Annotated in this window: 101 protein-coding genes, 3 tRNA genes and 1 pseudogene (1 of these 105 running past the window's edge); 40 read left to right on the top strand and 65 right to left on the bottom strand. The window is 42.8% G+C overall.

The features are described from left to right. Position 1: 1 nt before the first annotated feature. Positions 2 to 77, bottom strand: a tRNA-Val gene (locus AC4IFT_RS05645). A gap of 26 nt (positions 78 to 103) precedes the next feature. Beyond that, positions 104 to 179 (bottom strand) — tRNA-Val (locus tag AC4IFT_RS05650). Positions 180 to 617: 438 nt separating this feature from the next. Here AC4IFT_RS05650 and gltX point away from each other — a divergent pair. Together gltX and AC4IFT_RS05660 are read left to right on the top strand one after the other, a co-directional pair. Continuing rightward, entirely contained in the window at positions 618 to 2,039 is a 1,422-nt protein-coding gene (gene gltX / locus AC4IFT_RS05655; RefSeq protein ID WP_490750814.1) for a glutamate--tRNA ligase, read from the top strand. A 172-nt stretch (positions 2,040 to 2,211) separates the two neighbouring features. Further along, positions 2,212 to 2,287: transfer RNA gene (locus tag AC4IFT_RS05660), tRNA-Ala, on the top strand. A gap of 17 nt (positions 2,288 to 2,304) precedes the next feature. Here AC4IFT_RS05660 and AC4IFT_RS05665 read toward each other — a convergent pair. After that, positions 2,305 to 3,189, bottom strand: a complete 885-nt coding sequence (locus AC4IFT_RS05665; protein WP_490750815.1) for a LysR substrate-binding domain-containing protein — start codon at positions 3,187 to 3,189, stop codon at positions 2,305 to 2,307. A gap of 112 nt (positions 3,190 to 3,301) precedes the next feature. Here AC4IFT_RS05665 and AC4IFT_RS05670 point away from each other — a divergent pair, with 112 nt between their 5' ends. Further along, entirely contained in the window at positions 3,302 to 3,925 is a 624-nt protein-coding gene (locus AC4IFT_RS05670) for a glutathione S-transferase family protein (protein ID WP_490750816.1), read from the top strand. A gap of 16 nt (positions 3,926 to 3,941) precedes the next feature. Beyond that, positions 3,942 to 4,979 carry an LLM class oxidoreductase gene (locus tag AC4IFT_RS05675; RefSeq protein ID WP_490750817.1) on the top strand — a complete coding sequence of 346 codons (1,038 nt, stop codon included), beginning with the start codon at positions 3,942 to 3,944 and terminating at the stop codon, positions 4,977 to 4,979. Between the two features lie 45 nt (positions 4,980 to 5,024). On the opposite strand, the gene AC4IFT_RS05680 is transcribed toward AC4IFT_RS05675, so the two are convergent. Then, a complete protein-coding gene (locus AC4IFT_RS05680) occupies positions 5,025 to 5,777 on the bottom strand; it encodes an SDR family NAD(P)-dependent oxidoreductase (protein ID WP_490750818.1) in 753 nt (250 codons plus the stop codon). Between the two features lie 122 nt (positions 5,778 to 5,899). Between AC4IFT_RS05680 and AC4IFT_RS05685 the strand changes: the two genes are divergently transcribed. Beyond that, positions 5,900 to 6,316 carry a MarR family winged helix-turn-helix transcriptional regulator gene (locus tag AC4IFT_RS05685; RefSeq protein WP_490750819.1) on the top strand — a complete coding sequence of 139 codons (417 nt, stop codon included), beginning with the start codon at positions 5,900 to 5,902 and terminating at the stop codon, positions 6,314 to 6,316. Positions 6,317 to 6,321: 5 nt separating this feature from the next. On the opposite strand, the gene AC4IFT_RS05690 is transcribed toward AC4IFT_RS05685, so the two are convergent. The 5 genes from AC4IFT_RS05690 to AC4IFT_RS05710 form a co-directional block, all read right to left on the bottom strand. Further along, the gene (locus AC4IFT_RS05690) at positions 6,322 to 6,540 is read right to left on the bottom strand and encodes a DUF3820 family protein (RefSeq protein WP_490732074.1); all 219 of its coding nucleotides are present in this window, start codon (positions 6,538 to 6,540) and stop codon (positions 6,322 to 6,324) included. A gap of 65 nt (positions 6,541 to 6,605) precedes the next feature. Continuing rightward, positions 6,606 to 7,790, bottom strand: a complete 1,185-nt coding sequence (locus AC4IFT_RS05695) for a NupC/NupG family nucleoside CNT transporter (protein ID WP_353243358.1) — start codon at positions 7,788 to 7,790, stop codon at positions 6,606 to 6,608. 274 nt (positions 7,791 to 8,064) lie between these two features. Next, the gene (gene ligA, locus AC4IFT_RS05700; RefSeq protein WP_490732076.1) at positions 8,065 to 10,083 is read right to left on the bottom strand and encodes an NAD-dependent DNA ligase LigA; all 2,019 of its coding nucleotides are present in this window, start codon (positions 10,081 to 10,083) and stop codon (positions 8,065 to 8,067) included. A 102-nt stretch (positions 10,084 to 10,185) separates the two neighbouring features. Continuing rightward, positions 10,186 to 10,473: an addiction module antidote protein gene (locus tag AC4IFT_RS05705; RefSeq protein WP_369312148.1), complete on the bottom strand. Its 288-nt coding sequence runs from the start codon at positions 10,471 to 10,473 to the stop codon at positions 10,186 to 10,188. Beyond that, positions 10,466 to 10,780, bottom strand: a complete 315-nt coding sequence (locus AC4IFT_RS05710; RefSeq protein WP_490732079.1) for a type II toxin-antitoxin system RelE/ParE family toxin — start codon at positions 10,778 to 10,780, stop codon at positions 10,466 to 10,468. The genes AC4IFT_RS05705 and AC4IFT_RS05710 overlap by 8 nt, the downstream gene beginning before the upstream one ends. A 128-nt stretch (positions 10,781 to 10,908) precedes the next feature. Here AC4IFT_RS05710 and AC4IFT_RS05715 point away from each other — a divergent pair. Then, positions 10,909 to 11,019, top strand: a pseudogene (locus tag AC4IFT_RS05715) (phage baseplate assembly protein V); the annotation flags it as partial. A gap of 220 nt (positions 11,020 to 11,239) precedes the next feature. On the opposite strand, the gene zipA reads toward AC4IFT_RS05715, so the two are convergent. Next, the gene (gene zipA, locus AC4IFT_RS05720) at positions 11,240 to 12,232 is read right to left on the bottom strand and encodes a cell division protein ZipA (RefSeq protein ID WP_490732081.1); all 993 of its coding nucleotides are present in this window, start codon (positions 12,230 to 12,232) and stop codon (positions 11,240 to 11,242) included. 218 nt (positions 12,233 to 12,450) lie between these two features. Here zipA and cysZ point away from each other — a divergent pair, with 218 nt between their 5' ends. From cysZ to crr, 5 genes are all read left to right on the top strand, one after another. Beyond that, the gene (gene cysZ, locus AC4IFT_RS05725; protein ID WP_490732083.1) at positions 12,451 to 13,215 is read left to right on the top strand and encodes a sulfate transporter CysZ; all 765 of its coding nucleotides are present in this window, start codon (positions 12,451 to 12,453) and stop codon (positions 13,213 to 13,215) included. A 230-nt stretch (positions 13,216 to 13,445) separates the two neighbouring features. Beyond that, positions 13,446 to 14,399, top strand: coding sequence for a cysteine synthase A (cysK, locus tag AC4IFT_RS05730; protein WP_490732085.1), 954 nt, complete (start codon positions 13,446 to 13,448; stop codon positions 14,397 to 14,399). Between the two features lie 354 nt (positions 14,400 to 14,753). Then, on the top strand, positions 14,754 to 15,011 hold the full coding sequence (gene ptsH, locus AC4IFT_RS05735; RefSeq protein ID WP_047756382.1) for a phosphocarrier protein Hpr: 258 nt from the start codon (positions 14,754 to 14,756) through the stop codon (positions 15,009 to 15,011). 144 nt (positions 15,012 to 15,155) lie between these two features. Beyond that, positions 15,156 to 16,883 (top strand): phosphoenolpyruvate-protein phosphotransferase PtsI, encoded by a 1,728-nt coding sequence (ptsI, locus tag AC4IFT_RS05740; protein WP_490750820.1) that lies wholly within the window; start codon positions 15,156 to 15,158, stop codon positions 16,881 to 16,883. A 48-nt stretch (positions 16,884 to 16,931) separates the two neighbouring features. Next, complete coding sequence (gene crr, locus AC4IFT_RS05745) at positions 16,932 to 17,441, top strand: PTS glucose transporter subunit IIA (protein ID WP_206082435.1); 510 nt, start codon at positions 16,932 to 16,934, stop codon at positions 17,439 to 17,441. Positions 17,442 to 17,546: 105 nt separating this feature from the next. Here the strand turns inward: crr and cysM are convergent, their stop codons facing one another. From cysM to AC4IFT_RS05785, 8 genes are all read right to left on the bottom strand, one after another. After that, positions 17,547 to 18,431, bottom strand: a complete 885-nt coding sequence (gene cysM, locus AC4IFT_RS05750) for a cysteine synthase CysM (protein ID WP_490732091.1) — start codon at positions 18,429 to 18,431, stop codon at positions 17,547 to 17,549. Positions 18,432 to 18,806: 375 nt separating this feature from the next. Next, positions 18,807 to 19,895 carry a sulfate/thiosulfate ABC transporter ATP-binding protein CysA gene (cysA, locus tag AC4IFT_RS05755; RefSeq protein ID WP_490750821.1) on the bottom strand — a complete coding sequence of 363 codons (1,089 nt, stop codon included), beginning with the start codon at positions 19,893 to 19,895 and terminating at the stop codon, positions 18,807 to 18,809. Positions 19,896 to 19,897: 2 nt separating this feature from the next. Next, positions 19,898 to 20,758: a sulfate/thiosulfate ABC transporter permease CysW gene (gene cysW, locus AC4IFT_RS05760; protein WP_490732095.1), complete on the bottom strand. Its 861-nt coding sequence runs from the start codon at positions 20,756 to 20,758 to the stop codon at positions 19,898 to 19,900. Then, entirely contained in the window at positions 20,758 to 21,588 is an 831-nt protein-coding gene (cysT, locus tag AC4IFT_RS05765) for a sulfate/thiosulfate ABC transporter permease CysT (RefSeq protein WP_490732097.1), read from the bottom strand. The genes cysW and cysT overlap by 1 nt, the downstream gene beginning before the upstream one ends. Next, positions 21,588 to 22,610 carry a sulfate ABC transporter substrate-binding protein gene (locus AC4IFT_RS05770; protein ID WP_490750822.1) on the bottom strand — a complete coding sequence of 341 codons (1,023 nt, stop codon included), beginning with the start codon at positions 22,608 to 22,610 and terminating at the stop codon, positions 21,588 to 21,590. Before AC4IFT_RS05770 ends, cysT begins: the two co-directional genes overlap by 1 nt. Before the next feature lie 237 nt (positions 22,611 to 22,847). Further along, positions 22,848 to 23,747 (bottom strand): Dyp-type peroxidase, encoded by a 900-nt coding sequence (locus tag AC4IFT_RS05775; RefSeq protein WP_490732105.1) that lies wholly within the window; start codon positions 23,745 to 23,747, stop codon positions 22,848 to 22,850. Positions 23,748 to 23,995: 248 nt separating this feature from the next. Next, positions 23,996 to 24,601 (bottom strand): RpoE-regulated lipoprotein, encoded by a 606-nt coding sequence (locus AC4IFT_RS05780; protein ID WP_490732107.1) that lies wholly within the window; start codon positions 24,599 to 24,601, stop codon positions 23,996 to 23,998. A 90-nt stretch (positions 24,602 to 24,691) separates the two neighbouring features. Beyond that, positions 24,692 to 25,123: a GNAT family acetyltransferase gene (locus tag AC4IFT_RS05785; RefSeq protein ID WP_490732109.1), complete on the bottom strand. Its 432-nt coding sequence runs from the start codon at positions 25,121 to 25,123 to the stop codon at positions 24,692 to 24,694. Positions 25,124 to 25,259: 136 nt separating this feature from the next. Here AC4IFT_RS05785 and hemF point away from each other — a divergent pair, with 136 nt between their 5' ends. Together hemF and AC4IFT_RS05795 are read left to right on the top strand one after the other, a co-directional pair. After that, on the top strand, positions 25,260 to 26,177 hold the full coding sequence (gene hemF, locus AC4IFT_RS05790; RefSeq protein WP_490732111.1) for an oxygen-dependent coproporphyrinogen oxidase: 918 nt from the start codon (positions 25,260 to 25,262) through the stop codon (positions 26,175 to 26,177). Positions 26,178 to 26,336: 159 nt separating this feature from the next. Then, positions 26,337 to 27,464 carry a M4 family metallopeptidase gene (locus AC4IFT_RS05795; protein ID WP_490750823.1) on the top strand — a complete coding sequence of 376 codons (1,128 nt, stop codon included), beginning with the start codon at positions 26,337 to 26,339 and terminating at the stop codon, positions 27,462 to 27,464. Positions 27,465 to 27,611: 147 nt separating this feature from the next. On the opposite strand, the gene rluF is transcribed toward AC4IFT_RS05795, so the two are convergent. The 13 genes from rluF to pepB all read right to left on the bottom strand — a co-directional run bounded on the left by rluF (position 27,612) and on the right by pepB (position 47,679). Further along, complete coding sequence (gene rluF, locus AC4IFT_RS05800; RefSeq protein ID WP_490732114.1) at positions 27,612 to 28,484, bottom strand: 23S rRNA pseudouridine(2604) synthase RluF; 873 nt, start codon at positions 28,482 to 28,484, stop codon at positions 27,612 to 27,614. A 172-nt stretch (positions 28,485 to 28,656) separates the two neighbouring features. Then, positions 28,657 to 30,135, bottom strand: a complete 1,479-nt coding sequence (gene der, locus AC4IFT_RS05805) for a ribosome biogenesis GTPase Der (RefSeq protein ID WP_219247039.1) — start codon at positions 30,133 to 30,135, stop codon at positions 28,657 to 28,659. Positions 30,136 to 30,264: 129 nt separating this feature from the next. Then, positions 30,265 to 31,437 carry an outer membrane protein assembly factor BamB gene (gene bamB / locus AC4IFT_RS05810; protein WP_490732117.1) on the bottom strand — a complete coding sequence of 391 codons (1,173 nt, stop codon included), beginning with the start codon at positions 31,435 to 31,437 and terminating at the stop codon, positions 30,265 to 30,267. 20 nt (positions 31,438 to 31,457) lie between these two features. Next, positions 31,458 to 32,081, bottom strand: a complete 624-nt coding sequence (locus tag AC4IFT_RS05815; RefSeq protein WP_490732119.1) for a YfgM family protein — start codon at positions 32,079 to 32,081, stop codon at positions 31,458 to 31,460. Positions 32,082 to 32,091: 10 nt separating this feature from the next. Beyond that, positions 32,092 to 33,369 (bottom strand): histidine--tRNA ligase, encoded by a 1,278-nt coding sequence (gene hisS, locus AC4IFT_RS05820; RefSeq protein ID WP_219247033.1) that lies wholly within the window; start codon positions 33,367 to 33,369, stop codon positions 32,092 to 32,094. A 222-nt stretch (positions 33,370 to 33,591) separates the two neighbouring features. After that, positions 33,592 to 34,710, bottom strand: a complete 1,119-nt coding sequence (gene ispG, locus AC4IFT_RS05825; RefSeq protein WP_219247031.1) for a flavodoxin-dependent (E)-4-hydroxy-3-methylbut-2-enyl-diphosphate synthase — start codon at positions 34,708 to 34,710, stop codon at positions 33,592 to 33,594. 156 nt (positions 34,711 to 34,866) lie between these two features. Then, entirely contained in the window at positions 34,867 to 35,814 is a 948-nt protein-coding gene (rodZ, locus tag AC4IFT_RS05830) for a cytoskeleton protein RodZ (protein ID WP_490732122.1), read from the bottom strand. Positions 35,815 to 36,015: 201 nt separating this feature from the next. Beyond that, positions 36,016 to 37,197: a dual-specificity RNA methyltransferase RlmN gene (rlmN, locus tag AC4IFT_RS05835; protein ID WP_206082452.1), complete on the bottom strand. Its 1,182-nt coding sequence runs from the start codon at positions 37,195 to 37,197 to the stop codon at positions 36,016 to 36,018. A 157-nt stretch (positions 37,198 to 37,354) separates the two neighbouring features. After that, positions 37,355 to 37,780, bottom strand: a complete 426-nt coding sequence (gene ndk / locus AC4IFT_RS05840) for a nucleoside-diphosphate kinase (protein WP_219247027.1) — start codon at positions 37,778 to 37,780, stop codon at positions 37,355 to 37,357. 279 nt (positions 37,781 to 38,059) lie between these two features. After that, positions 38,060 to 40,381 (bottom strand): peptidoglycan glycosyltransferase PbpC, encoded by a 2,322-nt coding sequence (gene pbpC, locus AC4IFT_RS05845; protein ID WP_490750824.1) that lies wholly within the window; start codon positions 40,379 to 40,381, stop codon positions 38,060 to 38,062. Positions 40,382 to 40,450: 69 nt separating this feature from the next. Then, on the bottom strand, positions 40,451 to 45,490 hold the full coding sequence (locus AC4IFT_RS05850) for an alpha-2-macroglobulin family protein (protein WP_490750825.1): 5,040 nt from the start codon (positions 45,488 to 45,490) through the stop codon (positions 40,451 to 40,453). A gap of 318 nt (positions 45,491 to 45,808) precedes the next feature. Next, positions 45,809 to 46,258, bottom strand: a complete 450-nt coding sequence (locus AC4IFT_RS05855; RefSeq protein ID WP_490732129.1) for an enhanced serine sensitivity protein SseB C-terminal domain-containing protein — start codon at positions 46,256 to 46,258, stop codon at positions 45,809 to 45,811. A gap of 125 nt (positions 46,259 to 46,383) precedes the next feature. After that, positions 46,384 to 47,679, bottom strand: coding sequence for an aminopeptidase PepB (gene pepB / locus AC4IFT_RS05860; protein ID WP_273804587.1), 1,296 nt, complete (start codon positions 47,677 to 47,679; stop codon positions 46,384 to 46,386). Between the two features lie 241 nt (positions 47,680 to 47,920). Here pepB and AC4IFT_RS05865 point away from each other — a divergent pair, with 241 nt between their 5' ends. Then, complete coding sequence (locus AC4IFT_RS05865) at positions 47,921 to 48,277, top strand: hypothetical protein (RefSeq protein ID WP_490750826.1); 357 nt, start codon at positions 47,921 to 47,923, stop codon at positions 48,275 to 48,277. Positions 48,278 to 48,374: 97 nt separating this feature from the next. Here AC4IFT_RS05865 and iscX read toward each other — a convergent pair whose 3' ends face one another. From iscX to trmJ, 9 genes are all read right to left on the bottom strand, one after another. Continuing rightward, on the bottom strand, positions 48,375 to 48,575 hold the full coding sequence (gene iscX, locus AC4IFT_RS05870; RefSeq protein WP_219247017.1) for a Fe-S cluster assembly protein IscX: 201 nt from the start codon (positions 48,573 to 48,575) through the stop codon (positions 48,375 to 48,377). A 315-nt stretch (positions 48,576 to 48,890) separates the two neighbouring features. Further along, on the bottom strand, positions 48,891 to 49,226 hold the full coding sequence (fdx, locus tag AC4IFT_RS05875) for an ISC system 2Fe-2S type ferredoxin (protein ID WP_225819015.1): 336 nt from the start codon (positions 49,224 to 49,226) through the stop codon (positions 48,891 to 48,893). 2 nt (positions 49,227 to 49,228) lie between these two features. After that, positions 49,229 to 51,079 carry a Fe-S protein assembly chaperone HscA gene (hscA, locus tag AC4IFT_RS05880; RefSeq protein ID WP_490750827.1) on the bottom strand — a complete coding sequence of 617 codons (1,851 nt, stop codon included), beginning with the start codon at positions 51,077 to 51,079 and terminating at the stop codon, positions 49,229 to 49,231. 12 nt (positions 51,080 to 51,091) lie between these two features. Then, the gene (hscB, locus tag AC4IFT_RS05885; protein WP_490750828.1) at positions 51,092 to 51,613 is read right to left on the bottom strand and encodes a co-chaperone HscB; all 522 of its coding nucleotides are present in this window, start codon (positions 51,611 to 51,613) and stop codon (positions 51,092 to 51,094) included. Between the two features lie 95 nt (positions 51,614 to 51,708). After that, positions 51,709 to 52,032 carry an iron-sulfur cluster assembly protein IscA gene (iscA, locus tag AC4IFT_RS05890; protein ID WP_047756461.1) on the bottom strand — a complete coding sequence of 108 codons (324 nt, stop codon included), beginning with the start codon at positions 52,030 to 52,032 and terminating at the stop codon, positions 51,709 to 51,711. 209 nt (positions 52,033 to 52,241) lie between these two features. After that, complete coding sequence (gene iscU / locus AC4IFT_RS05895) at positions 52,242 to 52,628, bottom strand: Fe-S cluster assembly scaffold IscU (protein ID WP_206082463.1); 387 nt, start codon at positions 52,626 to 52,628, stop codon at positions 52,242 to 52,244. 24 nt (positions 52,629 to 52,652) lie between these two features. Continuing rightward, complete coding sequence (locus tag AC4IFT_RS05900; RefSeq protein ID WP_219247012.1) at positions 52,653 to 53,867, bottom strand: IscS subfamily cysteine desulfurase; 1,215 nt, start codon at positions 53,865 to 53,867, stop codon at positions 52,653 to 52,655. Positions 53,868 to 53,991: 124 nt separating this feature from the next. Continuing rightward, the gene (iscR, locus tag AC4IFT_RS05905) at positions 53,992 to 54,489 is read right to left on the bottom strand and encodes a Fe-S cluster assembly transcriptional regulator IscR (RefSeq protein WP_004264917.1); all 498 of its coding nucleotides are present in this window, start codon (positions 54,487 to 54,489) and stop codon (positions 53,992 to 53,994) included. 119 nt (positions 54,490 to 54,608) lie between these two features. Then, positions 54,609 to 55,340 (bottom strand): tRNA (cytosine(32)/uridine(32)-2'-O)-methyltransferase TrmJ, encoded by a 732-nt coding sequence (gene trmJ / locus AC4IFT_RS05910; protein ID WP_490732139.1) that lies wholly within the window; start codon positions 55,338 to 55,340, stop codon positions 54,609 to 54,611. A gap of 123 nt (positions 55,341 to 55,463) precedes the next feature. On the opposite strand from trmJ, the gene suhB reads away from it, so the two are divergent. From suhB to AC4IFT_RS05940, 6 genes are all read left to right on the top strand, one after another. After that, entirely contained in the window at positions 55,464 to 56,267 is an 804-nt protein-coding gene (gene suhB, locus AC4IFT_RS05915) for an inositol-1-monophosphatase (protein ID WP_219247008.1), read from the top strand. Positions 56,268 to 56,838: 571 nt separating this feature from the next. After that, positions 56,839 to 57,432, top strand: a complete 594-nt coding sequence (locus AC4IFT_RS05920) for a fimbrial protein (RefSeq protein WP_490732142.1) — start codon at positions 56,839 to 56,841, stop codon at positions 57,430 to 57,432. Between the two features lie 48 nt (positions 57,433 to 57,480). Further along, positions 57,481 to 58,173 (top strand): fimbrial biogenesis chaperone, encoded by a 693-nt coding sequence (locus AC4IFT_RS05925; RefSeq protein WP_490732144.1) that lies wholly within the window; start codon positions 57,481 to 57,483, stop codon positions 58,171 to 58,173. 14 nt (positions 58,174 to 58,187) lie between these two features. Then, positions 58,188 to 60,698, top strand: a complete 2,511-nt coding sequence (locus tag AC4IFT_RS05930; protein WP_490750829.1) for a fimbria/pilus outer membrane usher protein — start codon at positions 58,188 to 58,190, stop codon at positions 60,696 to 60,698. A gap of 11 nt (positions 60,699 to 60,709) precedes the next feature. After that, positions 60,710 to 61,789 carry a fimbrial protein gene (locus AC4IFT_RS05935; RefSeq protein WP_490750830.1) on the top strand — a complete coding sequence of 360 codons (1,080 nt, stop codon included), beginning with the start codon at positions 60,710 to 60,712 and terminating at the stop codon, positions 61,787 to 61,789. Between the two features lie 14 nt (positions 61,790 to 61,803). Beyond that, positions 61,804 to 62,496: a fimbrial biogenesis chaperone gene (locus AC4IFT_RS05940; protein ID WP_490750831.1), complete on the top strand. Its 693-nt coding sequence runs from the start codon at positions 61,804 to 61,806 to the stop codon at positions 62,494 to 62,496. 42 nt (positions 62,497 to 62,538) lie between these two features. Here AC4IFT_RS05940 and AC4IFT_RS05945 read toward each other — a convergent pair whose 3' ends face one another. Together AC4IFT_RS05945 and glyA are read right to left on the bottom strand one after the other, a co-directional pair. Next, positions 62,539 to 63,690, bottom strand: coding sequence for a 3-phenylpropionate MFS transporter (locus AC4IFT_RS05945; protein ID WP_490732152.1), 1,152 nt, complete (start codon positions 63,688 to 63,690; stop codon positions 62,539 to 62,541). 80 nt (positions 63,691 to 63,770) lie between these two features. Continuing rightward, positions 63,771 to 65,024 (bottom strand): serine hydroxymethyltransferase, encoded by a 1,254-nt coding sequence (gene glyA / locus AC4IFT_RS05950; RefSeq protein ID WP_490750832.1) that lies wholly within the window; start codon positions 65,022 to 65,024, stop codon positions 63,771 to 63,773. Positions 65,025 to 65,488: 464 nt separating this feature from the next. Here glyA and hmpA point away from each other — a divergent pair, with 464 nt between their 5' ends. After that, positions 65,489 to 66,688, top strand: coding sequence for an NO-inducible flavohemoprotein (hmpA, locus tag AC4IFT_RS05955; protein WP_490750833.1), 1,200 nt, complete (start codon positions 65,489 to 65,491; stop codon positions 66,686 to 66,688). A 186-nt stretch (positions 66,689 to 66,874) separates the two neighbouring features. On the opposite strand, the gene glnB is transcribed toward hmpA, so the two are convergent. The 5 genes from glnB to AC4IFT_RS05980 form a co-directional block, all read right to left on the bottom strand. Further along, a complete protein-coding gene (gene glnB / locus AC4IFT_RS05960; RefSeq protein WP_004912721.1) occupies positions 66,875 to 67,213 on the bottom strand; it encodes a nitrogen regulatory protein P-II in 339 nt (112 codons plus the stop codon). A 12-nt stretch (positions 67,214 to 67,225) separates the two neighbouring features. Continuing rightward, positions 67,226 to 68,848, bottom strand: coding sequence for an NAD+ synthase (locus tag AC4IFT_RS05965; RefSeq protein ID WP_490732158.1), 1,623 nt, complete (start codon positions 68,846 to 68,848; stop codon positions 67,226 to 67,228). 73 nt (positions 68,849 to 68,921) lie between these two features. Continuing rightward, on the bottom strand, positions 68,922 to 70,262 hold the full coding sequence (gene glrR, locus AC4IFT_RS05970; protein WP_490732160.1) for a two-component system response regulator GlrR: 1,341 nt from the start codon (positions 70,260 to 70,262) through the stop codon (positions 68,922 to 68,924). Continuing rightward, a complete protein-coding gene (qseG, locus tag AC4IFT_RS05975) occupies positions 70,259 to 71,068 on the bottom strand; it encodes a two-component system QseEF-associated lipoprotein QseG (RefSeq protein WP_490750834.1) in 810 nt (269 codons plus the stop codon). The genes glrR and qseG overlap by 4 nt, the downstream gene beginning before the upstream one ends. Next, complete coding sequence (locus AC4IFT_RS05980; RefSeq protein ID WP_490732164.1) at positions 71,068 to 72,507, bottom strand: sensor histidine kinase; 1,440 nt, start codon at positions 72,505 to 72,507, stop codon at positions 71,068 to 71,070. The genes qseG and AC4IFT_RS05980 overlap by 1 nt, the downstream gene beginning before the upstream one ends. A 981-nt stretch (positions 72,508 to 73,488) precedes the next feature. Between AC4IFT_RS05980 and AC4IFT_RS05985 the strand changes: the two genes are divergently transcribed. The 7 genes from AC4IFT_RS05985 (at position 73,489) to fbpC (ending at position 82,798) form a co-directional block, all read left to right on the top strand. Further along, the gene (locus tag AC4IFT_RS05985; RefSeq protein ID WP_490750835.1) at positions 73,489 to 74,520 is read left to right on the top strand and encodes a methyltransferase; all 1,032 of its coding nucleotides are present in this window, start codon (positions 73,489 to 73,491) and stop codon (positions 74,518 to 74,520) included. A 154-nt stretch (positions 74,521 to 74,674) separates the two neighbouring features. Next, complete coding sequence (locus AC4IFT_RS05990; protein ID WP_490750836.1) at positions 74,675 to 75,304, top strand: response regulator; 630 nt, start codon at positions 74,675 to 74,677, stop codon at positions 75,302 to 75,304. A gap of 5 nt (positions 75,305 to 75,309) precedes the next feature. Then, entirely contained in the window at positions 75,310 to 76,836 is a 1,527-nt protein-coding gene (locus AC4IFT_RS05995) for an MASE1 domain-containing sensor histidine kinase (RefSeq protein ID WP_490750837.1), read from the top strand. 106 nt (positions 76,837 to 76,942) lie between these two features. Beyond that, the gene (gene uhpC / locus AC4IFT_RS06000; RefSeq protein WP_490732173.1) at positions 76,943 to 78,262 is read left to right on the top strand and encodes an MFS transporter family glucose-6-phosphate receptor UhpC; all 1,320 of its coding nucleotides are present in this window, start codon (positions 76,943 to 76,945) and stop codon (positions 78,260 to 78,262) included. A gap of 20 nt (positions 78,263 to 78,282) precedes the next feature. Further along, positions 78,283 to 79,314, top strand: coding sequence for an ABC transporter substrate-binding protein (locus tag AC4IFT_RS06005; RefSeq protein ID WP_206082490.1), 1,032 nt, complete (start codon positions 78,283 to 78,285; stop codon positions 79,312 to 79,314). 348 nt (positions 79,315 to 79,662) lie between these two features. Continuing rightward, positions 79,663 to 81,741 carry an ABC transporter permease gene (locus AC4IFT_RS06010; protein ID WP_353243406.1) on the top strand — a complete coding sequence of 693 codons (2,079 nt, stop codon included), beginning with the start codon at positions 79,663 to 79,665 and terminating at the stop codon, positions 81,739 to 81,741. Between the two features lie 16 nt (positions 81,742 to 81,757). Then, complete coding sequence (gene fbpC, locus AC4IFT_RS06015) at positions 81,758 to 82,798, top strand: ferric ABC transporter ATP-binding protein (RefSeq protein ID WP_490750838.1); 1,041 nt, start codon at positions 81,758 to 81,760, stop codon at positions 82,796 to 82,798. Positions 82,799 to 82,911: 113 nt separating this feature from the next. Here the strand turns inward: fbpC and ulaG are convergent, their stop codons facing one another. After that, positions 82,912 to 83,979 (bottom strand): L-ascorbate 6-phosphate lactonase, encoded by a 1,068-nt coding sequence (gene ulaG, locus AC4IFT_RS06020; RefSeq protein WP_490750839.1) that lies wholly within the window; start codon positions 83,977 to 83,979, stop codon positions 82,912 to 82,914. Positions 83,980 to 84,092: 113 nt separating this feature from the next. Then, positions 84,093 to 84,848, bottom strand: a complete 756-nt coding sequence (ulaR, locus tag AC4IFT_RS06025; RefSeq protein WP_490732178.1) for an HTH-type transcriptional regulator UlaR — start codon at positions 84,846 to 84,848, stop codon at positions 84,093 to 84,095. A gap of 402 nt (positions 84,849 to 85,250) precedes the next feature. On the opposite strand from ulaR, the gene AC4IFT_RS06030 reads away from it, so the two are divergent. From AC4IFT_RS06030 to AC4IFT_RS06050, 5 genes are all read left to right on the top strand, one after another. Then, a complete protein-coding gene (locus tag AC4IFT_RS06030) occupies positions 85,251 to 87,002 on the top strand; it encodes a PTS ascorbate-specific subunit IIBC (RefSeq protein ID WP_490750840.1) in 1,752 nt (583 codons plus the stop codon). Positions 87,003 to 87,071: 69 nt separating this feature from the next. Further along, the gene (locus AC4IFT_RS06035; protein WP_490750841.1) at positions 87,072 to 87,548 is read left to right on the top strand and encodes a PTS sugar transporter subunit IIA; all 477 of its coding nucleotides are present in this window, start codon (positions 87,072 to 87,074) and stop codon (positions 87,546 to 87,548) included. 14 nt (positions 87,549 to 87,562) lie between these two features. Beyond that, positions 87,563 to 88,384: a Cof-type HAD-IIB family hydrolase gene (locus AC4IFT_RS06040; RefSeq protein WP_490750842.1), complete on the top strand. Its 822-nt coding sequence runs from the start codon at positions 87,563 to 87,565 to the stop codon at positions 88,382 to 88,384. A gap of 4 nt (positions 88,385 to 88,388) precedes the next feature. Beyond that, a complete protein-coding gene (locus AC4IFT_RS06045; RefSeq protein ID WP_490732183.1) occupies positions 88,389 to 89,036 on the top strand; it encodes a 3-keto-L-gulonate-6-phosphate decarboxylase UlaD in 648 nt (215 codons plus the stop codon). A gap of 151 nt (positions 89,037 to 89,187) precedes the next feature. Further along, the gene (locus AC4IFT_RS06050; RefSeq protein WP_490732184.1) at positions 89,188 to 89,604 is read left to right on the top strand and encodes a hypothetical protein; all 417 of its coding nucleotides are present in this window, start codon (positions 89,188 to 89,190) and stop codon (positions 89,602 to 89,604) included. An 82-nt stretch (positions 89,605 to 89,686) separates the two neighbouring features. Here the strand turns inward: AC4IFT_RS06050 and purL are convergent, their stop codons facing one another. After that, a complete protein-coding gene (gene purL, locus AC4IFT_RS06055) occupies positions 89,687 to 93,574 on the bottom strand; it encodes a phosphoribosylformylglycinamidine synthase (RefSeq protein ID WP_490750843.1) in 3,888 nt (1,295 codons plus the stop codon). A 273-nt stretch (positions 93,575 to 93,847) separates the two neighbouring features. On the opposite strand from purL, the gene mltF reads away from it, so the two are divergent. Next, positions 93,848 to 95,515 (top strand): membrane-bound lytic murein transglycosylase MltF, encoded by a 1,668-nt coding sequence (mltF, locus tag AC4IFT_RS06060; protein WP_490750844.1) that lies wholly within the window; start codon positions 93,848 to 93,850, stop codon positions 95,513 to 95,515. Positions 95,516 to 95,544: 29 nt separating this feature from the next. Here the strand turns inward: mltF and tadA are convergent, their stop codons facing one another. Together tadA and leuE are read right to left on the bottom strand one after the other, a co-directional pair. Next, on the bottom strand, positions 95,545 to 96,036 hold the full coding sequence (tadA, locus tag AC4IFT_RS06065) for a tRNA adenosine(34) deaminase TadA (protein WP_490732187.1): 492 nt from the start codon (positions 96,034 to 96,036) through the stop codon (positions 95,545 to 95,547). A 98-nt stretch (positions 96,037 to 96,134) separates the two neighbouring features. Next, positions 96,135 to 96,779 carry a leucine efflux protein LeuE gene (leuE, locus tag AC4IFT_RS06070; protein ID WP_490732188.1) on the bottom strand — a complete coding sequence of 215 codons (645 nt, stop codon included), beginning with the start codon at positions 96,777 to 96,779 and terminating at the stop codon, positions 96,135 to 96,137. Positions 96,780 to 97,311: 532 nt separating this feature from the next. On the opposite strand from leuE, the gene AC4IFT_RS06075 reads away from it, so the two are divergent. Continuing rightward, positions 97,312 to 97,572: a YfhL family 4Fe-4S dicluster ferredoxin gene (locus AC4IFT_RS06075; protein ID WP_490732189.1), complete on the top strand. Its 261-nt coding sequence runs from the start codon at positions 97,312 to 97,314 to the stop codon at positions 97,570 to 97,572. 76 nt (positions 97,573 to 97,648) lie between these two features. Here the strand turns inward: AC4IFT_RS06075 and acpS are convergent, their stop codons facing one another. The 11 genes from acpS to rpoE all read right to left on the bottom strand — a co-directional run bounded on the left by acpS (position 97,649) and on the right by rpoE (position 107,569). Then, positions 97,649 to 98,044: a holo-ACP synthase gene (gene acpS / locus AC4IFT_RS06080; RefSeq protein WP_490732190.1), complete on the bottom strand. Its 396-nt coding sequence runs from the start codon at positions 98,042 to 98,044 to the stop codon at positions 97,649 to 97,651. Then, positions 98,044 to 98,775, bottom strand: coding sequence for a pyridoxine 5'-phosphate synthase (pdxJ, locus tag AC4IFT_RS06085; RefSeq protein WP_490750845.1), 732 nt, complete (start codon positions 98,773 to 98,775; stop codon positions 98,044 to 98,046). The genes acpS and pdxJ overlap by 1 nt, the downstream gene beginning before the upstream one ends. A 320-nt stretch (positions 98,776 to 99,095) precedes the next feature. Next, entirely contained in the window at positions 99,096 to 99,824 is a 729-nt protein-coding gene (recO, locus tag AC4IFT_RS06090; RefSeq protein WP_490732192.1) for a DNA repair protein RecO, read from the bottom strand. A gap of 11 nt (positions 99,825 to 99,835) precedes the next feature. After that, on the bottom strand, positions 99,836 to 100,744 hold the full coding sequence (era, locus tag AC4IFT_RS06095) for a GTPase Era (RefSeq protein WP_219246923.1): 909 nt from the start codon (positions 100,742 to 100,744) through the stop codon (positions 99,836 to 99,838). Beyond that, positions 100,741 to 101,421: a ribonuclease III gene (rnc, locus tag AC4IFT_RS06100; protein ID WP_206082511.1), complete on the bottom strand. Its 681-nt coding sequence runs from the start codon at positions 101,419 to 101,421 to the stop codon at positions 100,741 to 100,743. Before rnc ends, era begins: the two co-directional genes overlap by 4 nt. A gap of 303 nt (positions 101,422 to 101,724) precedes the next feature. After that, positions 101,725 to 102,690: a signal peptidase I gene (lepB, locus tag AC4IFT_RS06105; protein ID WP_353243423.1), complete on the bottom strand. Its 966-nt coding sequence runs from the start codon at positions 102,688 to 102,690 to the stop codon at positions 101,725 to 101,727. A gap of 17 nt (positions 102,691 to 102,707) precedes the next feature. Beyond that, complete coding sequence (lepA, locus tag AC4IFT_RS06110) at positions 102,708 to 104,504, bottom strand: translation elongation factor 4 (RefSeq protein ID WP_490732422.1); 1,797 nt, start codon at positions 104,502 to 104,504, stop codon at positions 102,708 to 102,710. Between the two features lie 385 nt (positions 104,505 to 104,889). Next, complete coding sequence (gene rseC, locus AC4IFT_RS06115) at positions 104,890 to 105,354, bottom strand: SoxR-reducing system protein RseC (protein WP_490732195.1); 465 nt, start codon at positions 105,352 to 105,354, stop codon at positions 104,890 to 104,892. 3 nt (positions 105,355 to 105,357) lie between these two features. Next, on the bottom strand, positions 105,358 to 106,308 hold the full coding sequence (gene rseB / locus AC4IFT_RS06120; RefSeq protein WP_490732196.1) for a sigma-E factor regulatory protein RseB: 951 nt from the start codon (positions 106,306 to 106,308) through the stop codon (positions 105,358 to 105,360). Continuing rightward, a complete protein-coding gene (gene rseA, locus AC4IFT_RS06125) occupies positions 106,308 to 106,931 on the bottom strand; it encodes an anti-sigma-E factor RseA (RefSeq protein WP_490732198.1) in 624 nt (207 codons plus the stop codon). The genes rseB and rseA overlap by 1 nt, the downstream gene beginning before the upstream one ends. A 59-nt stretch (positions 106,932 to 106,990) precedes the next feature. Continuing rightward, a complete protein-coding gene (gene rpoE / locus AC4IFT_RS06130) occupies positions 106,991 to 107,569 on the bottom strand; it encodes an RNA polymerase sigma factor RpoE (RefSeq protein WP_219246909.1) in 579 nt (192 codons plus the stop codon). Positions 107,570 to 107,962: 393 nt separating this feature from the next. On the opposite strand from rpoE, the gene nadB reads away from it, so the two are divergent. Then, positions 107,963 to 109,558, top strand: coding sequence for an L-aspartate oxidase (nadB, locus tag AC4IFT_RS06135; protein ID WP_490750846.1), 1,596 nt, complete (start codon positions 107,963 to 107,965; stop codon positions 109,556 to 109,558). A 35-nt stretch (positions 109,559 to 109,593) separates the two neighbouring features. Here the strand turns inward: nadB and trmN are convergent, their stop codons facing one another. Further along, positions 109,594 to 110,328: a tRNA(1)(Val) (adenine(37)-N(6))-methyltransferase TrmN gene (gene trmN / locus AC4IFT_RS06140; protein WP_490750847.1), complete on the bottom strand. Its 735-nt coding sequence runs from the start codon at positions 110,326 to 110,328 to the stop codon at positions 109,594 to 109,596. A gap of 155 nt (positions 110,329 to 110,483) precedes the next feature. On the opposite strand from trmN, the gene AC4IFT_RS06145 reads away from it, so the two are divergent. From AC4IFT_RS06145 to srmB, 4 genes are all read left to right on the top strand, one after another. Then, on the top strand, positions 110,484 to 111,215 hold the full coding sequence (locus AC4IFT_RS06145; protein ID WP_490732204.1) for an IclR family transcriptional regulator: 732 nt from the start codon (positions 110,484 to 110,486) through the stop codon (positions 111,213 to 111,215). Between the two features lie 2 nt (positions 111,216 to 111,217). Then, positions 111,218 to 112,135 (top strand): formimidoylglutamase, encoded by a 918-nt coding sequence (hutG, locus tag AC4IFT_RS06150; protein WP_490750848.1) that lies wholly within the window; start codon positions 111,218 to 111,220, stop codon positions 112,133 to 112,135. 302 nt (positions 112,136 to 112,437) lie between these two features. Next, positions 112,438 to 113,643, top strand: coding sequence for a sodium/glutamate symporter (gene gltS, locus AC4IFT_RS06155; RefSeq protein ID WP_490732208.1), 1,206 nt, complete (start codon positions 112,438 to 112,440; stop codon positions 113,641 to 113,643). 180 nt (positions 113,644 to 113,823) lie between these two features. Then, complete coding sequence (gene srmB, locus AC4IFT_RS06160) at positions 113,824 to 115,161, top strand: ATP-dependent RNA helicase SrmB (RefSeq protein ID WP_490732210.1); 1,338 nt, start codon at positions 113,824 to 113,826, stop codon at positions 115,159 to 115,161. Positions 115,162 to 115,196: 35 nt separating this feature from the next. Here srmB and AC4IFT_RS06165 read toward each other — a convergent pair whose 3' ends face one another. Further along, positions 115,197 to 115,343, bottom strand: the final stretch of a protein-coding gene (locus AC4IFT_RS06165) for an ankyrin repeat domain-containing protein (RefSeq protein ID WP_490750849.1). Its footprint extends 1,299 nt past the window's final position; 147 of the gene's 1,446 nt are visible here — the last part of the coding sequence; the start codon falls outside the window, past its right edge; its stop codon occupies positions 115,197 to 115,199.

Genomic DNA, 115,343 nt, shown 5'->3' on the forward strand with positions numbered 1-115,343 from the left:
GTGGTGGGCGATAGCGGGCTCGAACCACTGACCCCCTCCTTGTAAGGGAGGTGCTCTACCAACTGAGCTAATCGCCCAATCATTTATTTTTCATCGTCAACGGTGGTGGGCGATAGCGGGCTCGAACCACTGACCCCCTCCTTGTAAGGGAGGTGCTCTACCAACTGAGCTAATCGCCCCGTCGTCGATGGAGGTGCATTATAGGGATACGGAGTTCAGAGTCAACGCTTTTTCGATAGATTTTTTTCGTTCGTTGCAAAATTAATCAAGATGTTTCAATATTCGCCAGAAAAGCTGCCTTTTTAATCAATTACCTATATAATTTAGCGTTTTTATTCTTTCATAAACTGAAAATATATTTGCACCTCTGCATCAATTTCATTTTTTTGCCTCACTTTTCCATTTTCTTTTCTTGTATCTTCATAACTTGATTGAGGAATCACCACAGGATGATAGAATAGAGGCACATTTTAGCAATGCTGACAGACTTCACGCGTTTAAAGCTTCATACAGCATCACGATTAATCGTACCATGCTGCATACATTAGCCTTCTATCTATTCAACCGTGAACTCTTAAGCGCTTCAAAAACAATGTTTTGCAATTAAGGCAATCTCGATGAGTAAAATCAAAACCCGTTTTGCACCAAGCCCAACTGGCTATTTGCACGTTGGTGGTGCACGTACCGCTCTGTATTCCTGGTTATTTAGTCGCCACAATCAGGGCGAATTTGTCCTGCGAATTGAAGACACCGACTTAGAACGTTCAACTCAGGAAGCTATCGATGCCATTATGGACGGTATGAACTGGTTGAATTTAAATTGGGATGAAGGCCCTTATTATCAAACTAAGCGTTTTGACCGTTATAACGCAGTGATTGATCAAATGTTAGAAGCAGGTACTGCTTACCGCTGTTTTTGCTCAAAAGAACGCTTAGAAGCACTGCGTGAAGAGCAAATGGCGAATAATGAAAAGCCTCGTTATGACGGTTGCTGCCGCGACCATGCGCATAACCACACAGCTGATGAACCGCATGTTGTTCGTTTCCGCAACCCACAAGACGGTTCTGTGATTTTTGATGATAAAATTCGTGGCCCAATTGAATTTAGCAACCAAGAGTTAGATGATTTAATTATTCGTCGTACTGATGGCTCACCAACGTATAACTTCTGTGTTGTTATTGATGACTGGGACATGGAAATTACGCACGTTATTCGTGGCGAAGATCATATCAACAACACGCCTCGCCAAATCAATATCCTAAAAGCATTAGGTGCGCCAGTACCTGTGTATGCTCACGTTTCAATGATTTTAGGTGATGATGGCAAAAAACTGTCTAAACGCCATGGTGCAGTTAGCGTCATGCAATACCGTGATGATGGTTACCTGCCACAAGCGCTACTGAACTATTTAGTGCGTCTGGGTTGGTCCCACGGTGACCAAGAAATTTTTACCATTGACGAAATGAAGGAGTTTTTCAGCCTTGATGCTATTAGCAAATCAGCAAGTGCATTTAATACTGAAAAGCTGCAATGGTTAAACCATCATTACATCAATACATTACCTGCTGAAGAAGTGGCGGTGTACCTTGCATGGCATATTGAGCAGCAAAATATTGATACCAGCAATGGTCCACAATTAGTTGAGCTAATCAAATTACTGGGTGAACGTTGTAAGACGCTGAAAGAAATGGCTGAATCTTGCCATTACTTCTACCAAGACTTTGAAGAATTCGATGCTGATGCAGCGAAAAAACACCTGCGCCCTGTTGCTCGCCAGCCATTAGAAGTGGTTAAAGATAAATTAGCCGCAATCACTGATTGGACCGCAGAAAATGTCCACCAAGCAATTGAAGCTACTGCAACTGAATTAGAAGTCGGCATGGGTAAAGTGGGTATGCCTTTACGTGTTGCTGTAACAGGTGCTGGTCAATCTCCGGGCCTCGATGTGACTGTCCACGCAATTGGCCAAACGCGTTCTATTGCTCGCATTGATAAAGCCTTAGCGTTTATTGCTGAACGCGAAGCATCTGCCCAATAATTGATGCTATCCCTGCCCTCATTTCTTGGGGGCAGTTTTTCCTTTCTTATGTTTATGCTTACGTTGATTGCAAAATGCTCTATATTTCAGCAATTAAACGGAAAAACCGATTATTTTATTGACACTCCTATCGAGCTTGAATATGATGCCTCCCGTCCAAAAGATTTTGTTTGGGGCTATAGCTCAGCTGGGAGAGCGCTTGCATGGCATGCAAGAGGTCAGCGGTTCGATCCCGCTTAGCTCCACCATATTTCGCCTTCCTTTATTAATTTCCTTTTGCTTCCGTTTTTATCCAATTTATAAATTTAATGATTTCTGGCCTTTCAATTGTTTCAGGCAGCATCACCAAATAATAGGCAAACCTAGCGGGCCATGGCTTATCAAGCACTTGCACTAAGCGTTTCTCTGCAATTTCTTGCATGGCATACTCTTTAGGTACCAACGCCAATCCTTGCCCAGCAATTGCAGCACGGATCAGCAAATAATCATCGTCAAATGCACTTCCGCGTTTTGCTTTTTCGTTGTATTCCACCCCATGAGCCGCCAGCCAAAGCGACCAATCCATACGGTCGTTATCTTGCAATAATGGGTAATTAAGACAGTCCTGAGGGGTTTCAATCACTGCGCTAAGCGGAAAATTTGGACTCATCACTGGCAATAAAACGGGGCTTATTAGCTGCTCACTGACTAAATTTGGGTAATTCCCTAGCCCATGGCGAATAGCAATATCGACTCGCTGTTGGTGCAAATTAACCAATGTTGCAGAGGCCTCAATATGCACTTCTATTTCAGGGTGTAACTGGGTAAATTTCCCCAAACGAGGCACTAACCAAGAAGCCGCGAACGAAGGAACTGTGCTAAGAGTGATCGTTTGTTCTTGCTGTATATTTTCAAGCACATACATAGCACCCTCGATTTGTTCAAACGCCTGCAACAATGCAGGGTAAACTCGTTGCCCCGCATGTGTTAACTCCATACTGTGATGACTACGCACAAACAAGGCTACCCCCACCCGCTCTTCTAACAAACGAATTTGCTGGCTAACAGCCCCCGAGGTCACACCAAGAAAGCTCGCAGCCTGCTTAATACTTTTATGTTTTGCCACTTCAGTGAAAGCGCGTAAGGCAAGTAAGGGGAGCACTGGATTCATAGTTTAGTTTTTCTAAATTCAAGTTGAGTTTATATGGTTTTATTTTCTTCATTAAAAAACCAATAATCAAAAGTAAATATCAATATATCCAGATAAAAACTAGAAGGCAACTATGCTTGAACTTTATACCGATAGCTCCCCAAATGGATTCAAGATAACCATAGCATTAGAAGAACTAAACTTGGATTATCACCTTAACCATATACAGATTTCCCGAGGGGATCATCAACAGCCTGCTTTTTTGCAGCTTAATCCTCACGGTCGTATCCCTGTCCTTCATGACCCACAAGCGGATATTACCCTATTTGAATCCGCGGCTATCTTACTGTACCTCGCAGAGAAAACAGGCAAACTTTTACCTAACACGCCTAAACAGAAATGGGAGGTCATCAAATGGCTACAATTTCATTCAGCCAGCCTTGGTCCGATTATTGGCCAGTGGGTCAATTTCGCAATTTTCGATAAATCAGTTAAACCAGATGTGGTTGAACGTTATTTCACAATGACACACAAAGCACTCAAGGTATTAGACCAACAATTGCAAAATAACCCCTTTATTGCAGGAGATAGCTATACGATTGCGGATATTGCTAACTTTGCTTGGCTACATATTGCGGAGGTGATTGACTTCGACTTTAGCCAACACACGCATTTATTTGAGTGGTACCAACGCATTGCAGCAAGGCCTGCTGTCAAAAAAGGCATTGCGCTCCCAGCCCCTGCAACTGAAGCATAGAATAGGAAATTCACTTGTGAATACAACGGCTTTTTTACCGAAAACGAAAGCATTACCTTCGACTTCATTTACTAACCATATTGGTTACCGCCGCATGTTCGCCCCTGATAAACTGACATTGGGGATCTTTCTTCCCTTACGATTTTATCAAGGAGATGAACAAGTATTAAAAGGGCAAATAGAACTAATTGAATATATTGACCAAAAGAATTTTGCTGCGGTCTGGGTACGAGACATTCCCTTATTCGACCCCATTTTTGGTGATGCAGGGCAACTTTTTGACCCACTGACTTATTTATCGTTTATTGCTGCCAGAACAAAGCAGGTTGCACTCGTCACCGGTAGCTCTATTTTTTCACTGCGCCACCCAATTGATTTGGCCAAAGCTGCCACCACTATCGACCAACTTTCTGGTAACCGCTTAGTGATGGGAGTAGCCTCTGGGGATAGAGCCATTGAATACCCAGCTTATGGGATTGATTACGAACAGCGGGCTGCTCGTTTTGCTCAGTCGATTGATTACTTCCGCCAGCTGATACAGCGCGGCTCTCTGGAAATTCAGTCACCTTTAGGCACAATAAGCCGCGCAGAATTGTTACCTAAACCGGTTGCAGGGCAAATTCCCTTAATTGTGACAGGTTCATCTGGCCAATCCAAACAATGGGTAGCGGATTACGCTGATGGTTGGCTATCCTACCCTGAAGCCACCAGCCACTCTGAAGGGGCAATCCGGCTAGGGCAGAAAATTGAGGCATGGCGCTCCCTCATTCCAAACAACGATTTCCGCCCACACATGACGAACGAATGGATTGACCTTGTAGATGACCCGAACTACCCAAGAACACCGTTGCGTGGAGGGTTTACCCTGCGTACTGGGCGCCACGGTTTGATTCAATTGCTTGAAGAATGGCAAGATGCGGGGGTAAACCATGCCGCATTAGGTATTCAATATTCACAGCGCCCAGCGGCAGAGGTTCTACAAGAAATGGCGGAGGATATTTTACCGCACTTCCCAAGCCACCAAGCAATACAAGGAAAACCTGTAGACTGGTAATGTTTAGTAGGCGCCTTATCTTGCTACATAAGGTGCCTAAAAGAATCACTGTGCTGTATAACCACCATCAATGGGAATAAATGCACCCGTTATAAAGCTGCTGTCCGTTGATAATAAAAAAGCCACCACATTAGCTATCTCTTCTCTTTTCGCCATCCGCCCCATTGGATGTGTCGATGCCATCCAATCTTGCGTATCCTGTGGTAGCATCGCAATATTCGGTGTTTCAACATAACCAGGCCCTACGGCATTAATCCGTATACCTTTTTTGGCATTCTCTAACGCAGCTGAGCGTGTAAGCCCTAATACCGCATGTTTGGCCGCAGTATAAGGTGCAATACCCGCTATCCCTGTCACACCATTGCAGGCAGATAAATTGACGATTGCCCCACCGCCGCTGCGATGAATTGCAGGTATGGCGTATTTCAAACCATGAAATGTCCCTGTGATGTCTGTTTCAATCACGTCATGCCATGCCTCTAATGGGTAATCCTCAATATTTACACCATGCGGGCCTGTCACACCTGCGTTGTTGACTAAAAAATGCAGCGCACCATATTTTGCTTCTATCTGCTTAATGGTTGATTGGAAATCCTTTGCATTTGCCACATCCATTTTTATTGCACTAATACGCTCCTCTGTTGGCGTAATTTCGTGGACGGCTCGCGTTAGGGCCTCTTCATGACGCCCTGTTATAACCACTGTCGCGCCTAATGAGTGCAGTTTTAATGCAATACCAAAACCTACCCCTGTAGATGCTCCTGTTACCAACGCGATTTGGTTTGTGAATTGTTGCATAGCCACCTCAATTATAATTAACTTTAGTTAACTATAATTAATTAACTAAAGTTAATCAATCACTCGTTTTCTTCTTAGTGCCAAGGTATACTTTCCCTGTTGAATAATAAGGAAGAATTTTTATGTCCCGTTCCCTTGAAGACGCATTATCATTGTTGCAATGCACACTGGTTGCACGCCGTGTCAGCTTTACGCCTGAACAAATTACGTGGGGACAATATGATGTACTGGAGATTTTGAGGCTTAAAGGGGATTTAACGCCAAGCCAACTCAGCCAATTACTGGGCATTTCTCGACAAAATTTATCGAAGTTTTTACGGGTATTAAAGTCTTTTGAGTTTGTCGAACAATATCAGTCTGAAGAAGACAAGCGGGAATTGATCACACGTTTAACAGACAAAGGGGCTCATTTTTTACAACGTGCGGCAACAGGCCGAGCAGAAAATGCAGTTAAAGTTAAAGCCGCATTAACGCAGCAAGAACAAGACATTTTTATTCAGTTGAGTCAGAAAATTACTGACGCTTTAGGGCATGAGTGATCTCATCACTTAGCCCGTTTTAACGGCTTTACTAACCCTTCTAACCCTTCAATTTTCAAACCAAGGGTCATTTCCATCAACTGCCCAAGCCGCCCAGCTGGGAACTCCCCTTTCTTATAAAACCAAAGAAGGTATTCTTCTGGTAAATCAATCAAAATACAGCCTTTGTATTTACCAAATGGCATATAGGTATTTGCCATATCGATAAGATCTTGCTTTTCCATTGTTGCCCCCATAAAAAAACGGCGTCCTAATGAACGCCGCTCTTAATCTAACACTTTTTTGCGAATTACAATACTAATCCGACAACTGCAGCAGATAAGAAGCTAACTAAGGTTGAACCGTATAGTAATTTCAGACCAAAACGCGCCACTGTGTTACCTTGTTTTTCATCTAACCCTTTGATAGCACCAGCGATGATACCAATTGAAGAGAAGTTAGCGAAAGAAACTAAGAATACAGACAAGATACCAACAGAACGCTCAGATAAGCCACCTGCGATAGCTTGCAGGCCATCCATTGCAACGAATTCATTCGTTACCATCTTGACCGCCATGATCCCACCCACTTGCAGCGCTTCATCCGCTGGGATACCTAAGATCCAAGCAAATGGATAAAACACATAGCCCAGCATAGTTTGGAAGTCGATACCGAAAATAGCAGAGAAAATACCATTAACCATTGCAATCAAGGCGATAAAACCAATCAGCATTGCAGAAACGATAATCGCGACTTTAAACCCAGCAAGAATATATTCACCTAACATTTCAAAGAAGCTTTGGCCTTCATGCAGGTTGCTCATTTGAATGTCTTCTTCACCTTCAGGTGGGTACGGGTTGATTAAAGACAACACCACGAACGTACCAAACATATTCAGAACCAGTGCGGCAACGACAAAACGAGGCTCCAGCATTGTCATGTAGGCACCCACGATTGACATGGATACTGTGGACATCGCGGTAGCCGCCATGGTGTACATTCTGCGCTCAGACATGCGGTTAAGCTGGTCTTTATAGGCGATAAAGTTTTCAGACTGACCCAGTAACAATGAGCTTACTGCGTTGAATGATTCCAGTTTACCCATTCCGTTAACTTTAGATAACACAGTACCGATGATACGGATCACAATCGGTAGGATTTTAATGTGCTGTAAAATCCCGATTAAGGCAGAAATAAAGATGATTGGGCACAGAACTTGTAAGAAGAAGAACGCTAAATTCCCTTCAATCATGCCGCCGAAGATAAATTTTGTCCCTTCTGCTGCGTAACCCAACAAGTGCGTAAATACCCCAGCGACACCCAGAACAAAAGACTCACCAATATTTGATTTCAAGAACAGGTACGCTAATGCAATTTGAATAACAAGCAGTTGAACAACATAGCGAGGACGGATCCCCCTACGGTTACTACTTGCTAAAATGGCAAGAGCAGCGATTACTACTAAAGATAAAACGAAATGCAGGATCGAGGTCATATGCGACTCCAACAAATTTAAGAATCAGTCTATGTGCATATTCTATGTAATAGGTAACATTTAAATGAGACAGATGTCACATTAATATGAAAACTAACTAGGTGTATTTTGCAAAAAGCAGAAGGGGATCACGTTTCAAACAGAGAGAAAGGGACAGATGACCTTTTTTGCACAGAAATTTAATTAAAAATTTAGTTTAGGTCTTACAACAACCTATCAGTGACTTAGTCACCTCACCTTAGTGAGATAACTAAGCCAAATAGAATATAGTTCACTATTCAATATTCAGCAAACGAATCAACTCATCTTCATCAATCACCTGAATACCTAACTCATTCGCTTTTGCTAATTTCGAACCGGCCGCTTCACCCGCAATCACCATATCCGTTTTCTTCGACACACTCCCTGCGACTTTTGCCCCTAAAGCCACTAGCTTATCTTTCGCTTCATCACGGGTTAAAACACTCATCGAGCCCGTTAATACCACGGTTTTACCTGCGAATGGGCTATCAATGTCGGCACTATTAACCACTTTCACTTCTGGCCAATGAATATTCGCTTTCGTGATTAAATCGTTAATAACCGCTTGGTTATGCGCTTCGTGGAAGAAATTTACCACATGCTTAGCGACTACATGGCCGATATCTTGTACGGTTTTTAAAGACTCTTCATCCGCAGCCATAACTGCATCTAATGTTGCGTAGTGCGCCGCCAAGTTAGCCGCTGTCGCTTCACCAACTTCACGGATCCCTAGTGCATAAATAAAGCGGGCTAACGTAGTTTGTTTAGACTTTTCGAGCGCATCAATCAGCTTTTGTGCAGATTTTGGCCCCATTCTATCCAACCCAGTTAACTTGCCTGCACTTAATTGGTAAAGGTCGGCTGGTGTTTGTACATATTCTTTTTCGACCAACTGGTCGATAATTTTATCGCCCATGCCATCCACATCCATAGCACGACGAGACACAAAGTGTTTGAGTGCCTCTTTACGCTGCGCACCACAAATTAACCCACCCGTACAACGCGCAACAGCCTCACCTTCAATACGTTCAATGTCTGAGCCACAAACAGGACACTGAGTTGGAAAGACGATTTCACGGCTATCTGCGGGGCGTTTATCCGCAACCACACTGACAATCTGTGGAATAACATCCCCAGCACGACGAATAATCACCGTATCGCCAATATGCACGCCAAGGCGCTCGATTTCATCTGCGTTATGCAATGTCGCATTACTGACAATAACCCCCGCGACTTGGACAGGCTCCAGGCGTGCAACGGGGGTGATCGCCCCCGTACGCCCGACTTGGAACTCCACGTCTTTCAATAACGTAATTTGCTCTTGTGCAGGAAATTTAAATGCCGTAGCCCAACGCGGTGCGCGGGAAACAAAACCTAACTCCTCTTGGATTGCAATTGAGTTGACTTTAATCACCACCCCATCGATATCAAACCCTAATTCAGGGCGAACTTGTTCGATTTGGTGATAAAAATCCAGTACTGCTTTATGGCCTTGGCGCAGCTGTACATAGTCACTGACGGGCAGACCCCACGCTTTAAACTGCTGCAAACGATCATAATGCGTGTCTGGCAACGTACCACCTTCAATCAACCCAACTCCATAACAATAGAATGTCAGAGGCCTTTTCGCGGTGATGCGCGGGTCAAGCTGGCGCAATGAGCCCGCAGCGGCATTACGTGGGTTAGCGAAAACTTTACCATCAGTTCGACGCGCTTCTTCATTTAACGCTTCAAACCCTTTTTGTGGCATAAAGACTTCACCGCGAATTTCCACACGAGCAGGAATGTTGTCTCCCGTTAAACGTAAAGGGATTGCACGGATAGTCCGCACATTCGCCGTAATATTTTCGCCAACAGTGCCGTCTCCACGAGTTGCTGCTTGTACAAGTTCGCCATTTTCATATAACAAACTCACCGCCAAACCATCAAGTTTCAATTCACAACAAAATGTGAGTTCATCGCGGTTTTTTAAGCGATCTCTAACGCGTTTATCAAAAGCCAAGTAACTCTCTTCATCAAAAACGTTATCCAAAGACAGCATCGGAATTTCATGGCGCACCGTTTCAAATGCGGACAAAGGTGCGGCACCGACACGCTGAGTTGGCGAATCGCTGGTGATAAGCTCTGGATTCGCTTCTTCTAGCGCCTTCAAACGCTGCATCAGTTTGTCATATTCCGCATCAGGAATTTCAGGAGCATCAAGTACGTGATATTGGTATTCGTGATGGCGTAACTGTTTTTTTAATTCTTCGATTTCGTTTTTGGTAGTCATGATCCACTCGTAAAGATAAAAAACCCCCAATCAAGGGCTGACGCCACAAGAAATCAGGCATATTGAAAGCCAGATTATTGATTTTCTGGCTCGGTGATAAAATTAGTTAATGTGGGTTTTTACCGTAAGTTCAACACCCAGCGCTTTCATCACGGCTAACGTGGATTTTAACGTAGGGTTACCATCTTCACTAAATGAGCGATATAACTGCTCACGGGAAAGCCCCGTTTCTGCCGCGATTTGGCTCATACCCTTAGCTCTGGCCACAATGCCTAACGCTTTCGCAATGTACGCTGAATCCCCTGTTTCGATTGCGTCAGCCATAAAAAATGCAATCTCTTCATCATCAACCAACGCAAGTGCGGGATCATAGGTTGTTAAATTACTCATCATTGTTTTCCTCCAAAATCCACTTCTTAGCGAGTGTTTTGGCTAATGTAATATCCCGTGATTGTGAGCTTTTGTCACCACCACAAAGGAGCAAAATTATCGTATTACCACGCTGTTGAAAATAAACGCGATAACCAGGGCCATGGTGAATTCGTAATTCACTGATCCCCTCACCAACTGGCGTTGCATCCCCTGCTAACCCATTAGCTAAACGAAAGAGGCGCGTCGCGATGATGGTCTTAGCCCTTTTATCTTTTAGCTTAGATGCCCATAAACGGAATGCTTCAGTTTGTTTAAGTTCTTTCATATCCTCAATTGTAGTTTAAAAACTACACCCTGTAAAGATAACCAATTTCACGTCATTCAACTTGTGCCAACCATGGCAAAAAGCCATACACGTGCGCCTCGTTCTTCATCCGTGGCAATCTATACTTTATGAATAATGCAGATATTTTACGTTTGATTCGAAACCTGATCCGTATTGGCATCGTGACCGCCGTTGATGCCCAAAAAGGCTGTCGGGTGCAAATGGGGAGTTTAGAAACAGGCTAGGCCAAGTGCATAAGGGTGGCAAATTCATAGGAAAGCCACAATGGGATATTTTAGTATAAACAAAATGAATAGAGCCCCTTATAGAAAGGGGCTAAAGCTAGAGATGGGGTGCATCGTGGATGTGGTGTGGCTACCGCCATACATACCCTTATGTAAAACAGTCAGTTTTAGCTAATAAAAACCCCCAATCAAGGGGGCTTTGTAAAACGCTTGTTTAATTTAGTGTATTTCTGATCCGCGCATGATACACCTCTATTTTTTGCGGTGTCAGCATCTTACGCTCATCATCTAGCACCACCCCGCCTGCATCAGATGCAATGCGCTGCGCTGCTTGTAACATCAGTTTAAAGTTTTGGCTCGCATCACCGTAGGATGGCACCATCATAAACATGGAAATACCCGGTGTAGAGAAATCAGCCATGGTTTCAGGGTCAAAAGAACCCGGTTTTACCATATTCGCTAAACTAAACAGGACAGGCCCAGTGCCTGACGGGTTTACATGACGATGGAAAATTTTCATTTCACCGTATTGGAAGCCCGCTTGAAGAATACTTTGCAGTAACACTTCGCCCTGCAATTCTTGCCCCTGATGTGCTGCTACATGAAGTACCAGGACTGTCTCCTTGCTATTTGTTGTAGCAGAATTTTCCTGTGGCTCAGTTTTCGTCTCAGTGTGTGGCGGCGTCTGTTCATGATGTACCGGTTGTGTCTCTTCTTGTAAATTGTGGGTGTCAATATGCGGTTCCGATGCATCATGATGCACCGGTTGAGTACGTATTTCAGGCTCAGCAGCAACCTCATCATTCATGTTGATGGTGAGCTGCTCCGGTACGTGCGGTGCTTGAACACGCTGTTCAGCTGGTTCATGATGAACAGGCTGCTCTGGCGTAGCACTCATTTTAATTTCAGGTTCAACTGATGGTAATGGCTGTATATTAGGTTCAACTTGAGACTCATTTTTTACCGGATATACAGGCTCAGTCGCAGCGGGTTGAACAGGTACCTGCTGTGTTGATTGATTTTCAGTAAATAATGCAGAATCATCATAATTCGATGAATTCTCCTGCGTATCATTTTTTCTACGTTTTACAGGTCTATCGCGAAATAACTTTGATCGCTCTTTACGGCTGGTCCATAAACCATGCAGTAATAAAGCGACAATCGCTATCGCACCTACGACCACTAATATTAGACGCAAATCCTGCATCGCTGATATCTCTAGTTGATGAATGAAAGTGCCATCACGGCGGAAACTACCTTAAGATTATTTCTCAATTGCTCTAAGTGCAACCCTCAGAACGATTTTCTTACAAGAAAGAGAATATTCCGCTTTCGTTTGCTGCTTTTTTAAGCGAATAATGGCTGGTCAGCCTAAATTCATATCTATATGATACAAGGTCAACCGAAAAGGAGAGAACAAGAAGTATGACCCAATCGACATTTTCGCCACAAAAAGACCACTCTGGTTTTTATTATTTTACACAAGGATGGCGACTAGTTACACGTCCTGGCATTAAACGTTTTGTGATTTTGCCCCTATTAGCAAACATTCTTTTCTTAGGAGGCGCATTTTGGTGGTTATACACTAAGCTTGGTGGCTGGATTGACCAAGTGATGAGCTATGTTCCTGATTGGTTACAATGGCTTAATTATCTTATTTGGCCTGTTGCTTTGATTTCTATTTTATTGGTATTTACCTACTTTTTCAGTACGGTTGCCAATATTATCGCTGCACCGTTTAATGGTTGGTTATCCGAAAAGCTTGAAGCAGAACTTACGGGTAAACCAGCTCCAGACGGTGGCATGGCTGATTTATTAAAAGATGTTCCGCGGATGATCAAGCGTGAATTTGTCCGTATCGGTTACTATTTACCGAGGGCAATTGGCTTATTAATCTTATTTTTGATACCCGGTATTGGCCAAACCGTTGCCCCCATCTTATGGTTCCTATTTGGTGCATGGATGATGTCAATCCAGTATTGCGACTACCCTTTTGATAACCACCGTGTCGGTTTTAGCGAAATGAAGCAAGCCCTTGCTAAAGATCGCATGAAAAACATTCAATTCGGAGGTGTGGTCAGCTTGCTGATGATGGTGCCGTTTATCAACTTAGTCATCATGCCTGTTGCCGTTTGTGGTGCAACATTAATGTGGGTTGACCGCTACCGTAGCCGCTACGCACGTTATTAATCTCTCTTTGCGCAGGTTTAATCGCCTGCGCAGTTACCTATTTTCTTACGCTATTCTGCCTTATTACCCATTCTTTAGAACTATTGGATCTAAAATAGCCTTTTGTTATAAGCTTAGACCTAAATCATATTTGCATTAATTTCTTCTTCACGTATGTTGAATCCATACCCTACTTTATAGTGAACGCCGAAGACTATTTTATTGGCTAACCGATTTTTTAAGGATATCCCATGAGCAAAATTTATGAAGATAATTCGTTGACCATTGGCCACACCCCACTTGTTCGTTTAAAGCATTTTGGAAATGGCAATATTTTGGCGAAAGTGGAATCTCGTAACCCAAGTTTCAGCGTTAAGTGCCGTATCGGTGCAAACATGATTTGGGATGCTGAGAAAAAAGGTATCCTGAATAAAGACAAAGAGTTAGTCGAGCCAACCAGCGGTAACACGGGGATTGCACTTGCTTATGTGGCAGCGGCAAGGGGCTATAAACTCACACTCACCATGCCTGAAACCATGAGCATCGAGCGCCGTAAGCTATTAAAAGCATTAGGGGCTAACCTCGTGCTGACCGAAGGTGCCAAAGGGATGAAAGGCGCGATTGCGAAAGCAGAAGAAATCGTTAACAGCAACCCGAAAAAATACCTCCTACTGCAACAGTTTAATAACCCAGCTAACCCTGAGATCCATGAAAAAACCACAGGTCCAGAAATCTGGGAAGATACTGACGGTAATGTCGATGTTATCGTTGCAGGTGTCGGCACAGGCGGTACGATTACAGGAATTGCGCGTTACCTGAAAAAGACCAAAGGTAAAGATGTGACCATCGTTGCCGTTGAACCTGAAACTTCTCCAGTGATTACTCAAGCATTAGCGGGTGAGGAAATCAAACCAGGCCCACATAAAATCCAAGGGATCGGTGCAGGTTTCATTCCCGGTAACTTAGATCTCACCCTGCTAGATAAAGTCATTCAAATCAGTGATGACGAGGCGATTAAAACCGCACGCGAGTTAATGGAAAAAGAAGGTATTTTAGCGGGAATTTCTTCGGGTGCAGCGATTGCAGCAGCGACAAAAATTGCAGCAGACCCTGTTTACAAAGGCAAAAATATAGTGGTGATTTTACCCTCTTCTGGTGAACGTTATCTTTCAACTGTGTTGTTTGCAGATATCTCAGCTGACTAGCATACTTTCGTTACATAATCGTTAAAAAAGCACCTCATAGGTGCTTTTTTTGTGGTACGGATCAAAGTTTAGCACGGATAGAGGTGATTTCTTATCTGGGGTTTAGTATTAAACATAGTAATTATTTTGCACCTCGAAATTAATCAAATTTTAGTCAAATGAACATACCTCTTAGAATGTTTTCGGCTAACCTAGATAATCACAATTTTGAGCGTGAAAAACAAAAAAGGGTTGATACAGCACAAAGTAGGAAACCTTTTTACAAGTTAATAATCTAACTTATACGCAAACCTAGTCGATTTCATCTACAATTGGCTGGGTCATTAAAAAAACGAAAGTTATTGAGGAAATACTATGTTCCAGCAAGAAGTCACTATTACAGCACCAAACGGTCTACATACTCGTCCTGCAGCGCAGTTTGTGAAAGAAGCAAAAGCATTCACTTCTGATATTTCTTTGATTTCTGGCGGCAAATCCGCTAGCGCAAAAAGCCTGTTCAAGTTACAAACGTTAGGTTTAACTCAAGGTACTGTTGTGACCATCTCCGCAGAAGGCGAAGATGAAAAAGAAGCCGTTGAATATTTAGTTAAACTGATGGGCGAATTAGAATAATTTCGCACGTAAGAGAACGCGTTTAATCGATTTCATTCTCTGTCCCTGAATGATTTCATTCGGGGATGTTTGCATAATCAATAAAACGCAGCGCAGTCTCTGCAACATCAGAACTCCCAGCACTAACAGCAGTAAGGTAATATTATGATTTCAGGAATTTTAGTATCCCCAGGTTTTGCTTTTGGTCAGGCTTTGATCCTCAAAGAAGATCCTATCGTTGTTAGCACAAAAAAAATCGCAGACGATCAGGTTGAAAAAGAAATTCAACGCTTCATTGAGGGGCGTAATAAATCCGCCGAACAACTGAGTCTCATTAAAGAAAAAGCCGAAAAAAATCTAGGAGCCGAAAAAGCTGAGATTTTTGAAGGTCATATCATGCTGCTGGAAGACGAAGAACTTGAGCAAGAAATTGTCTCTTTAATCAAAGGCGATAAAAAAACGGCTGATGCTGCTGTTTATTCCGTGATTGAAGATCAAGCTCAAGCCCTTGAGTCCCTAGATGACGAATACCTCAAAGAGCGTGCGGCTGACGTACGTGATATCGGTAAACGCCTGTTAAAGAATATTTTAAATATTCCTATTGTTGATTTAAGCGCTATTAATCAAGAAGTTATTTTAGTTGCTGCTGATTTAACCCCGTCAGAAACCGCGCAATTAAACTTAGATAAAGTTTTAGGCTTTATTACCGATTTAGGTGGCCGTACATCGCATACGTCCATCATGGCTCGCTCATTAGAGTTACCCGCAATTGTTGGAACAAGTGATGCCACCAGCAAAATTAAAAATGGCGATTTTATCGTCTTAGATGGTGTGAATAACACTATCCACCTGAATCCATCAGACGCAGAAATTGATAAACTCAAAGCGTTCCGTGATGATTATCTGCAAGAAAAAGAAGAACTGGCTAAATTAAAAGACTTGCCAGCCATTACGTTAGATGGTCATCAGGTTGAAGTTTGTGCCAATATCGGGACTGTGCGCGATGTCGCAGGTGCCGAACGTAATGGCGCTGAAGGCGTGGGCCTCTATCGCACCGAGTTCTTATTTATGGATAGAGACGCCTTCCCGACCGAAGAAGAACAATTCCAAGCTTACAAAGCGGTTGCTGAAGCAATGGGCAGCCAAGCCGTTATCGTCCGTACAATGGACATTGGTGGCGATAAAGACCTACCTTATATGAATTTACCGAAAGAAGAGAACCCATTCCTCGGCTGGCGTGCAATTCGTATTTGTCTTGATCGCAAAGAAATCTTACACTCACAGTTAAGAGCTATTTTAAGGGCGTCAAATTTTGGTAAACTGCGTATTATGTTCCCAATGGTTATTTCCGTTGAAGAAGTTCGTGAACTAAAAGCAGAGCTAGAAATGCTAAAAGCTCAGTTACGTGAAGAAGGTAAAGCCTTTGACGAAACAATTGAAGTTGGCGTGATGGTAGAAACCCCAGCCGCCGCTGTGATTGCTCGCCATTTGGCTAAAGAAGTCGATTTCTTTAGTATTGGGACGAATGATCTCACTCAATACACTTTAGCGGTTGACCGTGGTAATGAACTGATTTCTCACCTTTATAACCCGATGTCGCCAGCTGTTCTTAACCTAATCAAACAAGTGATCGATGCATCACATGCTGAAGGTAAATGGACAGGTATGTGTGGCGAGTTAGCAGGTGATGAACGTGCAACCTTATTGCTACTTGGCATGGGGCTGGATGAATTTAGTATGAGCGCAATCTCAATTCCGCGTATCAAAAAATTAATTCGCAATGCGAACTTTGCTGATACCCAAGCTTTGGCTGAACAAGCACTTGCTCAACCAACAGCGGATGAATTGATGAAACTTGTAGATACCTTTATCCAAGAAAAAACGTTATGCTAAGAACAGCACATTAGTTCGGTCCCATATAAAACGATTAGGAGAAGGTCCATGGGTCTGTTTGACAAACTGAAATCACTAGTTTCGGAAGACAAAAGTAGCAGTGGCAGTATTGAAATTATCGCCCCACTATCAGGCGAAATCGTCAATATTGAAGATGTTCCAGACGTTGTGTTTGCAGAGAAAATTGTCGGTGACGGTATCGCCATCAAACCTGCTGGCAATAAAATTGTTGCGCCAGTAGATGGTACAATCGGTAAAATCTTTGAAACCAACCATGCGTTTTCTATTGAGTCAGACGATGGTATTGAACTGTTTGTTCACTTCGGTATTGATACCGTTGAGCTCAAAGGTGAAGGCTTCAAACGTATCGCTGAAGAAGGCCAAGCGGTCAAGAAAGGCGATTTAGTCATTGAATTTGATTTAGCTCTGTTAGAAGAAAAAGCAAAATCTGTTCTGACGCCAGTTGTGATTTCGAACATGGACGAAATCAAAGAGTTAAATAAACTGACAGGTTCAGTGACAGTAGGTGAAACTGTCATTATGCGTATCAAGAAATAATTATCACGCATAATAATTGAAAAACCATCAGGTGGATAACCTGATGGTTTAACTCGTTCTAGCGTTTACTAATGAAAGTCTTATTTTTACCAAAAAAACAACATATTAAGAATCAAAAACGCCAGTCGATAAGTAACGGTCACCTCTGTCGCAAATAATCGCGACAATCACCGCTCCCGGATTTTCTTTTGCTACTCTTAAAGCCCCTGACACCGCACCACCGGAGCTCACACCACAGAAAATACCTTCATGCCTCGCAAGAGCTTTCATCGTCTCTTCAGCGTCTTGCTGGTTAACATCCAGTACGCTATCCACAAGTTCACCATCAAAAATCCCAGGAAGATACCCAGGTGACCAACGGCGAATACCCGGTATTTGGCTTTTTTCAGCAGGCTGCAAACCAACAATATGCACGTCTTTTGATTGCGATTTCAAATAACGGCTAACACCCGTGATAGTGCCTGTTGTTCCCATGCTTGATACAAAATGGGTGATCTTACCGTGCGTTTGCTGCCAAATTTCAGGGCCTGTTGTTTTAAAATGAGCAAGTGGGTTATCCGGGTTATTAAATTGGTCTAAGACTTTCCCTTCCCCATTTTTTTCCATCTCTTTTGCAAGATCTCGTGCTCCTTCCATACCGACGGAGGTGCTGACCAAAATTAACTCAGCACCGTAAGCTTGCATGGATGCTTGGCGCTCTTTACTCATGTTCTCAGGCATTAAAAGCTTTAATTTATACCCTTTTACCGCGGCAATCATTGCCAGCGCAATGCCTGTATTGCCACTCGTTGCTTCAATTAATGTATCACCCGGCTTAATTTCGCCACGTTTTTCAGCTTCACTGATCATGGAAAAGGCAGCTCTATCTTTTACAGAGCCTGCCGGATTGTTACCCTCGAGTTTTACCCAAATTTCAGCATCAATCCCTTGCGTCAAACGCTGAAGTTTTACTAATGGGGTGTGACCAATAAATTGTTCCAGTGTTGACACTTTCGCATCCTTATAATTTTTATTTATCGCTTAGAATTAATAGAAATAAGATATTACCCCAATAAACCTATGATTGGACATGAATTCTCTTCATATTATTATTAGAAAAATAGATTATCTTTATTACTCATACTGATATAGCTAATTGATATATTATATTACAATAAGTTTATAGAATTTCCAGCTATATTTCTTATTTTCATGGAAAATAATATACTTATATATCAATACATTAAAATAAAAAATCAACAAATGAAGCCCATTACCAATAATCAAGGTATGGGCAAATGAAAGGAGTGATATATGGCAGGAATAATAGAAATTAACACCGATAATGTTTAAATTATCGGTGTTATAAATAATGAAAGGTTATATTCATGCACTTTGTGCTAATTGGGGAAACACTAATTCTGTATCACCTTGATATATTTTTACTTCTTGACTGCCAAGAAAATAATGTTCACCACGATTAGGGATTGCTGTATTTGATTGCCAAATCACAGACAATGGGCCATTCCCCCACCCTATCGGTTGCACTGTCAGTTGCCAAAAATGCCCTCTTGGGCCTGATTCTGTCACTCTAACAGGCAAGCGGTGTTGTGCATCCACTTCAGGCTTCAATGAAATGTCCCATGGGCGTAAGAAAACATCTACCTCACCTTGATGAGCACTGGTATGGTTCAACGAAAATTCATAACCGTCAATCGCTAAAGCAGAGCCTTTGATCTGTGCGGAAATTTGGTTAACTTCGCCCATAAACTCCAGTACAAAACGGGTTTCTGGTCGCTGCCAAATATCATTTGGTGTGCCAACCTGCTCAATGTTCCCTTGACTCATGACCACGATCCTATCCGCAACTTCCATCGCTTCTTCTTGGTCGTGTGTCACAAACACGCTAGTAAATTTAAGCTCATCATGCAATTGACGTAACCAACGACGTAATTCGATACGCACCTGTGCATCTAACGCACCAAAGGGCTCATCTAACAATAAAATTTGCGGGTCAACGGCAAGTGCTCTCGCTAGCGCAACACGCTGTTTTTGCCCCCCAGAAAGTTGCGCAGGAAAACGCGAAGCTAAATGGGCTAATTGCACCATCTCCAGTAATTGCATCACCTTTTGCTTAATTGCTTGGGATGATGGTCGCTGCTTACGTGGTAATACTGTTAAGCCGAACGCCACATTATCGAATACCGTCATATGGCGAAATAACGCATAGTGCTGAAAAACAAAGCCAACGTGCCTGTCTTTCGCATGAATTTGGCTCACATCTTGCCCGTGAAAGCGCAATACGCCTCCACTTTGTTGCTCAAGCCCTGCAATAATTCGCAATAAGGTGGTTTTTCCTGAACCGGAAGGGCCTAATAAGGCCACCATTTCACCCGATGCAATATCCAGTGAAATATCGTTGAGTACTTGGGTTTTCCCAAAGAACTTGCCGATTTTTTCAATTTCAATACTCATGTTTAATGGACTCCTGATTCAGACTGCTGACGGCTTAAATGCCACTGTAAAGCACTTTTAAGAATTAGCGTAATAATGGCCATGAGCGCAAGAATAGCCGCAGCGGTGAAGGCACCGACCGTGTTATAGTCCTGATGCAATAGTTCAACTTGTAACGGTAAAGTGTAGGTTTCACCACGAATAGCGCCTGACACGACCGATACAGCACCAAACTCACCAATTGCCCGCGCGTTAGTTAACACAACGCCGTATAACAGCGCCCAGCGAATATTCGGCAATGTAACGCGCCAAAACATTTTCCAACCTGATGCGCCAAGTAATACCGCAGCTTCATCTTCTTGGCTTCCTTGGCTTAACATCAGTGGTACCAACTCTCTCACCACAAATGGGCAAGTCACAAATATGGTGACTAACGCCATTCCTGGCCATGAAAACATCAATTGGATATCAAAACCTTCAAGCCACCCACCAAGCCAACTGTTTGAGCCATAAAATAGCAGGTATAACAGCCCTGCGACCACTGGTGAAACTGCAAAAGGGATGTCGACCAATGTGAGTAATAATTGCCGCCCTGGGAACTGGAATCGCGTCACTAACCATGCCATCATCGTTCCAAAAATCAAATTAACAGGAACCGTAATCAACGCAATTAATACTGTTAATCCAATAGCATGAAGCATATCTGGGTTAGATAAATTAAGCAGAACTTCTCCTAACCCTTTTTGAAACGCCGTGATAAAAATCCAAATAATTGGGATCACCAGCAACAGGATGGAAAAGAAAATACCTGCGGCGATAAGAAACCATTTTCCCCAGTTAACCGGTGTCCGTTGGGCAGTTTGTAGCGGAGTAATTTGCGCCATTATTTCCCCCCCAACCGTTTACCAAAGCGACTTTGAACTAAATTGACACTGAATAACAAGAGTAGCGATACGGCTAAAATCACTGATGCAACCGCACTTGCCGCAGGGTAATCAAATTGCTGTAACTGGCTGAAAATCATTAAAGAAACCACTTCGGTTTGCCAAGCAATATTTCCTGCAATAAAGATTATTGCACCAAACTCGCCGAGGCTACGCGTGAATGACAAAACGGTTCCCGCTAGTAATGCCGGGGAAAGCTCTGGCATGATCACACGGCGAAAAGTTTGCCAGCGACTCGCCCCCAATGTTTGTGCAGCTTCTTCGTATTCTGGCCCGAGTTCTTCCAATACAGGCTGAACAGTGCGTACCACAAATGGAATGCTGGTAAATGCCATTGCCACGGCAATACCTAACCAAGTATTCACCACTTTAATATCAAACTGGTTAAGATATTGACCGTACCAACCTGATGTCGCAAATAAGGTCGCCAGTGTTAACCCAGCAACTGCCGTTGGCAATGCAAAGGGCAAGTCCACTAAACCATCTAGTAATGTTCTGCCTGGAAAGCGATAACGGGTTAAGATCCATGCTAATAACATGCCAAATACCGCATTAAATAAGCTTGCCACCAAAGCAGACAACAATGTCACTTTATAAGCCGCAACCACTTGCGGGTAGCTAATCACTGCCCAATATTGTTGCCATGTCATCTCCGACAATTGGATCACTAACGCACTCATCGGTAACAGCAAAATCAAACAGGTATAAAACAAGCTGCTACCTAGCGTCAGGCCAAAGCCCGGCAGAAAACGCTTTCCAGACCGATTCATTAACGGCGTCCTTGTGCCATTAGTTCATCAAACTCCCCTCCCGTTGAGAAATGCACATCCATCACTTTTGGCCAGCTCTCAAATTGGGATTCAACAGTAAATAATTTCGTTTCTGGGAATTTGCTTTTGTTCGCTTCCATTACCGCTTTGTCATTCACGCGGTAATTAAAATTAGTAATAATTTCTTGTGCTTGCGGGCTATATAAATAATTTAAATAGGCTTTTGCAACATCTTCCGTGCCATTTTTTTGCACGTTTTTGTCCACCCAAGCCACAGGGAACTCCGCCAAAATATCCACTGGTGGGACGATCACTTCGTAATCAGATTCACCGTATTGTGAACGGATATTGTTCACTTCTGACTCAAAACTTATCAGCACATCCCCAAGACCGCGCTCAATAAACGAGGTTGTCGCACCGCGGCCACCAGTATCAAACACTTCCACATTTTTAAGGAATTGCTTCATTTGCTCGCGTGTTTTCGCAGTATCGCCTTTGTTTTCTTGGTTAAATGCACCCCAAGCGGCAAGGTAGGTATAACGGCCATTGCCAGATGTCTTTGGATTTGGAAAAATCAATTTCACATCGCTACGGACAAGGTCATCCCATGTCTTAATCCCTTTCGGGTTATCTTTACGCACTAAAAAAGCCATCGTGGAATAGTAAGGTGAGCTGTTATTCGGTAAGCGTGCCTGCCAATCAGCGGGGATCAAATTCCCTTTATCATGCAAAATTTGCACATCTGTTACTTGGTTATAGGTCACCACATCCGCTTTTAGCCCCTGCAAAATCGCCAAGGCTTGCTTTGATGACCCAGCATGAGATTGCTTGATAGTTAATTTGTCATCGGGATGTGCCTCATTCCACTGCTTTTCAAACGTTGGATTAAGCGCCACAAATAATTCACGAGCAATATCATATGAACTGTTAAGAAGTTCAGCAGCGAACAGATGCGGACTTCCTAACAAAGATACGGTCGCTAAGCTAGCTAAAGCGGTTTTCTTAAAAAAGGTTGTTTTCATGTCATTCCCATTCGTTACTAAACCAAATATCTGTATGGCTTCACTGTAGCGGTTTTGGTTATAACTGTGTAGTTATCAATCAAGTTTTGATATATCAAATTGGAATAACAAAGAAACAGAGGAAATAAGCACTAAGATTTCATTAAGTATCAAATAGTTAAATACATGAAGCCTATTCAATGATGGAAGTAAAACTAAGGGAAAGGAAATCGCCGCATCCGTGCGGCAAGGAGTCATCTATAATGCAAGCAAGGTTTCAATCGAAGGCGCGTAGTAATAGCTGCCAGAAACCGCTTTCGTCATACGCAGTAAGTCATCATGTTTACCGTCTTTTTCACCGAACATGCTTAACAGTTGCTGTTCAATATTGTGTAACCTTGCGCAATAGGCGATGAAAAATAACCCGTGTTTACCGCTTGCTGTCCCATATGGCAAGCTGTGGCGCATCACGGAAAGCTCTTCACCGTCTTCTTCAATCACGACACGAGAGACGTGGGAAGTGACATTTCGAGCATCTTCATCCAGTTCAACGCTGTCTTTCTTCGTACGGCCAATCATTTTTTCTTGTTCATGTTCAGAAAAACGATCCCACTTTCTTAAATCGTGCTCATAACGTTGCACTAAAACGTAGCTTCCACCTTTATCGTTCCCTTCTTCAATCAAGGTAACTTCGGCAATTTCTTCCCCTTGTGGGTTTTCAGTGCCATCAATAAAGCCACTTAAATCGCGGTCTTCAACCCAGCGGAAACCATGAATTTCTTCAACGACATTGATGGACTTACCGAATGCTTTTAGTGCCGCTTGCGCTAATGAAAAGTTAATATCATGGCGTAAGGACTGAATATGAATGAACATATCGCGCTGAGTTGCAGGTGCCAGCCCTTTCCCGAGTGCTCGAAACGGCTTTAGTTCAGGTGCACTCTCTGCATGCCCCATTTGCTTCCACGTATCAGAACCAAACGCAATCACTGCACCTAGACGGTCATCTGGATACTGCGCCTGTAATTTTGTTAAAGCATCGACAAAGTTTTTGCAACCTGCTTTCACTTCATCAAGCGAACCTTCTTGCACCAATGCTTCAATAAAAATACCGAAACGACTGTGTTCTTTCAAAATACCACTTTGAGAATGAGACATACGGTAAACCTCGTAAAATGAATATGTTATCTAACCTATCTATTATCTAGGACGATATCACTATCGTACCTTATCGTCATCTTCTTCACCTTGTTTTAACGCAAGGCTTTATAGGTTTCGCTCTCTATTATAAGAAAGAAAATTTAACAAAGGGGAAATTTCTTTAAGAAATTTAATAGAAAAAATATCGGAGAGATAAAAAAATACCGTAAATGATTTAGCCACTTACGGTATTTTTTGAAGAAAACTTATTTATGCCAAAGAATTTGAGAGATTTCCCACTCTTTTAGGTCGTTATCTGACGGCATTAAATCTTCAGGGCCTTGCCATTTACCTGTAAAGCGATACACCACTTGGCTAGATTGTGGTGAATTACATTCCACTGTAGGGGCATTATCGACACGCTCACCTAATCCACACACGCCAAAGGCTTTTTCATAAATATCGCTAAATGGCGTACCGATTTTTGGCCCCCACTCCGTCACAACATTCGGGTCACTCACCACAATTCGTGAGACATAACCATGCTCAGGGCCAATAATTTCAACTTTAACTTTATCGTCATCAATACCTTGGAAAATCGTGACGACCTCGCCATTTTCCATTTGCATCCCATTACGGATGGCATAACGGTTATTCAGTTGTTCTTTAACAGTATCCGCCTGCATGGGGGTAAAATTAGTCACTTGGCCTAGACCAGAGCTGGACACCATAAGTGGGCTACTGAACCACGTTGATGGAGAGAAAACTTTAAACCCTGCACAGCCCGATAACATTAACACGGTGCCTAAAAGTGAAATTTTTAACGTTGGGGCAAACCACGCTGGGGTGTTTAAATTTGCATGTTGGGACATATCATCCTCTTTAATTCGTCGCATAATGCATATTGTGACAATCTATTTGCCGAAACATTCAAATCAATGGGTCAACAAATAGCAATTAACTTAGAAATCCGTTTCGTGTGTTAATTTTTTCGAGTAAATCAAGCGCTCAGGCTGTTCTTCTTCATACTGCATTTTTTCAAACATATAGATAGCGGCATCAGATTCTTCACTAACTAATAATTCTATCCTACCACACCCACGAGCAATCAATTTCTTTTCAAGACGGCTCACTAACGCATTTGCGATGCCGCGCCCACGATAATCAGGGTGTACAGCAAGATAAACGGCGGTGCCACGGATACCATCATAACCACCCATAATAGTGCCAACAACTTCCCCAGTTACTTCAGCAACTAAAAACAAGTCTGCACCACATTGTAATTTACGCTCGATGTCTAGCTCAGGGTCACCTGAGAATTCATTAAGGGAACAACGCTCCCATAATGTCAGCACCTCTTCATAATCACTTTGGCGGAAGATCCGTATTTCCATAACATTTGCCCGTTTAAACTAATCTTCCTGCCATTATCACTGGTTTTACAACACAATCAATATTCAATATGCCTTTTTTACCTTAAAGGGGTATACTTTAACCATTATTTTTTCCCTTTGGTTTTATTATAAAACAATGAATTACCCTGATATCGATCGTGTAAAAGCCTATTTGCAAAGCTTACAAGAGTCTATTTGCAAAAAAATCACTGAGCTAGATGGTAAGGAAACTTTTCTAGAGCAAACATGGGAGCGCGCTGAAGGTGGTGGCGGTCGTAGCCGTGTTTTAACAAATGGCACTCTATTCGAGCAAGCGGGTGTCAATTTTTCACATATCAAAGGTGCTCAACTGCCGGTCTCTGCATCCGCACACCGACCTGAACTGGCAGGCCGTAGCTACCAAGCGATGGGCGTTTCCTTAGTCATCCATCCTCTAAATCCATATATCCCAACCACACATGCCAATGTGCGCTTTTTTATTGCCGAAAAAGAGGGAGAAGCTCCCGTTTGGTGGTTTGGCGGCGGGTTTGATTTAACACCGTATTATGGTTTCACTGAAGATGTTGTTCATTGGCATACTGTTGCACGAGATTTATGCAGCCCCTTCGGTGAAGATGTTTATCCCAAATATAAACATTGGTGCGATGAATACTTTTTCCTGAAGCATAGAAACGAACCTCGGGGTGTTGGCGGTTTGTTCTATGATGACCTCAACCAAGGCGGCTTCGATCACTGTTTTAATTTTACCCAAGCTGTCGGTAATGGTTTTTTAGACGCATATGTACCGATTGTAGAAAAACGACGCGACTATCCATGGGGCGAACGAGAGAGACAATTTCAGTTATATCGCCGTGGTCGCTATGTCGAATTTAACCTTGTCTGGGATAGAGGTACATTATTTGGTTTACAAAGTGGCGGTCGAACCGAGTCAATTCTAATGTCAATGCCTCCACTTGTTCGCTGGGAATATGACTATCATCCCGCATCAAATAGTCCCGAAGAAAAACTCTATACTGACTTTTTAATTTCAGGTAAAGAGTGGTTATCACCATAATTAATAATATGCACTTATAGAGAAAGGTAGAAATATTGCGTTTTTACCTTTCTAATAAAATGCAGCAATCATTAACTTAGTTCCTTAGATATCATATAGTTACAAATAAAAAATAACCGATTATGATTCCATCTCACCCACTTGAAATGGAGTTATAACATGAGTCAAATCCTTGCCCGTTCATTATTATCCCCGTGTTTAGTATCAAATTTCATCGCTGAAAATGGTTCAAATGAGCTTAAATCTACCCTAATACACATTAATGATATGATGAGCCGCGTTTCTTCTGATGAAGAAGTTCAACGCCAGCGTAATTTACTTTCTCTGTGCAAAAATAATGCTTACAACCGTGTTATCCGTGATGCACAACAGCCTGTTGCACACCAAAGTCATCAACATTCTGATTTGCCTATTTGCCAACGTGATGAACTCTCAACCGATGAACATATGCTTTATGATGATTATAAAGTCATCATGACTGAAGAGGATGCCAAAGCACCATCAGCACCTGCTGGCCATGTTTTCAATTCTATCGGTACGATCCGCCAATTTTTCAAGGAGAAATTAAATATTGATCAAATGTTTGGTTGTGCTGCTGATATCAATGCGATTATTCATTTTGGAACAAACTACGCCAATGCTTTCTGGGATTCTCAAGCTATTTTCTTTGGGGATGGAGATGGAAAAACTTTTGGTCCATTCTACAATGACATTGACATAATCGCGCATGAACTTGCTCATGGCTACATTAGCTCAAAAGCCAATTTTAACTATATATTTCAATCTGGTGCATTAAATGAATCTGTTGCTGACGTTATCGGCATCATGGTCAAGCAGTTTATCAACAATGAAAGTGCTAGCACATCCAATTGGTTACTTGGGGAAAAACTGTTCATTGATAAAGTTAAAGCCCCTGCCCTGCGTTCTATGTCTAAACCCGGTAGTGCGTATTACTTTTCAAAATACAATAAAGACCCGCAAGTTGCTCATATGCAAGATTATAAGGATCTACCTTATACTATTGATAACGGTGGTGTTCATATTAATTCAGGTATTCCAAATCGCGCATTCTACTTATTGGCGACTGAATTAGGCGGTAATACTTGGGATGTTGCTGGGAAAATATGGATTGCTGCGGTGTCCGATCCTGAAATTACATCAAAATCTAACTTCAAACAGTTTGCAACCGCAACAGTGAATAATGCACGTAAACTATTTGGGGAAAAAGTGGCCTTACAAACACAAAAAAGTTGGGAAGATGTTGGGCTGGTACTCGATAAACCTTAATTGTTCACCACAAACCAATAAATTAAAATGTAATTAATTATCCAATCGTGTTTTCATTATTTATATAAAAAAGGCCGATGTTTAAGCACTGTAAATGCCCAATCACTCAGCCTTATATTGCAGTAAAATTTTAACTAAACCCACACGTTAACGCTTTTTCTTTTTACGACCCGGTTGTGTAAATTTTTTACGTGTAGGGTTTTCAGGTTTTGCCTTGGGTTTACTTCCTGTACTTTGTTTCGCACTACTACTTTTATTGCTTGTCTGCACTTTTTGTGATTTTTTCGGCTTAATATCTGATTCTGATTTTTCCATCATATCAAATAGTTCAATAAGCTCATCGTCGGTTAAATCACGCCATTCACCTACAGGTATTCCTGCAAGTCCAACATTCATAATACGAATACGCTCGAGTTTCGTGACTTCAAAGCCAAAATGTTCACACATACGACGGATTTGGCGATTAAGCCCTTGTACAAGGGTAATGCGAAAAACAAATGGCGCTTCTTTTTTGACCTTACATTTTTTGGTCATTGTGCCAAGAATAGGAACACCTGCGCCCATGCCACGGATAAACTCGTCGGTAACCGGTTTATTGACCGTCACAAGATACTCTTTCTCATGGGAGTTGCCTGCACGCAGAATTTTATTGACCAGATCCCCGTGGTTAGTTAAAAAAATCAGTCCTTGGGAGTCTTTATCAAGACGCCCAATCGGAAAAATACGGGTACTGTGATTAACATAATCAACAATATTATCTTTCTCACCACTTTCTGTCGTACTGACGATCCCCACAGGTTTATTGAGGGCTATCAAGATTAAGTCATCTTCATTACGCGCTTCAATCAGTTGACCATTTACTTTAACGATATCACCTGCAAAAACTTGGTCACCAATACCTGCACGTTTCCCGTTGATAAACACATTACCTTGCTCAATATAACGGTCGGCTTCACGTCTTGAGCAAATACCGCTTTCGCTTATATATTTATTTAGTCGTGTGGAAGAACGAGTATCCATAAATTCCCTCAATCATTTATGACCCGTCGACGCCATTGTTATTCATTATTGGCCGCACGGGTTTGCGCTTTAGTCGCTAAAATTGTCAAAAGATAATATAACAAAAAGCCGTAACAGGTTGATGTGTTACGGCTTTGACTTTCATTAAGGCAAAATACGCCTTAATGACATTCTAACGTTTTTTCAAATGCTGCATTAAACGCTTACGCTTACGTAATTGCGTTGCAGTTAGCTTGTTTTTCTTATCTGCATACGGGTTTTCACCCTCTTTAAACAGAATACGGATTGGTGTTCCCATCACTTGTAATGAACGGCGGAAATAGTTCATCAAATAACGTTTATAGCTATCTGGTAAATCAGACACTTGGTTACCGTGGATCACCACAATCGGTGGGTTATGTCCGCCTGCGTGCGCATATTTCATTTTCACGCGACGACCACGGATCAACGGTGGTTGATGCTCATCTTCGGCCATTTTCATAATACGGGTCAGCAATGCCGTACCAACACGACGTGTTGCAGATTCATAGGCTTCTTGAACAGATTCAAATAAGTTGCCTACGCCGCTGCCATGTAGTGCAGAAATAAAGTGAATACGCGCAAAATCCACAAAGCCAAGACGTAGCTCAAGCATGTCTTTAACGTGTTCGCGATCTTCCGGCTTCATCCCATCCCATTTGTTGACCGCAATCACCAATGAACGACCCGCATTCAGAATAAAGCCCAGTAATGATAGATCTTGGTCAGAAATACCTTCACGTGCATCGATAACTAATAAAACTACGTTAGCATCTTCAATGGCTTGTAACGTTTTGATGACTGAGAATTTTTCGACCGTCTCAGTGACTTTACCCCGCTTACGTACCCCAGCCGTATCAATGAGAATATATTCACGCTCATCACGTTCCATTGGAATATAGATACTGTCACGGGTGGTGCCAGGCATGTCAAATACAACCACACGCTCTTCACCTAAAATACGGTTTGTTAACGTTGATTTACCCACGTTAGGGCGGCCAACAATCGCTAATTTAATTGGTAGCGTTGTTGGGTCAAAATCATCTTCTTCGTCTTCAGCAAGCTCACCTTCGGCTTCTAGCTCAGCCCAGTATGCCGCATTTTCTTCTTCTTCCGTTAACTCAACTTCTTCTTCATCTTCACCAATAAATGGTTTCAATGATTGTTCGATTAGTTGAGTGACGCCACGACCGTGGGAGGCAGCGATAGGGTGAATTTCACCTAAGCCAAGGGAATAGAAATCACCAATTGCCGTGGTAACATCAATACCATCAGTTTTATTGGCAACTAAATAGGTTTTTTTCTTGCGACTGCGTAGGTGTTTAGCGATGCCTTCATCAGCAGGCATTAAGCCTGAGCGCGCATCAACCATAAAGAGTACGATGTCTGCTTCTTCAATCGCTTGTAAGGACTGTGCTGCCATGTGTGTTTCCACACCTTCTTCAGTCCCATCGATACCACCCGTGTCGATAATAATGAATTCATGCCCTTCAACTTCAGCACGCCCATATTTACGGTCACGAGTCAGACCAGGAAAGTCCGCTACTAATGCGTCACGGGTACGGGTTAAACGGTTAAATAACGTGGATTTTCCTACGTTTGGACGCCCTACCAGCGCTACGACGGGTATCATTCTTAGATGCCTCACAACTTTAATTAACTAAGGAATTCTGAGGCTTAAACTCAGAAAACAAAAAAACGAAACGGCTCCTGTTATCAGGAACCGTTTATTTTATCGATAAAATGGCGTTTTGTCAGGAAATTAACGCGTTAACAGATAAACTGTTCCGTTTTTCGCCTGAACCATGAGCTTATCACTCGCCACGACTGGACGTGCATGAATACCGGAGCTATTCAGTTTGTTTTGTGCAACAAAGCCCCCAGTGTTCATATCCAACCAGTGTAAATAACCTTCTTTATCACCAACAACAAGGTAACCATTATACATTTCTGGTGCAGATAACCCACGGTTTAGCAGTTCTTCTTGCGTCCACAGTGTTACACCATCACTTTTACGTACAGATAGCACACGGTCATTTTGGTCTACCAGATATAAGTTTTCACCGGATAACACCATGTTATTTACTGAGCCTAATTCGCGTTTCCACAGAATTTGCCCTGAACGCATATCTAACGCAGCTAATGTGCCGTTGTATGCAATCGCATACACTTTACCATCGTCAATGATTGGTGACATATCTACATCATTCAAACGACCAATTTCAGTTGAGCTGGTCACTTGTGAAATACGTTGCTGCCAAATCAGCTGACCTTGGGATAATAACACTGCACTAACACGGCCGTTATCACCACCGACGATTGCGGCACCAAAGGCGACCGCTGGCGCTGACTCACCACGTAAAGACAGTGATGGCGTATCCATGTTCACGGTCCATTTGATTTCACCGCTGTTAACATCTAACGCCTGCAACTGGCCATTGCTGGTGTGGATCATCACTAAGTCATTGCTAACCGTTGGTTTAGACAGCGCTTCACCAGCAACTTCCACATCCCAAACGACTTGTCCATCGTCTTTGTTCAACGCAATCACTGTACCGCGTTCAGTACCAATAAAGATTTTGTCACCATCAATGGTTAAACCACCAGACAGCAGCGCAGACAAATTAGCAGAAAGGAAGCCAGTACGCTTAGAGAGATCAACAGACCAAATTTCTTTGCCGCTATCGAGCTCTAATGCTTTCACTAAACCTTTACGATCAGCCGCATAGACTGCTGAACCATCCCAAACAGGCCCTAATTCAGAGTAAAATTGTTCAACACCGTTACCAACAGATTTATCCCAAACAATTGATGGGGTAAATTGATTCTCAACCTGTGGAAGTGGCGCCATAATGATAGAATCAGTTTCGCTGGAACAACCGGCAAGTAAAGCTGAAGCGACGAGGCCTATCAAAAGAGTTTTGCGCAACTGCATGTTTGTCGTTTCCTTTCTTCTTATGAATTAGATACGTTGTTCAATTTCAGAGTCAAAATACCTCTAAGAGATTGAGAACCTTCACTTTCTAACCCCTGTGCGTAAGCCGCTTTCGCACCGACTTTATCGCCCTTATGGAGTAAGGCATCACCACGGACATCCTGTGCCGTTGCTTGCCATGACTTACCTTTAATGTTCGCTACAGAAGCGATTGCTGCATCAGCGTTGCCTTGTGCAAGTTGCACTCGCGCTAAACGTAGATTGATAAGGTCTTGCATATCAACCGTTTTCGCTTTTGCTAGCGCGTTGCTTAATGCTGTTTGCGCATTCGCTAAATCACCTTTATCCACTGCGATTTGCGCGAGCTCCAGCCCCATCATGGCACTGTAAACATCATCCGTTTCAGCTGCAAATTTTTGTGCGGCAATAACACCCTGCTCTGAACCTGAGCGTAATTGGGTGTTAATGGTTTCATATTTTTGCGCACTTTCTTGTAGGATATTGACTTTATGAGACTGCCAATAGTTCCAACCGAATACCCCACCCACACCAATGACGAGACCAATGACTAATGGCGCGCCATAATTCGCGAAAAAGCGTTTAATCGCGTCAACTTGATCATTTTCGTTTGTATAGACTTCCACTTGTCTCTCCTTAACCTAATAGCTCAGTGATACGTGATGCCATTAGTTGCTGTGAAATGGTTTCTTGCTCGCCAGTACGCAAATCTTTTAGGGTAACTTGGCTATTATTAATTTCATCTTCCCCCAAGATCAGCGCAATTTTAGCGCCTTGCTTGTCGGCTCTTGCTAACTGTTTCTTGAAGTTTCCGCCACCATGGTTAGTCATTAACCGCAATGTTGGTAATTCGTCACGCACTTTTTCTGCAACCAAAAGAGCGGCTTGTTGGCTGTTATCACCAAAAGAGGCCAAGTAGACATCAGCAACTGAAGTGTCAGCTGTAAACTCAGGGTTCACTTCCTGCACTAATAACACCATGCGCTCCATACCCATTGCAAAGCCAACCGCAGGCGTTCCGCGACCACCCAGTTGTTCAACTAAGCCATCATAGCGACCACCCGCACACACCGTACCTTGTGAACCCAGTGCTGTCGTTACCCACTCAAAAACAGTGCGGTTATAGTAATCAAGGCCACGGACTAAACGCTGATTAACACGGTATTTAACTCCCGCATTATCCAATAATTTGCATAAGCCATCAAAGTGCTCACGTGATTCGACATCAAGGTAGTCAAACAGTTCCGGCGCATCGTTCAATAAAGTTTGAACATCTTGATTTTTGGAATCCAAAACACGTAATGGATTCGTGTACATACGACGTTTGCAGTCTTCGTCCAACTTGTCTTTGTGTTGCTCTAAGAATGCCACCAGTGCTTCACGGTAATTAGCACGCGCCTCTAAAGAACCAATGGAGTTCAGCTCTAGGGTGACATGTTCGCTAATCCCTAACGCTTTCCACCAGCGCGCTGTCATGAGAATGACTTCAGCGTCGATATCTGGCCCCGCTAACCCAAACACTTCAGCACCTAATTGGTGGAATTGGCGGTAACGACCTTTTTGTGGGCGCTCATAACGAAACATTGGCCCTAAATACCATAAACGCTGTTCCTGATTGTACAGCAGGCCATGCTCAATACCCGCACGGACACAACCTGCGGTATTTTCAGGGCGTAATGTCAGACTTTCTTCGTTACGGTCGTTGAAGGTATACATTTCTTTTTCAACAACATCCGTCACTTCACCAATCGCTCTGCGAAATAGCGGGGTCTGCTCTACAATCGGGGTACGAATCTCACTAAAACCATAACCCTGTAAAATATTTTTTAATGTTGCTTCGATTTTCTGCCATACACGTGTATCAGCTGGCAAGTAATCATTCATGCCGCGAATGGCTTGGATATTTTTTCCCACGTTCTTTCTCTATTTTCAGAATTACATTAGTTTGATTATAAGAGCGAAATATCATCAGGTTCAATCAACAAACAGCAAATCCTGATACGAATCGAGATTTATCCGTTGATTTGCGCAGTCCTTGACCGATTTCAAACACAAACACAGATAATAATTTGAATTGTGCTCTAAAAATTCAAGCTACAACAGATAACGATGCAGCTTGAAGTTATATGAGCAAATCTAGTTTTTTAAATTAATCTCGATTCGGTTGCTTTCGTCCATCATGGCCGCTTTAGCACGAATCTTCGCTTCTAATTGGTCGATAATTTTATCATTATCGAAGCGTTCTTTTTGGCGCTTACCATCTTCATAAAAACCGCTTTTGGTTTTAGCACCCGCAACGCCTAACGTTGAAACTTCGGCTTCACCTGGGCCATTGACCACACAGCCAATAATCGAGACGTCCATTGGTGTGATCAAGTCTTCTAAACGCTGCTCAAGTTCATTCACCGTGCCAATCACGTCAAACTCTTGTCGTGAACAGGTTGGACACGCAATAAAGTTAATGCCTCGAGAACGGATCCGTAATGATTTGAGGATATCAAACCCAACTTTAATTTCTTCAACAGGGTCAGCTGCTAACGAGATACGCAAGGTATCACCGATGCCTTCAGACAGTAACATGCCAAGGCCGATAGCAGATTTAACGGAACCCGCACGCGCACCGCCTGCTTCGGTGATCCCTAAATGCAGCGGTTGGTCGATTTTATTCGCCAGTAAACGGTATGAACCGACGGCTAAAAATACGTCAGAGGCTTTAACGCTGACTTTGAATTGGTCAAAGTTTAGCCTATCCAAGATATCAACATGGCGCATCGCCGATTCCACTAACGCTTCTGGCGTTGGTTCGCGATACTTTTCTTGAATATCTTTTTCCAGTGAACCGCCATTCACCCCTATGCGAATAGGAATGCCATAATGACGAGCACAATCAACAACTTGACGAATACGCTCTTCACTACCAATATTGCCCGGGTTAATCCGTAAGCAGTCCACGCCGTATTCTGCGACTTTCAACGCGATGCGGTAGTCAAAGTGAATGTCTGCGACTAATGGCAAGTTAACTTGTTGTTTAATCAGTTTGAAAGCTTCCGCTGCATCCATTGTCGGAACAGAAACACGCACAATGTCGGCTCCAACACGTTCAAGAGCTTTAATTTGGCGGACAGTAGCTTCGACATCAGTAGTGCGGGTGTTAGTCATTGACTGAACAGCGATAGGGGCACCGTCGCCTATTGGCACGCTACCTACATTGATACGGGTGGATTTGCGTCTTTTTATCGGTGATTCGTTATGCATTTTTCTTTAATTCTCCGAACGTCCATGTGCTCTTTGTTACCGTGGTATAGTGTTAACTATTGCTTCTATGCATTCCACTATACACAAGAAAGCAAACTATAACCTATCAAAAAAGATGTTTTCGGATATAGTTTGCTTCTTCTTTACAATTTATTTTTAAGCTTCTGGCAGCTTAAATTTCGCAGGACGTTTCGCTTTAATAAAGCGACTTAAGTCAACTGGATTACCTTGAAATTGAACAGTCACGTTAGCTGGCGCACCGATATTCAAACGATAAGGTGCTGTGCCATCGAGCTCCAGTTTATCGCCATTATTTTTCGCGCCACTGAATAAAATTTTATTGTTCGCATCACGGATTTCTAACCAACACTGCCCTGTAAAATTCAAGACTAATGCACTGCTACTCACTGGTGCAGGCTCTTCCGTTTGCGTATTTTGCGTTCTGTTTTGTGAAACTGTTGATTGAGGTGCATTCGGCAATGGAATGGTTCTCACGCTTGCTGGTTCAGAAGCAGTATTTGATGCAGTCCCCTCTGGAGCCAATGTTTCTGGCGTATTTTCCAGTGTCGCTGTTCCAACTGTAATGGAAGGATCATCGATTGGGTTAGGTAATTCAACAGGTGTTGAGTTGGTATCTTGTTGAGACAAAATCAAATCGCTTTGATTCGCCATCGAAACTAATTCGTCTTTTTGCGCGTTGTGGTCTTGCCACCACCAAATACCCACCATGGCTATCAAGATAATCACAATTAACCACGTTAGTTTCATTAACCAACCTTCGCGTTTTTTGCGTTTCTTACCCAGTGAGTAGCTTTGCATTGGCGACACTTTAGCCAGCGGGACAGGCTCTTCCACTTTCATAAATGCTTTAATGTCACTTTCTGGCACACCCACCATACGAGCATATAAACGGATGTAACCACGTAAAAAAGTGGGCTCAACACCAGCAGGAGCAATGTCTTCTTCTATCTCTTTTACCGTACTGATTTTAAGGCACAATCGTTCCGCAACAACATCTTGCGTTAGCCCCATGCGCTCACGTGCCTGCGCCAATAATTGTCCTACAGTGACACTAGTTTGTTCGGTATTATTTTCGATAGTCATTTGCTGGCAACACTATTTCCAAGTTAAAAAAATATAAAGCGAACATTCATAAGCTTTATTCGTCAGAATTTATCATAGTTTTGAAACAACAATTAAATTTATCTTATTGCTTTAACTATTGTAGGTGAACAAAGGCGTTTTGCCTAACGTAAAAACGCCTTGAAACATTACCTAACTCACTGATTGGATAATATCTATAAATCAGACTGATTTTACTTGGATAGGTTCCCCAGCTAAGCGTTTTTTCAACGTTCGCTTGGTTCTATCGATCACATCGCCAGCTAATTGACCGCAAGCTGCGTCGATATCATCACCACGAGTCTTACGAACTATAGTCGTAAACCCGTATTCCATCAATACTTTAGAGAAACGATCAATACGACTGTTCGAACTTCGACCATATGGTGCTCCCGGGAACGGGTTCCATGGGATCAAGTTAATTTTACTTGGTGTGTTTTTCAAGCATTCAGCCAATTGGTGCGCTTGTTCTACACTGTCATTCACGTGGTCAAGCATTACATACTCAACGGTGACGCGCCCTGCATTTGCATTCGATTTTGTCAGGTAACGATTCACACTATTGAGGAAAGTTTCGATATTGTATTTCTTATTGATTGGAACAATATCATCACGAATATCATCGGTTGGCGCATGAAGTGAAATCGCTAATGCCACATCAATCATATCACCGAGTTTATCCAACGCAGGAACTACACCTGAGGTTGAAATCGTGACACGGCGTTTTGATAAACCAAAACCGAAATCATCTAACATGATTTCCATCGCAGGCACCACATTGTTTAAGTTGAGTAATGGCTCACCCATTCCCATCATAACAACGTTAGTAATTGGACGGCGTCCACTGGATTTTAGTGAACCAATAATTTTTGCGGCACGCCAAACTTGGCCGATAATTTCTGAAACACGCAGATTACGGTTGAAACCTTGTTGCGCTGTTGAACAGAATTTACACTCGAGCGCGCAGCCCACTTGGGATGAAACGCACAAGGTTGCACGGTCAGCCTCGGGGATGTATACCGTTTCAACCAGTTGGTCGCCAACTTTGATAGCCCACTTGATGGTCCCATCTGATGAACGTTGTTCATCAGCTACTTCAGGGGCGCGGATTTCAGCCACTTCTTGCAACTTGGCACGAAGGACTTTGTTGATATCCGTCATTTGCTCAAAATCATCGTAGCAGTAGTGATAAATCCATTTCATCACCTGATCGGCACGAAATGGTTTTTCGCCCATTTGCGCGAAAAACTCACGCATTTGCTTGCGATTTAAATCGAGTAAGTTAACTTTTTGATTCGTTTTTTCTGGGGTGACAGAAATAGCGGAAGATGTTGCACATTGTGCATCAGTCGTCATATCGGACATGTGTATTGCCTCGTTGTTACACTTTCGGCAGTGCTGAGTTCAGCACGACGTAGATTTTGGTAGTCTTAAAAATATAAGCGCCCTGCTAATTATAGCAGGGCGTGGCATTGTACAAACTTTACAACAATAATGCTAATGCACTTTGATGTTGAGTTTATTAGCGCGGGCAGATTTCGTCAGCAGTGAAGAAATACGCGATTTCACGTGCAGCAGATTCTTCAGAATCTGAACCGTGAGTTGCGTTTTCTGTGAAGCTGTCTGCGTAGTCAGCACGTAAAGTACCTGCTAATGCGTTATCTGGGTTAGTTGCGCCCATCAGGTCACGGTGACGTTGAATTGCGTTTTCGCCTTCTAACACTTGCAGCATGATTGGGCCAGAAGTCATGAATTCAACCAGACCATCAAAGAAAGGACGGCCTTTGTGTTCAGCGTAGAAGCCTTCAGCTTGTTCACGCGTTAAGTGCATCATTTTAGCAGCAATGATTGAGAAACCCGCGCTTTCGAAACGGTTGTAGATAGCACCAATCACGTTTTTCTTCACAGCGTTTGGTTTGATAATAGAAAATGTACGTTGAACAGTCATAAATAACCTCTTAGCGATTTATTAGGCCTTTATTCTTTGCTCTTCCCTGTAAGTTAGGATGCAAGAACGTAAAATAGGGGCATGTTGTAGTTTTTTATATTATTTCTAATTCGGATATTAGGGTTTTTGCCTCTAAAAATCAGCGCACCTAGGAAAAAGAAAAATAAGGCGATGATTATAGGGGCTCTGATTACAATTTCCTACAGTCACAACAACATTTTGTTAAAGTTTTTATAGCAAAAAACACTATTTTTTCGGGTAAGTCACGTTTTTCCTCTGTTACTTAACTCTAAAGTTTAGTGCTGTGACTTGCCCGCTTAAATCTAAAACAGATATTTGGTAGTTGCCGCTTTTTTCGAGCGTGAGCAAAATAGACCCATTTTGCTCAGTGGAGCTCACTTGTTCGCCATTTAAGAACCACCATTTCTGCCCTTGCCCCCCTTGCGTGACTAAGCGCAAATCCAAACTGGTTTTCCCCGGCAAACGCTGTAAAACTTCCCCATCACGCACACCCGAAATCAATAATGGCGGCATTTCTAATTTCAGTGGCGGGCAGCTTAAATCGGCTTTTGGTAGCCGATTTTCCCGTTTTTCACTTGATGGCAACCAAGACTCAACTGTAATTGGCCACAGATGCACCTCTTTTTCTTGGGCATTCGGGCAATCCGCGGCGACTTGCAAACCTTGGTCATTGACCCAGATTTTTTGTCTTAACCCCAATAACGATTCTTGGTCACGCGCCATTAATGTTGGCGGGATGGTGTTATCCAAAACCCAACTTAAACGCCGCTGACGGCAGTTGCTGTCATCTTTCAATAGCGCAGTCCCCCCCGGCCAACAAATCACCGCTTGGCTAACACTCGCAGGCTTGTTATCTTTTGGCAGTGTTTCGTGGGAAAGGTAAATTCGGCTCAACAACATGCCATTGACTTGGTTCATAATCGGGATAGCCGTTGCAACGCCTAATTGCCCAGCGACTGGTGTGGCATCAGGCCGCCCAACCCAAACCCCTATGGTATAACGTGGATTAACACCAATCGCCCATGCGTCTCGGTAACCATAACTTGTGCCCGTTTTCCAAGCCAAATTCAGTTGCCCTGATAAGTTAGCCTCTGGAACTGGACGTGCCTCCCCGCCCATAATACGACGGACAATCCATGCCGCTCCCGGTGACATTAACGCCCTATCGCGAATTTCATCCGTTGGTTTAAAACGCAGTGGCGACACATTACCTTTACGCGCAAACGCACTGTAAGCCGACACTAAATCTTCCATTCGCGTTGCTGTACCGCCTAAAATCAAGGATAAATTCGGCTCGCTGCCTACAGGGAAGCGTAATTCCGTGCCCACATTCCGCAATTGCGCAGTAAAACGCTTACTGCCATACACATCTAATAGTTGTACTACGGGTAAGTTTAATGAACGCACGAGCGCATCACTCACACTCACAGGGCCATTAAAACCGCTATCGAAGTTACCTGGTTGATAATCATTAAAACGACGTGGCACATCTTGCAGCAATGATTCAGCGTGGATCAGCCCGTCATCCATCGCTAACGCATATAAAAATGGCTTTAATGTCGAGCCTGGAGAACGCCATGCGCTGATCATATCCACATGCCCAAAACGGCTATCATCTTGAAAATCAATGGAGCCGATATAGGCTTTCACCGCCATATCTGAGTGATCGACCACTAAAATCCCCAAGGAAGTTTGCTTAGGAAGCTGGTTTTTCCAGTTCATCGCCATGTCTTCCAGTTGGCTTTGCAAACTGGCATCAATGGTGGTTTCAATAATCGACTCTTGAGCGTCTTTGGTAACTCGTCGAGCCAATAACGGCGCCGAGTGTGGGTTTTTACGCGGTGCGAGCCAAATTTGCTCTTGCTTGATATCCGCCACTTTTTCGTGGCTCCACACTTGGTACTCTTCAAGCCTATCGAGCACTTTATCCCGCGCGGCTTGTGCACGCTCTGGGTAACGGTCTGGTCGCAAACGGCTTGGGGCCTGAGGCAAAACCGCAAACAAAGCGGCTTCACTGGCAGTGAGCTTGGCAGGGGATTTATTCAAATACACCCAGCTTGCTGCACCAATACCCTCTATCGTGCCCCCGTAAGGCGCACGGTTTAAATACATTTCGAGAATATCATCTTTCGAATAATGGTATTCCAACTGCGCTGTACGCCACAGCTGCTTTAGTTTACCGCCCAATGTACGTTCATGAGGGTCGATAAGCCGCGCCACTTGCATGGAAATGGTGCTACCACCCGATACAATGCGCCCTGAACTCACAAACTGCCCTGCTGCACGCACTAATGAAAACGGGTTCACACCGGGGTGTTGGTAAAAGTGGCGGTCTTCATAGGTTAATAACGCTTCGATAAAATCCGGGGAAACCTCATCAATTTTAACGGGAAAACGCCAAATTCCGTCTTTATCCGCAAAGCGCCACAGTGGTGTACCATCAGCGGCCACAACGGTTCGTGCCATTTCTATCTGTTTGATTGGCAAAGGCCAAATTTTGTCTGCCACTAAAAATAATAACGGCAGCAAAATGAGCAGAGACACGAACGTAATGCCTGTGCGACGTAACCATTTTTTCATTGATGGGTGTACCGAAAAAGAAGTAAAGAAAAGCCCTTATATTCTCTATATAAGGGCTTAAGGTGATAACTAGCGAACGATTTCCACTTGGCCTTCTGAGTAGCCCGTAGCACGCCAATCAGGGACATACATTGACTCAACTTGTGGGACAGGGATGCTATACACACCCGGTGTCACGGCACGCGCTAAGTAAACCAAGGTAGTTGGGCGATACTGCTGAACTTCAACGGCAGCCACAAAGCGGTCGTCACGGTATTCCATATGACGGATTTGCGATTGTTGCATGTCATCAATCAGTTCTTGTAAGTTTGGCGCAGACTCACTTAAATTCGCGCTGCTATTGGCTAAGTTCTGGTTTTCCAGCTCTAAGCCTGCAGGCAGTAAATCCACCACCAGCGCATCTGGCACGCTTTGTGACGCTTGAACTTCCAGTTTCACCACTACCATTTCACCGCTTCTTAATCTATCCAGTGAAATACGGTTACCTTTCATATCAAAGTAGCTGCGTTGAATTCCCAGCACATTCGACATTGGTTTCGGTGAACGTTGTGGGTAACCCACCACATTCAGGCGCGTATACAATGTGTTTGTACCACTGTTTTCAATGCTATAGCCGTTTTGAATTTGCCCTTTGCTTAGGAACTCGCTAACAGGTTTGTCTGAAATCATTGGTGGTTCTTGACCGTTAATTAACGCTTTCCACGGTGCTTCAGACTCATTCAAGTAGAAACGACCCGCTAAGAACAGCGCATTGCTTTCTTGTGTTGAGAAATAACGTTTTGAGGTCAGGTTATTTGATAGCGTTTGCAGTTTTTGGTCACGGGATTTTGGCATCAAATTGTATTCATTTAATAACGCAATAATCATTGCATCATCACGAATGGTTGAACCGTAATCACCAATATAGTTATAACCAGTACGTTGCTTTTTCAGACCCTCAATAATCGCACTTTCACCACGGGATTTATCCCCCATCAGGTTTAATGCGACCCCTAACTGAACCAATGGTAACCCGCTGATAGCATTGTTACTTTGGCTGTATAGCTGGCGCAATGCCCCTAAAGGTGCTTTTTGCTGTGATGCTAATACTAAACCTGCGTATGCTTGAGTCGCAAAGCGCGCTGCTGGCTGGTTGTCAGTGTATGGGTAATTAATTTGATTACCATCTTGCAAGTAACTTAATAAACGCGTGTTGGCGTTGCTCAACGCGTCTTGTGGAACGGTAAAGCCACGCTGGTTTGCTTTGTTTAAAAAGTCTGCTGCATAAGCCGTTAACCAGTATTCTTCACGTCCGTTTCTATCCCATAAGGAGAAACCACCGTCGCCGCGTTGCATGCTTAACAGGTGTGGAATACCAATTTCAATCGCTTTATGGCGATCCGCATCTGTTTGCGTTTTAATGCCTAGCTTGCTCAGCTCTGCTTGTGTCGAGAATAAAGATGGATACAAGCCACTGATGGTTTGCTCAAGGCAACCATACGGATACGCAAATAGCTCACGAATATAACGAGAAATATCTAACGGTGGACGGCTAGTCAACAGCACTTGCCCTTCCAGTGTCTCTGGGTTCAATGCCGCAATTTGATTGGTTGGCAATGACCACACGGTGCCCGGCTCTATCGCCGTCGCAAAAGCAACGGTTTCCGCAGGCTGTGCAGGACGTACACCTACTTTCCAGCTATTGCTGTAATCCTTGTTTGCTTCCCCGTCAATCTTCATGCCATTAATCGTCATCGACACTTCACCTTGACCAAAGCCATAATCTGCTTTGACAGGTAAGTTGATTGTCGTGCGCTTACCTTTTGGCAGCTCTAATTCACGGCTCGTCACACCATCCAGCTTCACCATACCCGACGCTTTGAAATTCACTGTCAGGTTTTGCGTGTTGTCAGTCATATTCGTTAGATCGAGGGCAAAATAGGACTTGTCCCCACCCGCCATAAAGCGAGGCATCGACATTTGCGTCACTAACGGAGCTGCAACAATCACTTTGCTGTCCGCATGGCCGAAATCTTTTTCATTCCATGCCTGCGCCATCACACGTAATTCACCATTAAAATCAGGGATTGCGAGGGATATTTCCCCTTCCCCGTTTTTATCCAATGTGACCGGTTTGGCTTGTTCAGCGATGATTTGTACTTCCGTCAGTGGCTTCATACCACCACGTTCCAGCGCTGCATCTTCACTATCACCACCAAAACGCAGATTTGCAACTTTACCTTGCCCTTCAATCAGATGACCATAAACGTCATATTGGTCAACGCTGTAACGCTTACGACCAAAGAACGCGTCGTATGGGTCTGGCGTTTTGAAATCAGTGATATTCAGTACGCCCGTATCCACTGCAGATAACAGCACATTCACTTTTTCAGGCAGTGGCTTGCCATCTTGCGCTGTCGCTTTAATTTTCACCGTTAAGTCTTGGTTTGGACGCATTTTGTCTGGTGACGTTAGCGCCAAAGCAATTTTACGGTTTTCATCTGCGATCGGCAGATGCAGCACGCCTACAGCACGTTTTACAGTGGCTTCTTTCGAGTCATCACCCGGACGAACGACAACGGCTGAGATATATAAATCGTGACGCGCCCACTCTTTATTCACAGGCACTTCAACGTCTAAGCCTTTTTCAGGCACATCAATCTCTTCCCACCACAGTGGGCCATTGCTCGACTCAAGAAGCACGTAGCCTTTACCTGCTTTTGGTGATTCAATGCGAACTTTCGCTTTTTCACCCGGTAAATAAGCGGGTTTGTTCAGGCTTAATTTCACTTGGTCAGGGCGTACAGAGCCGCTTCCGCCAGTGTTATCTTGCCATGAATACCCCGCCCAGAATTGCAGGCTAGAAACTAATTGGTTTTCTGGGTTCAGCACTTCAATACGGAATGCGCCCCAATCCACAGGGAAGGAAACTTTGGCAGTGCCATCTTTGGCAATCGCGATATTTTCATTCGCCATCACTAAATCTTTTTGATCGTAATTGGATGACCAGCCACCGCTTTCAGACCAACTCCAGTAATAATCACGGCGCTCATACACTAAACGCACGGTTAAGTTGTCAGCCGCCAGTTTATTACCCGCCGCATCTGCCATGACTAATTCAAACTCAGCGAGTGAGTTTTCGTCCACATTATGGCGTTTTACATAGCGGTCAGTGCGGTAATCATAAATTTCTTTTTTCGCGAACAATGGGCGAATACCCACCAGTTTCTCTGCTGGCCAAATCGCTTGTTCCGCACGGCGTGTCACTGGGCGACCACCCGCTTCTAATAAGCTAGCTTGTAACACCGCAGAAATTGGCGAGCGCGCCCCACTCCAATTGCTATTTGGGATAGAAATAACGGTTTCGCCATTACTATCGAGAGTCAGGTCAAATTCATCCAACTTACGCGGTAGGCCTTCTTCATTGACGGCACCAAATTCAAAGCCGGGTAATTTTGCGACCGCTTCACGGTTGGCTTTCAGGAGTATTTGCCCTTGCAGCTCATTGCTTGCTGCCGGTGCGCCATACAGATAACGGCCTTGAATATCAAAATCAACGGATTGATCCGTTAAGCGAGGCACATCACTGCCAACGATTTCTAATGCCATACGCTCTGGCATAAAATCTTCAACATTGAATTTGTAGTAACGCTGAGGGGAACCATCCCCTAAATCAAAGCGTAATGACCAGCCACCTGTTTCCGCATTTTTTGGAATTTCAAATTGGTATTGATATAACCCATTTTGGTTTTCCTCAGGCTGCCAAACAAAGCTGCGCACCACTTGCCCATCGGTTTTCAAAATATCGACTTTAACTGGCTGGGATTTGACAGGGTTACCGTCGCCATCACGCAGTAAACCGTTCACGAGCAATAATTCACCCGGGCGATACAAATCACGAGGACCAAAGGTAAAGAATTGTTTTGCAAAGCCTTCAGGCCCTGAAATATCGAATTCAGACAGGTCTAACGCAGGTTGCGTTAAATCAATCATACTGGTTTGCCCATCGTGGGTTGCCAGTAATAACTTACCACCTGCCAGTTTATCTAATTGCGCATGGCCGTCACCGTCAGTAGTGCCCTTGGTCACTAATTGGCCTTTTTCATCCAAAATGCGCAGTTCCACACCTTTAATTGCGGAGCCTTTGGCTAATGATTGCGTGAAAATATCCACACGGTCTTGGTAACTGTGCAGCGATACACCAATGTCACTCAATGTGAACACTGTCGCTGGGAATTGATAGCTGTATGAGCCCGCTTTTTGCATAATCGCAAGGTACACGCCATCTTGCTGAAGTTCTTTGATATCTTTTAGCGGCAGTAAAACAGTTTGGCGGGTATTTTTATCTGGGTTTAAATCAAAACGCCCGGTATAAGCCAGTTCGACTTTATCCAGAAACTCTTCCGAGTACCAATATTCGTAATTACTGCGGTATTGCCACTGGGCTAAAAATTGCGGCAACTGTTTTTCGTCCACACGGAAGAAATTCACATCGACTTTATCAACATTCAACGCAATAACCGGCAAGCCTTGTGCTACTTTACTTGGCAATAACGAACCTTTACTTGCAAAGCCAACGGTAGGGATGATTTGCGCTGTGGTGAATTTTTTATCGAACGTTTCAGAAATGGTGCGCTCATTAACCGCTTTAATCCCCGGGTTAATGGTGAGGTTTAATTCTTTTGATGGCGGTAAATGGCGAAAACGCAGTTCCATTTGGTTATCAGACAGTTCCCAAGCACCATCTAACTTCCCTGATTTTACATCAATCAGGTTCACAAACTGCCCAAAATCTTGGTTTGCTTGCAGCGGAACTGAGAACGTAATCACCATCGCACTTGCGCCATCAAGTTGCAGTTCAGACGCATCCAACACCGTTAAATCTTTCCCTGCGTACTTTTTAATGAGCTCTTCTGTGGAAAGTTTTGGAGCCGCTTTTTTCTGCTCGGCAACTGGTGCTGTTTTAGTTTGGTTTTCTGTCGACGATGCGACATTATTTTCTTTTGTGGTTGGCTCTTTCGCCGTATCATCACAGCCGGATAATGCCATAACCGATGCTAATGCGATTGCAATATAGCGTTTTTTCGTTTTTAGACCCGCCAATGAAGCCCAACTGGATTGTTGTTTCATTACCGCCCGCCCTTTAATTAGTTAGAAATATGCTGTTTTTCTTAAGGCCTTAACAGAAGGTTAAGGCCCATTATGCATTTGAAATGGTTCTAAATTATGCATAAATGAAAACGATAGATATTTGTTTCATTCATCGACATAATTTAACAGAATGTAATAAAAAGACCTATCAGACAAAACGGAAAAAGCTATCAGAGGCAAAAACAGTAAATTTGCGGGATATTTTATAAATAGAAAGCGGAATATAAGTGTAATTAATTATCTATTATCCATTTATGAGTGAGAAAATACAATTCTCCCACTCAATACGGGATTTTATTAGGTATTTTTTACTGGGATGGTATCTCGTAAAAAACTGCCTAAACGGCGCTGGTAAAATGGCTGAACATGTTGAGTAATAAAATGGCTAATGCCCTTTTCATGTTCATTGACCACACAAAAATCAATTGACTCATCATCATTTAAGTATTCACAAGCCAATGTGCCCGCTTCATGAATAATTGTGTCGATATTCTCTGCACCTGTCGTAAATTCTAACGCGATCATTAAGATAGGATTTTCGTCACCCTCTTCATCTTCAAGCGCTGACACCATAAAAGCCCGTCTGACAACTTTATGTTGCTTAAAGAACTCAGTCAGTGCATCAACAATCGCTTGCGGCTCTTCGTCTAATACACTTAATTTTAGTGAGGAACCTTTCGGCACTGTTAACTCTGTAAATTGGATCTCAGTTTCTTGGTTAGCATTATTGTTCGATTGCTGCGACATGCTCATCCCCTATCCTAAAAAATAATCGCCTATTATACGCGTACTTTCGTTAAGGTAAAAATTGTTGAGGTAAAAAAATAGGCACGAAAAGTTTCCCCTTCGTGCCTGATATCAATAACCGCGATTTATTTTGCTTTACTGATTAACAAATTCGCCAATGTACGCACACCAATACCCGTTGCACCTTCAGCCCATAAGCTGACTGGTGATTTGCGGTACGTTGCAGAGCAGTCAATATGCACCCAATTTTGACGGTAATTTTCGACAAAGTGGGATAAAAACGCCGCTGCGGTGCTCGCACCCGCCGTGTGTGACGGTGCTGCAATGTTATTTAAATCGGCAAAACCTGATGGCAACTGTTGACGGTGGAATTCAGCCAATGGCAAGCGCCAGAACAGTTCAAACTCCGCATCAGAAGCGCTCATTAAGTCAGCAACTAATTTATCATCAAAACTTAGTACGCTGTGGTAGTCACCACCAACTGCGGTTTTGGCTGCACCTGTTAAGGTCGCGGCGTCGATGATGAGTGTCGGTTTTTCTTTGCTTGCATCAATCAGACCATCTGCGAGGACTAAACGGCCTTCCGCATCCGTATTCATGATTTCAACCGATTTACCATTACGGTAGCGAATAATATCACCTAATTTAAAGGCGTTGCCGCTGACCATGTTGTCTGCAAGGCATAGGAACATTTTGACACGTTTTTTCAAGCCGCGGGAAATCGCTAATGCTAATGAACCTGCCAGTGTTGCGGCACCGCCCATATCTGCTTTCATGGAGTTCATGGAAGAAGATGGTTTAATGCTGTAACCGCCTGAATCAAATGTAATTCCTTTACCCACTAATGCCGCGAATACGGGCGCATCTGGGTTAGCGCCTGGGTTATAATCAAGCGCTAAAAATACGGGTGGGCGGCTAGAGCCACGGCCTACCGTATGAATACCGGTATAGCCTTGCTCTAATAAGTCGTCACCTTTTACAATGCGGTAGCTAATGTCTTGCGCGCCAACGGTGCAAAGTAAGTCGATAGCACGTTGAGCCAATTGCTCAGGGCCTAGCTCTTCTGCTGGCGCGTTAATCACATCGCGCACCCAATCAACGGTGCGAATACGGTTTTCTAATTCTTTACGGTCATCTTCTGGCAATACTGGCCATTCAATAGTTCTCGCCCCTTTTGGCGCACGAAAACCTTGCCAAAATGCCCAGCTTTTTTCTAAATCCCAGCCTTCGCCAGTCAAGGCAATATTGCGAATACCTTGACCATCTAATTTGCGACCCGCGCTTTGCACTGCACAGAGTTTGCCGGCATGCTTCAGGTGAATTGTCATCCCTTTATCGCCAGAGCTTAACAATGCGCCTTCCCCCCAGCATGGTGCGGCAGGCTCACAAGAAATCATTACTGGCATAATTTGTTTTGTCATCGTTTCTCTCACTTTGTCTATTTTTGCAGACAGCAAAAGCCCAATAATCTGTCGGCAGATGGCATTACCTTAACTGATTAATAGCGCTAGGGATATCATTATAGTGCTGATATAAAATAAAAAACCGAGCACTATTTCTAATAGCCTCATGCACGCCCACATAGAGAGATCATATTAAGTTGATACATTATGAATAATAGATTTGATATACTTTACTTATGTTAAATATTGGAGGATGAACGTGGCTATCTTTTTATGGGTACTTTTTTGTATACTCGCAGGAGTTTTTGCTAATAATCGAGGGCGAAGCTTTATTTTTTGGTTCATTATATCTATGTTGCTATCACCTTTAATCTCTGTAATAGTTTTACTCCTACTGAAAAATATTAAGTTAGATGATAAGAACTTTCATCGTGTGTTAAATGATAGCTCTCGCTGGATTGAAGAACATGATAGACACAAAGAGTTGATTAGTATTATTTCAAATAATACTAATCATGTAGATACAAAAATATGCCCATACTGTGCTGAAACTATCAAAATGAAAGCAAATCTTTGTAGATATTGTGGTTCCACTTTAGTCTCTGATTCCCCCTAATAAAACTTATCAGTATAAGTTTGCCCAACAAAGTGCCATTAATAAACTTTCTATCATATGGCACTTTAACAGTTTAAATAATAAGTGAATATTTCGCTTATTCGAACTCATCCAGCCAAACTAATAAGATTGCCTCGAGGATTTTTTCGTTTGATTTTTGCGGGTCATCATCAAATTCTTCTAAATCGCAAATCCACTGGTGCATATCGGTAAAACGCACTGTTTTTGGATCAGTATCTGGAAATGCATCATACAATGCTTCACCGATTTCGCGGCTATTTGACCATTTTAAGCTCATATTTTTCTCACCAATTTGATTATCAACCTTTCACCCGCACTTCAATACGCGAAATATGACGACCATTTCAATTTTTTAAATAATTCATGTTCTCGCTAGGCTGCGATTGAAAGTATTTCGGGGAGCATACACAAGTATGTGACCCGAGTATTTGAAAGAAGCCAACACCGCGAAATATGACGACCATTTCGATTTTTTAAATAATTCATGTTCTCGCTAGGCGGCAAGTGAGACTATCCCTAGGAGCATACAAAAGTATGTGACTAGGGTAGTCGAAAGTAGCCAACACCGCGAGAGCGTGAAGTATGACAAAAATCAGTGTTCGCGGGCGTGGTTAATCGTATATTTCGGTAATTCGACGACCAAATCCTCATCCGTTACCAATGCTTGGCAGCTCAGACGGCTTTCGGGTTCTAAGCCCCATGCTTTATCCAACATGTCGTCTTCTAATTCGCTGCTTTCTTCCAAAGAATCAAAGCCTTCGCGAACTATGCAATGACAGGTTGTACAAGCACAAGATTTCTCACATGCATGTTCCAGTTCGATACCGCTACGCAGTGCCACGTTTAAAATCGACTCGCCCTCTTGTGCTTCAACAACGGCACCGTCTGGACATAAATCACTATGAGGTAAAAAAACTATTTTAGGCATAATTATATCTCATCCACAGAATGGCCTGACAACGCTTGGCGAATAGAAGCATCCATTCGACGCGCAGCAAAATCCTGCGATTGCTTATCCAGTTGTTTAATGGCATTTTCAATTGCGACGGGGTCTGTGCCCTCAACCGCTTTAATTAACTCATTGACCGCATTATCAATTTCTGACTCTTCGGTTGGTGTCAGTAAATTTGCATCTTGCTCTAATGCGCTCGTTAAACTTTCAAGCACTCTTGCCGCTTCAACTTTTTGCTCCGCAAGGCGGCGCGCAGTTAAATCATCTTGCGCGTTAGTCATTGAATCTTTAATCATGTTTGAAATTTCATTGTCCGTTAAACCATAGGATGGCTTAACTTGAATTGAGGCTTCTACTCCTGTGGATTTTTCCATAGCGCTCACGCTGAGCAAACCATCGGCGTCCACTTGGAATGTGACACGGATATGTGCGCCACCTGCGGCCATTGCAGGAATATCACGCAATGTAAAACGCGCTAAAGAGCGGCAATCTGCCACCATTTCACGCTCACCTTGCACCACATGAACACTCATGGCAGTTTGGCCATCTTTGAATGTGGTGAATTCTTGTGCGCGAGCAACAGGGATAGTGGTATTACGTGGAATGACTTTTTCCACTAAGCCCCCCATGGTTTCTAGACCAAGGGAAAGCGGGATCACATCCAGCAACAACATATCGCTATCAGGCTTATTACCCACTAAAATGTCGGCTTGGATAGCCGCACCAATAGCGACAACTTTATCAGGGTCGATAGAAGTTAGTGGTGTTTTGCCAAAAAACTCCCCCACTTTTTGACGTACAAGTGGTACACGAGTTGAACCGCCAACCATCACGACATTTAGCACGTCATCCGCCTCTACGCCCGCATCTTTTAATGCACGGCGGCACGCCATTAACGTACGTTTGATATGCGTTTCAATCAGCGCTTCAAATTGTTCACGGTGAATTTCACCCTGCCAATTGGCAAGCTGAATAGTTGCGATATCTGCATCACTCAGCGCAATTTTTACGTCAGTGGCAATATTCAATAATTGGCGATTTAAATGGTGGTCACCTTGCAGTGAAACACCGGCTTGGTCGGCAATCCACTGCGCAAGCACTTGGTCAAAATCATCACCACCGAGCGCGGTATCACCCCCCGTAGCTAACACTTCAAACACACCACGGCTTAAACGTAAGATTGATACGTCAAATGTGCCACCACCGAGGTCATAAACGGCAATAACCCCTTCTTGGCCTGAGTCTAAACCATAAGCAATTGCAGCAGCCGTCGGCTCATTGAGCAGACGCAACACATGTAAACCTGCAAGGCGTGCGGCATCTTTAGTACCTTGACGCTGCGCATCATCAAAATAGGCTGGCACCGTGATCACCACACCATCCATTTCACCACCAAGGGTGTTTTCAGCGCGCTGTGCCAGTGTTTTTAAGATATCTGATGACACTTGAATAGGGTCAACTTGCCCTGCTGCTGTATGGATGAACGGTAATCCGTTTTCACTGGCGCTCAGTTGATAGGGCAAATCAGGGTAGCGTTTTTGAATGTCTGCCAATGAACGCCCCATCATTCTTTTTACGGAAATAATGGTATTCACAGGGTCTTGTTCTGCGAGCTGCTTTGCCTCCCAACCAACGCGCTTTGCATCAGTTTGGTAATTGACGATAGATGGCAGCAAAACACGCCCTAGGCTATCGGGTAGCGCGGCAGCTTCACCACTGCGTACCGTGGCAATCAAAGAGTGTGTAGTTCCTAAGTCGATACCTGCCGCCAATTTACGTTGATGCGGCGCAGCGGTCATACCCGGTTCACTGATTTGTAATAAGGCCATAATCGTTTTCTCTTAAAATTCGTCCAGTAACCGTTCTTCGAGCTGCTCAGCTTGTTGCTGCAACTTATCGAGAAAACGCAGTTTGCGTACAGTATCAGCGGCTTTATCCCACTGCATCGCATCCAATTCGTTGACCATTAATAGGCTTCTATCTTGCAGCATTTTTTTGACGTTTTTCATAAATACTGTCAATAAATCAAGCGCATTGGCACTATTTTCAATATTGTCGAGCTCTTCACGCAGCTCAAGTTGCTCCATCAAAAATGCCGTATCATGCATAGTATGTTGTTCATTATTAATATCGAAACCATGCAATGAAAGCAGATATTCCGCCCGTTTTAGCGGATGGCGTAAAGACTGGTAAGCCGCGTTAATCGTGGCAGCTTTTTGAAGGGCTTGCATTTTTTCCTGCTCAGAAGAAGCAGCAAAACGATCAGGGTGATATTGACGCTGTAAATCTTGAAAGCGCTGTGTAAGTTGTTCGCTATCAATTGCGTAATTTTGGGTTAACCCAAAGAGAGTAAAGTAATCCATAAGTGCTTAGTGTCTCGAACCGGTTACCAATGCAACAAACACCTTGTTTAACAGCATCCACTACATTGGTCGAAAATCATGCGTTTATGAAGGCATTATACGTGAAAACTTTCACCGCATCCGCATTCGCTATTGACGTTAGGGTTATTGAATTTAAACCCTTCGTTTAAGCCTTCTTTGACGAAATCCAGCTCGGTACCATCCAGATAAACGATGCTTTTGCCATCAACAATGACTTTTACACCTTTATCTTCGAAAACTGTGTCTTCTTCATTGATTATATCAGCGAACTCAAGAACATATGCCATTCCTGAACAACCTGAAGTTCTTACACCTAAACGCAAGCCTTCACCTTTACCGCGATTTTGCAGGAAAGATTGAATACGCAGCGCTGCACTTTCTGTAAGAGAAATAGACATTGCAAACCTCACTTTAGAAACAAACAAGGCAGATGCTACACAATTGCCGCATCCGCCTTCAAATTATTTTTATACCTTTCACCCTGTTGATAAGTAATCACTTACTTAGCGATATTCAACATCTTGGATGGCCGATATTTTGACCAGATATAGGGCGATAACTTTTTGTTATTTATTAATATGGATTGCCCTATAAACTGATTTAAACCTTATTTGCTTTGGCGTTTGCTTTTGTAATCTGCAATAGCAGCTTTAATTGCATCTTCAGCCAAGATTGAGCAGTGAATTTTCACTGGCGGCAATTCTAACTCTTCTGCAATTGCTGTATTTTTGATTGACTCCGCTTCGTCTAAGCTTTTGCCTTTCATCCACTCAGTAACCAGTGAACTTGATGCAATCGCTGAGCCACAACCGTAAGTTTTAAAGCGTGCATCTTCAATAATGCCATCATCGCTAACTTTGATTTGCAGTTTCATGACGTCACCACAAGCAGGTGCACCTACCATACCACTACCAACACTTGGGTCGCTGTTGTCGAACGAGCCAACGTTGCGTGGATTTTCATAATGATCGATAACTTTTTCACTGTAAGCCATTTTTAAACTCCTGAAACCGTCTGATTAATGGTGAGACCATTCGATGCTGTTAAGATCTACGCCGTCTTTAAACATATCCCATAAAGGAGACAGCTCGCGTAAGTGGCCAATTGCGCCATGAATCATTTTGATTGCATAGTCAATTTCTTCTTCTGTCGTGAAACGACCTAAAGAGAAACGGATTGAGCTGTGTGCTAGCTCATCATTCATCCCTAAAGCGCGCAGTACATAAGAAGGTTCTAGGCTTGCAGAAGTACATGCAGAACCTGAAGATACAGCCAAATCTTTTAATGACATCATCAGTGATTCACCTTCAACATAGTTGAAGCTGACGTTCAGAATGTGCGGCGCACCGTGTTCTAAATCACCATTGAGGTAAACTTCTTCGATATCTTTAATGCCATTCCATAAACGTAAACGCAGACCGCGCAGACGCTCAGATTCCGCCGCCATTTCTTCTTTAGCGATACGGTAAGCTTCACCCATGCCCACGATTTGATGCACAGGCAATGTGCCTGAACGCATTCCGCGCTCATGACCACCACCGTGTTGCTGTGCTTCAAGGCGAATACGAGGTTTACGGCGAACGTATAACGCACCGATCCCCATAGGGCCATAGAGTTTATGTGCAGAGAATGACATTAAATCCACTTTTAATGCGCTTAAGTCGATAGGTAATTTACCGACACTTTGTGTTGCATCAACATGGAAAATAATCCCTTTGCTACGGCATAATTCACCGATAGCCTCGATATCCTGAACCACACCGATTTCGTTGTTTACGTGCATGATAGAAATCAGGATAGTCTCTTCGCGGATAGCGTCAATCAGGTCTTGCATCGCAATTAAACCATTGCTTTGTGGTGACAAATAGGTCACTTCAAAACCTTCACGCTCTAATTGACGGCAAGTGTCTAAAACGGCTTTATGTTCCGTTTTACACGTAATAATGTGGTTGCCTTTCTTCTTATAGAAGTTCGCTGCGCCTTTAATGGCTAAGTTATCAGACTCGGTTGCGCCTGATGTAAAGACGATTTCACGTGGATCAGCACCCACTAATTCAGCGATTTGGTTGCGTGCAATATCAACCGCCTCTTCGGCTTGCCAGCCAAAACGGTGAGAACGGGACGCTGGGTTACCGAAGTTCCCATCCATTGTTAAGCATTGCATCATTTTTTCAGCTACACGCGGGTCAACCGGTGTTGTTGCTGAATAATCAAGATAGATTGGTAATTTCATTGCTCACATACTCCAAAGGACAAATTAACTTGCCTTTAATTTTTTAAAGATACCGATGGCGGAACTTAGCTCTTCGTCTAGGCACTCACTACTCGGTATCGACTGCAATTTTTAATATAATATTTTAAGCACGTACATTGATAATGGATTCAGGCGTGATACCGTTTGGCATGGTTTTGCGCTGTTCATTATCTTGTCTATCAGCAACCACCATCACTTCTTGATTTTTCACAAGCTCATCAAGACTGATGCTGCTGAGGAAACTGGTGATTCGGTCGCTTAAATCACGCCATAATGCATGCGTTAAGCAGCGGTCGCCGTTTTGGCAACCTTCTTTATTACCTTGGCAACGGGTTGCATCAACAGATTCATCAACCGCAGCGATTACTTCAGCAACAAAAATTTGGTCAGCGTCTCTACCAAGCAAATAACCACCGCCCGGACCGCGGACGCTAGAAACTAGCTCGTTTTTACGTAAACGAGAGAAAAGTTGCTCAAGATAAGAGAGGGAAATTCCCTGACGTTCAGAAATATCAGCTAAAGGTACTGGACCTGACTGAGAGTGTAACGCGACATCAAGCATCGCAGTTACTGCGTAACGTCCTTTGGAAGTGAGTCTCATAACATATTACTCCGTGGTAAAATATGGCTGAATTGTGACATTCCTGAGTAATTTAGTCAACTATTTACCTGACTATTTTACTCAAGTATTATTCACTGACTTTCACCACGGATTTCGCCTCACTTTTTCGCCCATTTTTCCATCGACGTTAAGATACCGCGCAGAATGTGTAGCTCTTGCGTCTCGATGTGTGCACGGGTAAATAAACGACGTAACTTATTCATAATTAAGCCTGGATGTGCTTTGCGAATAAAGCCCGATTCGTTTAATACGCTCTCAAGGTGCACATAAAAACGCTCAACATCTTCAGAGGGTGGATATTCTACCTCATCATCATTTGAGGTCACGGCATTTTTTTCATCCATGGCTAAATACGCCATACGGATCTCATAACTCACCAATTGTACCGCCATTGCAAGGTTCAATGAACCGTACTCTGGGTTAGTTGGGATATACAAATGATACTGGCATTTTTGCAGCTCTTCATTAGTTAGCCCCACTCGCTCACGGCCAAATACGATTGCGACTGGCGATTCTTTTGATTGCTCGACAGATTTTACGCCACATTCACGCGGCTCAACCATTGGCCATGGCAATGTCCGTGAACGTGCACTGGTTCCAATCACCAATTTGCACCCTTCGAGGGCTTCATCTAAGGTTTTTACGATAGTTGCGTTACCAATGACATCACTCGCCCCAGCAGAGAGCGCGATTGAATGTGAATCAGGTTCGACAAGAGGATTAACAAGATACAGATTTGAAAGCCCCATGGTTTTCATTGCGCGAGCTGTGGAGCCCATATTGCCAGTGTGTGAGGTTTCAACAAGAACGATACGAATATTATCTAACATGATTTATACGTTTAATGAAAAAATTATCGGCATAGCTTAACACAAAATTGCTTATTGTGACGAACATCTATATACTTCGGCTCTCAAGTTTTTTGTTCTTTAACATTCCAGTGGAAAAAGCCCATGCATCCGATGCTTAACATCGCCATACGTGCCGCACGTAAGGCCGGTAATCACATAGCTAAAAACTATGAAATGCCTAGCAATATTAAAGTCACTCAGAAAGGGACGAACGATTTCGTCACCAACGTTGACCAAGAATCTGAGCAGTTAATTATTGAAATCATCCGTAAATCTTACCCAGACCACACAATCATCACTGAAGAAAGTGGTGAATTATTAGGTAAAGATGATGATATTCAATGGGTAATCGATCCACTGGATGGCACTACCAACTTCACAAAACGTCTCCCTCATTTTTCAGTTTCTATCGCTGTACGTGTTAAAGGCCGTACTGAAGTTGCTGTGGTTTACGATCCAATGCGCAATGAATTATTCAGCGCAGTTCGTGGACAGGGCGCACAACTTAACGGCTACCGTGTTCGTATCGATGAGAAACGTGACCTTGATGGCGCTATCGTTGCAACGGGCTTCCCATTCAAACAAAAACAACACGCCCCTGTATTTATGAACATCATGACAGCGATGTTTGATAAATGCGCCGATTTCCGTCGCACAGGTTCTGCGGCATTAGATTTATGCTATGTGGCTGCGGGTCGCGTCGATGCTTACTTTGAAATCGGTTTAAAACCATGGGATTTCTTAGGCGGCGAACTCATCATGCGTGAAGCAGGCGGGATCATGACCGATTTTATCGGTGGTCATAACTACTTAGCTTCTGGCAACTTAGTTGCAGGTAGCCCACGTGTCGTTCGCGATATACTGTCTGTCATGAAAGATGAATTGTCTGAAGCGTTAAAACGTTAATCAGAATATTGATAGAAGCCCACAGATGTGGGCTTTTTTATACCCATTAACTTACCCCTAATAAAATCACACACTTTATTAGTATCTGTAAATTAATAAAACATTAGTTATAACAAGCTCAAACTTATAACGATAAACTCTAATCAATATGGCTTGTCATAAAAACTTGCACTTTCACTCCGTTAATTAATTACTTTTAAAGAATCAATCTATTTAACTTATTTTAAAAAAAAACTATTTCACGTTGAAACTGAAAACCATCATTATCAATATAAAAAATTTTAGACATTAAAAATAATCACGCCAATAACAAAAACATCAGAAACATTCACATTAATATCTTAATATTCAAAATACACCTATTGGTTGTATCTTCTAATTTAAATAAAAATCACATTTCCATTATTATCATAAATATATAAAAGACGGTAATCTCATTAAATATTTTTTATCATTTTATATTTGAAAAATATAAAATCCATATCTAGCATGAAATAAGGCAGCTAATTATTAACAGGCTGCCATTCAAAGTTATATAACTTTATTCTACTTGACCTTAATGGGGTTAACTATGTCTAGATATATACTACCTCTGTCTTTAGTTTCTTTATCTGTTATATCAGGTTCAGCACTCGCGGTGACAAATAGTCCTGGGGGTATTATTTCAATCTCCGGTGCTATCAGTGATACCACTTGTACCATTAATGGTGGTAATAGTGCTGATATGTCTATTGCCTTAGATCCAATTATTGCAACTGATGCAGGAACAACGGCAAATACCGTGATAACCAAGAACCAAAAAACATTTGCATTAACGTTTTCGAATTGTGCTCAAGTTGGCGGGGGGACACCTTCGGGTACATTAAAACTGCACTTTTCATCCAGTAATATATCGCCTTCTGGCCTATATCTGGTGAATACCACAGCGAATGAAAACGACCCAGCTGTTGCACGTAATGTGGGTTTTAGTTTGTCACAAACCACGTCGCCAACCGTTGCTATTCCTTTAAATGCAACATTTGATACCGCCCTTACCGCAGCAAATACAACCGGTGCGGCAGGCGCAACATTAAACCTTATTGCAAGTTATTATAAAACGAATACAACCGCAGCCCAAGTTGGTGCATTGCAATCTAACGTCATTTATACAGTGTCTTATTTATAAAAACAAATTGAAACCAGACTCAAATGGGTCTGGTTTTTTGGGGTGTTTATGCAAAATATATTAATGACAATTATCTTATTATTATTTCCACAATTGATATTTGCGAATGTCATCATCACAGGAACTCGCGTTATTTACCCCGAAAATGCAGATAGCATTGCTGTGCAATTAACCAATAATAGTCAAACTGTTTCTCTTGTTCAGTCATGGATTGATAATGGCGATGAAAACTCGACTCCCGAAAATTCAGATGCCCCTTTTTATCTGTCACCCCCTATTGTTAAAATTGAAGGTTTACAAGGACAACAACTTAAAATTAAAAAAATAGATAAGGCGCTACCAAGCCGTATTGAAAGTGTGTTTTATTTAAATGTATTAGATATCCCTAAAACACCCGATACCGCTAAAGGTAAAAATACGATTCAGTTAGCCACACGGTCTCGAATAAAAGTTTTTTATCGTCCTATAGGATTAACCGAATCACCTGATGAAGTTATTAATAAAATTAATTACCAATTAAACAATAACACCCTATTAATAAAAAACAATTCGCAATATCACTTTACGGTTGCTGCACTGACAACAATAAACGATAAAAAAAACTCACTGATTGATTCGGGGATGATATCCCCAATGTCTTCCCTTGAGTTTCCATTAAAACATGCATTAAAAAACCGTGACCTTGTTTTAATTTATGTTGATGATTATGGCGTTTTCAAATCTCACAAAATTAAACTTTAAAAGAAGATATCATCGTGAAAAAAGAAAACTATCTCTATTTCCTAATTCTATTAGGGCTGCAAAGTTGTCTCAAAAACGCGATAGCGGATGAATTTGAGACATCCCTATTGGTCGGTAAATCCGCACAGGGCGATATTTCACGATTTTATACAGACAGTAAAATTCCTTCGGGTAAACAGTTAGCGGACCTTTATGTAAATAATAACTGGAAAGGCCAATTTGAAATTGAGGTTGATAATGACGGTAAGCTCATCAGCCTTTCTTCTGACGATGTGGAAAAATTAAATTTAAACTTATCACCAAGTGTGATTGAAAAAATTCAACAGCAAAACGTTATTCCTATTAATTCTTTAGTGCCAAATGTTCATTACAAATTTAATATCAATGAATTACGCCTCGACATGACTGTGCCCCAGGTGGCATTAAAACAATCCGAAGCCAACTATGTTGACCCGAGTTTATGGAATTACGGCGAACCCGCAATTATATTTTCTTATAATACAAACTATTACAGCTACAAAGAAAAGAAAAACGCCAAAACCAGCAGTGATAATTTTTATGCAACACTCAATTCGGGGGTTAATTTAGGGGCATGGCAATTTAGGGACGAATCAAGTTATCGCAATAGTTCCCATGGTACGTCAAAATGGAAAAATAATACGCGTTATGCCTATCGGCCTATTAGCCAAATAAAATCGGGGGTTAAAGTCGGTGATTTTTACACCCCTGCAGCACTGTTTAACAGCCTGCGTATTCGCGGTATTGCATTGGCGACCGAAATGGGCATGTACCCCAATTCGAGCCAAAATTTTGTTCCTATCATTCGCGGTGTTGCTCAGACCAACGCATTGGTGAGCGTGTATCAAAATAATAACTTGGTTTACCAAGAAAACGTCCCACCGGGTGAATTCACCTTTAACGACCTTCAACCCAGCGCAGGCGGGGGGGATTTATTTGTTGTGGTGCAAGAGGCGGATGGCCGCAAAGAAACCTTCACCATCCCTTATTCCGCGGTTCCTGACATGCTTAAAGAAGGCATTTATACCTACAACCTTCTTGCTGGAAAAACGAAAATTGAAAGCACGCACTACCAGCCTAATTTTACACAAGGTGAAATACACTATGGTCTGAATAACCTCGTCACTCTCTATGCTGGCATGTTATTCAGTGAGAAATACTATTCCGGCGTTGTGGGAAGTGGTTGGAACTTTAGTTTTGGGGCCATTTCTGCCGATGTGACACACGCGAATGCAAAACTAGACGCTGGCTCTCAGAGTGGACAAAGTTACCGGCTGACTTACAGCAAATACATTAATTCAACCTCAACCAATTTAACGTTGGCGTCTTACCGTTACTCAACGAGCGGTTATTATAGCTTTATGGATGCTATCTACGCCCAAGATAACTATCGTGCGTGGAAATCCTATCAAGATGATCTCTCCCAACAACTGGGAAATGATGCTCCTTCCGACCTCTCATTGAGCAACTTTGATGCCCTACGAGGGTCTCGCGCAAAAAATACCTTTACCTTGAATTTAAATCAACAACTCGCGGATGGCTATGGCTCTATTTTTGTTTCTGGTACCCATCGCGATTATTGGAATACCCATGGCAGCAGCCGTGAATACCAAGCTGGTTATGCCAATAACTACAATGATGTGGCCTACAGCGTGTCGGTTTCCCGTATTCGTAATTATGATAATAAAGAAGAAACACGGGTGTATGCGAATGTCAGCGTGCCATTCTCATTGTTTGAAAAACGCGCCAATATTAATCTCGGCAGTTACTTTACCGATTCACATTACCAACAAACGGCGTTGAGCGTTAGCGGCATTGCGGGTAAAAATGATCAAGTCAATTATACGGTTACCGCAACGAACCAAAGCGGTGGAAATAATTTAGTGGGTGCAAATGCCAGTTATCAATTGCCTTCAAGTACCCTGTCAGGTTCATATACTGAAGCCAATAACTACCGCCAAGCGGGTTTAGGCGCAAGGGGAACGGTGGTAGCTATTCCCGAGCATATTGTTTTTTCAGGGGAAACAGGCCAAACCTACACCATTATCGAAGCGCCGTTGGCCAATAACATGATGGTCAATTCGGATAAAACCACCCTCACCAACCAGCAAGGTGTTGTGTTGGTTGCGAATTCCACACCTTATCGAACAAATACCTATACCCTTTCTGATACTGACAAAACATCAGGCGCAGAAGTCCTCGGCAATATGAGTAATGTGAGCCCGTATCAAGGCGCAGTGAACTTTATCAAACTCGAAACAGACACCCGCCAAACTTACATATTCAGAGCATCACTGGCTAATGGGGAGTCCCTACCATTTGGGACTGAAGTGAATAATGCACAACAACAAAATATAGGTTATGTAGGGCAATCTGGGGTGATTTATATCAAGAGCGATCAGTGGCCTTCAGCCTTGTATATCAAGCTCAACCCTAAGGAAAAATCAGAGTGCGTGATTAAGGACCCCGTTAATACGATGGATAGAAACCGTAACTTTTGTCGATAAAGGACGTTATGATGAAAAAGACGCTATTGGCACTCCTCTTACCCGCATTATTACTCGCAAGCTATGATGTTGCTGCCAGTTGCAGCAACTTGGGAGAAAAAAATGTGCCACCACTCAACTTTGACATATCCACGGAACTTACAAGCACATCAACCACGGTCAGCAAGTCAGCTCGAACAGGATTCACGGGGCAATATACCTGCGTAGCACCTGGGCTACTTTTGTCCAATACGGTGGGTATTGATAGCCCATTTCGCCAATCCACAGTCGCGATAGGCTTTAATGGTGGGAAACAAGTGGTTTCTATCTCGGTCAGCGGTATTAGTCAATCAAGTGTAAATAATATACCCCCGGGTACCTACCCCGCCTCTAATTTAGACACAAATTTTACGATTCAATTTAAATTACTCAGCAGCCCACCTGCAAATAATTATAAAGAAGTTGCAGGTAACAGTGTGTTAATCAGCCCAGTGATGATGGCAACGGATGTAACAGAATTAGGCCTTATCCCTTGGCTGCTGCGCCTTGTCTCAGACTTGGTCACGTTTCTCTTAACCCTAAACTGGCCAACACATGCTGAGGATATGTTTTACCAACCAATCACGCTAACCTACGACCCAATCCTAACAACCTGTAATTTTACTAATCAAGGGCTAGTCGTTTCACTTCCGCCTATCAGTATCAATACAGTCAAAAATGCGACTCGAGCAGGCTACACCCCCTTTACGCTGAATTTCACATGCAAAGATTTCCTCGCGGGTAGCACCGCTTCTCGCGATGTGTCTATGTTTCTATCCAGCGGTAGCTTACTGTCAAATGATAAAGCCACGATAAGCAACACCCTCTCCCAAGGTGCTAAAGGTGTTGGTTTTCGGCTCGTCAAAGCGGATAACCTCGCCACCCCTTTATTCCTTTCTGACAGTGTGACGACACAAAACACCGCCACAAGTATTTTTTCTGTCCTAAAAGGTAACCCAATTTCACCGTCCTTTTCCGTCAATTTAGGGGCTTATTATTATCCTTATAACCCCAGTATTGTCACTCAAGGGGCAGTATCTGGTACGGCAACCCTTGTGATGTCTTACAACTAAAAAAGGTGCGAGTGATGAAATACTTAGGGGGAATTATCTTATTGCTGATAAGTTTACAAACTCCAGCAAGTCTTGTTTTACAGGGAACTCGGGTTATTTTTCCCAGTGATAGGGAAATGGTTAGCATTCAGATGACTAATTACAGTGAACAGCCGACGTTGACCCAAAGTTGGATAGATGAGGGAAATATTCATTCAACACCCGAAACAACCAATGCACCCTTTATTGTCACGCCCCCTATTAACAAAATAGCCGCGAATGACGGCATTCAGCTGCGCATTCGTTTTCTGGGCAATAATTTGCCCATGGACAGAGAGTCTGTTTATTATTTAAATGTGTTGGATATTGCGCCAAAACCTAAAAATACTCAGGGTATGAATACACTGCAGCTGGCGATTCAAACCCGGATCAAAGTATTTTACCGCCCTATATCGCTGTTACCCCTTCCTGATACATTACTGGATAGCGCTAAGTTTTATACCAATAAGGGGTTATTAACCGTAAATAACCCAACACCTTATTTCCTTAGTATTGCCAATATCTACACTGCAAATAACGCCAATGATTCGATTGCTAAAAGTTTAATGATCGCACCATTTTCGACGCAGACAATCCCCTCAGGGAAAAAAGTGGTTAATGGAGAGAATATTACAGTAGTTTATATTGATGATACTGGGCAACAAATTGCGTATCAAGCCAAGCTATAAATACTGATATTTCATCGCATTTATAGCCCAGCAATAGAAATGTTATGACTGAGCAGTGACTTTAGGGCGAATAAATAACGCAGGTACAGCAAGTAACGCCATCAAGTAAAAGACTACGCCGTGGTGAGCAGGCACTCGCTCATAAATATAGCCGACAATAATCGTTAACACGGCTAAACCGCCCCCCGTAGCCAGCGCTGAATAAACGCCCTGCAAAGGAATAATTTCATTTTCTTTACGTGCACTGATAAAACGCATTGCCGCAAGATGACAAACCGTAAACGTTCCGCTGTGTAAAATCTGCACGATAATCAGCATAGGTAATGCGGTAAATGCCCCCATCATACCCCAACGGATTATTCCACAGAATGCGGATAACAACAGTAGGTTACGTGCACTCCAGCGCCTAAATAAACGGTGACTCAGCATAAAAACGATCACTTCTGCGACAACGCCCAGTGACCATAAGTTACCAATTACTAAATCTGAATAGCCTGCTTCTTTCCAGAACAGTGATGCAAAACCATAGTAAGCTGCGTGAGCACCTTGCAATAAAGTTACACAAATCAAAAATCTGACTACATTTTTATCAGCAATCAATTGTTTGAATGTAACTTTATTGCCATTGTCCGCTTTTGCGGCTCCAGAAGGCATGATTGCAGGTCTTAACATGGCTCCTAGCAATAAGGCTAAGCAACTGATAATTAAAGCAACCATAATTGATTTATGGCCCCAGACACCGGCCAAGTAGCCCATTAACGAAGAACCTATAATGAAGGCTATCGAGCCCCAAACACGGATTTTGCCGTAATCGAACGTAAATTGCTTCTGCCATGTTCCTGCCAAGGAATCCCCTAATGGAACCATTGGAGCAAAAAATAAGTTAAAACCAATCATCACAAAAAGCAGCCATGCCCAATGTGAGCCAAAGGCAAAGCCAATGGAAAAAATTAAGGACGATGCAGCTAATAGACGTAGCGCGGTAATTAGCTTGGAAGGTTCTTTAACTAATGGGGTGATAAACATCGCACCAAGAAAACGAGCCGCAAGGCCTACCCCAAGCAAAACACCAATCATTTCTGCATCAATACCCTCGCCTTGTAACCAAACCGACCAAAACGGCAAGAAAATACTGTATGCAAAAAAGTAGGTAAAATAATCAATTGCTAGCCAGCGCGTTGATGGAATGACCATCATCCCTCCATTTTTTCAATGCAAAAAACCCGCTCATACTTAACAGTAGAAGCGGGTTTCGATAACTAAAAGTCGTTGTATTATGCGTAAACTGGGTATTTTTTGCAGATTGCTAATACTTTTTGTTTTACGCTCTCAATGGTCGCTTCGTCATTGAGGTTGTCTAGAATATCACACATCCAGCCAGCTAGCTCGCGCGCTTCAGCTTCTTTAAAGCCACGACGGGTAATTGCTGGAGAACCGATACGTACGCCTGAAGTCACAAATGGGCTCTTCGGATCGTTTGGTACGCTGTTTTTGTTTACGGTGATATTTGCATGGCCTAATGCAGCATCAGCATCTTTACCCGTGATATCTTTGTCAACTAAATCAACTAAGAATAAGTGGTTCTCAGTTCCACCAGAAACAACTTTATAACCGCGTTTTTGGAAAACTTCGACCATGGCTTTCGCGTTTTTCGCAACTTGTTGTTGGTAAACTTTGAACTCAGGTTCCATCGCTTCTTTCAATGCAACTGCTTTACCTGCAATCACGTGCATTAAAGGGCCGCCTTGGGAGCCTGGGAATACCGCTGAGTTGATTTTTTTGTACAGCTCTTCGTCACCGCCTTTCGCGAGGATCAAACCACCGCGTGGACCTGCTAACGTTTTGTGGGTTGTGGTTGTCACAACGTGAGCATGTGGAACTGGGTTTGGATAAACACCTGCTGCAATCAGACCCGCAACGTGTGCCATATCAACAAATAAATAAGCGCCAATGGCATCTGCGATTTCACGCATTTTAGCCCAATCAACCACGCCTGAATACGCAGAGAAACCACCGATAATCATTTTTGGTTTATGTTTTTCAGCTTGCGCTTTGATATCGTCGTAGTCAATCTTACCGCTTTCATCAATACCGTAAGGGACGATGTTGTACAGTTTACCCGAGAAGTTAACTGGGGAGCCGTGCGTTAAGTGGCCACCGTGCGCAAGGTTCATACCCAGCACAGTATCACCTGGTTGTAACAGTGCCATGTAAACTGCCGCATTCGCTTGTGAACCAGAGTGTGGCTGCACATTTGCGTAGTCTGCACCAAATAATTCTTTTGCGCGGTCAATCGCTAATTGCTCAACCACATCGACGTACTCACAACCGCCGTAATAGCGCTTGCCTGGATACCCTTCTGCATATTTATTGGTTAGCTGAGAACCTTGAGCCTGCATGACTCGTGGACTGGTATAGTTTTCAGAAGCAATTAATTCAATGTGTTCTTCTTGACGTTGTACTTCTTGCTCCATTGCTTCCCATAATTTTGGATCATAGTCTGCAATATTCATTTCACGCTTTAACATTCGCTTCTCCTGCCTCAGCAATTCAATAGGTTGACAATCAATTCATCGCAATAGCACACAGTGTAAACTCTTTTTCGTTCTTGAGATAGCCCTAAAGAAAAAATATACGCAAACGATTGCATTAATTTTTTTCACGTCATTTAGCACTCTTCGCCTCATTATAAAATAGCCCAAATTTCAAATTTTGACGTATGAATCTCTGGTATTGCGAGTCCCTTCTCATTATGTGTCTATTTTTGCCCTATTTTGTCTGTTTGCGTCTTTACAGATACCCTTAAATATTATAAGTTGTATTTAAAATGCATGTTTATAAATAAACTTTATGTCTCTCAAAAAAAGTATAGGTTTTCGGGAAAAAACCCAGCTATCTCGATGAAAACACAGTGTTATGTTTTTTGATAGCTTAGGAAAAATGCCGGAACCCTTCCTGACTGAGAACATGAAAATAATTCAGGAGCACCTGTATGTTAGACAACCAAACAATCGCCATTGTTAAATCAACCATTCCTGCTATCGCCGCTACTGGGCCTAAACTTACTGCACATTTCTACGACAGAATGTTTAATCAACATCCTGAGTTAAAAGATATTTTCAACATGACCCACCAAGCTAATGGTGCACAACGTGAAGCATTGTTTAACGCCATTTGCGCCTATGCGGTTCATATTGAGACCCCTGAAGCCTTAATCTCAGCTGTTGAAAAAATCGCTCAAAAGCACGTCAGTCTAAATATCAAACCTGAACATTACCCAATCGTTGGCGAAAACTTACTCGCGGCAATTGATGAGCTACTCAATCCCGGCCAAGAAGTACTTGATGCATGGGGGAAAGCCTACGGTGTATTAGCGGATATTTTTATTGGCCGTGAAGCCTCAATCTACCAAGAAAATGCTGACAAAAGTGGCGGTTGGGAAGGTTTACGAGAATTTAAACTAAAACAAAAACAACCACAAAGCGATGTTATCACCAGCTTTGAGTTCGTTCCTGTTGATGGTAAGCCAGTCGCAGGCTATCGCCCAGGTCAATACATCACGATTTATATTAATCATGATGGATTTGAGAACCAAGAGATCCGCCAATACTCTCTGACAACAGCACCTAATAGTCAAAGTTACCGCATCGCAGTAAAACGCGAAGACCAAGGCGCTGTGTCTAATTTCTTACATCAGCATATCAATGAAGGTGACAGTGTTTATTTAGCTCCGCCATGTGGTGATTTCTTTATTGATGTTGATAGCCAAACGCCTGTTACATTGATTTCCGCGGGTGTTGGCCTAACGCCAATGTTGAGCATGTTAAATCACCTCACACAACAAGGCCATGAAGCAACCATCAATTGGCTACATGCGGCGGAAAATGGTGCTGTTCAAGCATTTAACCATGAAATTGAACAATTAATGGCAAGACAGAAAGCTGGCCATAGCGCAATTTGGTTTAATCAGCCTCGGGATAATGACCGCCTCGGCTTTGGTTATCAATATGAAGGGTTAATGGATTTACAGAAAGTGCGTGAATGGATTGACCAGCCGAATATGCAGTTCTATTTCTGTGGCCCAGTTGGCTTTATGCAGTATATTGGCCAGCAATTAATTTCAATGGGCGTTAATGCAGATGCAATTCATTATGAATGCTTTGGCCCTCATAAAGTGCTAACCCTCAATTAAGAGATAAAAAAATGCTCTTCGAGTAAGAAGAGCATTTCCTGAAACGTATCAGCCAACAGAAACTGTTCTAATGGCTGGGTGTTTGAAGTTTTTTCACAACTTAGCGGTAACGGGCTCGCATAAAAAATACACTGTTCTAATCCCATTCCTGTGTATTTTACCGTTACCGCCTTTTAATTCAACAGACTAAATCGCTTCTTCGTCCTGTTCTCCCGTACGGATACGGATCACGCGGGCTACATCGTAAACAAAGATTTTACCATCACCAATTTTGCCAGTTTGCGCTGTTTGCATGATAGTTTCAACGCAGTTTTCCACGATATCGTCAGGCACTACAATTTCAATTTTAACTTTCGGTAAAAAGTCCACCATATACTCTGCACCACGGTACAGTTCAGTGTGCCCTTTTTGACGGCCAAACCCTTTCACTTCTGTGACCGTCATACCGGTGATCCCGACTTCGGCCAGCGCTTCACGAACATCATCAAGTTTAAATGGCTTTATAATTGCATCAATTTTTTTCATAAATAGTTCCTGTTATGACCAGTTTTTACGGCCAAAACCTGAGGTGATCGGATAACGGCGGTCTTTACCAAAATTCCGCATGGTAATACGCGGTCCAACAGGTGCTTGTCGGCGTTTATATTCATTAAGATCGACCAAACGCACCACTTTACGGACAACCTCTTTATCAAAACCTAACTTGATAAGGTCATTAACGGATAAGTCTTTTTCAACATAACCTTCTAAGATAGCATCTAATATCTCATAAGGCGGTAAGCTATCTTGGTCTAACTGCCCCGGAGCCAATTCCGCTGACGGTGGCCTATCAATCACACGCTGTGGAATTGCTGGTGAAAGCGTATTGCGGTATTTAGCCAGTTCAAAAACCAGTGTTTTTGGCACATCTTTTAATACATCGAAGCCACCTGCCATATCACCATACAATGTTGAATAACCGACGGCGGATTCGCTCTTATTACTGGTTGTTAAGACTAAACGACGACGTTTATTGGACATCGCCATTAAGATAACAGCGCGGCAGCGTGCTTGTAAGTTTTCTTCAGTGGTATCAACCGCCGTACCCTCAAACATTGGGCTTAACTGCGCCATGAAGGAGTCAAACATCGGTTCGATAGAAACAATATCAAATTCCACGCCTAATAACTCAGCCTGTTCTTTGGCATCATGAATGCTCATTTCGGCAGTATAACGGAACGGCATCATCACCGCTTGTACTCGTTCTTTACCAATAGCATCTACCGCGATAGCAACGGTTAAACCCGAATCTATCCCACCTGATAGTCCAAGGATTGCACCATTGAAGCCATTTTTATTGATATAATCACGAGTCGACATCACTAAGGCTTGGTATACCTGTGCGACAGGGTCATTTTCAATAAACACACTCCCTTCGCTCACCAATTCCAACTCATCAAATTGTACCGTGACAACTTGTTCTTTGAATTCAGGCAGCTTAAAGGTTTGTTTGCCTTTATTTGCAATGACTTTCGAACCACCATCAAATACTAATTCGTCTTGTCCACCCACTTGGTTAAGGTAAACGATAGGCATGTGGGTGCGTTGGCAATGGTCAATCAATAAGTCGCTACGGATATGTTCTTTGTGAATATCATAAGGCGATGCATTGATTGTTAATAATAACTCAGCGCCAGCGCCTTTAACTGCATCTACAGGCTCGTCATACCAAATGTCTTCACAAATCAATAAGCCTAATTGATAGCCTTTAAATTCCACTACGCAGGTTTTTTCAGCTGCACTGAAATAACGTGGTTCATCAAAAACGCCGTAGTTTGGGAGTTCTTGTTTAAAATAGCGAGCATGCAATTTTCCTTGGTAGAAGAAAGAGAGTGCATTGAAGATTTCATCCCCTTCATAACAAGGGTGACCAACAATAATCGCCGTTTCTGTACTCGCCTTTTGTAAACGTTCAAGCTGAGCTTCACATCTGTCTTCAAAATCTGCGCGGAAAATTAAATCCTCTGGCGGGTACCCCGTCAAAGACAGTTCTGAAAACATCACAATATCGGTTTGTGAGGCTTGTTCACTCACCACTTGCAACATACGATCGCAGTTACCTTCGATGTCACCGACTAACCAGTTAAGTTGTGCGAGTGAAATATTAAGCTTACGGCTCATAACGTGTTTCTTCTCCCGAAGCGTGAATACGGTTTACCTTGTCCACTAGATTATGTAGACAAATAATAGTTAATTATTCTTTAAAATCATTAGCTTCTAAATCGTGGCGACCAAGCAATTTATAAAACTCGGTACGATTTCGCCCTGCCATGCGTGCAGCTTGTGTGACATTGCCTTTTGTCATCTGCAATAACTTGCGTAAATAATTCAATTCAAATTGATTACGTGCTTCGACAAAGGTTGGCAATGCGGTATTTTCACCTTGTAGCGCTTGGCTGACAAGGGCTTCACTAATAACAGGTGATGTCGTTAACGCCACACATTGTTCAATCACGTTAACCAATTGGCGTACATTACCCGGCCAAGTTGCTGTCATTAGGCATTTCATCGCATCACTTGAAAAACTGCGCACAAAAGGCTTATGCCGAGACGCAGATTCCCTCAATAAATGATTTGCTAACAATGGAATATCTTCTGCACGCTCATTTAGTGCAGGAATGCGTAAATTAACTACATTCAAGCGATAATAGAGATCTTCACGAAACTCATTTTTTTCCATCGCTTTCGGTAAATTACGGTGCGTTGCAGATAAAATACGTACATCGATATCTAAGTCGCGGTTACTCCCTAAAGGACGAACTTTGCGTTCTTGTAACACACGTAATAATTTTACCTGCAAAGGCATTGGCATATCGCCAATTTCGTCAAGAAATAGTGTCCCACCACTTGCGGCAAAAAATAGCCCTTCACGGTTACTCACTGCGCCCGTAAAGGCGCCTTTTGCATGGCCAAATAGCTCAGATTCTAAAAGTTGTTCTGGTAATGCGCCACAGTTGATAGCAATAAATGGTTTACGTGCTCGAGGGCTTGCTTTATGAATGGCTTGCGCTAACACTTCTTTACCCGTCCCACTTTGGCCGTTAATCAGTACGCTAACGTCTGATTGAGCCACCATATGTGCTTGCTCAAGAAGGCGGATCATTAAAGGGCTACGAGTGACTATCCCTGAGCTCCAGGCTTCATCGCTCATGGGTGATGAAGACAATGCTAACGCTTCATCGATTGCTTTATATAAAGCGTCTTTATCGACAGGTTTAGTTAAAAAGCTAAACACACCACGCTGTGTAGCCGCTACAGCATCAGGGATTGAACCATGTGCCGTTAATATAATAACGGGCATATTAGGATGGGCTTTTTGCACTTCATCAAACAGCGCCATGCCATCCATTTCATCCATGCGCAAGTCACTTATCACTAAATCTAACTTTTCTTTCTGTAAGATTTTGAGTGCTTCTGGGCCACTTTCCGCGGTGGTGACTTTAAATCCTTCGCTACTTAGTCGCATCCCTAGCAACTTAAGTAAACTTGGGTCATCATCCACCAGCAGTAAATTTGCCGACTTACGGTTTGTCATTGTTGCACGTTCTCCGATGAAGGTTGTTCTGCGGGTTTTGGTGCTTCAGATGAGGTCTCTTTATCGCCTTCAACAACGCTTTCGACTTCTTTTTCCGTTTCATTAGTGCTTTTTTTCCGTGAGGAAAGTTGGCGCTCAATGTCTGTTAAATTTTCGAGCTTACGCGATGTCGTATTCAGCTCAAAAGCCAATTTGGCGTTGTCCTCTTTTAGGCGATCAAGCTTAGTATCCATTTCTTGCTGTAAGCGTTTATAACGCACACCCGCATCAGAAAGGTTAATAATTTGCACTTGCTGCTCACGCCATAGCTGTAATAACGGGCGTACTGCCGTAGGAAAACTAAGGCTGTAGGTATTAATGCTATCAAGCATTTTACGCCGTTCGGCAATCGTTGGGTCTGCGGAGTTCAACAATATATTCTGTTGAAAGGCCTCTGACCAACTCGTAACATCTATTTTGCTCGCATTTTCACGCGCTTGCGAAGTCTCTGTGCGATCTGCACAGTCCATCATTCGCAACCAGAATAACGCATTTTCGCGAGCGGCTGGTTGCTCATTATCCCAAATCGTATCGCATGGTGCATAACGATAATCAGTGACTCTGACTTCAGGCACAACCACTTGTGCCAGCGTTTCCAGTGGTGATTGACCATTTTTTGCTACGCATCCACTTAGGATAAGGGTAAAAAATACCGCCCCAAAGCTAAACCCAGTTCGTCTCATCACAAACGGGTTTTTTTGATTAAGTTTATTTGGCAGTGCCTTACGATAGAGCACCGTCAAAAAATCTGTAGACCGATTGACCATTATTCATTCTCTGCTGTTAGAGGCAGTTCAATTCTAAAACAGACATCTGCTGATTTATATGGGACTAATGAGAGTTCTCCGCCCATTTGTTTTATACAGTCTTGTGCAATACTCAGCCCCAATCCACTCCCTTTTACCGCACCTTTTCTTTGTAAGGACCCTTGGTAAAAAGGCTCAAAGATCATGCTTTGCTCAGATTCGGGAATTGGCGTACCTGTATTCGCAACTTCAATCAATAGTTTATTGCCTGTTTGACGACTCGTGATCCAAATATTACCTGATTCGCCGCCATAGTGCACCGCATTGGAGTAGATATTATCAATAACTCGCCCAAGTAAGGTCGGTTCCGCTAAACAGCTTTCGACTTTTAAACGGACTTCCGTTTTAATATTTTTTGCTCTAGCAGGCAAATTATGTGCATTAACAATATCTTCAATCAATTTTTGTAGGTCAACTAATTGTGCTTCTGGTGGGTCATCAACCAATTTACGATTATAATCGAGTAGTTGCTCAATAAGTTGCTGAAGATGCTTACTGCTGTGGTCGAGAATTTCAACGACTTCCCTTTGAGAGTCAGTTAATGGCCCTGCGACTTCATCTGCTAGGAGTTCCGTTCCTTCTCGCATACTGGCGAGCGGTGTTTTTAATTCATGGGAAATGTGGCGTAAAAACTCATGGCGCTGAGACTCAAGCCAAGCTAAGCGCTCACTTAACCAAATAATACGTTGAGCAATGGTTCGCAGTTCTCTTGGCCCTTTAAAGCGTTCAATATTGCTTGCAAGCGTTCGCCCAGTGCCAAGGCGGTTGATCATTCGCTCAATCACTTTGACGGGCCCGATAATCATTCGAGTAAATAGAGTTACAAGCAATGCGCTGAGTAGAAATAGAATCAAGCTTTGCCAACCAAATAATTGGCCTTTGTTTGCAATCGCTTTTTGCAGTTGTTCACCACGGCTAAAAATGACATCACGAGTTTCTTGTACGAGCGCCGTATTTTCTGCTGAGAACTGCTCTAAGGCTTGAGTAACTTTCGCGGTAGGCTCATTATTTTCGCACGTCACTGTTTTAAGCTGTGCCAATGTTGCGGTGAGCTTTGAGGTGTCAGACGTTTGAGGCAAAATGGTTTTTTGCCTTTCAAACATTTGTTCATAATCGACAAATTGTTTTTGATACTGAGTCTTCAACGTTGCGTCTTGCAATACGCAATATTGACGATAGCTTCGCTCCATTTCCAATGCGAGACTGCTCATTACCTCACTGCGCCTTGCATCCAGTAAGGTCGTTTTATTGATATTTGCGGCTTGGTTACTCAGTTGTTCTAAGCTTTGATACGCTTGATATGCCAAAACTAATAAAGGCAACAAGACGAGCCAAAATGCCATCACAACCAGTTGACGCAAGGAACGCGGGAAAAAACGCCATTTGCTCAATACATTCATCTCATACCTATTAAACGTATTTCAATGGTAGCAGAACTCTCTCCCACGCGAAAAGATGAATTCGGGTTCTGAGTTCCATAGCATAAAAATCAGACTAACTATGACCGAATGACTGCAATCTACGTGCCAGTTTATTACATAAAAATGAGTATTTTCAGTGTGGTATATTCTACATTTGAATAGGTGAGTCGCTTGAGGTAACGACTATTCAATGATTAATTGTACGTACTTTGTGCAGATAGAGTGCTGAAGTTTGATGTATGGCAGATACAGGAAGGCGGAGATAAGGATCGACCTTAACTCCGCCAGCGATGATTTACTGCTTTTATAGGATTATGTCTTTACATTAAAGATAATCATATAGGTGGTGCCTCACTCCACGTGTCGCCCTGTGTTTGATAAGGCCCGAAGGCGAATATCTGTGCTGTTGGACGGTAGGCACCTTACTTTGGCGTCATTCTTGCTTTATGTGGTATGTACCCAACTATTTTTGGACCGACATAATAAATTGAATGAGCAACTGGGTATTATTATGCACAACCCATGCCAACTTTTCAATGTCATTTTTATCCTACTGAATAATATGAAAATTTAACTTTTCCTTTCTTTTGACTCTTTCTGAATACGCTGAAACGGTTTATCCAGCTCTTGGAATTGTCGCTAATTTAAGACACTCAAATACTCAATTGATAAATACCTTATATATCATACAGATAAATGTCTCCATTTGGAGACAGTGCATACCGGGGTTTGTCTCCTATTTTATACACTCTCGGTTTCATTACCCTCAGAATTATCACTCGCTGTTAAAATAAATCAATATAATTAATGTTTAATTTAAAACATCAAAAATATAAAATAATATTTATATCAACACATTAAATAAGAATAAATTCTATTTTCAAGCTATAAATATTATCAAACATAATTAATACTTAAATAATAATTATGTATTTACACTATTTTTATTAAGGCACTTCCATGAATACAAACTATCTCCCTGCATCTGATATTCATCAGCTTCAACCCGCAGTGCATGTTCTCGAACAATCGCTCGGTTATTTATACCAAGCCGCTTTGCGTGCTGCCGTCAAATTACAACTTGCGGAGCATTTACAATCAGGCCCTAAAACAGCAGAGCAACTTGCCCATGAAACAGGAGCAACACCAAGAGAACTCATTCGTATCGTCAGGCTCCTTGCAACCAAAAATATCTTTCAACTGTCCTCTGATAACCAACTCGCCCTAACGCCTGCCGCACAATTCCTGTCTAAAGAACACAAGTACTCACTGCGACAAGCAGTTTTAACATTCACCGATCCTACTTTTTGGTTACCTGCTGGTGAATTACATCGCTGTGCATTAGAACCGCATTTATTCAACAACATTTTTGGAATGGGTTTTTATGAATATTGGGAGAAAAACATTGATGCCCCAGATAATTTTCATAAAGGTATGTCTTCCGTCAGTGCCTTAGAAAATATATTTGTTGTTAATAGCTACCCTTTTCCAAATGATGGCGTGATCGCGGATATCGGCGGAGGCTGGGGAGGACTTCTGTTAGAGATCCTAAAAAATCATTCAACACTCAAAGGTATATTATTTGACAGAGAAACCGTTGTGGAAAATCACCTTCTTTATCAATTACAAGATGATTCTCGCTGGGAGGTTCAAACAGGCTCATTCTTAGAACGTTGCCCTGAATCTGATATTTATTTACTTAAATATATTGTACACAACTGGTCAGACTCTGTTGCGGTTAAGATATTAAAATCTGTTAGAAAATCGATGAAGCCATCATCTAAGGTTTTGATTATAGAGAACATAATATCTAATGACCCCATCCCTCATTTCAGTAAAAATATGGATCTTGTTCAAATGGCATTACTCGAGGAAGGGCACGAACGTACTGAAGATGAATTCATACAACTACTTACAAGTGCAAATTTAAAACTCAATCGTGTCATAACGACACAATGCCATATTGGCATAATCGAAGCATTGCCAATATAACCTCACCCCCTGCTTAGTGGCTTCAGTGGCCACTATAGTAAAAAATATCTGACTTTCTGATGAATATCAGAATTCTAAATGATGTTAGTAGCTTATCCCTGCTCATCTTGATATAAGATTTCTCAATACCCTACTCATCACAGAATATAACAACATGATAAAAATCGCCTTAGTTGATGACCACGTTGTTGTGCGCTCTGGTTTCGCACAATTACTGACCCTTGAGCCCGATATTTCCGTTGTTGGGCAGTATGCGAGCGCCCAAGAAGCATTGCCTAACCTTCTTAGTTTAGAGATTGATGTCGCCATTATGGACATTTCAATGCCAGATGAAAATGGCTTACAGCTGTTATCACGCCTTCGCCAAAAAAAGCCCGACTTTAGAACCATTATTCTTAGCATTTACGACACCCCCGCTTTTGTACAAAGTGCATTGGATGCCGGAGCAAGCGCTTATTTGACTAAACGTTGCGGGCCAGAAGAGTTAGTACAAGCAGTACGTTCTGTTCACCAAGGAGGCTGCTATTTATGTGCGGACGCCATGCGAGCCCTGCGTCATTCACCGCAACAGCACCACGGCATACAAGAGTTGACTCCACGGGAGCGGGAGATTTTTGATTTATTGGTGGCGGGTCTCAGCGTAAAAGTCATCGCAGAGCAACTCGAGCTTAGCCATAAAACAGTGCATGTCCATCGCGCTAATGTGCTCGGTAAATTGCAATGCGAAAACACCATCGACCTTGTGCACTACGCACTAGAACATAACCTTATTTCAAGGTCTTAAATAGTATGAGTAAAAGCTTGCGTTTGACATTACAATCCATTTTTTTGCTTTTTACCTACTCATTATTGTGGATTGGGCTGTGGATCATTGGCTTTTATTTAAGTGAAAATAGCTTTCAGGCAACCTTGTTTTTACCCCAAGGGCTGCGCCTTGCCTTGATGATAATCCTCTGGCGGCGCTACTGGCCTACTTTGCTACTCAGCGAAGGTATTTTGAATTTTTGGTTATCTGGGGAACAACTGCTCTTCCAGCCGATTTTGCTGCTCTCCCCACTGTTAAGCCTTGGTGTGGCTTTTGTTATTCAAGATATTTGGTGGCGCTATACCTTATATTGGCAGCGCTTATTGCTATTGCTGGCGGGTGTCGCTGCAAACAGTGTCCTACACGCATTACTGTTTGGCTGGCTATCGTCCTATTCCATTAGTCAGCTCTTTTTAACAACATTTACGGGTGGAATACTGCTCTCGCCATTTGTTTATCTTATTTATGAATATCTCCATGAGCAGCATTACCAGATGTTACTTGATTATGGAACGCCAGATAAGCAGTTACGCACCTCATTGATTGTTTGGTGCTTCTTATTTTGTGTTGTCGGTCTTAGCGCCCAAGTCTTTTTCGCCCCTGAAATCGAACGTTTGATTGTATTACTGGTTTTTATTCCGAATGTATTTATGGCTTACCGCTATGGTTGGCAAGGCGGTGTGCTTTCGGCATTATTAGGCAGTTTAATTATTACTTTTGCTCGGCAATTTCATGGCGCGTTTGCAGACTTAGAAGAACTGGAAATGTTCCTCAGTACTCAGGCTTTGATCGGTATTGGGTTAGGGATTGCTATTAGCCGCCAAAAACAACTCGCGAGTAACCTGCAGCGTTATCGGCAACGCTTAGAGCAAGAGTTAAAAGCACGACGCGACCTAATGCGCCAGCTAGTTCATACTGAGGAAGATATCAAAAAAGCCATCGCTCGCGAATTACATGATGAAATTGGGCAGAATATTACCGCCATTCAAATTCAATCCATGCTAGTGAAAAAAACGGCACCAGATTCATTAAGCCACCAAGCGGCTAGCCAAATTAATGAGCTTGCTCAGCAAATTCACCAATCGACTCGTCAACTGTTACGACAATTACGTCCACCCGTTTTGGACGAAATGTCCCTTGAGGATGCGCTTACCCATCTCATTGCCGAATTTTCGTTTCCTGAAAATAATATTCAATGCCATTTTCGTTATGCCCTGCAAGAAACGCCAGTCAATGAAACCGTTCTGTTTACGTTATATCGCCTTGTTCAGGAATTGCTGAACAATATCAGTAAGCATGCGAAAGCCACACAAATCCACATCTCACTTGAGCAAATAGGTGACTCGATCCAGCTTATTGTTGATGACAATGGTGTGGGCATCCCTTTTAGCAAACGCACCAGTGGCTTCGGTTTACGCGGTATTGAAGAGCGCGTTAGAGCCCTCGGTGGGGATTGGACACTCACCACGCAAAACGGCACACAAATAATTGTTAACTTGCCCACATTTTGAGATAAAACATCGCAAAACTAGGAATTATTCCTAGTCCTCTAATACCTTCTCTCATCCCTTTTGTTAAAAACTTGATTACATTTTGCCAAACACGAGAAACACCATCATGACAGGTAAAAATACGTTGGATCTGGATAACACTTATCGTTTTTGGCGTCGCCGACTGATGTTATTCATGATTGTTGGCTATGCCACCTTTTATCTAACGCGAAAGAGCTTCAATTTCGTGATGCCTGTTATGCAAAGCGAATTGTTACTCGACAAAAGTGATATTGGTTGGATTGCTACCGCGTTTTACCTGACGTATGGCATTTCGAAGTTTTTGTCCGGTATTTTCCACGATATCACAGGCTACCGCTGGTTTATGGGGGCGGGCCTTGTGATGACGGGGATACTGAACATCATTTTTGCCTATTGTTTATCGTTCCCTGCTCTCTTGCTGGTTTGGACGTTAAACGGGTTTTTCCAAGGTTGGGGATGGCCACCTTGTGCACGAATTCTGACTCACTGGTATTCACGCAATGAACGTGGTTTCTGGTGGGGTTTATGGAATATCTCCATCAATCTCGGTGGCATGCTGCTGCCTTTGCTCACCGCGTTGTTAGCAACGCAATACAGTTGGCAAATGGCATTGATAGTGCCTGGTGTGATTGGTGTGGTCGTTGGGCTTTGGTTGTGCGGCCAGTTACGGGGCACGCCACAAGAAGAGCAACTCCCCAGTGTTGGGCAATGGCGTCAAGATGTACTGGAGCTGCGCCAAGAGCGTTTGTCTCCTCCCATGCCAATGTGGGTGATTTTAAAAGACGCGATTGTTTTCAACCGAATGATTTGGTTATTAGGTTTCTCCTATATTTTGGTTTATCTCATTCGTATGGCGATAAACGATTGGGGAAATCTCTGGTTAACAGAAACACATGGCACCAATTTACTCAGTGCCAACGCAACATTGTCGTTATTTGAATTAGGTGGGCTGCTTGGCGCACTGTGCTCAGGATGGGGCTCTGATATTTTGTTTCGCGGGCAGCGGGCGCCAATGATTTTGCTGTTTTCATTGGGGTTGTGTATCTCAGTCAGTGCCTTGTGGCTTACCCCTATTCATCATTACGCTTTATTAGCGGTGTGTTTTTTTGCTATTGGCTTTTTTGTTTTTGGACCACAAATGTTAATCGGTCTCGCTGCAACAGAATATTGTCATAAAAAAGCAGCGGGAGCGGTAACGGGTTACCTTGGGTTGTATGCCTATTTAGGGGCGGCAATTGCAGGGTGGCCGCTCTCTCAAGTCATCGCACATTACGGTTGGTCTGGGATGTTTACCTTACTCGCCAGTGCCGCTGCCTTGATGGGGCTACTGCTTATGCCGCTTTTGATTGCGAACGTCAGCAAACGAGAGCACATGGCAGGATCTGTTTCACCCTCTGATAATTAAAATCTGATAAAGGATTGAAAATGAAACTGAAAACTCTCTCTACTCTAATCGCAGCAGGCTTATCCCTCGCCGCAATTTCGACCACTGCAAGTGCGGCGGGTCGCCTTGTGGTTTACTGTAGCGCAACCAATGCAATGTGCGAAACAGAAACCCAAGCATTCGCTAAAAAATATGATGTGAAAACCACGTTTGTGCGTAACGGTTCGGGCAGTACTTTAGCTAAAATCGAAGCTGAAAAACGTAACCCACAAGCAGACGTGTGGTATGGCGGTACATTAGATCCGCATTCACAAGCGGGAGAAATGGATTTACTTGAACCATACAAATCACCAAAACTCGCTGAGATCATGCCACAATTCCAAGACCCAGCGAAACGTAAAGGTAACTACTCCTCAGCGGTTTACATCGGAATTTTAGGTTTTGGTGTGAATAAGGATCGCTTAAAAGAGAAAGGCTTACCTATTCCGACTTGCTGGAAAGATTTAACCAAACCTGAGTACAAAGGCGAAATTCAAATCGCTGACCCACAAAGTTCAGGAACTGCGTATACCGCATTGGCAACATTTGATCAGCTGTGGGGTAATGAGCAAGCCTTTGATTATTTGAAAAAATTAAACTCAAATATCTCTCAATATACCAAATCAGGTATTGCCCCAGCACGTAACGCCGCGCGTGGCGAGTCTGCCATTGGTATCGGCTTCTTACATGATTATTCATTAGAAGTGGAAAATGGCGCGCCATTAGAGTTAATCGCACCTTGTGAAGGTACAGGTTATGAAATCGGCGGGATCAGTATCCTGAAAAATGCCCGTAATATGGACAACGCTAAACTGTTCGTCGATTTCGTGTTGTCTAAAGAAGCCCAAGAGCTGAGCTGGAAAGAAGGTAAATCTTACCAAATCCTCACCAATACCACGGCAGAATCATCACCAATTTCGTTAAAACTGAATGACCTGAACCTGATTAACTACGATATGGATAAATATGGCGACGCCGATGTCCGTAAGAATTTAATCAACAAGTGGGTTACTGAAGTCAAAATGAGTAAATAACCACCCTGTGCGGCGTGAATGCGCCGCACTGAGCACTTACTTAACTAAAATAAAAATTAATTTAATTAAGCTCTAAATAGTTTGGGTTATCACAAGGCGGCAAGTGACGTTATTCCTAGGAACATACACAAGTATGTGACTTGGATAACAGAGCGCAGCCAACACAGTGACAGCGCAAAATATAACGAGATAAAAATTATAACTATTATCATTAAGCTCTAAATAGTTTGGGTTGTCACAAGGCGGCAAGTGACGTTATTCCTAGGAGCATACACAAGTATGTGACTAGGATAACAGAGCGCAGCCAACACCGTGACAGCGCAAAATATGACGAGCTTAGGGGGATCTATGTCTCAAACCCTAGCTCTGACACCACCTAAAAAGCGAGATAGCACCTTTTTTTGGCTGCTATTAGCTTGGGTTGGTTTCGCCTTGTTACCGTCTTGGAGCCTGGATTATGGCTTACTTGACTCGACGCAAGATGAAATCCTCGCCGCTTATGGGTGGAGCAGCCTGAATATTAGCTGGCTTTGGTATCTCTTGCCATCTGTGCTGTTTATTCGCCCGTTAACACCAGCGGATCGTTACCATAAAACTCGCCATTATTTCGATATTGCCGTTGCGGCACTCACTGCCGTTGTGGTGATAATCACCGCTTACCTTGATGGTAAGGGGCTTGGTTATTCAGCCATTGTGCTGTTTATTGCCTTAGGTATGGTGATGACGCACGCGTTAACCCGCCTTGAATGGCTGGGTGGCGACCAATTTGTCATTGGCTCACTGATCACCGTTGTTGCACTGATCACACTGTTTATCGTCTTCCCAAGTGTAGCGATTTTTATCCCCATGTTTACCGATGGTAATGGGGATTTTGCGCCATTTGCCTTTGTGGCAATTTTAACGCAATCCCACATTGTTCAAGTTATTATTAACTCGGTCTTTCTCTCTTTAGCCGTAGGCGCGGGTTGTACCTTCTTTGGGTTAATTTTAGCTATTTACACCACACGTATTGCGAAACGCTCTGCCATTATTGGTCGCGTGTTTTCTATCTTACCAATTGTGACACCACCATTCGTTGTCGGCCTTGGTGTGACCTTGATGATGGGGCGCTCAGGCTATATTACTGAATTTCTAGCCACTTACATGGGGTTAGAAAACACTAACTGGCTGTATGGTTTTACGGGAATTTGGCTCGCACAGGTTCTGGCCTTTACACCCATGTCATTTATGATTTTGGATGGTGCGATTAAAACTATTCACCCATCTTTGGAAGAAGCCTCTTACACCCTGCGTGCTAATCGCTACCAGACCTTCTTTAATGTGTTTATGCCATTATTGAAGCCTGCGCTAGCTAACGCATTTTTAATCGTTATTGTTCAGTCTTTAGCGGACTTTAGTAACCCGTTAGTATTAGGCGGTAACTTTGACGTCTTAGCGACACAAATCTACTTCTACATCACAGGTTCACAGTTAGATTACCAAGCTGCCAGTACCTTGGGTGCATCGCTGTTAGTATTCTCACTGCTAGTATTCTGCGTGCAGTATATGTGGATTGGTAAGCGTTCGTATGTCACGGTTTCTGGCAAATCTTACCGTGGTGATGTCCAGCCGCTGCCATCTTCTTTAATTACCACGGTGACTCTCTTCTTAGCAATTTGGGTTGCCTTTAACGTGCTGTTATACGGTAGCATTTTCTACGGAAGCTTTACGGTGAACTGGGGTGTGGATTACACCTTAACTCTGGATAACTTTATTAAGTTATTCGGCCAAGGTATGAGTGACGGCGCATGGCCTTCATTGCTCGATACCCTTCTGTATGCGGGAATTGCGGCACCAATTACGGCTATTCTCGGCTTGTTAATTGCTTATATCGTGGTGCGCCAAGATTTCCGTGGCAAGAAAACCATCGAATTCACCACCATGTTATGCTTCGCCGTACCGGGTACCGTTGCTGGTGTGTCATACATCTTAGCCTTTAACGACACCCCGTTCTATTTAACGGGTACAGCCGCCATCGTGATTATTTCGATGACCATGCGTAACGTCCCTGTGGGGATCCGCGCAGGTATCGCAGGCTTGGGGCAAATTGATAAATCATTAGATGAAGCGTCATTAAGCCTGCGAGCAGGTTCCATGCGCACCATTTTCTTTATCTTACTGCCACTCTTACGCCCTGCCATTTTGTCCGCGCTGATTTACAGCTTTGTCCGTGCCATCACCACGGTCAGTGCGATTGTGTTCTTGGTTACCCCTGATACACGCGTTGCCACCGCTTACATTCTTAACCGTGTTGAGGATGGTGAGTATGGCGTTGCGATTGCTTATGGCTCCATTTTGATTGTGGTCATGCTCGCAATTATCTTCTTATTTGACTATTTGATTGGCGAAGCCCGTGTTTCACGTTCCAAAGCCAAAAATGCACAGTGATCAGGGAGTAACTGACATGACACAACATAATTTTGTTGAATTAAAAAATGTGACTAAACGCTTTGGCACCAACACGGTCATTGATGATTTAAGTCTTTCTATTCCTCAAGGTAGCATGGTGACCTTATTAGGCCCATCAGGTTGCGGGAAAACCACCGTTTTACGTTTAGTTGCAGGGCTCGAAAAGCCGACCGAAGGCCGCATGTTTATTGACGGTGAAGATGTAACCGACCGTTCAATACAACAACGCGATATTTGTATGGTATTCCAGTCCTATGCCTTGTTCCCACACATGTCTTTAGGGGATAACGTAGGTTACGGTTTGAAGATGTTAGGCTTACCGAAAGCTGAAATCAAAAAACGGGTCGATGAAGCCTTAGAGCTGGTGGATTTAGCCGGCTTTGCTGACCGTTTTGTTGACCAAATTTCTGGGGGGCAACAACAGCGTGTCGCCTTAGCCCGTGCCTTAATCCTCAAGCCAAAAGTGCTGTTATTTGATGAGCCGTTAAGTAACTTGGATGCCAACTTACGCCGCAGCATGCGTGAGAAAATTCGTGAACTACAGCAACAATTTAACATCACCTCTTTGTACGTTACCCATGACCAAAGCGAAGCCTTCGCGGTATCCGATATGGTTCTAGTCATGAATAAAGGGAAAATCATGCAGTTAGGCTCACCGCAGGAACTCTATCGCCAACCTGCGTCGAAATTTATGGCCAGCTTTATGGGAGATGCCAACATTTTCCCTGCGACATTGACCGCAGATTCTGTTGATATCTTTAATTATTGCTTGCCACGCCCTGCACAAATTACCTCAACACAAACGCAAGTCACTGTAGGTGTTCGCCCTGAAGCCATTACCTTGAGTACACAAGGTGATGATAGCCAACGTTGTACCATCACCTACGTTGCCTATATGGGGCCACAATATGAAGTAACAGTTGATTGGCATGGTCAATCTATGTTGCTGCAAATTAATGCTACCCAGTTACAACCAAGTGTAGGGGAAAATTTGTACCTGCAAATTCACCCTTACGGCATGTTTGTGCTTGAATAATCAGCCGTTACCTTAAACACCAAACCGCCACATCCTGTTGGCGGTTTTTTTATGCTTCAAAATAAAAAAAGCAGAAGCGTTTTCGCCTCTGCTATGAATGAATTTACCAATAACTATAAGAATGCTTTATATGGCAGCTCTGGCTCATTTTTAAAGATATCGTTAAAGCCACGGAAGTGCTGATAATGCATACGATCTTTATCGGTTGGGTAAGTATATTTGCCGCCCACTTGCCAGAAGAACGGGGCAAACGTGTATTGCAAACGCTCTTTTTTCATATTCCACAACACTTCAATTTCACGCGGGTCGTTTTGGAAGTTAGCCCAAATATCGTGGTGGAATGGAATAACGCGTTCGCAATTTAATGATTCTGCGGCACGCAAAATATCTGAAGAGGTCATTTTATCCGTCACACCACGAGGGTTTTCGCCGTAAGACAGTAATGCGACGTCGATATTGTAACGGTTACCGTGGGCCGCATAATAGTTTGAATAGTGGGAATCACCTGAGTGATAAACAGAACCGCCCGTGGTTTCAATTAAATAGTTCACTGCACGGGAGTCCATGCCATCTAAAATAGCTTTATCGTATGAAGACACCCCCTGCGGCAACGTCACTAACGCTGTGCGGTCGAAAGAGTCTAATACACGGATTTTCATGTCTCCGACGTCTAGCACATCGCCTACTTTTGCCACCACACAACGCTCAGCAGGTACGCCCCATTTTGTCCATAAATCCACACACGCTTGTGGGCCAATAAACTTAACGTGGTCGCCGCAGTTTTGTAGCACGGCTGCCGCTACGTTAACATCGATATGGTCAGCATGGTCGTGTGAGGCTAAAATCGCATCCACCTCTTTAATTGCGAATGGGTCAAGGGGAAAAATTGCTGTACGCAAGTTAGGTTGTAGCGCTTCGACTCCCCCCATACGCATCATTTGGTGTTGCTTGTTCATCAGTGGATTTTTTTGTGTTTTTTTCCCTGTGCCACACCAAAAATCGATAGAAATATTGGTATTACCCGCACTTTTCAACCAAATACCTGTGCAACCTAACCACCACATTGAAAATGTATTGGGCTCAACAACGGTTTTTTCAATTTCTTCATTTAGCCACGTCCCCCACTCAGGAAACGTACTTAAAATCCAAGATTCACGTGTAATTTCATTGACTTTGCTCATAGTGATAATACCTTTTCCAGAATTTTAGATGTCAGGAGCCCGATGCCTTAATGAAAGAATTAAGGCATGAAGGCAAATTTGTTTAAATTCAATAAATCAGGTAGTCGGCTAAACTAGACGAGGATCACGCGAGTCCCTTGCGCTTCAATCCCTTTAATCACCTCAGGGTTTGCATTTCTTCCCGTGATAAGTACATCAATCTTATTTGCTGGGCAAAATAACATCCCTGTTCGATGGCCTACCTTGGAACTGTCGACAACCACCACTAATTTATCGATTTGGTCTAGCATCTGCTGCTCAGCCACGGCGGTTAGCATATCGGCTTTATATAAACCGGCTTCCGTTAGCCCCTTCCCTGACGTGAACATCCAGTTACCTGCGTAGCCCATCAGTGTATTGAGGGCTGGATTTAAAAAGATGTTTTGTGCCTTGTTATACTGCCCACCAATTAAAATGACATCATCATGGTCTTCATCAATCAAATAACTGGCTAGCGGGAAGTAATTGGTCACAATCTGTACGTTTTTACCGCAAAGCTGCTGCCCTAACATAAAGGCCGTTGAACCACAGTTAATCACTGCGCTTTCTCCTGGGAGACAAAGCTCCGCAGCTTTGATAGCAATTTCTGATTTTTCTTCGTAGTGGTCAGTGCTATTAATATTGAGCGGTGTCCACTTACGCTTTTTCTTTTCAATTCGTTCTGCACCATTACGGACTTTCCGTAACTTACCTTGCTCATCAAGCTTTGAAATATCACGACGAGCGGTTGCAGGAGACACATTAAACTGTTCGGTAATATGAGAAACGCTAATCACCCGCTGCGTTTCTAATAACGACAAGATTTCATTGTGTCTTTGCACTTCATTCATAACTATCGCCTTATTAAGAAATAATCATATCAATGACAACTAATGACTGAAAATGATTATTGGTGATTAGTTTTGATTCTATTTATCTCACCTAATGTTGTCAACCTTTGCTAGTGCAAAAATTGAATATTTGACATAAATAAAATTACCATGTTGATTTTATTGAATATTTAAAATTTTACGTGATCAGGTCGCCATTTATTTATTTTTTTACTGGTAAAAAAACAGACAAATGCAAACAATCATAAAAGAGCAATTCGTGATTACATTTGATCATAATTGATTTTTGCGCGACCATTTATCTGTTTTAAATGATTATATCGCAATAACACCAGATACGATCAATATGATTAATCTCTGACCCATATAAATTACAAATACAATTTGATTAGAGGTAAAAATATGGATTTTTTATACGACGCTTTCTATATTTTTTACAGCCAAGTAATGACTAAAGCGCCTCTACTACTCGGCTTAGTCACATTTATTGGTTACTGGCTATTAAAGCGTGATGGTACGACAATCCTCAAGGGGACAATCAAAACAATTGTCGGCTTTATGTTAGTGGGTGTTGGAGCAAGCACCTTGGTGTCTAGCTTTAAACCCGTCATCGAAAAAATGTCTGAATACCACGGCCTTACCGGTTCAGTGATAGACCCATACACTTCAATGATGGCCACCATGGAAACCATGGGTGATAACTATTCGTGGGTCGGTTATACCGTGTTACTCGCCCTTGCGATTAACATACTATTAGTGCTATTTCGCCGTGTCACCGGTATTCGTACCATCATGTTGACAGGGCACATCATGTTCCAGCAAGCTGGCTTGATTGCTGTTTTCTACTTTGTGCTGGGTTCAAGCATGTGGGAAACCATTTTGTATTCCGCAGTCTTGATGGCGCTGTACTGGGGGATCTCCTCCAATATCATGTTTAAACCAACCCAAGAAGTGACTGGCGGAGCGGGTTTTTCTATCGGTCACCAACAGCAGTTCGCTTCATGGATAGCGACCAAAGTTGCCCCAAAACTGGGGGATAAAAAAGACAGTGTTGATAACTTAAAATTGCCAAAATGGCTGCATATTTTCCACGATAGCATCTCAGCGACAGCTATTGTAATGACACTCTTCTTTGGCGTTATTTTGATTTCTTTTGGTCTGACTAACCTGCAAACTATGGCAGGCACCACGCACTGGACTATCTACATTATTGAAACAGGCCTGAAATTTGCCGTTGCCATTCAAATCATCGTGACAGGTGTACGGATGTTCGTCGCAGAGCTTTCTGAGGCATTTAAAGGTATTTCTGAGCGCGTTATTCCTAATGCTGTGCTCGCTATCGACTGTGCGGCTATCTATGCTTTCTCTCCGAATGCGATGGTATTCGGCTTTATGTGGGGCGCAATCGGCCAGTTTGCTGCGGTATTGGGGATGTTAGCCTTCAATTCGCCGATTATGATCATCCCCGGTTTTATTCCGATGTTCTTCTCCAATGCCACCATCGGTATCTTTGCAAACCACTTTGGCGGTTGGAAAGCCGTGATGAAAGTGTGTTTCGTGATGGGAGTCATCGAAATTTTAGGTTCCGCATGGGCTATCGACTTAATCAACCGTCAAGGCACCGATTTTAGTGGCTGGATGGGAATGGCTGACTGGGCGCTTGCATTCCCAGTGATTATGCAAGGCCTGTCATTTTCAAAAATGTTCTTCTTTGTCATTGTCGCACTTTCCCTTGTCTACATGTACTTCGCCGCGAAAAAACTGCGTGCAGAAGAAGATGCTGAAGGCGCCCTTGAAGCGGCAATTGAAACAGTAGAGGACGTTGAATCAGCCCCGATTGAGCACAGTGGTGCCAAACCGGTACGCATCTTAGCGGTATGTGGTAATGGTCAAGGTTCCTCCATGATGATGAAAATGAAAATTGGTCAGTACCTTGAGAAAAAAGGCATCCCACACATCATGGATTCCTGTGCGGTATCCGACTATAAATCGAAATTAACAGCAACAGACATTATTGTTTCGTCAAAGCACTTAAGTTCAGAAATGGACCCAGGTGAAGGTAAGTTCGTTCTTGGCGTACAAAATATGCTCAACCCAAATTCATTCGGTGATGAGTTGCTCAATATCATTCATACCAATTTTATTCGTCACTAATCATGTTGATACCTCGATAGACGCTACTGCGCATCTATCGAGGTAAATATCATCCAAGAGGAAGTCATAATGGGATTCAAACAATCATTAATCGACAACAATTCTATCCAGCTCCATGCCAACGCAACAAATTGGCGTGATGCGATTAAAATTGGTACAGACATGCTAATTGTCTCTGGTGCCATCAAGCCCGATTATCATAATGCCATCATCAGCAGTGTCGAAAAACTGGGCCCGTATATCTGCATCGCCCCAAACTTGGCCTTACCCCACGCACGCCCTGAAGATGGCGTTATTCGCACCGCTTTTGCGTTGGTGACCTTAGAAAAACCCATTATTTTTGATGGGGAAGATGAGCCCGTCGACGTTTTAATTACACTTGCGGGTAGCTCTTCGGACGAACATATGGAAGGATTGATGGAGGTCACCCAAGTTCTTGATGATGAGGACAGCGAAACGGGTGTCGATCTTAACAAACTGCGCCAATGCCACACAGCCGACGATGTGTATCGCGTGATTGATGAGGCACTCGCGAAAAACGCTTAAAAGGATTAATTAATATGTATAAAGTGCTCGCATTAGATTTAGATGGGACGGTTCTGACGGCTCAACACACTATCCACCCAGAAGTGCGGTCTGCCATCCAAGACGCGGCAAAACATTGCCACGTGATGATTGTGACAGGTCGTCACCATACCGCTGCGCGCCCTTATTACGATGAACTGGGGTTAACCACACCCATTATTTGCTGCAATGGCACCTATATCTATGATTACCAAAATGAGAAGGTGCTCACACAAACCTCAATTGCTAAAGACGATGCCTTGGCCTTTATTGAATTGGCACAAAAAAACCAATTCAAACTGGTGCTGTATACCACCAATGAAATGACCTATTCAAAATCACAACCCATTGACTATATGAAAGATATGGAGCTGTGGGCGGCAGACCCAAGCCTTGCACATCCCCCAAAAATCTACCGTATTGATTCATTTGAAGAACAGGTTCGTGATACCGATTACGTTTGGAAATTTGTCGTTGAAGGCGACCCGAATGCCATCGAGCAATTAATGGACGTCTCGTGGGTGAATGACAAATTCACGGCTGAACGTTCGTGGGTTAATCGCATTGATATCGCCTGTAAAGGTAACAACAAAGGCATGCGCTTAGCACAATACGTTAACCAGCTTGGTCTCAAGCCTGAGCAAGTGATTGCCGTTGGCGACAACCATAATGATATTTCCATGATCCAATACGCAGGGCTCGGTGTTGCTATGCCACATGCTGATGAGGCAGTCAAAGCACAAGCCAATGCTATCTGCGCCACTGATAACAATCACGACGGACTTGCCCGTTTGATACGAGAAAAAATTCAAGGATAAAACCATGACTAAACCGTTGATCCAAATCGCGTTAGACCAAACTAACTTACCTGCGGCACTGGATGTTGCTGAAAATGTGCACACTTTTGTTGATATCATTGAAGTGGGCACAATTTTAGCGTTTGCCGATGGCATGAATGCCGTGTCGACGTTACGCCAAAAATATCCAAATCACATTCTGGTTTGCGATATGAAAACCACTGACGGTGGCGCTATTTTGTCGAAAATGGCATTTGAGGCAGGGGCGGATTGGATCACGGTGTCAGCGGCGGCGCATATCGCTACTATTGCGGCCTGTAAAAAAGTGGCTGACGAATTTCAGCGTGAAATTCAAATTGAAATTTACGGCAATTGGACATTTGAAGATGCTAAAAATTGGGTGGATTTAGGCATTACTCAAGCTATTTACCATCGTTCTCGTGATGCCGAACTTGCGGGTATTGGCTGGACTAATGAAGATATCGAAAAGATGCGCAAATTATCTGATTTAGGGCTCGCATTATCCATTACAGGCGGCATTGTGCCTGAAGATATTCACCTATTTAATGGCATTAAAGCCAAAGCCTTTATTGCAGGGCGTGCCTTAGTGGGTGAAAAAGGAAAACAAACCGCAGAAGCATTACGTGAGCAAATTAATCGCTTCTGGAAATAAGCCCCAGATTTACGCCCTATCCGCTTTGCAGATAGGGCGCCATCTATTTAATCACCAATATCCCGCGCTTTACCCTGCTATTTTTTGCCTTTATCTTTTATTCTCAATGATAAAATTGAATCTATACCTCCTTTTAATAAGACATAATCAAATGAAAAAATTATTGATTGCCGCATTTGCTGTTTCTGCATTAACTTGGCAAGTTTCTGCTTCGGCACGTACAGACCAAGTGAAAATTCATGATGGTGGTGAAGTATCCTGTGAGCAATGTGGCAAAGGCGCTGCTGTTAGCTGGATTAGTGTGGGTGATGCGTACTTTGGTATTGGCTCACAAGTTCATGAAACTAACCGTTGGGCGCTGTTGCGTGAAGATGCCGGCATTTCTTGCCCTGCGGGTAAATGGTACTTTATTGATAAGAAAAATAAACGCTTAGAGTTAGAAGAAGCTACCGCAGTCGGTGCTGATTGCAATGAAATTGAAGCCGTTAAACTCACTGAAGTGGACGATGGGCTAAAAGTCAGCGTGAAAACTTACAATGGATTAAACCAAGAGTTTATCTTGAACTAATCATTCTATTTTTAAGCGATAAAAAAACAGGCCAGTGAGCAAATCAACTGGCCTGATGTTTATTCAATTAGCTTACTGATTATTAGCCTAATTGCTTGCGTGCATTACGGAAAATACGCATCCATGGGCTATCTTCCCCCCATGTTTCTGGGTGCCAAGAGTTGCTCACTGTACGGAAAACACGCTCTGGGTGCGGCATCATAATGGTTGCTCGGCCATCTTTTGATGTCACTGACGTAATACCATTAACTGAACCGTTCGGGTTCGCAGGGTATTGTTCCGTCACTTGCCCATAGTTATTCACAAAACGCATAGCCACCAAGCCGTTATCTTCTAATTGCTGAAGATGTGCCGCGGCGCGAGTTTCCACTTGCCCTTCACCATGAGAGACCGCAATTGCCATACGAGAGCCCGCCATGTCTTGCAGTAATAATGATGGACTATTGGCGATTTCCACTAAGCTAAAGCGGGCTTCGAAACGCTCTGAACGGTTACGGACAAAACGTGGCCAGAATTCAGCACCGGGGATCAGCTCGTGCAGGTTGGACATCATCTGGCAACCGTTACATACACCCAGTGATAAAGTATCTGGGCGGTTAAAGAATGCTGCAAACTCGTCACGCACTTGGTTGTTGAACAAGATAGATTTCGCCCAACCTTCCCCTGCCCCCAATACATCACCGTAAGAGAAACCGCCACACGCCACCAGCGTTTGGAATTGCTCAAGAGATACGTTACCCGCCAGCAAATCGCTCATATGCACATCAACGGCATCAAAACCTGCGCGGTCAAAAGCTGCTGCCATTTCAACGTGGGAGTTAACCCCTTGCTCACGCAGCACGGCAACTTTCGGGCGTACACCGGATAAAATAAACGGCGCCGCAATATCATCTTCAATATCATAAGTTAGCTTAGCATTTAAGCCCGGGTCTTGGTTATCTTGCTTCAGCGTATGTTCTTCGTCTGCACACACTTCGTTATCACGCAAGCGCTGCATCTGCCATGTGGTTTCTGCCCACCATTGACGTAATAAACTGCGAGACTCGCGGTAAACTACCGTATCACGGCTATTGATGATCACGATATCGTCATGAATTGCTGAGCCTAAATAATGCACACAATTGGCTAAACCTGCCTCTGCAAAGCACGCTTCAACGTAATCTTTATCAGCGCCATTGATTTGAATGACTGCACCTAGCTCTTCGTTGAATAATGCAGCTAAAGTGTCTTCATCAAATGAACTGATGTCGACATTGATTCCGCAATGACCTGCAAATGCCATTTCCGCTAAAGTGACGAATAAACCACCGTCTGAGCGGTCATGGTAAGCCAGTAATTTTTGCTCAGATAACAGTTTTTGAATGGTATTGAAGAAGCCGAGTAAACGCTCAGGGCTATGGACATCAGGTGCTTTGTTGCCTAATTGACGGTAAACCTGCGCAAGGGCTGAACCGCCTAACGCGTTTTGACCTTCACCTAAGTCAATTAATAATAACGCGTTATCTTCTACCGTTTTTAATTCAGGCGTTACGGTTAAACGAACATCTTCAACGCGACCAAATGCGGTGATCACCAATGACAATGGCGAGGTCATTTCACGCTCTTCGCCATTTTGTTGCCAGCGGGTTTTCATCGACATGGAGTCTTTACCCACAGGGATCGTTAAACCTAATGCAGGACAAAGTTCTTCACCAACAGCTTTTACCGCTTCATATAACCCGGCATCTTCACCTGGGTGACCCGCAGCTGCCATCCAGTTTGCGGATAATTTCACACGTTTGAGGTCTTGCACGTAAGAACAGGCAAGGTTAGTCAGTGCTTCACCTACCGCCATACGCGCAGAAGCAGCAAAATCCACTAATGCCACTGGCGTTCTTTCACCAATTGACATGGACTCGCCGTAGTAGCTGTCTAAGCTTGCTGTTGTCACGGCGCAGTCAGCTACGGGGATTTGCCAAGGGCCGACCATTTGGTCGCGGGCAACCATCCCAGTTACCGTACGGTCACCAATGGTGATCAAGAAAGTTTTCTCTGCGACTGCGGGTAAATGTAAAACACGTTTAGCCGCTTCATTTAAATTGATGGCCGTTCTGTCTAATGCGTCAGGTTCTGCTTTAAGGGTTTTCACATCACGCAGCATTTTTGGCGTTTTACCCAGCAATACATCCAGTGGCATATCAATCGGTTGATTATCAAAATGCGCATCATTTAAGGTAAGATGACGTTCTTCTGTCGCTTCACCAATCACCGCAAATGGCGCACGTTCACGCTCACAAATCGCCGTAAATTCCGCCAGCTTCTCAGGTGCAACTGCCATCACATAACGTTCTTGGGATTCGTTACACCACACTTCTAATGGGCTCATGCCTGGTTCGTCGTTCAAAATTTTACGTAATTCGAAACGACCACCGCGACCACCATCGCTCACCAACTCTGGCATAGCATTGGATAAACCGCCTGCTCCCACATCGTGAATAAATAAAATTGGGTTATCGCCACCCAACTGCCAACATCTGTCGATCACCTCTTGGCAACGACGCTCCATTTCAGCGTTATCCCGCTGAACTGACGCAAAATCGAGGTCTGCATCTGATTGACCTGATGCCATCGATGACGCAGCCCCACCACCTAAACCAATGTTCATTGATGGGCCACCTAGCACGATCAATTTCGCACCCACGGTGATCTCACCTTTTTGAACGTGATCCGCACGAATATTACCAATACCGCCCGCCAACATAATTGGCTTATGGTAACCGCGTAATTCTTCGCCATTGTGACTGTTCACTTTTTCTTCATAAGTACGGAAGTAACCCAATAATGCAGGGCGACCAAATTCGTTATTGAACGCAGCACCACCTAGAGGGCCTTCCATCATAATATCCAACGCATTCACAATGCGGTCTGGCTTGCCAAAATTCTCTTCCCAAGGCTGTTCAAAGCCAGGAATACGTAAGTTAGAAACGGAAAATCCCACTAAACCTGCTTTTGGTTTTGCGCCGCGCCCTGTCGCGCCTTCGTCACGAATTTCCCCACCTGAACCTGTCGCCGCACCCGGCCATGGCGAAATAGCCGTTGGGTGGTTATGGGTTTCCACTTTCATTAAAATGTGAGTGTCTTCTTGGTGATAGCGATACGTACGCCCTTCAGGCTCAGGGAAGAAGCGCCCCACCAAAGAGCCTTCCATCACGGCCGCGTTGTCTTTATAAGCCGATAACACGTGTTCTGGCGTTTTTTCGAAGGTGTTTTTAATCATCTTAAACAGCGATTTTGGCTGTTCTTCACCATCAATGACCCAATCTGCGTTAAAAATCTTATGGCGGCAATGTTCGGAGTTCGCTTGCGCAAACATATATAATTCAACGTCTGTTGGGTTACGTTTTAAGCCTGTGAAGGCCGCTTGCAGATAGTCAATTTCGTCATCCGCCAGTGCTAAACCCATTTCTGTATTTGCGGTTGCCAGTGCTTCGCGCCCGCCATTGATGATATCAATGGTTTTCATTGGGGCAGGCTGTTGGTGCGCAAACAAAGCATCTGCTTGTTCAAAAGAAGAAAAAATTGTTTCCATCATGCGGTCATGTAGCAGTGCAATCACTTCATGCCACTGCGCTTGCGTTAATGCATCCCCCTGAACGTAGTAGGCAATACCGCGTTCAATGCGTTTAACTTGGCTAAGGCCACAGTTGTGAGCAATATCCGTTGCTTTAGATGACCAAGGAGAAATTGTACCTGGACGTGGAGTGACTAAAATCAGCTTACCGAAAGGGTCATGCTCTGTCAGAGAAGGACCATATTTTAACAAACTGCTCAGTTTGCCTTGCTCACTGTCACTTAACGGCGCTGATAAATCAGCAAAGTGCATATATTCAGCATAGATATCTGTTACAGGCAGTTGTTTTTCTGCAAACAACGCCAAAAGGCGGGTAATACGAAATGCTGATAGAGCAGGTGAACCACGCAAAATTTCCATAGTCTTAATTTCTCTCTTTTAAACGCCAGCCCTGAACATGAAAGCAGGGAAACCGGTGCCCATTATAGAGCAATGTTCATCAATACGAAACCGTTTGCGTGATTAAAAATAAAGCGATTAGTTAAATATTATTCTGTGCTAAATACGATAATATAGGTTGCACCGATCATAATTGTTGAGCAAAATACCCAACCACTGGAATTATAACCATTACTTAGCCATACTCTTTTTTAGACACCACACAACACCAGAGATTGCACGAGAAATTATTATTTGAATAACTTAAAAGTTAACTACTTAATCATCGTGGTTATCGCGCTACTGGCTTCAATGGTCATCGGCTTTAATATCCGCTGGCCCAATACGCAAGATTCACAAATTAATAAAATACTGTCACAAGGTGAATTACGTATTAGTGCCGTCAGCTCGCCACTTATCTATATAGATGAGCAAAAACAGCTTCGTGGTTTTGACTACGAACTTGCTCAAGGCTTTGCTTCGTACCTAGGAGTCAAACTTAAAATCACTATCCGCCCAACATTCGAGCAAATATTTGATGACCTCGAAAATGGTGATGCTGACATCGCTGTTGCTGGGCTTTTGTATAATAAAGACCGATTAACTAAGACAAAAACAGGCCCAAGTTACCTGACGGTAACTCAACAATTGGTCTATCGTAAAGGTTCAACACGGCCGAAATCATTTAATGACATCAACGGTAAGCTGCTTGTCACCTCTGGAACTGCCCACGCGAGTACCTTAAAAGAGCTCGCCAAAGAATATCCAAATTTAAAATGGGAAGAGACATCTAAATACAATACCAATCAAATCCTTGAAATGCTTGCTGATGGTGAAATCGACTATACCCTTGAAGACTCCATTGCGGTTGCATTACAACAGCGCATTCACCCACAAATCGCTGTCGCCTTTGATTTACTCGATGATCACGCGGTCACGTGGTATATGCGTCGTGGTGATGAAAACAGCTTAGATGCTGCCCTGCTTGATTTTTTCAATCAAGGCAATGAAACGGAGCTATTAGCGCGCTTAAATGAAAAATATTTTAGTCATGTAGAATCGTTCGATTATTTCGATACGATGGCATTTATTAAGGCAATAGATAATAAGCTACCTGAATATCAGCCGTTGTTTGAAAAATACGCTGAAGTTATTGATTGGAAACTTCTCGCTGCGATTGCATGGCAAGAGTCTCATTGGGACCCCCTTGCGACTTCACCAACGGGTGTTCGGGGCTTAATGATGCTAACAAAACCGACGGCAGCTACCATGGGTATCGCTGACAGGTTAGATGCGGAAGAAAGCATTAAAGGTGGCGCCGCGTATATTGCTTATATCATGGAAAGATTGCCAGAAACTATCGCGGAAGATGACCGCATTTGGTTTGCACTTTCTGCTTATAATATGGGCTATGGGCATATGTTGGATGTGCGAAAACTCACTCAGATGCTTGGTGGTGACCCCGATAGGTGGCTCGATGTGAAAGCACGCCTTCCACTGTTAACTCAGAAAAAATATTACTCACAGCTCACTTATGGTTATGCGCGCGGCCATGAGGCTTATCGTTATGTGGAAAATATTCGGCGATATCATCAAAGCCTGGTGGGATATCTTCAAGCACAAGAGCGTAAGCAACATGCACTCGATATCGCCCAGCAGTCTTTAACTTATTTGATTTTGCCTGAGAATTTAAAAACCGATGGGTCAAAAGCAATTGAAAATCAATCTCCCATCCCTGAAAAAGACAATGTTAGTCATTTAAGCGGATTGAACTCGTCAAAACGACCTCAAAATAGCAGAGAAGAGACGGAAACGTCACTTGGTCAATACCTTATTTCATTGCATCCAGACTTACAAGATACTGAATTAGGTCAAAAACCTGCATCAATTTCCCCGCTTAAAGTGCCTGATACTGCACCTTAATCAGCACGCATAAATCAACTCACAAAGCGCTAATTTTGTTGGCGCTTTTGTTCTTTTTTCTGTGCTCTGCGCATTTTAAAAAAAGCACTCAGCATTGAAGAACACGCGTCTTCTAAAATTCCGCCAGTGACTTCCACATAGTGGTTTAGCCCTGCTTGTTCCATGATATTGATGTAAGAACCACAAGCCCCTGTTTTGAAGTCTTTTGCGCCATAGACAACACGACCAATACGGCTATGGATCATCGCGCCAGCGCACATTATGCAAGGCTCTAAAGTGACATACAACGTGGTATCAAGCAGACGGTAATTGCTCAACGTTTGCCCTGCTTGTTGCAAAGCCATAATTTCTGCATGAGCAGTCGGGTTATGGTCGATAATCGAACGATTCCAACCAGAGGCAATTAACTGATTATCTTTAACTAACAATGCACCAACTGGGATCTCGCCAACATCTTGCGCTTTCAATGCAAGTTCAAGGGCTTGCTTCATCCAATATTCATCAATTTCTATTTGCGTCACTCTTACCTCTGGGCAATTAACTCGAAAGCTAATTATTACCAAATGTCAGAGTGACTGCAATTTTAAATCTTAGTCTGGTGGTTAATTCACCTTACACACTAATTACTCAATGCAAGTTTTGCGGCAAAGCCCATAAAGAAGGCACCAACGGTACAATTTCCCAATTTTGCGAGAATTTTTTTCTCACGTAAAAACTTAGCAATTAAATAACCACTAAAAATCAGTATGCTTAAATATAAAAAGCTGACTAACTCTAAGATTGTAGCCAACACAAGGTATGGCACCCATGCATTTGCATAGTTAAAATCAACAAACTGAATAAAAAACGAAATATAAAACAAAATCGCTTTTGGATTTGTCAGACTTAACACCAAAGCACGCACAAAATGATTTTCTGATTTAGTTGCCACAGCAGCCTCTTCACTCTCACCCTGTGACTTGCGCTTTAATGTGCCATATAAAATTTTACAGCCTAGATATAAAAGATAAGCCGCGCCAAGATAGCGAACAATCATAAAAAGGGTTGGTGAAGCTTTAATCACGGATGCTACGCCGATAAAGGATAAAAAAATCAATATAGCATCACCGGCAAAGACCCCAAGCGCAGCTCGATAGCCATACCGAGCACCACTAGAGGTACTCGTTTTAAGCACATAAATTGAGTTAGGCCCTGGCACAATAATAATGAAGACTAACCCAGCAAGGTAAGTCCAGAAGTTAAGAACCCCGAGATTTTCGAACATGTTTACGTTCCTTTATATTTTTTTATTATTACTACCATAGATTCAGCTATTTGTGAACAATATCTAAATTTGGTTTTTCATATAAAAAACAACATGTTAAATAAAACCCCAAAGGATACCACTTTAATTCATTTAACCACAGAATTTATAAAATGAAATTTCTTTCAAAAGAGATAATTATAAAAATCTTTTTTGATAGTCGAGTAAACTTAAATACAATTTCAGTACAGCGTCTAATTACATCACGATATTTATAATCTCTTGTTATCATGATATTAATCATGGATGAAATCGAGTATTGGTGTAATTTATTCGACTCCGCAGCTCAGGACGTTTAAAATAGACTTATTACTACGGAACCTAAACACACCGACTAATACATCGTTTACATGTAAAATGTAGTGGTTCTGTATTACAACCTTCTGCTTTTCAATACGAAATATAGCTTAAGTAAAATCTAAACTGGAAGTAACGAATAGGTGCAAGATATAAGTTACTGATTATTAACTTAATTGAATGCAAGTTATTATAAATGGCACTGTTAATTACCAAAAAATGTATCAATTGCGATATGTGCGAACCCGAATGCCCTAATGACGCAATTTTTATGGGCGCTGAAATTTATGAAATCGACGCAAAACTATGTACCGAATGCGTTGGTCACTATGATAAACCGACATGCCAGTCAGTTTGCCCTATAACAAACACCATCATTACTGATCCTCAGCATATTGAAACTGAAGAACAATTGTGGGATAAGTTCGTCGCAATACACCATGCTGATAAAATTTAGGCTTATCGCCCACCCACACTTCATTTTGATTCTTAACGCTGCCAGATATAGCACTGACAGCGTTATGCCTTACCCGTTAGGCAGACTCGCCAAGGCGTTCTATGATCACCGTCGCTGACGCATAATGTCGCTCATCAGTGATAGAGACATGGAAACAGGTTGCATTCAAACTGTTAGCTAGCTTTAATGCTTCGCCCTTTAAATGCAGCAATGGCTTACCTAGTTCATCATTTGTCACTTCAAATTGGTTAAAAGCCAGACCATTACGGATCCCCGTCCCTAACGCTTTAGCGGCGGCTTCTTTAACTGCAAAGCGTTTTGCCAAAAAACGAGCTGGTTTTGCTTGCTGTTGATATTGCAAAAACTCTTTTTCAGTCAAAATTCGCTTTGCTAAGCTATCGCCAGTGCGTTCAATAACCGACTCAATGCGTGTTATTTCGACGATATCCGTTCCTAACCCAACAATTGCCATTATTTGCGCGCTTCTAACATGATTTTTTTCATATCGGCAACCGCCTGTGCCAATCCACTAAATAGAGCACGACCAATAATGGCATGACCAATATTTAGCTCATAAATTTCAGGCAACTGCGCAATGCGCTGAACGTTATGGTAAGTCAAACCATGCCCTGCATTGACCTTGATACCTTTACCCGCAGCGTAAGTGACGCCATCGCGAATACGGCGAAACTCTAACTCTTGTTCCTGTTCCGTTTTGGCATCCGCATATGCCCCTGTATGGATTTCAATAAATGGAGCCCCACATTCCTGTGCAGCATCAATTTGTGCATGGTCAGCATCAATAAAGAGAGAGACTAAGATACCTGCTTCCGTTAAGCGCTTCACTGCATCTGCCACTTTTTGCTTTTGACCTGCAACATCCAAGCCCCCTTCAGTGGTGACTTCCTCACGCTTCTCCGGAACAAGGCAACAAAATGCAGGTTTAATTCGACACGCAATATCAACCATTTCCTCTGTCACTGCCATTTCAAGGTTCATGCGCGTTTGTATTGTTTCGTTGAGTAGCGCAACATCCCTATCCGTAATATGGCGGCGGTCCTCACGTAAATGTACGGTGATACCATCTGCGCCTGCTTGTTCAGCAACAAATGCGGCCTGTACAGGGTCGGGATACTGTGTTCCTCTTGCATTTCTGACTGTCGCAATGTGGTCAATATTAACGCCTAATAAAAGCTCTGCCATTTTATACTCCCTTCAATAAACGGTAACCGATATTTCAATGCCACTATCCTACTGTAATTTTCAAGGTTCGGGGAATAAATCTCATATCATTCGAGGCAAATTCCAAAACAGCTAGGTTATTGCATGTAAGGGACAAAATTTTTGCGAAGCGCTTCGTAAACTTTATGATGAGGCGCAAAACTTAGTGGTTTAACACCATAAAATTAGGTACAACAAACACAGTTGAACGCGATAAGTTAGAAAGGATAAGCAGGAAAACATAAAAAAGGACTCAAACAAAACATAGCAGCTAATATATAAATAAAATCAATAATGAAAAATTAGTTTGATTTGTTTGAAGTGGCGGGTGAAACAGTAAATTGCCTAAACAACTCTCTGCTTTTTAGTGGTTTACCACCTAAATAAGGTTTTAACGCGATGCGAGTGAAACGCTTAGCGGCCTTTAAGGTGTCAGCATCAGGGAAATCACGACTTGCGAGTGCTTTTAATTGTTTGCCCGTAAAACTGAGTTGGTCAACAACTAAACTGCCTATAAAGCCTTTTTCCTCTCGGTAACGGTACGTCATTGTGTCAGAAACAGCTTCCCCGCTACCTGCACAATGTAAGAAGTCAACGCCATAACCCAGGTAAGATAGCAACGCCAGCTCAAACTGACGTAAGGCAAACTCAGGAGTGCGCTCGCTCGCAGCTAAGACTTGTAAGCATGAAAGGTAATCAAAAAATAGCGCGGAATACGGCGTCCCAAACTCAAGTACACGTGCGGTTAATTCATTAAGATACAGACCGCTATAAAGGACAGTTCCACTCAGAGGAAGTGCCAACGAAACAGGGTCAGCATTGATTAGAGTTTTGATTTCACCTTTGCCGCTCCAACGGATTAGCAAAGGTGTGAAAGGCTGTAAACAGCCTCTTAAAGGAGAGCGATTTCGGCGGGCACCTTTAGCCAGTAAGCGAATTTTCCCTTCACCTTCAGTGAAGAAATCAAGTAACAAACTTGTTTCACTGTAAGGCCTTGAATGGAGTACAAACGCGCGTTGCCAACCACTCACTTCGCCACCTACTATTTTAGATCGTCAACATAACCCAGACTGCGTAATGCTCTTTCGTCATCCGCCCAGCCTGATTTAACTTTAACCCAAAGCTCGAGGTGAACTTTGTTATCAAACATGCGTTCCATGTCAATACGAGCTTCCGTACCGATGGTTTTCAGTTTGCTACCTTTGTTACCAATGACCATTTTCTTCTGGCCTTCGCGTTCAACAAGAATTAAGCCATTGATATGGTAAATACCCGTTTCAGTAACTTTAAATTGTTCAATTTCAACAGTAACGGAGTAAGGTAGTTCATCACCCAAGAAGCGCATTAACTTCTCACGGATCATTTCTGACGCCATAAAACGCTGAGAACGATCTGTAATATAGTCTTCCGGGAAGTGATGTGCTGCTTCCGGAATATGTTGCTTCACAATTTTAGCGATAGTATCCACGCCAGTGCCTTTTTCTGCACTGATTGGCACAACGTCTAAAAAATTCATTTTTTGGCTAATCGCGCCAATATGTGGCAATAAAACCGTTTTATCCGTCACGTTATCAATCTTATTGATAGCTAAAATGACAGGGCAACGTAAGCTTGATAACTTAGTCAGCACCATTTCATCGTCAGCGGTCCAGTTAGTACCTTCGACAACAAAAATAACCAGTTCAACATCACCGATCGAGCTTGATGCCGCACGGTTCATTAAACGGTTAATCGCACGTTTTTCTTCAATATGTAATCCTGGGGTATCAACATAGATAATTTGGTAATTATCTTCTGTGTGGATCCCCATAATACGATGGCGAGTCGTCTGTGGCTTTCTCGATGTAATCGAGACTTTTTGCCCCAGTAATTGATTTAATAATGTCGATTTACCGACATTCGGCCGTCCAACTATGGCAACGAAACCACAGTGGGATTGTAATTCACTCATTCAAGCTCCAAAATTTTCAATGCTTGCTCTGCTGCGGCTTGCTCTGCTTTACGGCGACTTGAACCAACACCATGGATGGGTTGTTCGATGCCACTCACTTGGCAGTGGATCGTAAACTCCTGATCATGAGCCTCACCTTTTACTTGAACTACTAAATAGTTCGGTAATGGTAAGTGACGCCCTTGCAGATATTCTTGTAACCGTGTTTTCGGGTCTTTTTGTTTATCACCCGGACTAATTTCAATTAGTCGGCTTTGATACCAATCTAAAATAATTCTTTCGATCGTCTGAATATCGCTGTCTAAGAAAATACCGCCAATCAGCGCTTCTACTGTATCAGCAAGAATAGATTCTCGGCGAAATCCACCACTTTTTAATTCCCCCGGACCTAAGCGTAAACATTCACCGAGTTCAAACTCACGAGCAATTTCTGCCAATGTATTCCCACGAACGAGTGTTGCACGCATCCGGCTCATATCACCCTCGTCCACTTTTGGAAAACGGTGATAGAGGTCATTTGCAATCACAAAACTTAAAATTGAATCCCCTAAAAACTCTAGGCGTTCATTATGTTTGCTACTTGCGCTTCTGTGTGTTAACGCTTGAATTAACAAATCATGTTGTTTGAATTGATAACCAAGCTTACGTTGTAATCTTTCTACTAAAGAGGGGTTCATGTGCGCCCAACCATTTTTATTTGATAAAAAAGCACACGCAACAGACCTGTAAAATAGTCTATTTTACAAAACTGTTGCGTTTGCACTGACTCCTTATCTACCCACATTTTTTGCAGCTCAGTAAAACTAATGATTTAAACTTTATTAGTTACAATGAGTTATAAAAGAAAGGAGTTATAATTGGGGAGCCAATAATATTAAGTAAATTATATTGTACACTGGGTAAAATAATAATGCTTCGGTTAATGCGGATTTTCAAATGAAAACCCGCACCTTCACTGCTGGCATATCCAATCTATGGAATTATAGTGGACCAATTCGACTAAAGCGAATGCCTGTTGGCCATTCGTTTTCTTGCTTATCGAGGCTTAACCAAATAAACACAGCTCGACCAACTAAATTTTGCTCCGGTACAAAGCCCCACATACGGCTATCAGAACTATTATCCCGGTTATCACCCATCATAAAATATTGTTTTTCAGGAACAATCCATTCGTTTAATGGCATACCTGGTTGTATATATTTTGCTTCAGTGATTGCTTGACGAATAATTAGGATTTGGTGTTCAACCGTACCTAATTTTTCGCTACGCTCATATTGTCTCAGTGCATTACGTGGTAATTCTTGATCCAATGGAACTTCATAGTTCCCTTTTTGGCTATCAACAACCGATGCAACGTCAAAAAACATTGTCCATTCACTCGGGTCCAATGGCCCATAAGTAATTGGTAAGTTTTCTGTGCATTTGTTATCAGCACAATTTGGGTAAATCGTCAGTTCTTTCGCATCCGGGTTATAAACAATTTTATCGCCCGGGAGGCCAATTACACGTTTAACAAAATCGACATTGGGGTCACGCGGGTATTTAAATACCGCAATATCACCACGTTTTGGTTTACCTGTTTCTATCAAGGTCGTTTGTGTAATAGGGTCTTTTAAACCATAAGCAAACTTCTCAACCAACATAAAGTCACCAACTAATAGCGTTGGCATCATTGACCCAGATGGTATTTGAAATGGCTCATAAATAAATGAGCGTACAATCAGTACAATAGCTAGAACAGGGAAAATAGATGTCCCTGTTTCTAGCCATGAAGGGCGGCGGACAGCATTCGCTACATCCGCCTCACTCACTGCACCATTTGTTGCATCCTGTAACTGCTTAAGTTTTGCTTTGCGCGCAGGCGCAAATTTAAACTTATCTAAACACCAAATAATCCCAGTGATTAAGGTTGCCAGTGTTAGGATCAAGGCAAAGGTGTTAGCCATTGAGACTCCTTGTAAACTTAGTTGTCTTTACCAACGTGCAATATAGCAAGGAACGCTTCTTGTGGTAGCTCAACGTTACCCACTTGTTTCATACGTTTCTTACCATCCTTTTGCTTCTGTAGCAGTTTCTTCTTACGGCTAACGTCACCACCATAACATTTGGCAAGTACGTTTTTACGCAGCTGTTTAACTGTAGAACGAGCAATAATATGGTTACCAATCGCGGCCTGAATCGCAATATCAAACTGCTGGCGCGGGATCAGTTCTTTCATTTTTTCAACTAACTCACGGCCTCGGTATTGTGAATTTGCACGGTGAGTAATTAACGCTAATGCATCAACACGTTCGTTATTGATAAGTACATCAACCCTAACCATATCTGATGGTTGGAAGCGTTTAAATGCATAATCCAATGAAGCATAACCACGAGATGTCGATTTCAAACGGTCAAAGAAATCCAGTACCACTTCAGACATTGGAATTTCATAAGTTAATGAAACTTGATTACCATGATAGACCATATTGGTTTGAACGCCACGTTTCTCAATACAAAGCGTAATCACGTTACCTAAGTATTCTTTAGGCATTAACATGTGGCACTCAGCGATTGGCTCACGCAGCTCTTCAATATTGTTTAATGCAGGCAGTTTTGATGGGCTATCTACATAAACAATTTCACCATTGGTCTGCTGAACTTCATACACTACCGTTGGTGCCGTGGTAATCAGGTCAAGATCGTATTCACGCTCTAAACGCTCTTGGATGATTTCCATGTGCAGTAAGCCAAGGAAACCACAACGGAAACCAAAACCTAAGGCAGTTGATGTTTCTGGCTCATAGAATAACGAAGCATCGTTTAAGCTAAGTTTACCCAGCGCATCACGGAAACCTTCGTAATCATCGGAACTCACAGGGAACAGACCGGCATAAACCTGTGGTTTGACTTTTTTAAAGCCCGGAAGTGCTTTTTCCGCAGGGTTACGAGCACCTGTTAAGGTATCCCCCACTGGCGCACCGGTGATGTCTTTAATCGCACAGACTAACCAGCCCACTTCGCCACAACTAAGTACATCACGGTCAACTTGTTTTGGTGTAAAAATACCAAGGCGGTCGGCGTTATAAACCTGCCCTGTACTCATGACTTTAACTTTGTCGCCTTTTTTCAGTGAACCGTTTTTAATACGAATCAATGAAACAACGCCTAAGTAGTTATCAAACCACGAGTCAATAATCAACGCTTGTAGAGGTGCATCCACATCACCAACAGGCGGTGGGATCTCTTTAACAAGACGTTCAATCACGTCCTGAACACCAATACCGGTTTTTGCAGAACAGCGAACTGCATCGTGGGCATCAAGACCAACGATGTCTTCAATCTCATCAGCGACACGTTCTGGGTCTGCCGCAGGTAAGTCAATCTTGTTTAAAACAGGAACGACTTCTAAATCCATTTCAATCGCGGTATAGCAGTTAGCGAGTGTTTGTGCTTCAACACCTTGCCCTGCATCGACAACTAAAAGCGCCCCTTCACACGCGGCAAGAGAACGCGAAACTTCATAAGAGAAGTCAACGTGGCCAGGAGTATCGATAAAGTTTAGTTGGTAGGTTTCACCATCAGAAGCTTTATAATCAAGCGTAACGCTCTGTGCTTTGATGGTAATCCCACGCTCACGTTCCAGATCCATTGAGTCTAGAACTTGCGCTGCCATTTCGCGATCCGTTAAACCACCACAAATCTGAATAATGCGGTCAGATAATGTGGACTTGCCATGGTCGATATGAGCAATGATAGAAAAGTTTCTTATATTATTGATTTTCAAGGTAATATCTTCTTTTAAATTGCCTTACAAAATCAGCTTTGTGCAAATATCGCGACAAAACTAAAATGCTATGATTATCACAAGATTGTTAATTAGCAGCATTTTACATATAAGACCCCGCTAACACAAAGATTCAATGTAAAACAACTGTAAACTTGTCAAAGGTTAATGAGTTAGAACACTAATTTAGCGCTAATTTAACCCTCAAAATACTCATTTATTACGAACAATAACGAGTTTCTTTTGATTCTTATCTCAAAAGAGACAGAAAAATCAATTAATTGGTTATTAAACTCAATAAACCACAAAAGGAAAACATTACGTTTTCCTCTTTTTTATCATGGTATCAAATAATGAATTGAATACAATCTATTGATATTTAGCAGTTAACCTGCACTGAAAGCTCAGAAGGTGGTAAACCTATTTGCAAGACGACAGGTTGAAATGCGTCATCATCACGCCAATGAGAAGCAAATTTCCGTGCGGTATAAAAGCCGATCACGCCACCTAACACACCAGAAACAGCCACTAAAAATTGGCTAAAATCAAACGATTGAGCTAATCCTGCAAAAATAAACAATCCTAAAATCGGTGTTAAATACACCAGCATTGCCGAACGAATTAAACTTCCTTCAGGAATACCAACTTCGATTTTTTGCCCTTCAACCAAAGGCTGTTCAATCGCAATTTCCAATTCATGTTCCGTGTTTGGTCCTATTTTACTCAGCGCATAAGAACCACACGTTTTACGAGCACCGCAACTTCCGCATCCTGATGAAGAACCATAACGTAGTAATGCTCTTCCGTTTTGCCAACGAATGACAGTTGCCCACTCTTTTACCATAACCTACTCCCGAAACTGAACACTACCTGCAATAACTTGTGCCGTTGGCAAAGGTAATTCACCAATTACAGTAATGACATTTTGCTTTTGTGTCATTGTATAAATTGAACGACGCCCATTTTGCATAGGTTGGTCTAACAATGGACCTTTCGCCGATTTCGTCACATTAACTGAGAAGGTAAATAACCCATCGCTGAACATTGCGCTTTCCACAACGTCGTCCTCACTTAATTTACGTATAGAACGCGATGTTTCTTCAAAACCAGGAGGAAGCATACCCACTTGCCATTTGAAGGATGGCGCTGCATTTTTAGGGTACACTAACAACGGCGGCATATTTACCTTACTCAGTGCAAGTAATGAATCATTTACTGTTTTACTGTCTAGCACTGTAGAGATAACCCGAAACTGCTCTAATGTTTGGCTGTTGTTATCCAGCAAATCAATACGTAATGGCAGTTTCGTTTCCTCATCAATTAATAGTACATAATTAAATCGAGAATTGTCTTTCGATATTATGCGGATCACTAAAGCAGGCCGATCACCGATATGTGTGCGCCCTGCATCAATAAAATTGTAGTACGGTTTTATCTGTTCATAATTAGCAAATAAAACAGAAGGTAAGTTATCAACGATATTTTTGCCATTTAAACTAAACGCATCGAAGCCAGGCTCAAAATAACTGATGCTGTTACCTTTTTGAACAATTTCCCTGCGAGATGAATCCATCTGTATCATTTGTGAAACAGGGATATTGTTAATAATTGCGTGGCGATATCTTACAGGTGTAATTGTTTGCGGACTGAAAGTCATAAATGACATTTCATAAGAGAGGTTTTGGGCAGCATTCCCCATTTCTTTAAAAAGAACATCGGCACCTATTTCAGATGCCGAAGCTTGATTAGAAATAATCAGGCTGCCCGTCAGGCAGATGACGGATAACCATTTTTTCATTATTTCAGCTTAACTCCTGCTTCGGATGCAGGTTGTTCAGATTGTTGATATTGCTGGTTCAGCATTGAACGTCTTTCAATTTCGTATTGTTGCAGCATCGCATTAATACGTTGATTTTGCTGCTCAACCTGTTGAAGTTGCTGTTCATTACCAAATAATTGGTTGTCTGAAATGTTCAAGCTCACAGGCGCGCCACTTCCAACAGGGATGGTATTAAACATTGGCTCATCAACCGTGGAATCAACAGCATTACTTTGATTGTATTGCTGTACACCCACAATAACGGCCAGTGAAACACATGCCGCAACACCAATTTGAGTTATTTGGCTTGCCCAAGGACGGATTTTACCCCAGAACGGGAAAGCACCCCAAGTCGCAGGTTCAGGCTGCGATTCGACAACTACCTGAGGATTAATACGCACAGCTTCATTCTCTAATGCTGCCGCAACTTTACTTGCAATATCAAAGTGCATGACATCGCCAGTATCATTACGCAGAGTATCACGAATAAGATGATAGCTCTCCCAACGTTGCTTTAACGTTGAATCACATGAAATGGCATTCACAAGCTCTAAATCTAGAGCCTCGCCATCCATCATTGCGGAAAGTTTCTCTCTTTGCATGCCCAATTACCTTCAGTTAATTGCATCACAATTATAATTAATCTGCTGATTTAATAGCATTAGTGCTGTTGAATCAGAGGTTGTACTTTATTATCAATCGCTTCCCTTGCCCTAAAAATGCGTGAACGTACAGTTCCTACCGGGCAATCCATAATTTCCGCGATTTCTTCATAGCTTAAACCATCAAGTTCACGGAGCGTGATTGCCATTCGTAAATCTTCAGGCAACGATTCGATGGTTTTGAAAACAACTTTCTTTAACTCTTCAGACAACATTAAGTTCTCTGGGTTCGAAATTTCTTTTAAAGCACCGGCACTCTCAAAGTTTTCAGCATCACTCGCTTCAAGATCTGACGCGGGAGGGCGTCTGTCTTGTGCGACTAAATAATTTTTAGCCGTATTGACCGCTATACGATAAAGCCAAGTATAAAATGCGCTGTCACCACGAAACGAGCCGATAGCACGATACGCTTTTATAAATGATTCTTGTGCCACATCAGGCACGTCCGCTTGCGGCACATAACGGGATACTAAGCTGGCAACTTTGTGCTGGTATTTAATTACCAGTAAGTTGAAAGCTTGTTGATCGCCTTTTTGTACCTTTTCAACCAATAATTGGTCTGTTAATTGCTCGCTCATTTCGGAAAGCATCTCCCGAATTCAGGCTGATAATATGTTGACTTGTTCATGTTCTCCCATCCTAAAGCAAGCACTACTTTGAGTTATAGAAACCATTGAAGTTCAATTTAATCTAAAAAAATAGTCAAAAATTTACAAAAGTGCTGTTTTTTCATTTTCGAAGATCCCAAAGATCCTCATTAAAACAATTGTGTACAAATTCCTGAAGGCCAAGAATACAGCATACGGATTTTGCAAATGAATGCTATAGCTATCACATTAATACAACATGAATAAGTAAATAGACCTAAGTCAAGATAGTGACTGTAAACCGCTACCCAGCAATAGTAATCGACAATCTGATAGGCTAACATAAAAAAACACACTACATACTATTATATACAGCAAACACACATGAACGGATCCACACAGCATTATACTGATATTTTAATCATTGGCAGTGGTGTCGCAGGACTATCCGCCGCCTTACGACTTGCCCCCTTTCATCAAGTCACCATTTTGAGTAAAAGTAGTCTTAGTGAAGGAGCGTCTTATTATGCCCAAGGTGGTATTGCCGCCGTATTTGATGATACCGACAGCATAGAGTCCCACGTCGAAGACACGCTTATTGCAGGTGCTGGCATCTGTCATAAAGAAGCCGTTGAATTTATCGCTTCAAACGCAAAGGATTGCGTACAGTGGCTTATCAAACAAGGGGTTCTATTTGACACTGAAATCTCAGAAAGTGGCGAAACTCAGTACCACTTAACCCGTGAAGGTGGTCACAGCCATCGTCGTATACTTCACCATGCCGATGCCACAGGAAAAGAAGTCGAAACCACCCTTGTTGACCTTGCTTTTGCTCACCCAAATATCCATATAAAAGAACGCTATAACGCCGTTGACCTAATCCTATCCGAAAGCGAAGCACCTTCACGTATTTTAGGTGCTTATGTTTGGAATCGACAACAAGAGCAGGTTGAAACGATCCGTGCCAAAACCGTTATTTTGGCAACAGGTGGCGCAGCAAAAGTCTATCAATACACCACGAACCCAGACATTTCGTCAGGAGATGGTATCGCCATGGCATGGCGGGCAGGTTGCCGCGTTGCTAACTTAGAATTCAACCAATTTCACCCTACGTGTTTATTTCACCCACAGGCACGAAACTTTTTACTTACCGAAGCATTACGCGGTGAAGGTGCCTATTTAAAACGCCCTGATGGTAGCCGTTTTATGCCTGATTATGACGAACGCGAAGAACTCGCGCCTCGTGACATTGTTGCCCGGGCCATTGACCATGAAATGAAACGCCTTGGTGCAGACTGCATGTACCTTGATATCAGCCATAAGCCAACCGATTTTGTGCAGCATCATTTCCCAACCATTTATGCCAAGCTTATGACGCTAGGGTTAGACATCACCAAAGAGCCTATCCCTATCGTGCCTGCGGCGCATTATACCTGTGGAGGGGTGATTGTTAACCAAACGGGTATGACCGATATCGCTAACTTATATGCCATTGGTGAAGTCAGCTATACTGGCTTACACGGTGCGAACCGTATGGCATCTAATTCATTGTTGGAATGCCTTGTGTACGGCTGGTCAGCAGCAGAAAATATCAAATCAACACTGCAAAATATTGATGAAGTGCCGCACTTACCTGAGTGGGATGAAAGCCGAGTACATAATTCAGATGAACAAGTCGTAATCCAACATAACTGGCATGAATTACGCTTGTTTATGTGGGACTACATGGGGATTGTGAGAACAACGAAACGTCTCGAACGCGCACTTCGTCGCATTCATTTATTGCAGCAAGAAATTCACGACTATTATGCTAACTTCCGTATTTCCAATAACTTACTGGAGCTACGAAATCTTGTGCAAGTTGCAGAATTAATGGTGCGATGTGCTTTGGAGCGCAAAGAAAGCCGAGGGCTGCATTACACATTAGACTATCCCGATATGTTAGAAAATTCAGGACCAACTATTTTAAAACCGGAATAAGCCACAAAACCAACGGGATAATCATTCCGTTGGTTTTAATATTTAAGATAAAACGGCTGGATCAATGTACGAAAATCTTCAGTATATTCGCCGTTTTGTGCTTTTAGCGCTAAATTGCTCACCTGAGCGTGTGAATTCACCAATCGCAAGCCTAATAACATACGGTGAAATGGTGTTGTAGGTTTATCACTCACATTGACTCTCAGCACTGTAAACCACCCGCCATCTTCAGCCATGGCTTGCACTTTTTCACCAACTTCATACGGTAATACTAAGCAAAACAGCCCATTTTCCTTTAAACAACGCTGTGCACATTTTAATAATACGTCATGAGTTAATGCACTTGTGTAACGCGCTTGCTCACGCTGTTCATCTCTGCACGCCACCGCAGGTTCGAAATAAGGCGGATTACTCACAATCAAATCATATTGCGTGTGTGAATGCTGACTATAGTGGATAATATCCTGATTAATAATATTTAATCGCTTCGTCCAAGGTGATTCAGCAAAATTTGCTTCGGCTTGATGTGCCGCTTGCACGTCTAACTCAACCGCATCAATCTGTGCATTTTGTTGGCGCTGCGCTAACATTAGCGCAACTAACCCACTCCCGCTGCCAATATCCAATGCAGATTGAACATCATCAACAGGCACCCACGCTCCTAACAAAACGCCATCAGTGCCCACTTTCATTGCACACTGGTCATGGGCCACAAAAAACTGTTTAAATGTAAACCCACCCTTTCGGTGTTTTTTTTTCTGCTCGTTCATCCACACACTCTGTTTATCTAAGTCTTACTATTTTCTCATATTGAGCAAATAAAAGTCATCGTTTAACCTATTTGCTACAATATAATTCTTGCAATATGAGAATTATATTTGAGACGTAAAAATTTTACTGTTAAGTTCGAAAAAAAGGAGATGCGATGAACAGCATTAATAGAACCTTAGATGTCTTGTCTTACATCACAAGTTGCGCATCCCCAGTGACGCCACAGGTTATTTCAACCGCATTGGATATTCCATTATCAACGGTTTATCGCTTGCTAACAATTCTCATAGATTGGGAATTCGTTTCTCATGCAAAGCAGTATGGTACTTATTGCGTCGGCTCGCAGAGTATCAAAAACCACGAAAAATACTATCACCATAGTTTATTGATGGAAGCCACTAAATCAGAGCTTCAATCATTAGCAAAAAAAACACGCGAAACCGCAGCGATTATTACCTCAAATCTGCGAGAAACAATTTGTGTAGACATGATTGAAAGTGAACAAGCCTTGCGCTGCTCATTTATCATCGGTCGCGGTAATACCCTTATCAAGGGCGCCAGTGCCAAAACATTGTTGGCTTTTCACCAAACACAATACCAAGAACAAGTGTTTGAGATACATGCAAAACAACTAATTTCTGACGTAGATAAGCTGAAGTTACAACAAGATCTACAACAGATCCGCAAGCAAGGTTATGGCACATCAACCAGTGAGATTGATGAGGGTGTATTTGGTGCTTCGGCACCTATCTTTAAAGGAAATGATGTACTAGCAGTTGTTTCTGTTATGGCACCTGAATTTCGTTCAACTCACCGTATTGACGAGCTAATTATGCACACACGTCAAGCGGCGGATAACATCACTAAATTGATTAATTTGGAGTAACTATGACACAACCTTTCCAATGGCAAGGGCGCACGGATGGTGAAACACAAGAACATTTGCGTATTCATCAAGTCATTAACAAAGTTTCACCTGTACAATTTACGTTGATAGGCTTTGCCTCCGATGAGGGTGTTAGGCGCAATAAAGGCCGTCAAGGGGCTAAAGCTGGTCCTGATGCCATTCGCCGCCAACTTGCTGGATTACCTATCCACCAGCCACTAGCGATTAAAGATATGGGAACCGTAAGTTGTGATGATGGCAACCTTGAAGCTGCACAACGTCGTTTATCCGATAAAATTATTGAAAGCCTAACCGCAAATGAGCACCCGATTATTTTAGGGGGTGGTCATGAAGTTGCCTTTGCCAGCTTCCAAGGGCTATTTGATTATGTCGAACAAAATCAATCAGGTAAAACCATTGGTATTATCAATTTTGATGCCCATTTTGATTTACGTGAAGCACCTGAAGCAACCTCCGGCACGCCTTTTTTGCAATCTGCACATTTATGTGAAAAACATCAACGCCCATTCCATTACCTGTGTTTGGGCATCGCTGATCATGGCAACACCAAGGTGCTATTCGATACCGCAGACCGCTTAGGCTGCCAATACATTCGTGACAAACAACTGAGTTTTTCACAACTTCCACAAGCCATTAAGCAACTCCAAGCATTTATTGATACCGTTGATTATTTATATGTCACGGTGGATTTAGATGTGTTCTCTGCTGCTATTGCCCCTGGTGTTAGCGCCCCTGCACCTAAAGGTATCTCTACTGAAACATTTGATGAGCTTTTTGCCATCATTAAAGGCAGCAAAAAAATCGCCCTCTTCGATATCGCAGAGTGCAATCCTGAATTTGACATTGACAACCACACCACCAAGCTCGCGGCTTATTTGATTTACCAATATTTATTCTAATAAAACAACACAACAATTCGACTGATAAATAAAAATTACCTTTATAGCAACTCAGTAACAATGCCATAAAAATAATACATTGATGAGTTGTAGATGACATGAAATTTGTATGTCATCACTAGTTTACACAGAAATGCTGAACTTTGATTTCAAAGTCTTTTTATGCCTTTAGATTTCAAGTTACAGCTAGGCGGCAAGCTGGGTTATCCCTAGGAGCATACTGGAGTATGTGACTAGGGTGAGCCAGAGAAGCCAACAACGCTGTAGCTAGAAAGATAAAGGTATAACACAAAGGGAAACTTATGATTCTACACCTAGACGCACTATCCACCTTATTCCTCACCGTCATCTGCCTCCTCATGGGCATCCACTTAAAAAAGCGCATTGAGTGGTTACAACGGTTTTGTATCCCATCTCCTGTAATTGGTGGATTTTTAGTGAGTTTAATCATTTGGGGATTGAAATCATTCAACCTCGCCGAAATCAATTTCGACACCAGTTTACAAACCTTCTTGATGGTCGCATTCTTCACCACGATAGGTATTGATGGCAGCTTCCGCATTCTCAAAACAGGTGGTCGCTTATTATTTATGTACCTATTTATTTGCTGGTTTGTGGTGATTTTCCAAGACACCTTTGGTGCAGGGTTAGCGCACTTATTAGGCATCGAACCCGTTATTGGCATTATGGCTGGAGGCGTATCTCTTACTGGCGGTCATGGTGGAGCAGCCGCCTTTGGTGGTATGGCAGAAGGGCTTGGCGTACAATCGGCGACAGTTGCCGCCATTGCCGCAGCCACCTTTGGTTTGATTACAGGCAGCTTATTAGGCGGCCCAATCGCCACCTATCTAATCAAAAAATTCAACGTTCGCATTCAAGCAGACGATCAAGTCGAAAAAATTCAAGTGCCTGAAACTATTGCAGGGAAAATTGAATCTATTGATGCGCATGCTTTCTTAAAAATGCTCGCCTTGATCTTAGGGATCATGGTGATTGGCCAATTTGCTTCTGCGCAGTTTACCAAAGCCACTGGTTTTTCATTGCCTAGCTATGTTGGTGCGATGATCATTGCGATTGTCATTCGTAATATCAATGATCAGGTCGAATTATTTCGTATCAACCAAAAATCTATCGACCTGATTTCTGAAGTCTCGCTAGGCCTGTTCTTAACCATGGCCATGATGTCACTGAAGATTTGGGAATTAAAAGCTGTGGCACTTCCACTCTTCACCATTTTATTGGCACAAGTTATCGTTTTAATTCTACTCGTCGTCTTTGTGATCTTTAGATTGTTAGGGAAAAACTATGACGCAGCCGTCATGTGTGCAGGCCTAATGGGTCACGGTTTAGGTGCGACACCCAATGCCATGGCGAATATGTCATCCGTGTGTGAGCGCTATAAACAGGTTTCCATGAAAGCCTTTATGATTGTGCCGCTAAGCGGTGCAGTACTCATCGACTTAGTGGGGATCCCATACCATACTTGGTTGATTAATATGCTTAGCTAATAAATATATAAAAGAGGAGAGTTTCGACTCTCCTTATTTCTTTTGCCATTTTGCTGATATTTCCTCGAGTTACCACTCCCTGTCAGACCTGAAAACAGTTACACTGGTGAAAAGCGGATTTTTTCAGGTGAACAATTTTGCTAACCTGTTTATAATCAGCGCCCCAAATAGAGGTATATCATGACTGCATCCACTTTTTCTGAACTTGATCTCGATGAGAGCTTAATTGACGCGCTGTCAGACAAAGGCTATCAACGTCCCACTGCTATCCAAGCTGCTGCTATTCCAGCCGCAATGGATGGTCGTGATGTTTTAGGTTCAGCCCCAACAGGAACAGGTAAAACTGCGGCATTCTTACTGCCAGCAATTCAACATTTACTTGATTTCCCAAGAAAAAAATCAGGGCCACCACGCGTTCTGATCGTCACCCCTACCCGTGAATTAGCCATGCAGGTTGCTGACCAAGCAAAAGAATTATGTGCACATAATCACCTAGACATTGCAACAATCACTGGCGGTGTTGCCTATATGAATCACGCTGAAATTTTCAGCGAAAACCAAGATATCGTTGTTGCCACCACAGGTCGTTTATTACAGTACATTAAAGAAGAAAATTTTGACTGCCGTGCCGTTGAAATTTTGATCCTTGATGAAGCTGACCGCATGTTAGATATGGGCTTTGCGAACGATATTGAAACCATTGCAGGCGAAACACGCTGGCGCAAACAAACCATGCTATTTTCTGCAACCCTTGAGGGTGAAGCCATTCGTGACTTTGCAGAGCGTTTGCTGGAAAATCCAATTGAAATTGACGCAGACCCATCTCGCCGCGAACGTAAAAAAATTCAGCAATTTCATTACCGTGCAGATAATCTCGAACACAAAACAGCACTACTTTGCCACTTACTTAAGCAAAAAGATGTGACAAAAGCGATTGTGTTCGTCCGCAAACGTGAACGCTTACGTGAACTGGTTCAGTGGCTACGAGAAGCGGGCATCGAGCCTTGTTATCTTGAAGGTGAAATGCCCCAAGCTAAACGTAACGAAGCTGTTCGTCGTCTTGTTGATGGCCAAGTGAAAGTTCTTGTTGCGACCGATGTCGCATCCCGTGGTTTAGACATCGATAATGTCAGCCATGTTTTTAACTTTGACTTACCAATAACGGCTGATGTTTACCTGCATCGTATCGGCCGTACAGGCCGCGCTGGTCGTAAAGGTACAGCAATTTCTTTAGTTGAAGCACATGACTTCCCATTATTGGGTAAAATTACACGTTACATTGAAGACCCAATCAAAGTGCGTGTAATCGATGACTTGCGCCCAACGACAAAAGCCCCGTCTGAAGCGATGTTAAATAAGCCTAAACCGTCGAAAAAAGTGCTTGCAAAGCGCAAAGAAAAGAAAAAAGAAGAACAAACGAAGAAAAAAGAAAAAGTACGCCATCGCGATAAGAAAAATATTGGGAAACGTCGTACTCCGGTTAATCCTGCTGCATCAGCGACTAGCGATAAATCGTAATAATCAATCAAACGGGTTTCGGCCCGTTTTTTATTTTATCCCATCATATTGACTATTTTATCCCGCATTCTTTTTCCTTCTGGTGTTAATAGCTCTGGTTTGATTATGTGATTTTCGATTATATCTTTGCAATCTAGTCCTTGGTTATTTTTCGTTCGCCAGTCGGCTCCATTGGCTAATAA

It is taken from the genome of Providencia sp. UF-183 (assembly GCF_058246155.1).

What these genes read in the sequence shown, in the direction of transcription:
- bamB (WP_490732117.1), bottom strand. Translation starts at nt 31,437, where the DNA reads ATGCAGTTGCGCAAAACTCTTTTGATAGGCCTCGTCGCTTCAGCTTTA.
- ulaR (WP_490732178.1), bottom strand. Translation starts at nt 84,848, where the DNA reads ATGAATGAAGTGCAAAGACACAATGAAATCTTGTCGTTATTAGAAACG.
- AC4IFT_RS06075 (WP_490732189.1), top strand. Translation starts at nt 97,312, where the DNA reads ATGGCACTGTTAATTACCAAAAAATGTATCAATTGCGATATGTGCGAA.
- purL (WP_490750843.1), bottom strand. Translation starts at nt 93,574, where the DNA reads ATGGAAATTTTGCGTGGTTCACCTGCTCTATCAGCATTTCGTATTACC.
- gltS (WP_490732208.1), top strand. Translation starts at nt 112,438, where the DNA reads ATGATTCTACACCTAGACGCACTATCCACCTTATTCCTCACCGTCATC.
- AC4IFT_RS06145 (WP_490732204.1), top strand. Translation starts at nt 110,484, where the DNA reads ATGAACAGCATTAATAGAACCTTAGATGTCTTGTCTTACATCACAAGT.
- pepB (WP_273804587.1), bottom strand. Translation starts at nt 47,679, where the DNA reads ATGACAAAACAAATTATGCCAGTAATGATTTCTTGTGAGCCTGCCGCA.
- rlmN (WP_206082452.1), bottom strand. Translation starts at nt 37,197, where the DNA reads ATGTCCGATATGACGACTGATGCACAATGTGCAACATCTTCCGCTATT.
- AC4IFT_RS05670 (WP_490750816.1), top strand. Translation starts at nt 3,302, where the DNA reads ATGCTTGAACTTTATACCGATAGCTCCCCAAATGGATTCAAGATAACC.
- suhB (WP_219247008.1), top strand. Translation starts at nt 55,464, where the DNA reads ATGCATCCGATGCTTAACATCGCCATACGTGCCGCACGTAAGGCCGGT.
- glyA (WP_490750832.1), bottom strand. Translation starts at nt 65,024, where the DNA reads ATGTTAAAGCGTGAAATGAATATTGCAGACTATGATCCAAAATTATGG.
- AC4IFT_RS05940 (WP_490750831.1), top strand. Translation starts at nt 61,804, where the DNA reads ATGAAATACTTAGGGGGAATTATCTTATTGCTGATAAGTTTACAAACT.
- AC4IFT_RS06045 (WP_490732183.1), top strand. Translation starts at nt 88,389, where the DNA reads ATGACTAAACCGTTGATCCAAATCGCGTTAGACCAAACTAACTTACCT.
- ptsH (WP_047756382.1), top strand. Translation starts at nt 14,754, where the DNA reads ATGTTCCAGCAAGAAGTCACTATTACAGCACCAAACGGTCTACATACT.
- AC4IFT_RS05925 (WP_490732144.1), top strand. Translation starts at nt 57,481, where the DNA reads ATGCAAAATATATTAATGACAATTATCTTATTATTATTTCCACAATTG.
- rnc (WP_206082511.1), bottom strand. Translation starts at nt 101,421, where the DNA reads ATGAACCCCTCTTTAGTAGAAAGATTACAACGTAAGCTTGGTTATCAA.
- rseC (WP_490732195.1), bottom strand. Translation starts at nt 105,354, where the DNA reads ATGGTAAAAGAGTGGGCAACTGTCATTCGTTGGCAAAACGGAAGAGCA.
- hutG (WP_490750848.1), top strand. Translation starts at nt 111,218, where the DNA reads ATGACACAACCTTTCCAATGGCAAGGGCGCACGGATGGTGAAACACAA.
- era (WP_219246923.1), bottom strand. Translation starts at nt 100,744, where the DNA reads ATGAGTGAATTACAATCCCACTGTGGTTTCGTTGCCATAGTTGGACGG.
- pbpC (WP_490750824.1), bottom strand. Translation starts at nt 40,381, where the DNA reads ATGAAAAAATGGTTACGTCGCACAGGCATTACGTTCGTGTCTCTGCTC.
- AC4IFT_RS05690 (WP_490732074.1), bottom strand. Translation starts at nt 6,540, where the DNA reads ATGGAAAAGCAAGATCTTATCGATATGGCAAATACCTATATGCCATTT.
- ligA (WP_490732076.1), bottom strand. Translation starts at nt 10,083, where the DNA reads ATGACTACCAAAAACGAAATCGAAGAATTAAAAAAACAGTTACGCCAT.
- AC4IFT_RS05695 (WP_353243358.1), bottom strand. Translation starts at nt 7,790, where the DNA reads ATGACCTCGATCCTGCATTTCGTTTTATCTTTAGTAGTAATCGCTGCT.
- AC4IFT_RS06050 (WP_490732184.1), top strand. Translation starts at nt 89,188, where the DNA reads ATGAAAAAATTATTGATTGCCGCATTTGCTGTTTCTGCATTAACTTGG.
- ndk (WP_219247027.1), bottom strand. Translation starts at nt 37,780, where the DNA reads ATGACTGTTCAACGTACATTTTCTATTATCAAACCAAACGCTGTGAAG.
- crr (WP_206082435.1), top strand. Translation starts at nt 16,932, where the DNA reads ATGGGTCTGTTTGACAAACTGAAATCACTAGTTTCGGAAGACAAAAGT.
- AC4IFT_RS05980 (WP_490732164.1), bottom strand. Translation starts at nt 72,507, where the DNA reads ATGAATGTATTGAGCAAATGGCGTTTTTTCCCGCGTTCCTTGCGTCAA.
- der (WP_219247039.1), bottom strand. Translation starts at nt 30,135, where the DNA reads ATGATACCCGTCGTAGCGCTGGTAGGGCGTCCAAACGTAGGAAAATCC.
- ulaG (WP_490750839.1), bottom strand. Translation starts at nt 83,979, where the DNA reads ATGAGCAAAGTCAATGAAATTACACGTGAATCTTGGATTTTAAGTACG.
- hmpA (WP_490750833.1), top strand. Translation starts at nt 65,489, where the DNA reads ATGTTAGACAACCAAACAATCGCCATTGTTAAATCAACCATTCCTGCT.
- leuE (WP_490732188.1), bottom strand. Translation starts at nt 96,779, where the DNA reads ATGTTCGAAAATCTCGGGGTTCTTAACTTCTGGACTTACCTTGCTGGG.
- AC4IFT_RS05770 (WP_490750822.1), bottom strand. Translation starts at nt 22,610, where the DNA reads ATGAAAACAACCTTTTTTAAGAAAACCGCTTTAGCTAGCTTAGCGACC.
- AC4IFT_RS05990 (WP_490750836.1), top strand. Translation starts at nt 74,675, where the DNA reads ATGATAAAAATCGCCTTAGTTGATGACCACGTTGTTGTGCGCTCTGGT.
- AC4IFT_RS05965 (WP_490732158.1), bottom strand. Translation starts at nt 68,848, where the DNA reads ATGAGCCGTAAGCTTAATATTTCACTCGCACAACTTAACTGGTTAGTC.
- rseB (WP_490732196.1), bottom strand. Translation starts at nt 106,308, where the DNA reads ATGAAAAAATGGTTATCCGTCATCTGCCTGACGGGCAGCCTGATTATT.
- AC4IFT_RS06010 (WP_353243406.1), top strand. Translation starts at nt 79,663, where the DNA reads ATGTCTCAAACCCTAGCTCTGACACCACCTAAAAAGCGAGATAGCACC.
- gltX (WP_490750814.1), top strand. Translation starts at nt 618, where the DNA reads ATGAGTAAAATCAAAACCCGTTTTGCACCAAGCCCAACTGGCTATTTG.
- iscU (WP_206082463.1), bottom strand. Translation starts at nt 52,628, where the DNA reads ATGGCTTACAGTGAAAAAGTTATCGATCATTATGAAAATCCACGCAAC.
- cysT (WP_490732097.1), bottom strand. Translation starts at nt 21,588, where the DNA reads ATGAATCGGTCTGGAAAGCGTTTTCTGCCGGGCTTTGGCCTGACGCTA.
- hemF (WP_490732111.1), top strand. Translation starts at nt 25,260, where the DNA reads ATGAATTACCCTGATATCGATCGTGTAAAAGCCTATTTGCAAAGCTTA.
- srmB (WP_490732210.1), top strand. Translation starts at nt 113,824, where the DNA reads ATGACTGCATCCACTTTTTCTGAACTTGATCTCGATGAGAGCTTAATT.
- AC4IFT_RS05780 (WP_490732107.1), bottom strand. Translation starts at nt 24,601, where the DNA reads ATGTCCCAACATGCAAATTTAAACACCCCAGCGTGGTTTGCCCCAACG.
- rpoE (WP_219246909.1), bottom strand. Translation starts at nt 107,569, where the DNA reads ATGAGCGAGCAATTAACAGACCAATTATTGGTTGAAAAGGTACAAAAA.
- AC4IFT_RS05900 (WP_219247012.1), bottom strand. Translation starts at nt 53,867, where the DNA reads ATGAAATTACCAATCTATCTTGATTATTCAGCAACAACACCGGTTGAC.
- cysZ (WP_490732083.1), top strand. Translation starts at nt 12,451, where the DNA reads ATGACCCAATCGACATTTTCGCCACAAAAAGACCACTCTGGTTTTTAT.
- fbpC (WP_490750838.1), top strand. Translation starts at nt 81,758, where the DNA reads ATGACACAACATAATTTTGTTGAATTAAAAAATGTGACTAAACGCTTT.
- AC4IFT_RS05680 (WP_490750818.1), bottom strand. Translation starts at nt 5,777, where the DNA reads ATGCAACAATTCACAAACCAAATCGCGTTGGTAACAGGAGCATCTACA.
- glnB (WP_004912721.1), bottom strand. Translation starts at nt 67,213, where the DNA reads ATGAAAAAAATTGATGCAATTATAAAGCCATTTAAACTTGATGATGTT.
- AC4IFT_RS05920 (WP_490732142.1), top strand. Translation starts at nt 56,839, where the DNA reads ATGTCTAGATATATACTACCTCTGTCTTTAGTTTCTTTATCTGTTATA.
- iscA (WP_047756461.1), bottom strand. Translation starts at nt 52,032, where the DNA reads ATGTCTATTTCTCTTACAGAAAGTGCAGCGCTGCGTATTCAATCTTTC.
- uhpC (WP_490732173.1), top strand. Translation starts at nt 76,943, where the DNA reads ATGACAGGTAAAAATACGTTGGATCTGGATAACACTTATCGTTTTTGG.
- ispG (WP_219247031.1), bottom strand. Translation starts at nt 34,710, where the DNA reads ATGCATAACGAATCACCGATAAAAAGACGCAAATCCACCCGTATCAAT.
- AC4IFT_RS06005 (WP_206082490.1), top strand. Translation starts at nt 78,283, where the DNA reads ATGAAACTGAAAACTCTCTCTACTCTAATCGCAGCAGGCTTATCCCTC.
- AC4IFT_RS05850 (WP_490750825.1), bottom strand. Translation starts at nt 45,490, where the DNA reads ATGAAACAACAATCCAGTTGGGCTTCATTGGCGGGTCTAAAAACGAAA.
- glrR (WP_490732160.1), bottom strand. Translation starts at nt 70,262, where the DNA reads ATGACAAACCGTAAGTCGGCAAATTTACTGCTGGTGGATGATGACCCA.
- trmJ (WP_490732139.1), bottom strand. Translation starts at nt 55,340, where the DNA reads ATGTTAGATAATATTCGTATCGTTCTTGTTGAAACCTCACACACTGGC.
- cysK (WP_490732085.1), top strand. Translation starts at nt 13,446, where the DNA reads ATGAGCAAAATTTATGAAGATAATTCGTTGACCATTGGCCACACCCCA.
- nadB (WP_490750846.1), top strand. Translation starts at nt 107,963, where the DNA reads ATGAACGGATCCACACAGCATTATACTGATATTTTAATCATTGGCAGT.
- AC4IFT_RS05785 (WP_490732109.1), bottom strand. Translation starts at nt 25,123, where the DNA reads ATGGAAATACGGATCTTCCGCCAAAGTGATTATGAAGAGGTGCTGACA.
- rseA (WP_490732198.1), bottom strand. Translation starts at nt 106,931, where the DNA reads ATGCAAAGAGAGAAACTTTCCGCAATGATGGATGGCGAGGCTCTAGAT.
- AC4IFT_RS05705 (WP_369312148.1), bottom strand. Translation starts at nt 10,473, where the DNA reads ATGAGTAATTTAACAACCTATGATCCCGCACTTGCGTTGGTTGATGAT.
- AC4IFT_RS05945 (WP_490732152.1), bottom strand. Translation starts at nt 63,690, where the DNA reads ATGGTCATTCCATCAACGCGCTGGCTAGCAATTGATTATTTTACCTAC.
- lepB (WP_353243423.1), bottom strand. Translation starts at nt 102,690, where the DNA reads ATGGCTAACACCTTTGCCTTGATCCTAACACTGGCAACCTTAATCACT.
- AC4IFT_RS05795 (WP_490750823.1), top strand. Translation starts at nt 26,337, where the DNA reads ATGAGTCAAATCCTTGCCCGTTCATTATTATCCCCGTGTTTAGTATCA.
- AC4IFT_RS06030 (WP_490750840.1), top strand. Translation starts at nt 85,251, where the DNA reads ATGGATTTTTTATACGACGCTTTCTATATTTTTTACAGCCAAGTAATG.
- fdx (WP_225819015.1), bottom strand. Translation starts at nt 49,226, where the DNA reads ATGCCTAAAATAGTTTTTTTACCTCATAGTGATTTATGTCCAGACGGT.
- pdxJ (WP_490750845.1), bottom strand. Translation starts at nt 98,775, where the DNA reads ATGGCAGAGCTTTTATTAGGCGTTAATATTGACCACATTGCGACAGTC.
- qseG (WP_490750834.1), bottom strand. Translation starts at nt 71,068, where the DNA reads ATGGTCAATCGGTCTACAGATTTTTTGACGGTGCTCTATCGTAAGGCA.
- cysA (WP_490750821.1), bottom strand. Translation starts at nt 19,895, where the DNA reads ATGAGTATTGAAATTGAAAAAATCGGCAAGTTCTTTGGGAAAACCCAA.
- hscB (WP_490750828.1), bottom strand. Translation starts at nt 51,613, where the DNA reads ATGGATTACTTTACTCTCTTTGGGTTAACCCAAAATTACGCAATTGAT.
- AC4IFT_RS05985 (WP_490750835.1), top strand. Translation starts at nt 73,489, where the DNA reads ATGAATACAAACTATCTCCCTGCATCTGATATTCATCAGCTTCAACCC.
- AC4IFT_RS06035 (WP_490750841.1), top strand. Translation starts at nt 87,072, where the DNA reads ATGGGATTCAAACAATCATTAATCGACAACAATTCTATCCAGCTCCAT.
- AC4IFT_RS06040 (WP_490750842.1), top strand. Translation starts at nt 87,563, where the DNA reads ATGTATAAAGTGCTCGCATTAGATTTAGATGGGACGGTTCTGACGGCT.
- AC4IFT_RS05855 (WP_490732129.1), bottom strand. Translation starts at nt 46,258, where the DNA reads ATGTCGCAGCAATCGAACAATAATGCTAACCAAGAAACTGAGATCCAA.
- AC4IFT_RS05710 (WP_490732079.1), bottom strand. Translation starts at nt 10,780, where the DNA reads ATGAAAGAACTTAAACAAACTGAAGCATTCCGTTTATGGGCATCTAAG.
- iscR (WP_004264917.1), bottom strand. Translation starts at nt 54,489, where the DNA reads ATGAGACTCACTTCCAAAGGACGTTACGCAGTAACTGCGATGCTTGAT.
- acpS (WP_490732190.1), bottom strand. Translation starts at nt 98,044, where the DNA reads ATGGCAATTGTTGGGTTAGGAACGGATATCGTCGAAATAACACGCATT.
- AC4IFT_RS05665 (WP_490750815.1), bottom strand. Translation starts at nt 3,189, where the DNA reads ATGAATCCAGTGCTCCCCTTACTTGCCTTACGCGCTTTCACTGAAGTG.
- zipA (WP_490732081.1), bottom strand. Translation starts at nt 12,232, where the DNA reads ATGCAGGATTTGCGTCTAATATTAGTGGTCGTAGGTGCGATAGCGATT.
- AC4IFT_RS05935 (WP_490750830.1), top strand. Translation starts at nt 60,710, where the DNA reads ATGAAAAAGACGCTATTGGCACTCCTCTTACCCGCATTATTACTCGCA.
- cysW (WP_490732095.1), bottom strand. Translation starts at nt 20,758, where the DNA reads ATGGCGCAAATTACTCCGCTACAAACTGCCCAACGGACACCGGTTAAC.
- iscX (WP_219247017.1), bottom strand. Translation starts at nt 48,575, where the DNA reads ATGAGCTTAAAATGGTCAAATAGCCGCGAAATCGGTGAAGCATTGTAT.
- hscA (WP_490750827.1), bottom strand. Translation starts at nt 51,079, where the DNA reads ATGGCCTTATTACAAATCAGTGAACCGGGTATGACCGCTGCGCCGCAT.
- rluF (WP_490732114.1), bottom strand. Translation starts at nt 28,484, where the DNA reads ATGGATACTCGTTCTTCCACACGACTAAATAAATATATAAGCGAAAGC.
- trmN (WP_490750847.1), bottom strand. Translation starts at nt 110,328, where the DNA reads ATGAACGAGCAGAAAAAAAAACACCGAAAGGGTGGGTTTACATTTAAA.
- rodZ (WP_490732122.1), bottom strand. Translation starts at nt 35,814, where the DNA reads ATGACTATCGAAAATAATACCGAACAAACTAGTGTCACTGTAGGACAA.
- ptsI (WP_490750820.1), top strand. Translation starts at nt 15,156, where the DNA reads ATGATTTCAGGAATTTTAGTATCCCCAGGTTTTGCTTTTGGTCAGGCT.
- AC4IFT_RS05685 (WP_490750819.1), top strand. Translation starts at nt 5,900, where the DNA reads ATGTCCCGTTCCCTTGAAGACGCATTATCATTGTTGCAATGCACACTG.
- AC4IFT_RS05995 (WP_490750837.1), top strand. Translation starts at nt 75,310, where the DNA reads ATGAGTAAAAGCTTGCGTTTGACATTACAATCCATTTTTTTGCTTTTT.
- AC4IFT_RS05775 (WP_490732105.1), bottom strand. Translation starts at nt 23,747, where the DNA reads ATGTCTCATTCTCAAAGTGGTATTTTGAAAGAACACAGTCGTTTCGGT.